The sequence below is a fragment of the Paenibacillus sp. 05T425 genome, assembly GCF_056396205.1.
On record NZ_JBFTLA010000001.1, the window covers coordinates 288,358 to 403,700 of the forward strand.

The 115,343-nt window shown below is 48.2% G+C and carries 123 protein-coding genes and 2 pseudogenes (2 of these 125 only partly in view); 19 read left to right on the forward strand and 106 right to left on the reverse strand.

Annotated features, from left to right (window positions below; genetic code table 11):
• Positions 1-1,135, reverse strand: partial view of a UxaA family hydrolase gene (locus AC1DF0_RS01140; RefSeq protein WP_477572787.1) — the 5' portion only. Its footprint begins 386 nt before the window's first position; the window shows 1,135 of its 1,521 coding nt (coding positions 1-1,135); it begins with the start codon at positions 1,133-1,135; its stop codon lies beyond the left edge, outside the window.
• A gap of 3 nt (positions 1,136-1,138) precedes the next feature.
• Positions 1,139-2,626 carry a tagaturonate reductase gene (locus AC1DF0_RS01145; RefSeq protein ID WP_477572788.1) on the reverse strand — a complete coding sequence of 496 codons (1,488 nt, stop codon included), beginning with the start codon at positions 2,624-2,626 and terminating at the stop codon, positions 1,139-1,141.
• Between the two features lie 188 nt (positions 2,627-2,814).
• Here AC1DF0_RS01145 and AC1DF0_RS01150 point away from each other — a divergent pair, with 188 nt between their 5' ends.
• The 3 genes from AC1DF0_RS01150 to AC1DF0_RS01160 all read left to right on the forward strand — a co-directional run bounded on the left by AC1DF0_RS01150 (position 2,815) and on the right by AC1DF0_RS01160 (position 4,207).
• Complete coding sequence (locus AC1DF0_RS01150; protein WP_477572789.1) at positions 2,815-3,669, forward strand: helix-turn-helix domain-containing protein; 855 nt, start codon at positions 2,815-2,817, stop codon at positions 3,667-3,669.
• A 118-nt stretch (positions 3,670-3,787) separates the two neighbouring features.
• On the forward strand, positions 3,788-3,955 hold the full coding sequence (locus tag AC1DF0_RS01155; protein WP_442050180.1) for a hypothetical protein: 168 nt from the start codon (positions 3,788-3,790) through the stop codon (positions 3,953-3,955).
• Positions 3,956-4,012: 57 nt separating this feature from the next.
• Entirely contained in the window at positions 4,013-4,207 is a 195-nt protein-coding gene (locus AC1DF0_RS01160) for a hypothetical protein (protein ID WP_477572790.1), read from the forward strand.
• A gap of 82 nt (positions 4,208-4,289) precedes the next feature.
• On the opposite strand, the gene AC1DF0_RS01165 is transcribed toward AC1DF0_RS01160, so the two are convergent.
• Positions 4,290-5,201: an EamA family transporter gene (locus AC1DF0_RS01165; RefSeq protein WP_477572791.1), complete on the reverse strand. Its 912-nt coding sequence runs from the start codon at positions 5,199-5,201 to the stop codon at positions 4,290-4,292.
• 164 nt (positions 5,202-5,365) lie between these two features.
• On the opposite strand from AC1DF0_RS01165, the gene AC1DF0_RS01170 reads away from it, so the two are divergent.
• Positions 5,366-6,565 (forward strand): acyltransferase, encoded by a 1,200-nt coding sequence (locus AC1DF0_RS01170; RefSeq protein ID WP_477572792.1) that lies wholly within the window; start codon positions 5,366-5,368, stop codon positions 6,563-6,565.
• 298 nt (positions 6,566-6,863) lie between these two features.
• Here AC1DF0_RS01170 and AC1DF0_RS01175 read toward each other — a convergent pair whose 3' ends face one another.
• A complete protein-coding gene (locus AC1DF0_RS01175) occupies positions 6,864-7,550 on the reverse strand; it encodes an SIMPL domain-containing protein (RefSeq protein WP_477572793.1) in 687 nt (228 codons plus the stop codon).
• Between the two features lie 164 nt (positions 7,551-7,714).
• Here AC1DF0_RS01175 and AC1DF0_RS01180 point away from each other — a divergent pair, with 164 nt between their 5' ends.
• Positions 7,715-8,698, forward strand: coding sequence for a CapA family protein (locus AC1DF0_RS01180; protein ID WP_477572794.1), 984 nt, complete (start codon positions 7,715-7,717; stop codon positions 8,696-8,698).
• On the opposite strand, the gene wsfD is transcribed toward AC1DF0_RS01180, so the two are convergent.
• The gene (gene wsfD / locus AC1DF0_RS01185) at positions 8,673-10,118 is read right to left on the reverse strand and encodes a glycan biosynthesis hexose transferase WsfD (protein ID WP_442050174.1); all 1,446 of its coding nucleotides are present in this window, start codon (positions 10,116-10,118) and stop codon (positions 8,673-8,675) included. The two genes, AC1DF0_RS01180 and wsfD, sit on opposite strands and share 26 nt — an antisense overlap.
• A gap of 168 nt (positions 10,119-10,286) precedes the next feature.
• On the opposite strand from wsfD, the gene AC1DF0_RS01190 reads away from it, so the two are divergent.
• Positions 10,287-11,174 (forward strand): VOC family protein, encoded by an 888-nt coding sequence (locus tag AC1DF0_RS01190; RefSeq protein WP_477572795.1) that lies wholly within the window; start codon positions 10,287-10,289, stop codon positions 11,172-11,174.
• Between the two features lie 15 nt (positions 11,175-11,189).
• Here AC1DF0_RS01190 and AC1DF0_RS01195 read toward each other — a convergent pair whose 3' ends face one another.
• A complete protein-coding gene (locus AC1DF0_RS01195; RefSeq protein WP_477572796.1) occupies positions 11,190-12,047 on the reverse strand; it encodes an AraC family transcriptional regulator in 858 nt (285 codons plus the stop codon).
• A gap of 149 nt (positions 12,048-12,196) precedes the next feature.
• Here AC1DF0_RS01195 and AC1DF0_RS01200 point away from each other — a divergent pair, with 149 nt between their 5' ends.
• Positions 12,197-14,281: a beta-galactosidase gene (locus AC1DF0_RS01200; protein ID WP_477572797.1), complete on the forward strand. Its 2,085-nt coding sequence runs from the start codon at positions 12,197-12,199 to the stop codon at positions 14,279-14,281.
• A 442-nt stretch (positions 14,282-14,723) separates the two neighbouring features.
• On the opposite strand, the gene AC1DF0_RS01205 is transcribed toward AC1DF0_RS01200, so the two are convergent.
• Genes AC1DF0_RS01205 through AC1DF0_RS01220 form a run of 4 tightly spaced genes read right to left on the reverse strand, consistent with a single transcriptional unit; the run spans position 14,724 to position 16,544 of the window.
• Positions 14,724-15,248 carry a YfiT family bacillithiol transferase gene (locus tag AC1DF0_RS01205; protein ID WP_477572798.1) on the reverse strand — a complete coding sequence of 175 codons (525 nt, stop codon included), beginning with the start codon at positions 15,246-15,248 and terminating at the stop codon, positions 14,724-14,726.
• 17 nt (positions 15,249-15,265) lie between these two features.
• Positions 15,266-15,694 (reverse strand): hypothetical protein, encoded by a 429-nt coding sequence (locus tag AC1DF0_RS01210; RefSeq protein WP_477572799.1) that lies wholly within the window; start codon positions 15,692-15,694, stop codon positions 15,266-15,268.
• Between the two features lie 7 nt (positions 15,695-15,701).
• The gene (locus tag AC1DF0_RS01215; protein ID WP_477572800.1) at positions 15,702-16,130 is read right to left on the reverse strand and encodes a GNAT family N-acetyltransferase; all 429 of its coding nucleotides are present in this window, start codon (positions 16,128-16,130) and stop codon (positions 15,702-15,704) included.
• Positions 16,131-16,142: 12 nt separating this feature from the next.
• Positions 16,143-16,544 carry a zinc ribbon domain-containing protein gene (locus AC1DF0_RS01220; RefSeq protein WP_477572801.1) on the reverse strand — a complete coding sequence of 134 codons (402 nt, stop codon included), beginning with the start codon at positions 16,542-16,544 and terminating at the stop codon, positions 16,143-16,145.
• Between the two features lie 74 nt (positions 16,545-16,618).
• On the opposite strand from AC1DF0_RS01220, the gene AC1DF0_RS01225 reads away from it, so the two are divergent.
• Together AC1DF0_RS01225 and AC1DF0_RS01230 are read left to right on the forward strand one after the other, a co-directional pair.
• On the forward strand, positions 16,619-17,560 hold the full coding sequence (locus AC1DF0_RS01225) for a ribose-phosphate diphosphokinase (RefSeq protein WP_477572802.1): 942 nt from the start codon (positions 16,619-16,621) through the stop codon (positions 17,558-17,560).
• Between the two features lie 149 nt (positions 17,561-17,709).
• On the forward strand, positions 17,710-18,606 hold the full coding sequence (locus AC1DF0_RS01230; RefSeq protein WP_477572803.1) for a hypothetical protein: 897 nt from the start codon (positions 17,710-17,712) through the stop codon (positions 18,604-18,606).
• A gap of 78 nt (positions 18,607-18,684) precedes the next feature.
• Here the strand turns inward: AC1DF0_RS01230 and AC1DF0_RS01235 are convergent, their stop codons facing one another.
• The 37 genes from AC1DF0_RS01235 to AC1DF0_RS01415 form a co-directional block, all read right to left on the reverse strand.
• Entirely contained in the window at positions 18,685-19,101 is a 417-nt protein-coding gene (locus AC1DF0_RS01235) for a hypothetical protein (protein ID WP_477572804.1), read from the reverse strand.
• A 44-nt stretch (positions 19,102-19,145) separates the two neighbouring features.
• Positions 19,146-19,709 carry a GNAT family N-acetyltransferase gene (locus AC1DF0_RS01240; RefSeq protein WP_477572805.1) on the reverse strand — a complete coding sequence of 188 codons (564 nt, stop codon included), beginning with the start codon at positions 19,707-19,709 and terminating at the stop codon, positions 19,146-19,148.
• An 11-nt stretch (positions 19,710-19,720) separates the two neighbouring features.
• Positions 19,721-20,131 (reverse strand): NUDIX hydrolase, encoded by a 411-nt coding sequence (locus AC1DF0_RS01245; protein ID WP_477572806.1) that lies wholly within the window; start codon positions 20,129-20,131, stop codon positions 19,721-19,723.
• 32 nt (positions 20,132-20,163) lie between these two features.
• Positions 20,164-21,099: an acetamidase/formamidase family protein gene (locus AC1DF0_RS01250; RefSeq protein ID WP_477572807.1), complete on the reverse strand. Its 936-nt coding sequence runs from the start codon at positions 21,097-21,099 to the stop codon at positions 20,164-20,166.
• Positions 21,100-21,175: 76 nt separating this feature from the next.
• Positions 21,176-21,721, reverse strand: coding sequence for a GNAT family N-acetyltransferase (locus AC1DF0_RS01255; RefSeq protein WP_477572808.1), 546 nt, complete (start codon positions 21,719-21,721; stop codon positions 21,176-21,178).
• A 4-nt stretch (positions 21,722-21,725) separates the two neighbouring features.
• Positions 21,726-22,442, reverse strand: a complete 717-nt coding sequence (locus tag AC1DF0_RS01260; RefSeq protein ID WP_477572809.1) for a class I SAM-dependent methyltransferase — start codon at positions 22,440-22,442, stop codon at positions 21,726-21,728.
• 47 nt (positions 22,443-22,489) lie between these two features.
• Positions 22,490-23,077 carry a CDP-diacylglycerol--glycerol-3-phosphate 3-phosphatidyltransferase gene (gene pgsA, locus AC1DF0_RS01265; protein WP_477572810.1) on the reverse strand — a complete coding sequence of 196 codons (588 nt, stop codon included), beginning with the start codon at positions 23,075-23,077 and terminating at the stop codon, positions 22,490-22,492.
• 27 nt (positions 23,078-23,104) lie between these two features.
• A complete protein-coding gene (locus AC1DF0_RS01270) occupies positions 23,105-23,617 on the reverse strand; it encodes a P-loop NTPase family protein (protein ID WP_477572811.1) in 513 nt (170 codons plus the stop codon).
• Positions 23,618-23,683: 66 nt separating this feature from the next.
• The gene (locus AC1DF0_RS01275) at positions 23,684-24,265 is read right to left on the reverse strand and encodes a DJ-1/PfpI family protein (RefSeq protein WP_442053241.1); all 582 of its coding nucleotides are present in this window, start codon (positions 24,263-24,265) and stop codon (positions 23,684-23,686) included.
• A gap of 27 nt (positions 24,266-24,292) precedes the next feature.
• Positions 24,293-24,793, reverse strand: a complete 501-nt coding sequence (locus tag AC1DF0_RS01280) for a GNAT family N-acetyltransferase (RefSeq protein ID WP_477572812.1) — start codon at positions 24,791-24,793, stop codon at positions 24,293-24,295.
• A 20-nt stretch (positions 24,794-24,813) separates the two neighbouring features.
• The gene (locus tag AC1DF0_RS01285; RefSeq protein WP_442053239.1) at positions 24,814-25,470 is read right to left on the reverse strand and encodes an HAD family hydrolase; all 657 of its coding nucleotides are present in this window, start codon (positions 25,468-25,470) and stop codon (positions 24,814-24,816) included.
• A 295-nt stretch (positions 25,471-25,765) separates the two neighbouring features.
• Positions 25,766-26,329: a nucleotidyltransferase family protein gene (locus AC1DF0_RS01290; RefSeq protein WP_442053238.1), complete on the reverse strand. Its 564-nt coding sequence runs from the start codon at positions 26,327-26,329 to the stop codon at positions 25,766-25,768.
• A 70-nt stretch (positions 26,330-26,399) separates the two neighbouring features.
• Complete coding sequence (locus tag AC1DF0_RS01295; RefSeq protein WP_442053237.1) at positions 26,400-26,759, reverse strand: hypothetical protein; 360 nt, start codon at positions 26,757-26,759, stop codon at positions 26,400-26,402.
• A 24-nt stretch (positions 26,760-26,783) separates the two neighbouring features.
• Complete coding sequence (locus AC1DF0_RS01300; RefSeq protein ID WP_442053236.1) at positions 26,784-27,188, reverse strand: GNAT family N-acetyltransferase; 405 nt, start codon at positions 27,186-27,188, stop codon at positions 26,784-26,786.
• A gap of 17 nt (positions 27,189-27,205) precedes the next feature.
• Positions 27,206-27,709, reverse strand: coding sequence for a hypothetical protein (locus AC1DF0_RS01305; protein ID WP_477572813.1), 504 nt, complete (start codon positions 27,707-27,709; stop codon positions 27,206-27,208).
• Between the two features lie 114 nt (positions 27,710-27,823).
• Positions 27,824-28,300 (reverse strand): hypothetical protein, encoded by a 477-nt coding sequence (locus tag AC1DF0_RS01310; protein ID WP_477572814.1) that lies wholly within the window; start codon positions 28,298-28,300, stop codon positions 27,824-27,826.
• 40 nt (positions 28,301-28,340) lie between these two features.
• Positions 28,341-28,922, reverse strand: a complete 582-nt coding sequence (locus AC1DF0_RS01315; protein ID WP_477572815.1) for a histidine phosphatase family protein — start codon at positions 28,920-28,922, stop codon at positions 28,341-28,343.
• Complete coding sequence (locus AC1DF0_RS01320; RefSeq protein WP_477572816.1) at positions 28,919-29,407, reverse strand: GNAT family N-acetyltransferase; 489 nt, start codon at positions 29,405-29,407, stop codon at positions 28,919-28,921. The genes AC1DF0_RS01315 and AC1DF0_RS01320 overlap by 4 nt, the downstream gene beginning before the upstream one ends.
• Positions 29,408-29,518: 111 nt before the next feature.
• Positions 29,519-30,388, reverse strand: a complete 870-nt coding sequence (locus AC1DF0_RS01325; protein WP_477572817.1) for an aminoglycoside phosphotransferase family protein — start codon at positions 30,386-30,388, stop codon at positions 29,519-29,521.
• Between the two features lie 15 nt (positions 30,389-30,403).
• Entirely contained in the window at positions 30,404-30,832 is a 429-nt protein-coding gene (locus AC1DF0_RS01330) for a GNAT family N-acetyltransferase (protein WP_477572818.1), read from the reverse strand.
• A 59-nt stretch (positions 30,833-30,891) separates the two neighbouring features.
• Positions 30,892-31,419, reverse strand: a complete 528-nt coding sequence (locus AC1DF0_RS01335; protein WP_477572819.1) for a GNAT family N-acetyltransferase — start codon at positions 31,417-31,419, stop codon at positions 30,892-30,894.
• A 21-nt stretch (positions 31,420-31,440) separates the two neighbouring features.
• Positions 31,441-31,806 (reverse strand): DUF1801 domain-containing protein, encoded by a 366-nt coding sequence (locus tag AC1DF0_RS01340; RefSeq protein ID WP_442052198.1) that lies wholly within the window; start codon positions 31,804-31,806, stop codon positions 31,441-31,443.
• A gap of 368 nt (positions 31,807-32,174) precedes the next feature.
• Positions 32,175-32,711 (reverse strand): HIT family protein, encoded by a 537-nt coding sequence (locus AC1DF0_RS01345; RefSeq protein WP_477572820.1) that lies wholly within the window; start codon positions 32,709-32,711, stop codon positions 32,175-32,177.
• Positions 32,686-33,240, reverse strand: coding sequence for a histidine phosphatase family protein (locus tag AC1DF0_RS01350; protein ID WP_442052194.1), 555 nt, complete (start codon positions 33,238-33,240; stop codon positions 32,686-32,688). Before AC1DF0_RS01350 ends, AC1DF0_RS01345 begins: the two co-directional genes overlap by 26 nt.
• Entirely contained in the window at positions 33,237-33,863 is a 627-nt protein-coding gene (locus AC1DF0_RS01355; RefSeq protein ID WP_477572821.1) for a hypothetical protein, read from the reverse strand. The genes AC1DF0_RS01350 and AC1DF0_RS01355 overlap by 4 nt, the downstream gene beginning before the upstream one ends.
• Positions 33,864-34,012: 149 nt before the next feature.
• A complete protein-coding gene (locus tag AC1DF0_RS01360) occupies positions 34,013-34,333 on the reverse strand; it encodes a hypothetical protein (RefSeq protein ID WP_477572822.1) in 321 nt (106 codons plus the stop codon).
• Positions 34,334-34,918: 585 nt separating this feature from the next.
• On the reverse strand, positions 34,919-35,704 hold the full coding sequence (locus tag AC1DF0_RS01365; RefSeq protein WP_442052200.1) for an alpha/beta hydrolase: 786 nt from the start codon (positions 35,702-35,704) through the stop codon (positions 34,919-34,921).
• A gap of 50 nt (positions 35,705-35,754) precedes the next feature.
• A complete protein-coding gene (locus AC1DF0_RS01370; RefSeq protein ID WP_477572823.1) occupies positions 35,755-37,035 on the reverse strand; it encodes a glycoside hydrolase 5 family protein in 1,281 nt (426 codons plus the stop codon).
• A 26-nt stretch (positions 37,036-37,061) separates the two neighbouring features.
• Entirely contained in the window at positions 37,062-39,710 is a 2,649-nt protein-coding gene (locus tag AC1DF0_RS01375; protein WP_477572824.1) for a glycoside hydrolase family 2 protein, read from the reverse strand.
• A 12-nt stretch (positions 39,711-39,722) separates the two neighbouring features.
• Positions 39,723-40,553, reverse strand: coding sequence for a carbohydrate ABC transporter permease (locus tag AC1DF0_RS01380; protein WP_477572825.1), 831 nt, complete (start codon positions 40,551-40,553; stop codon positions 39,723-39,725).
• Positions 40,554-40,556: 3 nt separating this feature from the next.
• Complete coding sequence (locus tag AC1DF0_RS01385; protein WP_477572826.1) at positions 40,557-41,441, reverse strand: carbohydrate ABC transporter permease; 885 nt, start codon at positions 41,439-41,441, stop codon at positions 40,557-40,559.
• 135 nt (positions 41,442-41,576) lie between these two features.
• Positions 41,577-42,908 carry an ABC transporter substrate-binding protein gene (locus AC1DF0_RS01390; protein WP_477572827.1) on the reverse strand — a complete coding sequence of 444 codons (1,332 nt, stop codon included), beginning with the start codon at positions 42,906-42,908 and terminating at the stop codon, positions 41,577-41,579.
• 436 nt (positions 42,909-43,344) lie between these two features.
• Entirely contained in the window at positions 43,345-44,409 is a 1,065-nt protein-coding gene (locus AC1DF0_RS01395) for a LacI family DNA-binding transcriptional regulator (RefSeq protein ID WP_442052186.1), read from the reverse strand.
• Positions 44,410-44,881: 472 nt separating this feature from the next.
• A complete protein-coding gene (locus tag AC1DF0_RS01400; RefSeq protein ID WP_477572828.1) occupies positions 44,882-50,743 on the reverse strand; it encodes an S-layer homology domain-containing protein in 5,862 nt (1,953 codons plus the stop codon).
• A gap of 54 nt (positions 50,744-50,797) precedes the next feature.
• Complete coding sequence (locus AC1DF0_RS01405) at positions 50,798-51,673, reverse strand: carbohydrate ABC transporter permease (RefSeq protein WP_442052184.1); 876 nt, start codon at positions 51,671-51,673, stop codon at positions 50,798-50,800.
• Between the two features lie 13 nt (positions 51,674-51,686).
• A complete protein-coding gene (locus tag AC1DF0_RS01410) occupies positions 51,687-52,646 on the reverse strand; it encodes an ABC transporter permease (protein ID WP_477572829.1) in 960 nt (319 codons plus the stop codon).
• A 26-nt stretch (positions 52,647-52,672) separates the two neighbouring features.
• Positions 52,673-54,304, reverse strand: a complete 1,632-nt coding sequence (locus AC1DF0_RS01415; RefSeq protein ID WP_477572830.1) for a type 2 periplasmic-binding domain-containing protein — start codon at positions 54,302-54,304, stop codon at positions 52,673-52,675.
• 437 nt (positions 54,305-54,741) lie between these two features.
• Between AC1DF0_RS01415 and AC1DF0_RS01420 the strand changes: the two genes are divergently transcribed.
• Positions 54,742-55,671: an ABC transporter ATP-binding protein gene (locus AC1DF0_RS01420; RefSeq protein WP_477572831.1), complete on the forward strand. Its 930-nt coding sequence runs from the start codon at positions 54,742-54,744 to the stop codon at positions 55,669-55,671.
• A gap of 1 nt (position 55,672) precedes the next feature.
• Positions 55,673-56,803 (forward strand): ABC transporter permease, encoded by a 1,131-nt coding sequence (locus AC1DF0_RS01425; protein ID WP_442052180.1) that lies wholly within the window; start codon positions 55,673-55,675, stop codon positions 56,801-56,803.
• A gap of 241 nt (positions 56,804-57,044) precedes the next feature.
• Here AC1DF0_RS01425 and AC1DF0_RS01430 read toward each other — a convergent pair whose 3' ends face one another.
• The 6 genes from AC1DF0_RS01430 to AC1DF0_RS01455 all read right to left on the reverse strand — a co-directional run bounded on the left by AC1DF0_RS01430 (position 57,045) and on the right by AC1DF0_RS01455 (position 63,891).
• On the reverse strand, positions 57,045-58,139 hold the full coding sequence (locus AC1DF0_RS01430; RefSeq protein WP_477572832.1) for a cation diffusion facilitator family transporter: 1,095 nt from the start codon (positions 58,137-58,139) through the stop codon (positions 57,045-57,047).
• A 167-nt stretch (positions 58,140-58,306) separates the two neighbouring features.
• Positions 58,307-59,995: a glycerol-3-phosphate dehydrogenase/oxidase gene (locus tag AC1DF0_RS01435; RefSeq protein WP_477572833.1), complete on the reverse strand. Its 1,689-nt coding sequence runs from the start codon at positions 59,993-59,995 to the stop codon at positions 58,307-58,309.
• A gap of 184 nt (positions 59,996-60,179) precedes the next feature.
• The gene (gene glpK / locus AC1DF0_RS01440) at positions 60,180-61,670 is read right to left on the reverse strand and encodes a glycerol kinase GlpK (RefSeq protein ID WP_442052177.1); all 1,491 of its coding nucleotides are present in this window, start codon (positions 61,668-61,670) and stop codon (positions 60,180-60,182) included.
• A gap of 24 nt (positions 61,671-61,694) precedes the next feature.
• Complete coding sequence (locus AC1DF0_RS01445; protein WP_442052176.1) at positions 61,695-62,270, reverse strand: glycerol-3-phosphate responsive antiterminator; 576 nt, start codon at positions 62,268-62,270, stop codon at positions 61,695-61,697.
• Positions 62,271-62,300: 30 nt separating this feature from the next.
• A complete protein-coding gene (locus tag AC1DF0_RS01450; RefSeq protein WP_442052175.1) occupies positions 62,301-63,332 on the reverse strand; it encodes a LacI family DNA-binding transcriptional regulator in 1,032 nt (343 codons plus the stop codon).
• Between the two features lie 193 nt (positions 63,333-63,525).
• A complete protein-coding gene (locus AC1DF0_RS01455; RefSeq protein ID WP_337100055.1) occupies positions 63,526-63,891 on the reverse strand; it encodes an ArsR/SmtB family transcription factor in 366 nt (121 codons plus the stop codon).
• Between the two features lie 146 nt (positions 63,892-64,037).
• On the opposite strand from AC1DF0_RS01455, the gene AC1DF0_RS01460 reads away from it, so the two are divergent.
• Both AC1DF0_RS01460 and AC1DF0_RS01465 read left to right on the forward strand, forming a co-directional pair.
• Positions 64,038-64,199 carry a hypothetical protein gene (locus AC1DF0_RS01460; protein WP_477572834.1) on the forward strand — a complete coding sequence of 54 codons (162 nt, stop codon included), beginning with the start codon at positions 64,038-64,040 and terminating at the stop codon, positions 64,197-64,199.
• A gap of 36 nt (positions 64,200-64,235) precedes the next feature.
• The gene (locus tag AC1DF0_RS01465) at positions 64,236-64,880 is read left to right on the forward strand and encodes a metal-dependent hydrolase (RefSeq protein WP_477572835.1); all 645 of its coding nucleotides are present in this window, start codon (positions 64,236-64,238) and stop codon (positions 64,878-64,880) included.
• A gap of 215 nt (positions 64,881-65,095) precedes the next feature.
• Here the strand turns inward: AC1DF0_RS01465 and pruA are convergent, their stop codons facing one another.
• The 11 genes from pruA to AC1DF0_RS01520 all read right to left on the reverse strand — a co-directional run bounded on the left by pruA (position 65,096) and on the right by AC1DF0_RS01520 (position 77,515).
• Positions 65,096-66,643, reverse strand: coding sequence for an L-glutamate gamma-semialdehyde dehydrogenase (gene pruA, locus AC1DF0_RS01470; RefSeq protein ID WP_442052173.1), 1,548 nt, complete (start codon positions 66,641-66,643; stop codon positions 65,096-65,098).
• Positions 66,644-66,679: 36 nt separating this feature from the next.
• Positions 66,680-67,594: an arginase gene (rocF, locus tag AC1DF0_RS01475; protein WP_442052172.1), complete on the reverse strand. Its 915-nt coding sequence runs from the start codon at positions 67,592-67,594 to the stop codon at positions 66,680-66,682.
• Positions 67,591-68,820, reverse strand: coding sequence for an ornithine--oxo-acid transaminase (locus AC1DF0_RS01480; RefSeq protein ID WP_477572836.1), 1,230 nt, complete (start codon positions 68,818-68,820; stop codon positions 67,591-67,593). The genes rocF and AC1DF0_RS01480 overlap by 4 nt, the downstream gene beginning before the upstream one ends.
• A gap of 605 nt (positions 68,821-69,425) precedes the next feature.
• Positions 69,426-69,920: an SRPBCC family protein gene (locus AC1DF0_RS01485; protein ID WP_442052774.1), complete on the reverse strand. Its 495-nt coding sequence runs from the start codon at positions 69,918-69,920 to the stop codon at positions 69,426-69,428.
• 194 nt (positions 69,921-70,114) lie between these two features.
• Positions 70,115-71,119: a phosphotransferase family protein gene (locus AC1DF0_RS01490; RefSeq protein WP_477572837.1), complete on the reverse strand. Its 1,005-nt coding sequence runs from the start codon at positions 71,117-71,119 to the stop codon at positions 70,115-70,117.
• 150 nt (positions 71,120-71,269) lie between these two features.
• Positions 71,270-71,578, reverse strand: a complete 309-nt coding sequence (locus tag AC1DF0_RS01495; protein ID WP_477573122.1) for a DUF6509 family protein — start codon at positions 71,576-71,578, stop codon at positions 71,270-71,272.
• Between the two features lie 103 nt (positions 71,579-71,681).
• Positions 71,682-72,614 carry a manganese-dependent inorganic pyrophosphatase gene (locus AC1DF0_RS01500; protein ID WP_477572838.1) on the reverse strand — a complete coding sequence of 311 codons (933 nt, stop codon included), beginning with the start codon at positions 72,612-72,614 and terminating at the stop codon, positions 71,682-71,684.
• 183 nt (positions 72,615-72,797) lie between these two features.
• Entirely contained in the window at positions 72,798-74,522 is a 1,725-nt protein-coding gene (locus tag AC1DF0_RS01505) for a methyl-accepting chemotaxis protein (protein ID WP_477572839.1), read from the reverse strand.
• 162 nt (positions 74,523-74,684) lie between these two features.
• Positions 74,685-75,575, reverse strand: coding sequence for a sugar phosphate isomerase/epimerase family protein (locus AC1DF0_RS01510; protein WP_477572840.1), 891 nt, complete (start codon positions 75,573-75,575; stop codon positions 74,685-74,687).
• A gap of 27 nt (positions 75,576-75,602) precedes the next feature.
• Complete coding sequence (locus AC1DF0_RS01515) at positions 75,603-76,460, reverse strand: sugar phosphate isomerase/epimerase family protein (RefSeq protein WP_477572841.1); 858 nt, start codon at positions 76,458-76,460, stop codon at positions 75,603-75,605.
• Positions 76,457-77,515, reverse strand: coding sequence for a Gfo/Idh/MocA family protein (locus AC1DF0_RS01520; RefSeq protein ID WP_442052769.1), 1,059 nt, complete (start codon positions 77,513-77,515; stop codon positions 76,457-76,459). The genes AC1DF0_RS01515 and AC1DF0_RS01520 overlap by 4 nt, the downstream gene beginning before the upstream one ends.
• A gap of 79 nt (positions 77,516-77,594) precedes the next feature.
• Between AC1DF0_RS01520 and AC1DF0_RS01525 the strand changes: the two genes are divergently transcribed.
• Together AC1DF0_RS01525 and AC1DF0_RS01530 are read left to right on the forward strand one after the other, a co-directional pair.
• Complete coding sequence (locus AC1DF0_RS01525) at positions 77,595-78,554, forward strand: helix-turn-helix domain-containing protein (RefSeq protein ID WP_477572842.1); 960 nt, start codon at positions 77,595-77,597, stop codon at positions 78,552-78,554.
• Between the two features lie 353 nt (positions 78,555-78,907).
• A complete protein-coding gene (locus AC1DF0_RS01530) occupies positions 78,908-79,681 on the forward strand; it encodes a VWA domain-containing protein (RefSeq protein ID WP_477572843.1) in 774 nt (257 codons plus the stop codon).
• A gap of 68 nt (positions 79,682-79,749) precedes the next feature.
• On the opposite strand, the pseudogene AC1DF0_RS01535 reads toward AC1DF0_RS01530, so the two are convergent.
• The 7 genes and pseudogenes from AC1DF0_RS01535 to AC1DF0_RS01565 all read right to left on the reverse strand — a co-directional run bounded on the left by AC1DF0_RS01535 (position 79,750) and on the right by AC1DF0_RS01565 (position 83,780).
• Positions 79,750-80,393 (reverse strand): annotated as a pseudogene (locus AC1DF0_RS01535) (pyridoxamine 5'-phosphate oxidase family protein).
• A 25-nt stretch (positions 80,394-80,418) separates the two neighbouring features.
• A complete protein-coding gene (locus AC1DF0_RS01540; RefSeq protein ID WP_442052766.1) occupies positions 80,419-80,979 on the reverse strand; it encodes a DEAD/DEAH box helicase family protein in 561 nt (186 codons plus the stop codon).
• Positions 80,980-81,069: 90 nt separating this feature from the next.
• Positions 81,070-81,528, reverse strand: coding sequence for a DUF5412 family protein (locus AC1DF0_RS01545; protein ID WP_477572844.1), 459 nt, complete (start codon positions 81,526-81,528; stop codon positions 81,070-81,072).
• A gap of 30 nt (positions 81,529-81,558) precedes the next feature.
• Complete coding sequence (locus tag AC1DF0_RS01550) at positions 81,559-82,011, reverse strand: hypothetical protein (protein WP_477572845.1); 453 nt, start codon at positions 82,009-82,011, stop codon at positions 81,559-81,561.
• A 47-nt stretch (positions 82,012-82,058) separates the two neighbouring features.
• Positions 82,059-82,598 (reverse strand): YcxB family protein, encoded by a 540-nt coding sequence (locus AC1DF0_RS01555; protein ID WP_442052764.1) that lies wholly within the window; start codon positions 82,596-82,598, stop codon positions 82,059-82,061.
• Positions 82,582-83,106: a DinB family protein gene (locus tag AC1DF0_RS01560; protein ID WP_442052763.1), complete on the reverse strand. Its 525-nt coding sequence runs from the start codon at positions 83,104-83,106 to the stop codon at positions 82,582-82,584. The genes AC1DF0_RS01555 and AC1DF0_RS01560 overlap by 17 nt, the downstream gene beginning before the upstream one ends.
• A 38-nt stretch (positions 83,107-83,144) precedes the next feature.
• Entirely contained in the window at positions 83,145-83,780 is a 636-nt protein-coding gene (locus AC1DF0_RS01565; protein WP_442052762.1) for a histidine phosphatase family protein, read from the reverse strand.
• Between the two features lie 315 nt (positions 83,781-84,095).
• Between AC1DF0_RS01565 and AC1DF0_RS01570 the strand changes: the two genes are divergently transcribed.
• Entirely contained in the window at positions 84,096-84,749 is a 654-nt protein-coding gene (locus AC1DF0_RS01570; protein ID WP_442052761.1) for a suppressor of fused domain protein, read from the forward strand.
• A gap of 111 nt (positions 84,750-84,860) precedes the next feature.
• On the opposite strand, the gene AC1DF0_RS01575 is transcribed toward AC1DF0_RS01570, so the two are convergent.
• The 24 genes and pseudogenes from AC1DF0_RS01575 to AC1DF0_RS01690 all read right to left on the reverse strand — a co-directional run bounded on the left by AC1DF0_RS01575 (position 84,861) and on the right by AC1DF0_RS01690 (position 100,156).
• Positions 84,861-85,520: an SGNH/GDSL hydrolase family protein gene (locus AC1DF0_RS01575; protein ID WP_442052760.1), complete on the reverse strand. Its 660-nt coding sequence runs from the start codon at positions 85,518-85,520 to the stop codon at positions 84,861-84,863.
• A 103-nt stretch (positions 85,521-85,623) separates the two neighbouring features.
• Entirely contained in the window at positions 85,624-86,022 is a 399-nt protein-coding gene (locus tag AC1DF0_RS01580; protein WP_477572846.1) for a hypothetical protein, read from the reverse strand.
• Between the two features lie 352 nt (positions 86,023-86,374).
• Positions 86,375-86,854 carry a DinB family protein gene (locus tag AC1DF0_RS01585; RefSeq protein ID WP_477572847.1) on the reverse strand — a complete coding sequence of 160 codons (480 nt, stop codon included), beginning with the start codon at positions 86,852-86,854 and terminating at the stop codon, positions 86,375-86,377.
• Between the two features lie 16 nt (positions 86,855-86,870).
• Positions 86,871-87,356, reverse strand: coding sequence for an NUDIX hydrolase (locus tag AC1DF0_RS01590; RefSeq protein ID WP_477572848.1), 486 nt, complete (start codon positions 87,354-87,356; stop codon positions 86,871-86,873).
• Between the two features lie 17 nt (positions 87,357-87,373).
• Positions 87,374-87,838 carry a VOC family protein gene (locus tag AC1DF0_RS01595; protein WP_477572849.1) on the reverse strand — a complete coding sequence of 155 codons (465 nt, stop codon included), beginning with the start codon at positions 87,836-87,838 and terminating at the stop codon, positions 87,374-87,376.
• Between the two features lie 267 nt (positions 87,839-88,105).
• Positions 88,106-88,585, reverse strand: coding sequence for an arsenate reductase/protein-tyrosine-phosphatase family protein (locus AC1DF0_RS01600; protein ID WP_477572850.1), 480 nt, complete (start codon positions 88,583-88,585; stop codon positions 88,106-88,108).
• Between the two features lie 19 nt (positions 88,586-88,604).
• Positions 88,605-89,270, reverse strand: a complete 666-nt coding sequence (locus tag AC1DF0_RS01605; protein ID WP_477572851.1) for a hypothetical protein — start codon at positions 89,268-89,270, stop codon at positions 88,605-88,607.
• On the reverse strand, positions 89,267-89,917 hold the full coding sequence (locus AC1DF0_RS01610) for a cysteine peptidase family C39 domain-containing protein (RefSeq protein ID WP_477572852.1): 651 nt from the start codon (positions 89,915-89,917) through the stop codon (positions 89,267-89,269). The genes AC1DF0_RS01605 and AC1DF0_RS01610 overlap by 4 nt, the downstream gene beginning before the upstream one ends.
• 47 nt (positions 89,918-89,964) lie before the next feature.
• On the reverse strand, positions 89,965-90,438 hold the full coding sequence (locus AC1DF0_RS01615) for a GNAT family N-acetyltransferase (protein WP_477572853.1): 474 nt from the start codon (positions 90,436-90,438) through the stop codon (positions 89,965-89,967).
• 17 nt (positions 90,439-90,455) lie between these two features.
• The gene (locus AC1DF0_RS01620; RefSeq protein ID WP_477572854.1) at positions 90,456-90,881 is read right to left on the reverse strand and encodes an NUDIX hydrolase; all 426 of its coding nucleotides are present in this window, start codon (positions 90,879-90,881) and stop codon (positions 90,456-90,458) included.
• 40 nt (positions 90,882-90,921) lie between these two features.
• On the reverse strand, positions 90,922-91,305 hold the full coding sequence (locus AC1DF0_RS01625) for a DUF5071 domain-containing protein (RefSeq protein WP_477572855.1): 384 nt from the start codon (positions 91,303-91,305) through the stop codon (positions 90,922-90,924).
• Positions 91,306-91,380: 75 nt separating this feature from the next.
• Complete coding sequence (locus AC1DF0_RS01630; RefSeq protein WP_477572856.1) at positions 91,381-91,881, reverse strand: hypothetical protein; 501 nt, start codon at positions 91,879-91,881, stop codon at positions 91,381-91,383.
• Positions 91,882-91,941: 60 nt separating this feature from the next.
• The gene (locus AC1DF0_RS01635) at positions 91,942-92,103 is read right to left on the reverse strand and encodes a DUF6756 family protein (protein ID WP_477573123.1); all 162 of its coding nucleotides are present in this window, start codon (positions 92,101-92,103) and stop codon (positions 91,942-91,944) included.
• Positions 92,104-92,110: 7 nt separating this feature from the next.
• Positions 92,111-92,392, reverse strand: coding sequence for a DUF6756 family protein (locus AC1DF0_RS01640; RefSeq protein WP_477572857.1), 282 nt, complete (start codon positions 92,390-92,392; stop codon positions 92,111-92,113).
• A gap of 215 nt (positions 92,393-92,607) precedes the next feature.
• Positions 92,608-93,225 carry an alpha/beta hydrolase gene (locus AC1DF0_RS01645; RefSeq protein WP_477572858.1) on the reverse strand — a complete coding sequence of 206 codons (618 nt, stop codon included), beginning with the start codon at positions 93,223-93,225 and terminating at the stop codon, positions 92,608-92,610.
• Between the two features lie 199 nt (positions 93,226-93,424).
• Entirely contained in the window at positions 93,425-93,991 is a 567-nt protein-coding gene (locus AC1DF0_RS01650; protein ID WP_477572859.1) for a histidine phosphatase family protein, read from the reverse strand.
• A gap of 66 nt (positions 93,992-94,057) precedes the next feature.
• Positions 94,058-94,681 (reverse strand): annotated as a pseudogene (locus tag AC1DF0_RS01655) (DUF3885 domain-containing protein).
• A gap of 252 nt (positions 94,682-94,933) precedes the next feature.
• Positions 94,934-95,398 carry an SRPBCC family protein gene (locus AC1DF0_RS01660; protein ID WP_477572860.1) on the reverse strand — a complete coding sequence of 155 codons (465 nt, stop codon included), beginning with the start codon at positions 95,396-95,398 and terminating at the stop codon, positions 94,934-94,936.
• Between the two features lie 268 nt (positions 95,399-95,666).
• Positions 95,667-96,200, reverse strand: coding sequence for a hypothetical protein (locus tag AC1DF0_RS01665; RefSeq protein WP_477572861.1), 534 nt, complete (start codon positions 96,198-96,200; stop codon positions 95,667-95,669).
• A gap of 203 nt (positions 96,201-96,403) precedes the next feature.
• Positions 96,404-97,171 carry a nucleotidyltransferase domain-containing protein gene (locus AC1DF0_RS01670; protein WP_477572862.1) on the reverse strand — a complete coding sequence of 256 codons (768 nt, stop codon included), beginning with the start codon at positions 97,169-97,171 and terminating at the stop codon, positions 96,404-96,406.
• A 240-nt stretch (positions 97,172-97,411) separates the two neighbouring features.
• Positions 97,412-98,005, reverse strand: a complete 594-nt coding sequence (locus tag AC1DF0_RS01675; RefSeq protein WP_477572863.1) for a chloramphenicol phosphotransferase CPT family protein — start codon at positions 98,003-98,005, stop codon at positions 97,412-97,414.
• A gap of 250 nt (positions 98,006-98,255) precedes the next feature.
• Positions 98,256-98,714 (reverse strand): GyrI-like domain-containing protein, encoded by a 459-nt coding sequence (locus AC1DF0_RS01680; protein ID WP_477572864.1) that lies wholly within the window; start codon positions 98,712-98,714, stop codon positions 98,256-98,258.
• A 257-nt stretch (positions 98,715-98,971) separates the two neighbouring features.
• Positions 98,972-99,415, reverse strand: a complete 444-nt coding sequence (locus AC1DF0_RS01685) for a WapI family immunity protein (protein ID WP_477572865.1) — start codon at positions 99,413-99,415, stop codon at positions 98,972-98,974.
• 261 nt (positions 99,416-99,676) lie between these two features.
• Entirely contained in the window at positions 99,677-100,156 is a 480-nt protein-coding gene (locus tag AC1DF0_RS01690; protein ID WP_477572866.1) for a hypothetical protein, read from the reverse strand.
• Here AC1DF0_RS01690 and AC1DF0_RS01695 point away from each other — a divergent pair.
• Positions 100,150-100,332: a hypothetical protein gene (locus AC1DF0_RS01695; protein WP_477572867.1), complete on the forward strand. Its 183-nt coding sequence runs from the start codon at positions 100,150-100,152 to the stop codon at positions 100,330-100,332. The two genes, AC1DF0_RS01690 and AC1DF0_RS01695, sit on opposite strands and share 7 nt — an antisense overlap.
• A gap of 86 nt (positions 100,333-100,418) precedes the next feature.
• On the opposite strand, the gene AC1DF0_RS01700 is transcribed toward AC1DF0_RS01695, so the two are convergent.
• From AC1DF0_RS01700 to AC1DF0_RS01750, 11 genes are all read right to left on the reverse strand, one after another.
• The gene (locus tag AC1DF0_RS01700; protein ID WP_477572868.1) at positions 100,419-100,631 is read right to left on the reverse strand and encodes a GyrI-like domain-containing protein; all 213 of its coding nucleotides are present in this window, start codon (positions 100,629-100,631) and stop codon (positions 100,419-100,421) included.
• A gap of 12 nt (positions 100,632-100,643) precedes the next feature.
• The gene (locus tag AC1DF0_RS01705) at positions 100,644-100,853 is read right to left on the reverse strand and encodes a hypothetical protein (protein ID WP_477572869.1); all 210 of its coding nucleotides are present in this window, start codon (positions 100,851-100,853) and stop codon (positions 100,644-100,646) included.
• Between the two features lie 132 nt (positions 100,854-100,985).
• Positions 100,986-101,411, reverse strand: a complete 426-nt coding sequence (locus AC1DF0_RS01710) for a tyrosine-type recombinase/integrase (RefSeq protein ID WP_477572870.1) — start codon at positions 101,409-101,411, stop codon at positions 100,986-100,988.
• A complete protein-coding gene (locus AC1DF0_RS01715) occupies positions 101,402-102,112 on the reverse strand; it encodes a tyrosine-type recombinase/integrase (protein WP_477572871.1) in 711 nt (236 codons plus the stop codon). Before AC1DF0_RS01715 ends, AC1DF0_RS01710 begins: the two co-directional genes overlap by 10 nt.
• Before the next feature lie 124 nt (positions 102,113-102,236).
• Positions 102,237-103,097 carry an ABC transporter permease subunit gene (locus AC1DF0_RS01720; protein ID WP_475823483.1) on the reverse strand — a complete coding sequence of 287 codons (861 nt, stop codon included), beginning with the start codon at positions 103,095-103,097 and terminating at the stop codon, positions 102,237-102,239.
• Positions 103,098-103,146: 49 nt separating this feature from the next.
• Complete coding sequence (locus AC1DF0_RS01725; protein WP_477573124.1) at positions 103,147-104,004, reverse strand: ABC transporter permease; 858 nt, start codon at positions 104,002-104,004, stop codon at positions 103,147-103,149.
• A gap of 194 nt (positions 104,005-104,198) precedes the next feature.
• Positions 104,199-105,830 (reverse strand): extracellular solute-binding protein, encoded by a 1,632-nt coding sequence (locus tag AC1DF0_RS01730; RefSeq protein ID WP_477572872.1) that lies wholly within the window; start codon positions 105,828-105,830, stop codon positions 104,199-104,201.
• Between the two features lie 795 nt (positions 105,831-106,625).
• A complete protein-coding gene (locus AC1DF0_RS01735; protein ID WP_477572873.1) occupies positions 106,626-108,026 on the reverse strand; it encodes an ABC transporter substrate-binding protein in 1,401 nt (466 codons plus the stop codon).
• Positions 108,023-109,867, reverse strand: a complete 1,845-nt coding sequence (locus tag AC1DF0_RS01740; RefSeq protein ID WP_477572874.1) for a sensor histidine kinase — start codon at positions 109,865-109,867, stop codon at positions 108,023-108,025. Before AC1DF0_RS01740 ends, AC1DF0_RS01735 begins: the two co-directional genes overlap by 4 nt.
• Positions 109,868-109,887: 20 nt before the next feature.
• Positions 109,888-111,495 carry a response regulator transcription factor gene (locus tag AC1DF0_RS01745; protein WP_477572875.1) on the reverse strand — a complete coding sequence of 536 codons (1,608 nt, stop codon included), beginning with the start codon at positions 111,493-111,495 and terminating at the stop codon, positions 109,888-109,890.
• Between the two features lie 108 nt (positions 111,496-111,603).
• Positions 111,604-112,266, reverse strand: a complete 663-nt coding sequence (locus AC1DF0_RS01750) for a lysoplasmalogenase (protein ID WP_442048678.1) — start codon at positions 112,264-112,266, stop codon at positions 111,604-111,606.
• 160 nt (positions 112,267-112,426) lie between these two features.
• Here AC1DF0_RS01750 and AC1DF0_RS01755 point away from each other — a divergent pair, with 160 nt between their 5' ends.
• Together AC1DF0_RS01755 and uvrA are read left to right on the forward strand one after the other, a co-directional pair.
• Entirely contained in the window at positions 112,427-113,383 is a 957-nt protein-coding gene (locus tag AC1DF0_RS01755; RefSeq protein ID WP_477572876.1) for a hypothetical protein, read from the forward strand.
• Between the two features lie 7 nt (positions 113,384-113,390).
• Positions 113,391-115,343, forward strand: the 5' portion of a protein-coding gene (gene uvrA, locus AC1DF0_RS01760) for an excinuclease ABC subunit UvrA (protein WP_442048680.1). 945 nt of this gene lie beyond the right edge of the window; only the first 1,953 of its 2,898 coding nucleotides appear in the window; its start codon is at positions 113,391-113,393; the stop codon falls past the right edge of the window.

Below are 115,343 nucleotides of genomic sequence, written 5' to 3' on the forward strand. Positions count from 1 at the left end.
CATGACCGCCCTTCTGCGTGCAGCCAAGCGACTTTTCTTCCAGCGTACTGATGCCGCCCGCTTTGTTGCCCGGCGACGGGTTCTCATAAATCTCCTGGTTATGCTTCATAAAATAATGCTTGAAATCGTTAATCAAATGAACGATATCGCCGAATACTTGCTCATCCGCCGCGCGGTTCATCAGAATCGTCTCGGCGCCGAACATCTCCGGCACTTCCGTGAGAATAGCCGTGCCGCCGGCACCTATGAGCCGATCGGACACCGCGCCGACAAGGGGATTAGCCGTAATGCCGGACAGGCCGTCCGAGCCGCCGCACTTCAGGCCCAGCTTCAGCTTCGATACGGGAACAGGCTCACGCTTGAACTTCTCCGCATAGAAGACCAGTTCATCGATCAGCTCCAGCGCTTCCTCGATCTCGTCCTCCGCCTCCTGCGACTTCAGGAACTTGATGCGCTCTGGACTATGCTCGCCGATCGCCGCCTTGAAAGAGTCGATCTGATTGTTCTCGCAGCCAAGTCCGATGACGAGCACGCCCGCCGCATTCGGATGATTAACGAGCGAAGCCAGCAGCTTCTGCGTATGAACGAGATCATCGCCAAGCTGAGAACAGCCGAACGGATGCGCGAAGTGGAATACGCCGTCAACGCGGCCGTCATAGATCGTGTTCGCTCTTCTCGCAACGATCTCGCACGTCTTATTAATGCAGCCTACCGTATTTATGATCCATATTTCATTGCGAATGCCAACCTCGCCATTGTCTCGCACATAACCTTGAAACGTCCGATGGGCATAGGAAGCTTCCGCTGACACAGCCTTCGCCGCTTCCCGCGCCGTTGGCTCGTACGTATAATCAAGAACCCCTTTGAGTCCCGTCCCCATATTGTGCGTATGCACCCAGCTGCCCGGAGCAAGATCGGCTTTCGCCTTGCCTATGGAATAGCCGAACTTCAGGACGTCTCCGCCCTTGCTTACCGGCTTCGTCAATATTTTGTGACCCTTCGGCACTTCTTCAGATACTTCAAGCAACACCGGCTTCCCTTCACGCTCTTCGAGAGTCAGCGTTTCCCCCTTGGCGAAAGGTTTAAGCGCAATAATGACATGATCGTCCTCATGCAGTCTAATCCAGCTGTTCATCACTCATGCCTCCATTTCTGCAATGATTGCGGCAAGCGCTGTGGCGAGCTGCGGATGCGCGGCTGCCAAGTCATGCCCCCATATTTCGCGAAGACCAAGCAAACTTCCTACCGTCTGTTCCAGCGGCCAGTCTTCAGACTGCGCCTTCGCCCATACCGCAGCAATGATATCCAATTGATCTGCATCGTCACGAACCCTATAGGGCTCGCCAGCAAGCGTATTCCCTCTAAAACCATCGCTAACACGCTCCACTTTGTAATAACGAAGCAAACCTGCGAATCCTTTCATAAGGCCATCCGCCAAAGGCTCCCCGCCTTCCGCATAGTACAGCAGAGTAGGCAGAAGCCTAACTTTGAATTTGCTCAGACTATTCATGGCAATGTCGGCAAGCCTGTGGAAAATATACGGATTCAGAAACCGTTCATATACCGCATCCGCATAAGCTGCAAGCTCCTCCGCGGCTATCGGCAGCGCCGGAATAATCTCCTTCTCTACGGTCTCGCGAACGAGCTTGCCAAGTGTGTCATGCTCCATCGCTTCTCTAACCTGTGGAATGCCGTACAGCAAGCCAAGCGGCGTCATCAACGTGTGTGCTCCGTTCAGGATGCGCACCTTACGAAGCTGATACGGCTTCAGATCGTCGACCCAGTGGACGTTAAGCCCCGCCGCGCGAAGCGGCAACAGTCGCTCAAGCTCCTGCTCGGCTTCTATGGCCCAGAAGTGATACGGCTCAGCCGTCGTCAGCATCGGATCGGAGTAGCCCCATTCGTCGAACCACGCATCCGCCTGCTCTGCATCGGGATAACCCGTCACAATGCGGTCAACAAGCGAGTTCAGAAACCGGTTATGTTCGCGAATCCATTGCTTGAACGCCTCTGGAAATCCCCAATCTTCGCTGTAGCGAAGCACGCAGTCGCGCAGCTCGTCGCCGTTGCGCTCCAGCAGCTCGCACGGCAAGCACACGAGACCGCGAGCCGGATCTCCTTCAAAAGCAATATACCGCCGGTACAAAAACTGAGCCAGCTTGCCGGGATACGATTGAATCGGCTGCCCGTCAACAAGCCCTTCCGGTCTATAAACAAGTCCTGCCTCCGTCGTATTCGATACGACGACCTCAAGATCCTCGCTTTCCGCCAGCGACAGCCAAGCATCCCAATTCGAATACGGATCGAACACCTGTGAGAATACTTGAATCACTTCGGTGCGCGAGACGCGCTCGCCCCGCTCCAATCCGCGGATGACCAGCGTATACAAGCCGTCCTGCGCTGCCAGCGCGTCGATCTTCGGCTTGCCTCCAGGGCGCGGCTGCGTCACTGCAACCGCCCCGTCGTATAACCCTTGCCTCCGGCATTCATGCAGCATCCAATCTACAAATCCGCGAAGGAAGTTACCCTCGCCGATTTGAAGCACTTTAATCTTGCTGCTCGCAAGCAGCTCACTTGCCTCCGCCTGCTTTGTATGCAAAACCTTGCGGTTCATTATCGTTGTCATTGTCTATCAAACTCCTTCGTATTTGGATACGAATCATGGTGGAACATTATCTGCCTTCTCCTTCATTATAAAAAACAATATCCGTGCATGAAATGTTCGGAAAGCGCTTATTTGTACTCTTTTTTGATATTTGATACAATCTCATTGACTGTTTAACGACACCCATTTGGAGGTATCCATCTGAACCGATGAACCCCTATCGCAAGCAATTCGACGCCAGCACCGCCTTTCCGTTCGAATACGTCTACCGCGACTCCAAGAGTGCGCAGAACGAGCTGCCGGACCATCTGCACGACTGGCATGAGATCGTCTATATCTATAGCGGCAGCGGCACCTTCTTCATTGATCAGACGTTCGTCGCTGCCGAGCCCGGCGATCTGCTGCTCATTCCCGGCAATACGATCCACCGCTCATTCCCTGATGCTGTCGATCCGAAGCTCTCGACCGCTCTCTTCTTCAGCGGCACGCTCGTTCACGGCTCGACGCTCGGCGATACGTTCTCCTATATGCGCTGCTTCGAGCTTGCGAAGCGGCAACGTCGCTATAAGCTGCTGACTACAGATGCCGAGCGCGAACAGATCGAATCCTTTATCGAAAGCATTCATAGCGAGCATAAGGATAAAACTCCGGGCTACAGGCACGCTTCGCTCATCCAACTGCAGCAGTTGCTGTTACTTGTCAACCGAATGATGAGCGCTACCGAGCATTTCCAAGCAGCTTCCTCGATCGCGCCGCATTGGATGACGAGTATCCTCGCATTCATCGACGAGAACTTGGGTGAGCCGCTCGGCTTAGCCCAGCTTGCCGCGCGCGCCGCCGTTACCCCCTCGCACTTCTCGCGTCTGTTCAAGAAGCTGACCGGCCTGAACGTCACCGAATACGTAACGACGAAGCGCATTATTCGCGCGAAGGAGTTGCTCGCCGAGACAGACTCGCCTATCGCTGAGATCGCGCAGCTGTGCGGGTTCGAGAGCTTGCCCCATTTTCACCGCATGTTCAAGAAGATGACCGGCTTAACCCCCGCCCGTTACAAGAAAATCTAGCTGCTCTGCCGTGCGAATATGGCTCATATAGACGGTGTTGGTTACTTGCCGTTACGGCACGTCCGCCTCCCACATATGCTGTAGTTCAACACCGATCCGTACGGCAAGGAGGTTGTACATGCTTCGTTCGAATGTGAAAACGTACAAATATCGCGTCGGCAAAAATAAATATCTCGTCATCAAAATCGAGCAATTGGCATCAGCCAAAGCGTTCGACGGCAACGTCCTTGCGAGCAACGCGCTTAATGTGAAAATCTTCAAGACGGAAAAGCCAAGGCGCCGCTAGTCACTCCCGCCTGACAGAGTCATGAAGAGCATGCTCCGTAAGAAAGGGGGTGACCGCATGAAACCGAATAAACGCAAGCATTCGCGTCAGACGAATACGACCAAATGGTCGAACGGCACGACGAACGTTCATGTGAAGCAAGGCGCCAGCGCTACGATTAATCAAGGCGGCAACGCATTCGCTATTAACGCTTCGGAGATCGGCGTCGTTCGTATTCGTCCTGGAGCACAAAGCGTGCCGACTCGCAGCTAATAAATACAAAAAGGACAGTCCTGCACCCGCCTTAACGGCGGTTAACAAGGACTGTCCTTTTTAGTGTTACTATTGCATTCCCTCACGCTCCGAACAACCGCATTAGCACGATGCCGGCAAACGCCAGCACGATACCGATCAGCTCCGTACGAGAGAATACTTCCTTCACGACCAGTCTCGTATACAGCAGGACGATCAGCACATTAAGCGCCGTCACTGCGGATACGAGTCCCGCCTTGCCCAAGTCGAAGGCGGTCACGATGAACATCATGCCAACGACGTTCGTGATGCCGACCGCCATGCCAACGAGAAACGTCCGCCGCGGACTCCAGGCCTCGCCCTTCATCTCGCTTGCCGCCGCCACGACGGCTACCTCCTCACCGTCACGCGCTAAACTGCCTTGCTCGCGCTGACGGTCACGCAGCCACCAGACACCGAAGCAGCTTGCGCCGGTGACGAACATATAGAATAGCGTCGGGAACAGCTCCGCTTCCAGCAGCGTCGACCATTTGCCAGTAAGATCATTGCCCGCGAACAGCAGCATCGCTAGCAAGCCCCACTGAGCGCCCTGCAGGTTGCGCAGCGAAATATCGTTCGAATACCGAACGAGCAGGATGCCGCCAACGATAATGGCGAAGGCGATCAGTTGCATCGCGTGCAGCCGCTCGTTCCATATCGCGAAGGCGACGACAACGACGACGATCGAGGGCAGCGCGGTCAATATCGCCACCAAAGATGCTTTGCCTACGGCGAACCCTTTGAACATGCTCGCATTCGCGCCGAACGAGAACAATCCCATTTGAATGCCGACGAGCGCCGCCGTCGACCAATGGGACGAATATAGCAGCGCGCACACGATGCTTATAACCGCACCCATCGTGAAGGTGCCGCATAACAGCAAATTGCGGTTAAGCGGTTTTTGACTTGTATAATGATAGAGGATGCCTCGCAAGCCGAAGCTGAATGCTGCAAGGACCGAATACGTCAACCACATGAGTTACCATTAGACCCCTTCCCTAAATGCCCTGTTGTCGTGTTCTATCATAGCAGGCGTTAGCGAATTTGTCTGCTGGTTCAATTGGAATCCTTGCCTTGTTATTGTATAATACTACCATTGATAGGATTAAGAGTTTGACTCACTAATTAAAGGGGATTCTCATGCCGTTAGTACAGACAACAAAAAAACCATATCTGCCCGAGCTCGACATTGTCAGAGCAATCGGCATTATGGCGGTCGTTATGATCCACTCCACTTCGTCGGCTGTGAGCAGCTACGACCATTCTTCCTCCTTTTATCCGGTTTATGTTTTTCTCAACCTGTTCTCCAAATTTGCCGTGCCCGTCTTCATCTTCTTAAGCGGTTTCGTACTGTTCTACAACTATTACGGGAAACCATGGACGTTAAGAACGACCGGGCAATTTTACAAAAAACGCATTACGAAGCTGGCTATTCCGTTCGTCCTATTCTCATTTCTATATTGGGCTTTCGTTAAGCTGGTCGGTCCGGGCTTCGTCGATCTGAAGACGTTTATCGGTTATTTCACCGATCCCATATTTTGGGACAAGCTGCTAATCGGCAAAACGTATACGCATCTGTATTTCATCGTCATCATCATTCAGTTCTATCTGCTTGCGCCTCTTTTGCTAAGCACCCTTAAGCGATTTCCCTCGCTTGGCAATCATATCGTCTGGATCGGACTGCTCGTACAGTGGGTGTTCATCTATAAGATTGTACCTATGTTCCATTTGAAATATGCCGCTAGCTATTCGCTAACCTATATGTTTTATTTTGCGGCAGGAGCGTTTATCGGAATCCATTACTTGAAGCTGGCAGGCTGGATTAAGATTCAGAAGCAGAATGCCTCGGCTGGCAAAATAGCAGCTTGGATCGCGCTTTGGACGTTGTTCCTAGGCAGCGGCATCTATATGGTGATGAACGGCTATCATATGAATGTGTATGGTCATTTCCTTATTACGTCGAAGCAATTGGAATACGTAAATGAGGTGCAATGCGTAACGGCAGGCCTCGTGCTCATTCAGCTCTCGCACTGGATCTACGACAGGTGGAATAAGGTATTCGTTCGCGCGCTCCTTCATATCGGCGCAGCGTCCTTCGGCATCTACCTGCTCCATCCTATCGTTACCTACTACAACCGGCTCATGCCAACTGGCGGAAGCTCGCTTCTCTACCATCTCTCGATGGCAATAGGGTTCCTCATTGCCCTTATCCTCCCATGGCTGATTGTTTCGCTTAGCGCGAAATGGAAGTGGCACTGGCTGCTGTTCGGCCCCCTTCCAACGAATAAGCAAACCGCGCCTCATAGCACTGCACCTCCCACAACCATAACTGCCTCATAGGCTAAAAAAGAAGAGGCTGCTCTCAGAAGGGCCTCTTCGCTATCTTGCAATTAACAGGAGTTTGTACCTCTAATTCAGCAACTATAACATGTATACAACCATTAACGCCTTTTTCTCCCGTTATTCCCTCCATTTCCATGCTTGGGCAATAAAATGGTCAATAATAGCGGGATAAATTCCAGTTATTTGATCAATCGCTTGATTTCTGCTGAAATTAACGGGATGAATTCCAGTTATTTCACTGCAGGAGCTATGCTGCTTGCCAATGACCTCGCAATAACGGTCAACACGATTACACCTACGCTTGCACGATCACATACTTCGCCCGTACGGACGAGTTAACGGTAAGCGTCCCTGACTCAATCGGCGTCGCAACGCTGTCCGCGGCGAATGATGCCGCCTTGAACATCGGAATCGGGCCGCTCGCCCGAGGCAATTGCTGTACTTCGAGCGGCACGCTCGAAATGACGACGCCGAGCGTCTGCGCCACTGTGATCGCTCGCTGGGCGGCATCTCTTACCGCATTCGACAGCGCTTGGTGCTCGTAGAGCGCAGGCTGTGAGGTTGTCAGCCGAATGCTGGTCACGGAATTAGCTCCGCTTGCGACAGCAGCATCTACGACAGCGCCAGTCTGCGCGACCTGATCCACCGTTACTTGCAGCATATTGGTCACCTGATAGCCGCGAAACACCTGCTTCCCATCAACGAAATCATACATCGTATCGATTCGGTAATCCTGCGTCTGCAGCTTCTCGCGAGGGATGCCAAATTCTAGCAGCGCTTCAATAACCTCAGTAGCAATCTTCGCATTGTCCGCTTGAACGCTCTGAAGCTCAGTTCCTTCCGTGACTACGCCAAGATCGATGATAGAACGGTCGGCAGGCGCCGTAGCTGTTCCTTCTCCGATCACCTCAATCGTCCCTGGATTTCTCTGCACGAATGCAGGTGCAACGCCTCCCATGGGCGTTCCTCCATATCCGTTCATGTGCCAGCTCCCTTCTACTTCCAAGCTATTTGCTGATTACTATGGGTCTATACACTCTAACGAATTGCTCCATATATATGTTTCACCCTCCTAGTCGTATACCGCGCGCACGGTACGCCTGTTCGAATAAAGTATTACATCTTGTACTTGGGAGAGGTGAACCATTGACTACCATTACTATCGGTGCGATTGGCGATTTGCTTATGAAAAACCCGATCATAGATTCTGCTAGAATCGGGCGAACGAACCGTTACGCCTTCGGCCCTATATTCGCGGGCGTCGCTCCTCAACTGCGCAACAACGACTTGCTTATCGGCAACCTGGAGACGACATTCTCGGGCACGCCATGGTTCGGCAGCAATCCGAATCGGGTAGGCCGATACGAGCTTCGCAACAAGCGAACCGGCAACCCGCTGTTCAACTGTCCCGATGAGCTTGCTTCCACGCTGAAAAAAACAGGCTTCCACGTCATGACGACGGCCAACAACCATTGCGCCGACGGCGGCATGTATGGGCTGAACCGGACTTTAGGCATTTTGGACAGCCTAGGCATTAAACATACGGGCACAGCAAGATCATTAGAAGAATCCCGCGGACAGCTCATTATGTACGTCAAAGGCATCGATATCGGCATTCTATCCTATACGTACGGGACGAATCGTATGCCAGTTTCTCAGCCGCATAAAGTTAATCTTATCGAGCCTCGGCGAATTGCCGCAGATATCGATCGAATCCGGAGGAAGAGCGACTTTGTGATCGTCTGCCTTCACTTTGGAACGGAATACCGCACCCGGCAAAACGCCGAGCAGCGCCGCCTCGTCGCCTTATGCTTCAAGCATGGCGCGAACGTCGTATTAGGTGCTCACCCGCATGTGCTTCAGCCCGTAGTGACAAGCAAAGTGAGAGACAAATATGGCGTAGTCAAGACGAGAGTCGCAGCTTACTCCCTCGGCAACTTCCTCTCGCATAAGCTGCATAACAGGATAGATACGATTCGAGCGATGATCCTTAAGCTTACGATTACGAAGGATGCGAAGGGTTCGACTGACATCGTAAGGGTGGGCCGTATTCCAACGATAGCTAGATCTTTTAAGCAGAATGGTCAAAAAACGTTCAGACTCGTCACGGAGTCTCGCGGCCGCCGATAGTGCGTAGCGACAAGACTCGGCTCGTCAGTATCGCTAATAAGTAAACAACACCAACAGCCAGCATCATATCAAAGCATACGTTGAAGAGAAACAGATGCTTGCCGAGATCGGCCTCACCGTCCCCCAGCAGCGGCACGCCCATGCCGAACAAGCCAATAAGGCCAAGACAAGCGAATATATCGATACGGGCGCGCTGTCTCTCCGCAGGGCGCCGCGTATATTCATAGACGATGCCGGCATAATAAACGAGATAGATTAAGCAAACAAACCATAATTTATTCGGTACAAAGTCATGCTTGAACTCGCTCCATAAACTGAACGTATATGCGATTGTGCCATATGGCTTTCCTTCGTCCTTGTCATAGCTTCCCAGATAGTAGGGTCGGATGCTCATCCCGCTCTCTGCACCGCGCTCAAGCTTCTGAAGGAAGCGGCCCGGATGCTTCATATAGTAGAGCAATACGTCCTTGTGACTCAGCTTGCTGTATAGATACTCTGTCAGAATAGGGTCATTTTGTTTAATAGCCGTATCGGTCTGAAAATAATTCGTTCCTGCCAGCACCTTGAACGACTCCGGCAGTCCAAGCTCCTTAAGCGCACCATCCGGATCGGGAGAATCCTTCAATATACCGTAGAACACGGTCTGATACAGGTTAATATGCTTCAGCCGCTGAGGTGCGGCTATATACATAACGGCCGTTGCGATCAACAGGACGGATGAGCCGATTAGAATCATTTTGCGCCATCGCTTGTCCTTGCGCAGTGCCCAGAACCTGGCCGCTATGAGGATCAGCAGCAATCCGATTGGAGCATTTTGCAGCTTCGTGCAAATAAGGCAAAAGCAAGCGATGAAGAACAGCAGCAGCAGCTTGCGTGCCGTTGTATCACTTGTCGCAACCGCTAGCGCCAGCCCAAACGTCAACAGCATGAAGATCAGCGTAACAGCTTCGCCGAAGAATGAATTGAAATAAGCGATATAGCCGATATCGAGGAAAACAAACGTCGCTATAACCACGATAACCCCATTTAGAAGTGGCCAGCGCGTTTTGTTGTATTTCATCCATATAACGAGAGCCGCAGCATATAAAAGACTGTACATAGAGGATAATACACGGATATCAAAATAGGAGCTATTGATAATCCGGCCTATAAATCCGGCAATCATGACGATAATAATCTGCGTCGATACATAGCCGCTCCATAACATTTTTTTGTAGGTGTAATCCGTATGGGCGAAGCCAAAATAGGTTTCTTGGTACGATTCACCCTCCGCATATCCGATGCCCCCTGCCCACATAATACGGGCGAAATCGCCGTTATCTGCGAGTCCGACAATCGGGCCCAGCATCAGAATGCCGCCAAGAATAAGTATTGCGGCCAAAGTGATGGCCCATTCGTTAGTAAATCTGAACTTGTTCAATAGAACCTCCCGATTTGATGAAATGAGAACATTATATTAGCATTCCCAATTCATGAATGGGTGAAGCAGGGAAGTTTCAATTGCACACTTCACTTTAACAACTAATAGTTATACACTTATTATAAGTAAGTAGTCGATTATGAAATTTCATTAGGAGGGAGCAGCGAAATGACGACTCAACTAAATCAATCGATTTCACTCGGCGAGGTTAAGCTGCGAGTTAGCAATCTTGAGCGTTCGATCCGCTTCTATGAGGATATTGTAGGATTAAAGCTGCTCGTGCACAGCGATGATGGTCAATCTGCCATGCTTGGCGTAGCGAGCGAAAATGAAGAAGCCGCAAAAATTTTGCTCGTGCTGGAACAAATTCCGCACGCGGTCATTCCAAGAAGACGTTCACATGCCGGGCTGTACCACTTCGCTCTCTTGCTTCCTGATCGCAAGTCGTTATCGCTTGTTGCCCGCCATCTAACTTCGGCCGGTATTCCCATCGGACAAGCCGATCATCTTGTGAGCGAAGCGCTTTACATCTCCGATCCCGATCATCACGGCATAGAAATATATGCCGACCGCCCTCGCGAGGAGTGGCAGCGTGACGCCAAAGGAGATTACGTCATGGCTAACGCCCCGATTAACTGGGATAGCCTGCTTGCAGCAAGCCAAGGGGAACATTGGAGCGGACTGCCGTTCGGAACTATCATGGGCCATATCCATCTTCATGTCAGCGACCTCGGGTCATCGCGTTCTTTTTATATCGACAAATTCGGCTTCGACATCGTCGGTGACTACAAGGAAACGATGCAGGCACTGTTCATATCCGCCGGCGGTTATCATCACCACATTGGGATGAACGTATGGGCAGGCGTCGGCGCTAGCTTGCCAGGGGCAGATTCCGTCGGATTAGACTACTATACGATTGTGTTCCCTAATGCGGAAGCTCGCAAGCAGTTGCTAGAGCATCTGCGCAGCAAAGGTATTACGGTTACAGAGAGAGGCGAAATCGCCATCGCTTATGACCCGACTGGTATCGAGATTCGCCTGCGGTATCGCAGGTAAACCAGTTGGAACGTTCTATGTTCTGCCCGCGCTTTGTCCGCGTATCGTACGATATTGCTTCGGAGAAACGCCTTCCGCCGCTCGGAATACACGGATGAAGTAGCTCGTCTGCGAAAAGCCCGTTCGGGCGGCAATTTCCGTTATCGGCAGCAATGTGGTGGCGAGCAATAGCTTCGCTGCAACGAGGCGGCATTCCGTCACATAATGATTCGGCGTCTTGCCCATTACCTGTTGAAACAACCTCAGAAAGTGAAACACGCTGTAGCCCGATAGCGCCGCCATACGCTCAAGCGTCCAGCCTTCTTCGCAGCGATGGCGGATTTGGTCGGCTGCGGCGCGAATCACGTTTTGCTTCTCCAATCCAGCCGAGCCCTCGAGCCGCACCGAATGCTGAGCGAGCTCCACTAATATTTCGTAGAGCAGCACCGATAGACGCGGCTCATTCCTCGTTTCGAACGGACGGCATAGCCCGTACATCTCCTCCGTTAGCTGCTTGAACCTCTCCTTGTTGGAGAAGGTGAAGAACCAGCTCCCGAAATCCTCTGCTTCCCTCAGATGAGGCAATTGAATCGTTGTGTCAAAATGAATCCACCGCACATCCCAAGTATCCTCGGGGATCGTCCCGTATTGCTGGTAAGCGCCGCGCGGAAACAGGAATCCGTCTCCCGCCCTCAGCAGCAGCTTTTCGCCTCCTGTATTGTTCACTGCATACCCGCTTCCACTAAAGATGAAATGCAGATTGTAATCCATCATTTGTCCTTGTTCTCTTCGCTCAGCATGCTGTGGATAGTCGTTGTACCTTCCGAGCGAATCCGGGTAGCACACATATTCAGAGAACGCCGGCTTCGGTAATACGAAATGCTCCAGCATCATATAGCCCTCCTTGATTCAACTCCGCAATATTCTAATATCAATAGCAGTATATTATCATTTACGATTCTACATATCGTTTTTACAATGATTAATATACACTACAACCGCAATATAGTCACACTAGAGCGATATCCAAGGAGGAAGTTACATTGAATATAACGAGTACTAACCCACATGATAAAGCGCTGGAGGAGTTCAAGCTAGGCGTCTGCTATTACCCTGAGCATTGGAAGGAAGAGCTATGGGAGGACGACTTCCGCCGGATGCGCGAGCTCGGCTTCACGGTCATCCGAGTTGCCGAATTCGCTTGGTCAATCTTCGAACCGCAAGAGGGCGTATTTGAATTTGGACTATTCGATCGCGCGCTTGATCTAGCGCATAAGCATGGTCTGAAAGTGATCCTCGGCACGCCTACCGCTACGCCGCCAGCTTGGCTGACACACCGTTACCCTGAGGTGCTTAACGCCACGGTAGAAGGCGTCGTCATGCAGCATGGCCTTCGCCGCCACTATAACTACAGCAGCCCGAAATACCGCGAGTTGTCCGCCATTATTACACGGAAGATGGCCGAGCAATATAAGAATCATCCGGCAGTAATCGGCTGGCAGATCGACAACGAGTTCAACTGCGAGATCGGAGAGTTCTATGCGGAAGCGGATCATATTGCCTTCCGCGCTTGGGTGAAGGCAAAATATGAAACGCTGGACCGTCTGAATGAGGCATGGGGGACCGTGTTCTGGAGCCAGACGTATTCGGACTGGGAACAAGTATTTCTTCCGCGAATCGGTCCAGGAGGCAAGCAGCCGAATCCGCATCTGGCGCTCGACGAGAAACGGTTTATTTCCGATAATACGATATCATTCGCGAAGGTTCAGGCCGATATTTTGCGCGAGCTAGCTCCGAACCATTGGGTAACGACGAACGGCTTGTTCGGGCATCTTAATAACCACCAAATGACTGATGAGCTGCTCGATTTCTTCAGCTACGATTCATATCCGCAATTCTCGACTATTTACTTTGATCCGAACGAGGTCAATCCGCTCGCCGACAGAGGGTGGAGTCAATCGCTCGGCGCTGTTCGCTCGATCTCACCGAACTTCTGCATCATGGAGCAGCAGGCCGGTCCGGGCGGCTGGGTGAACAAGATGGATATGCCGTCTCCTAAGCCGGGACAAATGCGTCTATGGACGTATCAATCGATCGCGCATGGCGCGAATATGGTGCTTTACTTCCGCTGGCGGACAGCGACGTTCGGCACCGAAATCTATTGGCATGGCCTTAACGATTACCACAACCAGCCGAATCGCCGCGTGCGCGAGGCCGGTCAGATCGGCGCAGAGCTCGCTGCTGCCGGCAACCGTATCGCCAGCACCCGCTACACGGCGAATATCGCTTTGGTTCGCGATTACGACAACGAGTGGGATGGCGAATACGATATTTGGCATGGGCCGTTCGCTTGGGCCAGCGGCAAGGCGTGGTTCAAAGCTTTGCAATATCGCCACATTCCTAGCGATACGTTATTCATGCGCGCAGGGACAACTCTTGCCGATTTGCAGCGCTATAAGGTGCTTGTCTATCCGCATCCGACCATTATGCGCGACGAAACGGCCGCGTTGCTGGAGCAATACGTGAGAGAAGGCGGCATCGTCATCTTCGGCTGCCGTACCGGCTACAAGGATGAGCGCGGCCATTGCTATATGCGACCATTCCCAGGCGCTGCGGCCGGGTTATGCGGTATTTCCGTAGAAGAGTTCACGATGGTTAAGGGAACTCGCTCACCTATGTCGATGACCTGGGAGCAGAAGTCTGCGAGCGGCGAATCGGTTGTGACTGGCGCAGACTCGTTCAACGATGTGCTGCTGCCTGAGGCTGATACGGTAGAGGTGCTTGCAAGATATGCGAGCGATCATTATGCGGGCAAACCTGCCGTCACGCGCAATCGCCTTGGCGCAGGCGAGGCATGGTACTATGGCGCGGTGTTCAACGATGCAGCGGCAGATCAAATCATCGATCTGCTGGGGCTTGCATCGCCAACGCAGGAATGGCTGCAGCTGCCGATGCAAGTCGAGCTTGCGGTGCGCGAGGACGAAAGCGGTCCGCTCCACTTCCTGCTCAACTACAGCAAGCAGCCGGCTGTTGTCACAATCAGCCAGCCGAAGACCGACCTGCTTACAGGGCGGCAGCTTAGCGGCGAGGTTACGCTCGAAGGTTACGGCGTTGTTGTATTGAGCTAACTACAGGTAATAAATAAATCAAGAAGCCTCCAAGGCTGCTAATGCAGCTTTTGGAGGCTTCTTGGCTTCTTCACCTATTTTTCGCATTCATCGCCGAGAATAAGACGAACTTCCCATCTTATCTCTTCAAAGTAACCCATGCTTTCGCGAATAGGAAAGATTTCTCATCCTATTCCATCCACCAGCACGGCTTTCCCTTCAACTTGCCCATTCCACGTCAATCATAGGATGGATTTCCCATCCTGTCTCTTCCCAGTAACCAATGTTTGCGCGAATAGGCGGGATTTCTCATCCTATTCTGTTCACAGTCGGCGCCAGCCTACTCCATTCGCATTCCTTAAGGAGAATAAGACGAACTTCCCATCCTATCTCCTCACTGTAACCTATGTTTGGGCGAATAGGAGGGATTTCTCATCCTATTCTGTCCACCATCGGTGCGCGCCTATATGTTAAGTCGATCTCGAAGCGATGTAATGTGAGCAACATGATGTTTACCATGCCAAGCATACAGTCCAAGATTATAGTCAAGACGGATCGTCTTCTTCGATTCCGGATGAATGAACGAACGCTCGAAATCCGCTTCTTTCATCACCTTCAACAACACAACCCATCGCTTATGCAGCGATTCCAGCAATGCAATGGAGACCGCGATGTCTAAGCTTACCGAATCCTCAAGCTCTGCCCAACGATCCTCGTAATAAGGCTTAATCGTCGGCTCGTCCTCAGTCAGCGCCAGCTTGAATCTCGTCAAACTATTCATATGGCTATCGGCTAGATGATGTACGACCTGACGTACCGTCCATCCCCCGTCACGATAGGGCAAGTTCAATTGCTCTTCGGTCAAGCCTGCAACGGCATCCACAACTCTCGATGGCAGTGACTCAATTTCGCTAATCCATTGCTCTCTCTGAGACGTCGAGCATTCTCCTGCAAACTCGAATTTTCCAATTGGGTATCTAAGATCCATGTTGTGTCTCTCCTTCGCTATATGCCTAGTATCGAAATACGATCATACGTTTGAAAAGTTTGTTTGATCCAATCTATGAATTCTTCCAGTAGTGCAGCTAGCTTTTCACATGCGGATGGCATATCCGCTACGAATTCATCCTTAGTACTAAGAAATATAAATCCGATATGTTCTTCTAATTGCTCCACCTGGGGGTGATTCAATAAAAAGAGCTTCATATCCTCTAGATGTAATATAATCTTATCCCAATTCTCCATTGAAATTGATTCGAACCCGTAGTGATCGTACTGCGGGAACACTCTCTCTATTGCCGGTTCTAAGTAACCAAACACTTCTTCCATAAAAAAGACCGATGTTTCGTTCCAACACTTCCCCGTGTAAGGACCAGGCAACACTTCAATATAGCATGTGCCTTCTAGTTCCCGTAAATCATAGATGATATTCAATCGGAAATCACTTCATCTCCTCCAAGCGCATCTGCACGCTTCTCTCCTTGAACCCTAACGATGCCCAGAACCGCCGGCCGGCTTCATTCCAGTCCATCACTTCGATATCTATGATGCTTGTACCCAGCTGCTTCCTCAACAGTTGGAAGGCTGCCTTACCATAGCCGCCTCTTCTACAATGCCGACATATGAAAAAATGACGCAAATACAAAGGCTCTCTCGCATGGTCGACCAGCGCATAACCTTTGACGTCGCCATTTTGCAGAAATAGATAAGCGGTATAGTTGGAATGAATAAATGCTCTCATTCTCTCTTTCAGCTGATTCAAGTCCATCTTGTTATCATGCTTCTCGTCCTCGATAAGCTGCTTGTTCAGCACCGCAAGCAGTTCCAGATCATCATCCAAGCCCATTCGAACGGTTAGCCCCTCTATCAATCCAAATCACCCTTAAAATAAAATGTCCAAACCCGTCCCGAGCTTGCCGCTCTTCTTCTGGCGCAAAATATCCGGATCGTACACCTCAACATATCCGCAATCCAGACAGGAGACGAATAAATAATGGTTATGCTGGATATCCATCAGCTTGCTGAGTCCCGTTCCGGTCATCGCAACCTCCTTGATGCCGCACTCCTCGCACTTGCACTTCACGCATGTAAAGCTGCTTATAATGTGATCCTCCAAGCTAAGCGGCAGCTCCTCATCGACTGAATCTTGTTGTCCGCCAACCATCACTTCGTCTGCAACATCGTCAAAATCCGTTTCCTGAACCTCATACAAGCGTTGTCGGCACTTCGGGCAACGTTTGTTCACGATCTCGACTTCGTTATGACACCAAGGACATTCGATCATAATGATTTGTTCTCCCTTCCTTAGTTTGTTATGATTAAAAAAAAGAATGCTGTCTTTCATTAGGAGGATCACAGGTGCAAAAGGTCAAAATATTTTCCGGTTCCTCTAACAAACCGTTAGCTGAACAATTGTGCAAAGAGCTGAACATTCCGCTTGGAGACATCTCTATATCCCGCCAACAAAGCGGCGAAATTCATGTTTCCTACGGCGAGTCCATTCGGGCATGCGACGTGTTTATCGTCCAATCGCTGTCCCATCCCGTTAATGAACATTTAATTGAAATGCTCATTATGGTCGACGCCGCCAAACGCGCATCCGCCAAAACGGTCAATATCGTTATGCCCTACTATGGCTATGCCCGGCAGGAACGTAAGTCCGCGCCTCGCGAACCGATTTCAGCCAAGCTCGTTGCAGATGTGCTCACCACGGTCGGCGCGAATCGCATTATAACCGTCGATTTGCATGCCGATCCGATACAAGGATTTTTCGACATACCGGTCGATCATTTGACCGCGCTCGATCTAATCATCGACTATCTAACACGCAAAAAAATAACGAATCCGGTTGTCGTCTCTCCCGATGCAGGACGGGCAACTACCGCCGAGAAACTGGCAGGTCGACTGAATTGTCCGTTCGCGATCATGATCAAAAACCGCCCCGCCCACAATCAATCCGAGATTACGCATATTATCGGCGATGTCGAAGGCATGACGCCGATTATCATTGAGGATTTGATCGATACGGGCAGCACGATCGTCAATGTCGTCGAGGCGCTTAAGAAAAAAGGCGCTCACGATGCTTACATATGCGCGACGCATGGCGTGTTCTCAGACAACGCGATTGGAAAGCTGACGCATCCGAATATCCGCGAGGTCGTCATTACGGACACGATCGCCATTGACGAGAACCATTCCGATAAATTCATCGTGCTTCCGATGTCGCCGATTATCGCAACAGCGATTAAGATTATTACCGAAGGCGGATCCATAGCAACGTTATTTAAATCGGGTTCGTAAATGTTCGGAATAGGCTGTCCCTAGGCAGATAAAATCTCCTATGGGGCAGTTTTTTTATACCTAGAATGTGGAAGGTTAGAAATTATTAATCGGACATTACCCCCTATATCCGCTATGATGATCGAAAGTTTAACGTAGAGGGGGCAACCATGATGGAGAAAAAACGTTGTTTATTTTGCAGCGCTCTCGTATACGTTGCAACGGAGAGCGATTATGACATTTACAATGACTGCTATTGTGCGCCTGACGGCCATTACAGTCTTCATAGAGAAAGCTATGAGCAGATCCATGCCTTATCGAATCCGATTAAGATGCAGCTCTATATAAGTATATCCGGTTATATTCGCGAGATGACCGATTGCGGCGAGTCTGTAGCACTGACATTCGAAGACTTGGATTCGATTCGCAACAGCTCTGCCATACCGGTTTCCGTAGAGGAGAAGGGCGCACGCTTGCTCCAATATTTGTACAGGCATTCCGACAAAGCCGGAGATGCGGTTATGATCCATCCGCTAAGCCAACACTTTAATTTAACGTATTCGCCCACCATGCAAGAGCTTGTATATATCATCGAGAAGCTAAGAGAAGAGCAGCTCATCGATCGGGAAGGCATGAGGTTCAAGCTGACTGAGAAAGGCTGGAGCGAGGCCGTGACGAGAGCCGCAGGCAGAAAGATGAAGCCTTGTTTCGTCCTGATCGCCGGCAGCCAGGATGAGTTTGCCGACTGGTCGGATAACTTATTGCCCAAGCTGGAGCAGTGCGGATACTTGCCAAGGCTAGTCAATTATTCCGGCCACAGGCGCGATGATCATCCTACGCCTCAGCAAATTGCGGAAAGCAAGCTCGTTATTGCTGACGTTAACGCCGATGCGCCTGAACTGTTTTTTGATGCGGGATATGCTGGCGGCAAAAAAATCAACGTCTTATGGACGATTAACTATAGTCGCGTAGACACCAGTCAAATTGTCCATCATTCGCTCATTCGTCCAATCGTATGGGAAACGACGGATGAGCTGGGTTCGATGCTGCAGCAAAGACTGAGTTAACGGAACCTCGATCGACATTCATCCTATTGGGAAAAAAACCAACTCTACTGAACGGGTACAGCAGAGTTGGTTTTTTTCTTATTTTTGTATTTTGAAAGTGAATTTCCAATCGGCGCTATTGCCCGAATATCTTCCTCTATTTTCCGTTACCGTTACCTTTAATGATTTGCTTATCGTTTTCGTTACGTTAGCCGCTTTGACGGACAACGTCGCAGTTCCCGATTCAGGGATCTTATCCTGCTCCTCGGCGTACGCTTTAAGCTTGATGCTGTCTGTCGTTTTCAAGGTCAGCGTAACCGTGCTTCCTGTTTTGACTTCCTTACCATTCACATACGCAGCCGCATACCACTCATTGCCTACATGGTTATTTTCAACTAACTCCATGCTCACTAATGTTACCTTTAACTTCACTGTTTTCGCTTCTGCCGACACCGGATGCACTAGAAGCATGGATATCAGAGAAAAAACTGCGATACTTTTCAATAATTTAATCAATGAGATTGCCTCCCTCATATATACAATTTTTAACTATAACCATTCTATCTCAATTGCAATAATCCTTTATCTCTATCGTATTCAATCAACCAACAATCCCGATATTCACCCTCATGAAGCTCATGCTGCGGTAGCAGCTTCTTCTTAACGAAACCACACTTCTCATACACCCTAATCGCCCTCGCGTTCCAAGCCTGAGGGTCCATTACGATTCGAGCAGCTTGGTTTTGATTAATCAGGTATTGAACCGTATCCTTGATTAATCGCGTGCCAATCCCACGATTCCAATACGGCGGTTCTCCAATGAATTGATCCATCCCGAATATGTTGCCGCTGAATTCAACGTAGCCATATTCCTCTTTTTCTTCTTCATCAATCTCGTAAAACTGTATGTACCCAATCGCTACCGATTCATAGATAATGACACATCGTGTGACGGTATCCGCCCCATCATAGAAATGCTGCTGAACGAGCGTCTGGTCATGCGGACGATCTCTCCCCTCGTAATACTCCAGTACAACAGGGTTAGAAAGCCACTTCTCCAGCAACTCCGCATCATTAGGCTCAAGTGTCCGGATGCTTAGCTCTTGATTTTGGAACAGAATCATTTGTTTGCTCCTCACTGTAGCTGCTCTGTATATGCTATCCACTTCTCTACGAAAAGATAGAACATGTCGCCGAAGTTCAAGCCTTCCGGCAACGAATCCACGAACTTCATTTCATCTATTTCATAATTAGGCAAACTCGCAAACTCTTTGATCTCCGCTGCGAACACCATGCCATAGCTGCCTCTCCATAAATAAACTCCGAACGGTGCTATCTCAAATTGAATCGCTCCCGTTTCTTCGTACAGCTCCCGTCTTGCGGTATCCAATATCGCTTCTCCCGGCTCACGGTTTCCGCCCGGAATCTCCCAGCCGCCTCGTTTACCATTTTTGATAATCACGAATTGCCCATTGAACCGTGCGATTATAACAGCGAACTTCATGAGGTCCTGATCGATTTTATTCCATTCATACCACCCGTCCATGTCCGCCAATCCCTCTTCTCAATTACCTTGCTTTATTTGAATACATCATGAGGCAAAACAGCGTGAACACCCTTAACGCCATTCACAATCTGCGTTATTCTAAGATCGATAACAGCACTGCCTAAAGCAATCGCCTCCACTCGGTTCAAACCGTACAACTCTCCCATCAGGTCGAGCATGCCATCCAATGCCTGTACAGTTGCTTCATTTAGGTCCTCATGGAATCCAAATGTAATCCATCCTGACGGCGTATTCGCTCTCGGGTTGTTCAAGGTCTGGTTTTGTAATAATTCAACCGTAACATCAACCAGTTCCATAGGACATTCAATAGCTTGGCAGCTCACTTCGCCATCCCCCTGCTGGGCATGTCCGTCTCCTATCGCAAGGTATGCTCCGTCAACCGGAATCGGCAAATATAAAGTGCTCCCCGCTACCAGCTCTTTGCAATCGAGATTCCCTCCGCAGAACCGAGGCGGCCAAGTCGAATGAATATCCGCTTCATTAGGCGGCATGCCGATAACTCCCATGAAAGGCTTAAGCCCAACGGTATAGGCGTTGTCTCTGATTCGACATGTGCCTTCCATCCTATTATTATCTAGCTTCCAATCTAACGTTATTTCCTCATATTCGGTCAAGTGAAGCATTTGATTTTGCCAATTCGGATACTGTCCGGCTGCGGTGAATCCATAAGAGCCAGGTATGATCTCGTTGAACGTGATACCCAGCGTCATGCCCTTTTTCGCCTGTTCCACATAGATAGGACCTATCAACGCATGACCGCCGTCGAGCTTCTCTCTTCTTGAAAAGGGTTTAAAACGGTCCTTATTGCTTGCGCCTTTTCCCCATCCTGCATCCAGTGTCTCGAATAGCAAAGAATCACCGGATATCATCGAAATAATCGGTGTTGCTTCTGTCGTAAAAGAACCGATCAGCGCAGCTTGTTCTAATTGGATGTGATGTTTGGCCATACAGTCGCCTCCCAATAATGGCACATTGTTTTCTTACACATGCCTAACCGTTCCAAATGAATTTTTCATATTTAGCTCAATCGACAGCCATCCATGCTTGTTTTTCCAATGTCATCTCCATGCCATTCCAATATTCGCCGTTCAGCGCCTGATACAGCTTCCTCTTTGAATAGGTTTTGCGAAAGCCCACTTTCTCGTAGCAACGTATAGCTCGAGCATTAGTATGGTACACATTAAGGAGTATCCGCTCGAGATCTAGCTTTTCGAATCCGATGCGCACTAATGCCTGAAGCACTTTCGTGCCTATGCCTAGACCTCTGTCTTGCTCCGAATGAATAAGGAACCTGCCGACTACCGCTTCTTTGCGGATGGAATCAATCCGACCAAGTTGAACAGACCCCATCATTCGCTGTGTATCGCAATCAACGATTTTGTATAGAAGTACACCCGCTTCAATAGAGTGAATCCCCTTGCTATAGTGCTGTTCCATCTGTTCGATTGTTAACGGATAGGTATACGTGCTTCCCGCCCATAGGTACATGAAATCTCTATCCTGAGCGCTCACGGCATCCGCAATGATAGGCAACTCCGATCGATCAAGCGGCTGCAATTCGATCTCCATTCCCTCAGTCCTCCTCCCGCTTATCTCTAGCTACGAAAGTGATGCAATCAGTCGTCAGCTTAACAGGTATGCCGTTTCTATCAATATCGTATACAAGAGTTCTGACATGTCTTCTCTGCACGTCCCAGCTTGCATACTGTACGTCCAACAATTGCAGCATACGCTCCGTGGATATGTTCACTTCAAACATCGGATCCAGCTCCGCGTTGGTATGAAGCTCAAGCTCTTGGATATTCGAGCCTATAATGATGCAATGGATACCGCCATGCTTCGTCCCGCGAACCATCTCGCCTAACTTGTCTGCAAGTACCGCTTCCGAGCTTACATGTTCAAGAGCAGATACAGCTACTATGAAGTCATATTCAGAAGAAGCTATGTTGAAATGCTCAATATAAGACAACCTCGCGTCAATATACGACTCTACCCCAAATTGCTTGCTATTCTCCAATAGACCAGCAATAGCGGATTCTAACAAGTCCACGCATACGACTTTGCCTTGTCTCCCAACCAACGATTGAGCAATAGGAATGCTATTCCGTCCAATCCCCGCACCTAGATCAAGCACGTTCAGTTGTTTATAATCCTGGAACTGTTCCAGCACTTCAAGAACCGTCTGGACCGGCCTATGCAACCATGAGCCCGGCTCGAATAATTTATGCTCTTCATAGCAAGCATCATGGTACTTCTTCTCTTCGCCTCGTATTCTCTCGACTCTATTCACGGCCTCACCTCATGGTTAGCTTCATGCTGCCCCAAATCAAATAAGGATTACATTTTCAAATCCAGTCTATCGTAATTCATTCTGAGATAATTGTACCCGGAGTAGATGGTCAGCGTCACCGCAACGAGCATTAGAGCGATATCGATAGGAAAGTTTGTTAGAGATATATAAGGGGAATTGTTAAGCATGACTGCAGCAATAGCAATAACTTGAAATACCATTTTGATCTTGCCATGCTTATCGGCCGCTAATGCGATACCTTTGTGAGAAGCTGCTACTCGAATGGCTGTAATAACAACTTCTCTGCCGATGATAACCATAACCATCCAGCTTGGAACCATATGCAGAAATACAAGCATAATAAGCGCAACTGAAATTAGCAGCTTGTCAGCGAGCGGATCTAGCAGCTTGCCGAAATTAGTAACCATACTGTACTTTCTCGCGATATAACCATCCAGCTTATCCGTTGCCGCCGTAAGCAAGAATAGGACTGCAGCATATATCATTCCCCATTCATTGAGATGGGCGAACAGCGGCATTTTATTTTCTAACCAAAGGGGATACGGTTGTAAGACGATTATGAGCAGTGGGATAAGGAATATTCGTACTAGAGTGATTTTATTAGCGAGATTCATTGGTATTCTCCTTCTTATTCGGAATGGTTATGAAGCCTCCGTACGCTGCCCCAAAATCTTCAGAATTTCCTGATTCCGCTTCACAATAAATCGCTTCCCAGCATGCTCTTCGGTCAATATCAGCACCTGATGGATGCCTTCACGATCATAACCTCTATTCCATTCAAAAATCATTTGTAACAGATTTCTAAACGTTTGCTTATAATTCCATGTCTCTAATCCGAATCTCACCTTCACGAACCGCCATATGACCCGCGAATCGCGAGCCAGTCTATTCGGTCTTAATACAAAAATGAAATCTGCTTGCTTGAACGTGTCTTGGCCCCATTTATAGTGAACGCCCTCCACGATCCACGATGCACCGCTCAAAGCTTCAGCTAGCTTCGCATCTCTAACTTCTTCCGGATACTTCAAGGAATCTTCGTTTCTATCCCATACAATATTATCCAGCTCGTAATATGGGATTCCATACTTCTGAGACAACTGCTTCGCAATAAATGACTTCCCGCTGCCGCAAGAACCGATGATACGTATTTTCAAGCAACCAGCTCCTTCGACAATTAGGGTCTCATGATAAGGCCCATCTCCCTCGGATTATGAATCGCACTAAAACTCAACAATCCCCTCTGTCTCATACGGATAATCAATTTGTTTCTTGATTATATGAACAGCCTCTTCGGAAACCAACAGTCCAACGATATACAAAGCGAGATCGATGGATGTGGATACACCACCGCCTGTAATCACATTACCGTCCTTTACAATCCTGGACTTGATAACTTCCTTGCAATAGGGCTCGAGAAGCTCATATGCGCTTGGATTAGTCGTTGCTCTCTTTTCTTCTAGGAAACCGGCAGCGCCAAGCAACAACGCACCCGTGCAGACGGAAATGACGTGTTGTGCTCCCTGTGCACCCTTCAGCCATGTAATGAACTCCTCGTCGAATCTAAGCTGGCGAGTTCCCATGCCGCCCGGCACGAATAACATGTCGTATTCAGAAAGATCAGGCTTGATCTTATTGACTTTAATGACAAGCCCCAGCTCGTCCGTAATCTCCTCTTGAAGCCCGCAAAAATCCCATGACGTCCCCTTCGCCTGCTCGAACAAATTTAATCGATAGATTACATCATAAAAACCTATGAGGTCCAGAAACGTAATGCCGTTGAACACAATCAAAGCGATTTTCATACAGAAGGCCCCCTTAATTGTTCCTCTTTACTTCTTCTCGTACAAGTTCGCGCTCCAACCTTCGCTATCCAATTTTCTTACATACTTGAAGCCCAGATCTCGATAATACTGATTCAGCCTCGGATTCGCCGCCATGCAGTCCAGCCTAACGAGTGACTTGCCGCGTTGCCGTATTTGCTCCTCAGCCGAACGAATCAAACAACTGCCAATCCCTGACCCTTTATAATCGCGATTAACTGCAAATCTGTGAATATATCCCGCATCCGTGCTATCAAGTTCTTGCCAAATATAAGGATCCGACCATGTAATCACATAAGTCCCTACTGGAACACCGTTCATCTCTGCCAAATACATATTCGAGCCATCGTTCATAAATTCGATGACCTGCTCAAGATGAAAATACTCCGGCCGCCACTGCTTAATCCCATTCGCCAGCAGCCAACGCGCGGAGGACTGCCATAGGTTTAGAATGGTCTCCGCATCCTCATGCTTCGCCTCTCTAATTATAACATCTGTATCTACAATCAAATCCTCGGCCTCCTGCCCTATTAGCTGAAAGTAGTAAGTAATTGATCCAAGCTTATTTGACTCAGTGAATCAACGCGCATATCATAACTTTCAAACTTCATAGCTTTAGTGACTTCATTGGGAGTTACGACACAATATAGCCCCGCAGCCTTTGCCGCCCTAAGTCCATTCAATGAATCCTCAATCGCAATCGCTTCCGTCGGCTCAATACCCAGCAATTCGATTGCCTTCAAATACAGTTCAGGACTAGGCTTCACCTGATTAACATGATCTCTAGCAATAACAAAGTCGAATCTATCGATCAGATCATATTTATCCATATATTTATGAATCCATTCCAGGGATGAGCTAGAAGCAATTGCCGTACGAAGCCCCTTGTTCCTGGCGAGCGACAGGTAGTCTATAACTCCCTCGCGAAGTACCTGCTTATCCATGTGCTTCTTGTAGTACTCTTTGGACTTGGTCGTAATGTCGTCCCGATCAATGGGCTTATTCAAGCATTGTCCGAGATACTCATACGGATCAAACTCTGCGAATGTAGTTCCTATACATTTGCCCCATAGCTCCAAAGGAAGCTCTACCCCATAGCTGCCGTATACCTCTTGGAACGCAAAGTACCATGGTGTCTCCGTATCAATAATGGTGCCGTCAAAATCAAATATCAACGCTTTGATCATCGTCTCTCGTTCACCTCGACATGAAGTTCAATTCAACAATTCTAGTCCCACCAGCTAAAAAGACCATTCGTCAACGATAGCTCATCAGCGTTTTGACAAAACTCCTGAAAATTTATCTTTTGTGTTCCAGGATCGAGCGATTTGATCAGCGTAGGGCTTATTCAAGACCGGATAGAAAATAGGCTGCTCAGGCAGCCTCGGCGGAAAGCCTTTCAAATCCCCATCTAACATTAATTTCATTTCGTATAATCCTACTGGTCGATATAACGTTCTCATTTGCTTCACTCACCTTAATCTATGTCTCTTCAATAAGCGTCAGTTGCGGCCAAGTCTTAAGCCATCCCTTGCTCGCAACTCTTTGGTAGAAATAATCCTTATCCTGAAAATAAGGACTTCTCCTTATTACTAGATCGAATAAGTCACCCAACCCATGCGGTGCAATAACCTCAATCTGGTCTTCGGCATTCAGATAGATTCCTAGAGCCGTAACCGTTTCGGGCCACCTTTTCATGGCATCCTCTACTGAATGGTACGGCTCCGCTAGATTTCGGAGATGCATTCTGGCTTGGTTTTTCGCCGACCAATTGTAATGTGGATAGCTCTCAATTAAGTTGGATTCCCATCTCTTCTCCGTTTGCTCCTCAATATCATTAGGATCATAATAAACAATATCAACATCGTTTAATGGAGTTGCTTGCTCATAGCCGTGCAAATGATCCCACACATAATTACGTACATAACCGGCTGAGATATACCAACTAGGAAGACCCATTTGTTGAACGATACGCAGATCTCTGAGCAGGTCTTCTTTCGTCAGCAGGATTTGAATCAACTTATCTTTTAACAACAATTCTTGCAAGACGATCAACTCCAACTAAGCATCAAACAAAGGCCTAATAATATCTGCATCGATTTCTACTATTCTCGTCCTATGTACGATCTGATGGGTCTCCGCCCATTCTATTAACTCCGTTGTATTCATTCATAGTCCCTCTTCTCGGATCGTCGCTTTCCGTAATAACCAACTCTAATCCGCCAAATTTATTGCTGAGCTTATTATAGACAAGGGAGACTAGCATACTTAATGCTCCATAGATTCCGACCATGAATATAGGTGTGATAAAGTAGGGAAAGCCCATAGCTATCGCTCCTGTATTTCCTATCAATATACCAATTATGATTACAATGAAACCAATTACCATCATAAGAGCCAGGGGAATAATGGAGAAATATATTGTTGTTTTGAATGCACTCTTGATTCCAATTTCCTTGATCTCAATTCTTTTCATCGATATATGCTCCTTTTATTAGGCTTATTTCTTTCTAGCGATTACAAAAGCTCTTTCTGACTTTTCGAAACCGATTCGAGGATAGAAATCTACCGCTCCTGGCGCGGAAAGCAATACAAGCGAGGTCTCATCACCTAAAACCTCTTGCAGTTTTTGAACTAAAGCCTTACCGATTCCTTGATGTTGATAGTTCAGATCTACAGCTAGATCGGACAGATAGCAGCAATAAGAGTAATCCGTCAGTGCCCGCGCGATTCCAATCAGCTTATCATCGTCCCATGCGCTAATCGTAATATCGGCGTTGTCTATCATTCTTTGGATTCGTTCCAAGTCCTCGTGCGGTCTCTTAATCCCTGATGATTTAAATACTTCTGCAACCTCCGAAGCCTGAAGCGACTTGTTCACTAAATAAGTAATCAATGTTGCCATCCCCTTTTCTATTTAAGCTAATCGTTTTCTAACTCTATATAGTCAACCGTGTTGTAACGTATTATTTCGTTCATCTTAGCAATTGCTTTTGGAGCAGCCGACTTATATTCGACGTACAGCTCCTCCACTCTTTGGAACAACACCTTGTCTTCCTCTACATCAGTCGGAGAGACCATGCATCCTTGCTCACCAGACTTAGTACATACAATCAGATGCTCTATACGCTCCAGTAAACTTACTAAATCCTCATTGTTTAAATACTGCAAACCATTTTTAAGCCCGTCCCAAGATCTCAGTTCAATCATAGAGTAAGCCGTGAACCAATAAAATTCCGCGACAGAATGAACATGGTTATGAAACGCGTAAAACAAAAATAGCGCACGCTGGCCCTCGTTCAACTCGTTATACACTGCCGCTTTAGTCGCCAAATCCTTTGCCCGAACAGAGAGCAGCATAGGTTCAATACACTTCCAACTAAGCTGTGGCGACTCAAGATCGGCTTTCGTTAATGTAGCTTTCATGGTATCCCATCCTCCTAGAACTGCATCCAATATCGCCCTTTTCAGATAAATAAAAACAGCCCTCAAATGGAATTGTAACCCATTCAAAGGCGAATATCATTAACAATTATTTCGCTAATCAACTTCCCAAGATTGTGCGAATTGAACAAATTGTTCTCTTGCCTGCTGTTCATTGTCACCTACCACTTGTCCCTCGAGGTAATAGGTTCTCATCATATCCGGCTTGCCCTGAATCGGCCTTTGGATATAAATCCAATACATAACGACGTCCGGTACTGGATTCACAGCCGATCCACCATGTACGAATCGAATCATTGTAGCCTCCCCTGCCGGCAAGGTAATCGATTCTGTGGCTGTTATCTCCGAATGATTAGGAATGCTAACATAATCTCCAGGACCCTCCTGCTGCCCGACACTTAGTTTGAGATTGTTCCAAACAATAGGCTCATCCTGTTCAGACAACGTAAGGAGCACGACATTGTTGGCCGATTCATTGGCATCCGGGTTATTAAACAATGCCGCAATGACCAAAATCAAAATGATAAGCACAACAATTAAATAAGTTACTAAATTATTTTTCCTCTTATGCATAATAGCCGCCCTTCTGCAGGTACTCGTCTAAATCACCAAATCACACTTTTTGAACATCCCATAGTCGAGATACTGCTTTTAATTCCAATCCTTCGAACTCAAGCTTGTATACATCGGGCTTGTCGGTTCGCATCCAAAACTCAAATCCATAATACGGGTCAAAATACCCCATCATCAGTGTCATCACGTTACCGTGAGTTCCAATCGCAATTTTGCTGCCATTATGTTGTTCCAAAATGTTCTTCAGTACTGCAACTGCCCTATTCTGACATACCAGATTCGATTCTCCGCCAGGCAGCGCATAATTTGGATCTTCAAACATTCGCCGTACTACCGGCACGAATTCCTCATCCAAAATCTTATAATCATCGTCTGCGAAACACCGCTCTCTCAAATCTTCAATCTCGATAATATCCAAATTAAGTATATGAGCTAATCCCTCGACCGTGAGACTGGCCCTGGCATACGGACTGGACAAGATTAGGCTGATTCCTTCATTAATTAACAACTCTGAAGCTTGCCCGGCTTTCCTCTTTCCATCAACCGAAAGCCCTCGGGTCCTTTCGCTGCCTTCCTCATACGGTGATTCAGCATGTCTGACCATGTAGATAGTCGTAGTCATTTGATTGTCTCCCTCTCAAACTCCTGCATTGGGCCTTTATTGTCTTTTCTTCTTGTCTCCACATAGTTATCGCCGATGTACTCTTTAAGCGTTTTTCTCCAAAACTGCTGCGCAGGCAAATTCCAATCGAATTGACTTACTCGCCATTTACCTAAGTAAAGATTAAATACTTTAATAGCCGCATCCTTGCCTATTTTCTTATTTCGATATTTTCGCAAAACAAAAAAATGATTGAAATAATTGATTTCTTCCTCCGGAATTATTCTAACCACGGCGAAGCCTGTAATTTTCCCATCATATCTAATAAAATATAAATCCATGTTGCTATCTTCAAACCAATTTCTCGAATCAAAGTCCATCACGAACATACCGTTCTCATGAATGTCGCTGCCGCTTAGTTCAGACAAATCATAAGCAGCCAATTCGACGAGCTTATTGAGCGCAGCCAAGCCGTCTTCCCCAATCATTTCTAGTGAAACTTCCATAGGATCACTCCTAAACGTATCATCATATTTGTTTTATCCGAACTTGGTGCACCTGAGCATAGTCAGCCTGATTTTCCGTTCGAATCCTCATAGTCATGGGACACCTCACTATCATAAATTCGCTAGCAAGCTTTCATCTAAGTACTCACTGTTCTTCAAAATGCTCCTCGCCCTTACAATCGTATCCTTCCCTCTAGGAAGATCGGCAATCCGATTAAGCAACACCCACCTCAGGCAAGCAATGGCCTCGAACAGCTCCAGCTCTTCTTTGGTGTAATGACTTTCAGCAAGACAGGCCGATTGAAAGACTGAGCCATACCTCTCCCCCACATAAATCCTTATTAAAATAATAGACCACGCCATATCGTATCTTGGGTCACCGAGCTGGCCATTGGTCCAATCAATAATCGTATATTTACCCTCATTATCGAGTATATTGCCTAAGTTATAATCACCGTGAATGATGGTATTCTGTTTGATGTCACTCTTTTCCAAGAGTGTAAGCAGTACATCCTTAATATCCAAATGTTCTTCTACCGACGGGTAAAAATAACCGACAAAATCATGCCTCAGAAGTATGGAAGAATCCATTTGATCTAAAGGATAGCTATGTATGCCGGTTAATATTTTGGCAAGTTTTTTGAGAGATGATTGATTCACTTTCCTAACGGGAGTCCCATCATAACTCGTCAATAATACCTGATTCATCTCTTTATCGATGCCCCAGCCAATAGGTTGAGAGACCGACAATCCTTGATTACGCAGTGCCTCTAACAGCCTATACTGATTGCCTACATTTGGCTTCGAGGATCGATTCCATACCTTTAGGACATAGTTAGATTCACTCGAACAAATCTTTGTTACTTCTGCTTCAAGACCAGCATCCAAGGGTACGAAAGTAATCGAGCTGCTATCGTCTAACAGTGAATCCACAACCTGGCTCTTTACCATCCAATCCACGTTTCTTAATCGATTCTGCATTGGCTTCACTTCCTTTCACATCAGTTCGCCGCCATGAACGACTCCGAACATGCCCGTCATGCCATCATGCTTATTGATCCCGAATTTATTGTAAAACGACTCTTTTCCGCTAGCCGCAAACAAGCCAACAAATGATTTATCCGGTGCATTTTCCTTGAGAAACTGTTGGATAGCAGCCATTATTTTATTACCGATCCCCTTGCCCTGATGCTCGGGTTTGACAGCAATATCTTGAATGTAGAAGTAGATTTTGCCGTCTCCTACTACTCTCCCCATCCCAACGATCTCATCCTCATATTGAATGACAACACCGAATAAGGATTGTTTTAATGAGTCTTCTGCCACAGCAAAGTTCATGTACTCTTCCCAGCCAACCGAAACACATAGCGCTTTATATTCTGCCAATGTAGGAATTCTATTTAATGTGATGTACTCGCTGCTCATTCCATTCACCCTCTAATTTCCGTTAATATTTTTTTCTGCCTTTTCCATGTGATGAACGACTAAGAACCGAATTCATTTTTTAAAATGGAGAACAAATACGAATCATGAAACCTTCCTTTGAACCACAGATGTTCTCTTAAATGACCTTCTTGTTTCATTCCTAATCTCTTCATTACATTCGCAGAAGGAATATTGCCAGGACGGCAAGTTGCATATATCCGATGAGCATGAAAGGTTTCAAATCCTAGCTTCAATATCGCATGCGCCGCTTCTGTCGCATACCCTTTTCCCCAATAATCCGGGTTAAAGCTGTATCCGACTTCAGCGTTATGATCCGTCACATAAATACCACAGCCGCCGATGAGAAGGTTAGAATCTTTCAGAACAACAGCGAATTCATAGTCGGTTCTGCCCTCTGCTTGTTGCTTGCTTATTTGCTCCTCTACGTATCGTATAGTGTCCTCTTCTGTATTCGGTCCCCAAATGGTATACTGCGTTACCTCATCCTTGGACGCGTATTCATGCACTTGCTTCCAATCCTCATATATGAAATCGCGAAGGATCAGTCTCTCCGTTTCGATGCGCATAACCAGTCCCCTTTCATATCTCTACTTTTTAGTTGTTGCTTCCAACCATTTGGCTACCGTATCTACAAGCTCTGCTCTTTTGGACTCAACATCATTCATACTCGTTAATTTAATTATGGCTCTGTCGGCCGCCGCCCACTCTAGCAGCCTAGAAGTATCCTCTAATTGAGACTTGATGTCTATATTCTGTTGTACCTTAGCCCCTGTATGCAAAACAAGCCGAATAAAACCTTTCCCCTGAAGGTTAAAGGTGATTCGATCGTCATTATTGAAACAAAAACTAGGCGCATTCCATTTGATTTGTTCTGTAATTTGGTCATCCACACTTAGAATCAATGCGCGAACTTCCTCAATGACATCCTTCATTGGATGCTCGAGCGCATTCATAAACTCAGCTACTCTTTCTTGACCAGAACGTTTATTAGCAGCTATTAGTGCTCATCCTTCCTTGAAAGCTTTGGTATTTGAAATAAGCATAGTGGCTAATGCTCTAATTAGATACCCCGCATAAAAACCAGATGTTTTTTTCATCGTTTTTATATCCTTCTTGATTAAATCAAGAGATATTAATATAGTAAGCACCACATAGGCTAAGAAGAGAATTAAAAATATTATTGTAATTATCGTTCGCTGGTTCGTATAATTCAGAACGACTTGAGTTGCTGTAAGTAAGGAAAAGCAAATAGAATTAATAAGCAATAATCGGATTGAGCTTCTATAACTACCCATCGCTGAGCACCCGTCCATTCGTTTTCTCAATATTTATTCAGTTCTGAGCCAAACTTATTGCGTAAGTCTTTATAGTAATCCGACATGCCTGCTCTTAAAATACTTATTCCTTCCGTAACGCTCTTCATATTCTCTTCGTCATTCATATGATTCCTTGCATGCAGCAAAACAGGCCTTAAAGATTCCACTGAATTCCCTAACCGATACATCCATTCATATCTGGGAACCATCCATAAATGAAAATGGTGCGTAGTGTCCTCATTATAGAAGTAGTAAACCTTCTCGATTCCCAGTCGATTTCGTTGTTCTTTCCTGATCTTGTGAATCAATGATATATACTCCAGCTGCTCTTCATCGGTTAATTCATCCATGCAGTAGAAGTGTCTCTTTGATGCCAAAATAACTAACCCTCGAATGGGATAAGCTACATCCTGATGAACGTGAAAATTGCTCGACTCATAAATCACTCCACCAGTAGGAGCAATCAATCCGCTGGTCAAAGCGCAGCTCAAACATTCAACCTCAACCAATCTTCCATCAGCCAATGTAATTTGTCTCGGCATTGTGCACTGTAATCTCCTTTTCGCTCACTTCTAAGCAGTAGATATCCGGGTTCTTCATTTGCTTCCATTCATTAAATCCAAAATTCTTAACGTAATGTCTGATGATCAGAGATAATAATGCTCCATGAGTTACGACTACCAAATTTGTTGCCGGCAGCTCTATTAACTCATTGATTACCGCTAATCCTCTTCTCATTGCTTCGTTCGATGACTCTCCACCTTCAAACTTTAAATCCAGATCATCATAGGTTTGTTCTAACTTTATAAGCCAATCACCAAGCTCAGCAGTGCTTAGGATTCTTTCCTTTAATCGTTCATCGATTGAGATCTCTCTTCCTATAAACTTCGAAAACGGTTTGATCGTATCTATAGCACGCACATACGGACTTGAAACAATGATTTCGATCTTTTTATCCTCAAAAAAATCTACAATCGTACATTCAGCGTCCTCCTGCCCTTGCCCTGTTAATGGCGCCTCCGGTTCTTGTCCTTCTGCCTTGCAGTGTCTAACAAGATAAATTTTCTTCATTGTGCCACTTCCTTTTGGACAATGGATATAGGTACTTTAATATGATCAGTACCTACAACTTTGTAACCATTTCTAATAGCCGATCCAACAGCTACTCCTACTTGAATGGCCTCAGTCGGATTTACATTTTGATCGGGCATGATATCAATTACAATCGTTCCGCTACCCCCTGACGTTGGTAAATAGCTGCGATCTCTGCCTATTTCAATGCTCGTGGTCCATTCCACATCCGTGTCTGCCGTTGTCCATGTAGATATGTGCTCATTTGGTGTGGTATTAGTTGCATTTTCGGGATAGCTGCTCGTAATGTTCGCAACAACCCAGTGAGCAGGCAATGAAAAAGAAACGCCGCCCCAATCATCAGGGTCTATCTCGATATATGCAACAATCCGCATACCTTCTACTTTATCGCCTTCTCCCTTAACAAACACAGTCCCCTTGGATGAAGTTATAAGGTCAGTCGAATCTGCACTTACGCTAAACGATTTGGTCTGAATGATGTTCTCATTGTACATTGAATTGTGTATTAGCTTATCTTGCTTGGATGATTGCAAAAATATAATAAACGTCACAGCGGCCAGCAATACGACGACCATCACAAAGTATCTCGTTTTTATACTCATAACTGCCTCCCTTTGTCACAGTGGATTCAAAGATATTGTCGCTTTCTCCAATTCCCCTTGTTCGTCCAGGTGTCTCAATGTTAGATCAACATCTTCTTTACTCATACTCTTAACAATGATTAGATGTCTAATATTGAATCCTGGAGGTTCTAGATTGGGTTTTCGAAATGTCTTACTAATCTTTGCGGCGTCGTTATAATGCACCAACGTCTTTCTCCATTACTAAAAATAATCGTTACTTCAATGAGATCAAAGTCGTCTAAATCATCATCAAATTTCCAGTGTCTAAGGACAGGGACCTCAACCTCTCCCTCTGTGAAATAATCCTTGCTGATCCACACTCTTTTATTGTGGTTTCCTATCACTCTATATTTATCCTCGTCTTCTGTTACGACTAGATAAACATTACCTCTTGTTATTGCGTGGCCATACACACCAATACTTGTGCATGTAACCAATCTTTCATCCATATAGTCACATCCAATTTCAATAATTGCTTCTATTTGAATATGCGTTAGAAACTTTAAACTGTGTCATAATGAATTAGCTCATTTGCCAGAAAATGTTACTCAATGAATCTGTACTTTAGATTTTCCATTACACCATTTCCAAGAGTATTGGAAGCCTAATCAGCTAAAGTACAAGATCACCTTTTCGTTACAATTAGTTCCATGGAATTATCTTTCCAGTATACCAGTTGTGCAATTTTTGGAATACAATAAAAAGGCAGTTTCAGCAGCAAATCAACTATGGCTGACCAATCAGCATTCGAATAAAATACTTTGAACTAGATTAACTGGAATTTCTCCCGTTACTTCTGTGCTCACCATGTACTTTTTATCAAATAGATGGAATACCTCCCGTTAATATCGTCGATCTTCAAACAGATCGGGTATATCATAGAAATTAACTTGAGAAATTCCAGTTATTCTGCATTTCCACTTGATATTCAAATAAATAACAGGAGTAATTCCCCCTATTCCAATACAAAGAAACTTGTCGTATCAAAAAAACCGCATTCCCGCGCAGACAGCGTGCGGAAATGCGGTTCTTTTCTACTTTCCAATCGGCAGCCACTGAAGTGCGCGCTGGACAGTCATATCCCAGAACGCCCAATCGTGGCCGCGGCCTTCGTACTCTTCATAAGTCAGATCGATTCTATTCGCGAACTGCTCATGGAAAGCTTTATTCACTTCAAAGTTATGATCGGCCGTGCCGCAAGCCTGATAGAAGCTAGGAAGCTTCACGCCCGCCTCAAGCCGCTCTTCGAGCAACCAGGACAAGTCATTCTCGCTGCGATCGTATTCTTCAACGGTCCCGAGCGATAACTTCGCCATTCGCAGCAGAATGGAATGAGCTGCCGCAGGACTGTCAATCAGTCGATTCCGCTGACTAAGGCTGCCCGATAGGCTGGCGACGGCAGCGAAGCGCTCGGGATACGTAATACCGAGCTTGAATGCGCCATAGCCGCCCATGGATAACCCCGCAGCGAACGTATCTTCTCTTCGGTTCGATAGCGGGAAGAACTGCTTCATCAGCTCCGACAGTTCCTCGCCGACATAGGTGAAGTATTCGAGACCCTGCTTCTGATTCGCATAAAAGCTGTAATGGACGGAAGGCATGACGACGACGATTCCCAGATCAGACGCATAACGCTCGATAGCCGTATTTCTACGCCATGCCGTATGGTTATCCGATGCGCCGTGCAGCAAGTATAGCACCGGATAAGCAGGCTTTCTGCGCCCACCCTCTAATCCTCTCCCGCTAACAGACTGCTGGGGGACAATGACGTCAACCGAGGTTGCCATCCCTAACGACTCCGCGAACAATTCTACCTGCATAAGTGCCAAGACGCATCATTCCTCTCTCTTAACCTCTAACTCTAGTTCTACTAGAAAGGAGACGAGAAGTAAACGTCCGAATACGAACCGGCTATACCGGATAGATTATGAGCTTTCACTCTATAAAAGGCTGCTTTCGTATGCACGCGAGTCGGATCGATCCAGCTCTCGGCATGATCGACTTCCCGCTTGTCGTAGACGACCGTCCACGGCCCTTCCTCGCCAGCTGTCGAACGCTCGACCGTATAGTAGGCACTGCCGACAGATCCGCGCAGCACAAGCGCTGAACCCGCCTGCAAAATAACCGGCGGCTGCGGCATGGCATGCTCCGCCACCTCTAAGCCCGTCATCCGATACGCATGGGCACGCAGCTCTTGCACCCGGCCCATGACGTCTTCATTGATACCCGTTCCCGGATAATGGACGGAGAAGCCGTCAAAATGCTGAACATATCCTCCATTATCGCCATGCGGGAATAATGACCAGAACAGCGTGCCCGTTACTGCTTCTTCCGCCTCGGCAGCAGCGGTGAATGCCCATAGATCGGCATCCGGCCAGCCGTATTCGCCTTGGATGTATACTTTGCCCGCCGCCTGTACCACAAGCGCGTCTGCTACCGTTTTCTCCGCCGAAGCCGGATAGTAATGAACATCCATAATGTCCAGGCTCTTAACTTCAAGCTTTTCGGCGTCCAACTGGAACTGCTTGCCGTGCGCGACAAGATGATTGCTATCCAAGCTCTTAATAAAGTCTGCAATATCCGTTACCCACTCCACGGTCGCGTTGTTCAACTCATTGCCAAGCTCCCACGCCATAATCGTAGGGTCGTCCTTGTAAGCAACGCCTGTTACCGTGTTCACGCGAGTAACGACCTGTTCGATGTAAGCCTTGAACATCCGTACGCAGCCTTCGTTCACATAGAACTGATCGGCATCGTCCAAGCCGTTCCACCGAACGAAGGTCAGCCTTCCGCCGTGATAGTAATCCCAGTTGCAGACGAAAGGAATTATGAGCTTCAACCCGCGCATCCCCGCCTCGGCAATGGCGAAGTCGACACGGCGGAACGCTTCCTCGTTATACACGCCGGGCTCGGGCATAATCGCCTTCGGATTGCCCTGCGACGCGCCGAGCGTATGGGAGCGAACAACATTCGCCCCCATCTCAAGCGCCGTATCGAGCGCATCGATCACCCGATAAGGAGTCGGCCAATCTACGTCGTTCACGTTCTCATCCAGCCCAAGCCAGTATATATTGGGACCGGCGAAGCGGAACGACTTGCCGTCTAACATTAGACGCGAGCCTTCTCTTGTTACAAATGTAGTTGAACTCATATCTAATCAATCCTTGCTATTTGTAATTAATCATCGTTGCTGCCAAAAGCATATATCTTTATTTCCGGCAAAATCTCTCCCTGCGCTGATTGCTCGCCATCCTCCGTCAAAAACAGTTCTCCCGCCTTCCTCCGGCAGGTCATGCGAACGATGCGGCTTTCCCCGGGAAATAAAGTGAAGTAGGCATCGCTTGCTGTGATCCAATACAGATCCGTTTTCTCTTGCGGATAAATATGAAGCGCTGCTGTCGTTCCTTTATTCTCGATCAAGTAGCTCCGTTCCAGCACGCTTGCGCCTTCGCCAACTTCGGCGGAAACTAGCCTCCACGTCTCCAAATCCGTCATCGCTATAGACGCACGACTCAAGCTCAAAGCTGGTTCATACAGTGCCCCTTCATGCGTGGAGAAAATATATGGAGCTAACAAGTCCACGCTTCTATCCGATAACCCCATACGAAGTCTAACGTAGAAGAGACCGTCATCCGTTGAAGGCACCGGGCAATCAAGCTCGCCTAGACATACGACAGCATCAGGTCGGCTGTTCCCCGACCATGTACCGCTATGAAGCAGCGTACCTGCCGTATTCAGAACCTCCGCATGGACGGTCACCGGTACGCTGATCCCATCCGTCGCTGAATAGACGGGCAATGCCAACCGTTCCCCAGTTGCATAATGAAGCTTGCGATAGCTGATCCACGCATGATTCGGCGCAAAGGACTGGCGTGCCCAATAATACGCCATCTTCGTCTCGTTGTAGTAATCAACGAGATTCGTGCAGCTTACATTCGGCCATGGCTCGTTCAACTGCCAGATGAGACTGCCGCTATTGCGGAACGCCCTTCGCCGATTGGCCTCCAAAATAAATCGTAAGCCCTCACCTTGTATCCACTGACTCATATCCGCGAAGAGCGGGAGCGACCCGATCGAGCCGAACATCTCTAGATCGCGGTCATACGTATCCCACCATTCCCCGTGATGCCGCCAGACGAGACTATCCCTCATCGATACCGGCTCACGCCAGCGCTCGCCGATGAACTTGCGTATGCTCTTCACCGAGCTTAAGCCGTCGACGCCGAACTCGCTATGGAAGAGATGGTCGGCATCGCTGTACAGCTCGTAATGTCCGGGATTTCCTTGATACTTCCAATGGCCGTGCACATCATGGCTGACGCCCTTCTCATGCGTGATATATTGCACCGGCCCCGACGCCGATGTCGGCAGGAACAGCCGCTGCGCGTCATGCTCGGCGACGAGCGCCTTCAGCATCGCCAGATTCTTGTCCTCGTAGGTGGACGGGACGTTCGGCGCGCTCATCAGCTCATTCCCGCCGCTCCATACGGCGAGACTGACATGGTTGCGCCGTGTCTTAAGCGCCTGCACTGCAGTCCGACTAATTAGCTCCAGAAATGCCGGCTTCTTGGACGGCTCGTTATCGACCCCGGAGCTCGACTGGATGAACTCCTGCCAGATCATCAGCCCATGCCGGTCGCACAGTTCATACAAATACGGCTTCTCGATAATGCCGCCGCCCCATATGCGGAGCATGTTCATATTCGCTTTCTTAGCGAGATGAACGAGCCATTCATAGCGCTCAGCTCCGACGTTGCCGTATAGATGGTCGAGCGGCGTCACGTTCGCCCCGCGTATATAGATGCGCTGCCCATTGATGACAATCGTATAAGGCAAGGCATCCTCCGGGCTATCCTCGTTTTGCACATAGGCAATGGATCGGATGCCGATCCGCTGCTCCCAAGCGTCATATATTACGCCGCGGCCGATTATCCGGGCATGCAGCTGATACAGCGGTTGCTCGCCGTAGCCGTTGGGATACCAAAGCTGCGGATTGTCGATCGCAAGCTGGAACGTCACATTTTCCAAGCCAGAAGCCGCTACGACATCCGCTACGCAGCTTCCGACTTCCTTGCCCTCTGGGCTAACGACCGTCACATGCAGCTTCGGCTGTTCACCAACAGCGGCATCGCCATTTCCGGCAGTCGAATCAACCGCGAAGCGCATATCGACCAAGCCACTTCCGCTAACCGCATCCACATCCGTATGAACAGCCACTTCCTTGATTGAATACGTCTGTTTCACCTCTAGCACGACATCGTCCCACAAGCCAATATTCACGAGCCGCGTAGAGAAATCCCACTTATAGTTGAAGCGGCTTTTCTGCGTAAACGTTTCCGAGGTTTTGCCGATCTGCCCCATCTCGTCGGGCGCATGCTTAAGCACGATGAGCAATTCTACGCTCTCGCCCTCCGCGCTCAGCCCCGTTACCGGATATTGGGCAGGCTCATACATCCCGCGATGCTCCCCAAGCAACCTCCCATTCCAATAGATAAGCGCCTCGTAATCGATCCCCTTGCATACCAGATCGACGGCATGCGCCGAAGCCGAAGCTTTAAGAGCTGGCATCGCGAACTCGGTCCGATACACCCACCAACGATTTTCGACCCATTCGCAGCGGATGCTGTTCAAGTCCTCGTACGGGTTCTCGATGAGCCCAGCCTTGAACAAGTCCTGATGGACGCCTCCCGGTACGGTCGCCGGCATCCATTCCGTCACGCCGAGCAGCTCATTGCCGATCTCCATGCTCGTCCCCTTCAGCGGGACCCAAGGCCAGAAGCCTTTCAGCTCCCATTTGCATTCGCGAAGCGACAGTTCCTTAGGCATTGCTCGTTCCCCCTAGCCTTTCACCGCGCCATTCATGACGCCGGAGAAAATATACTTTTGCAGAAAAAGGTACAGCAGCACGGTCGGAACCATAATGATCAGAATCGCCGCGCATATAAAGCCCCACTCCGCTTGATTGTTGCCCGCGAAGCGCATGATCGACGTTGACACGACGACCAGCTCCTGCTTCGGCATATAGAGGAACGGAATGTACAACTCGTTGTATATATTGATCGTTTTCAAAATAATAAGCGTCGCCGTCGCAGGCCCAAGCAACGGGAAAATAATGCTTCTATAAATACGGAACAAACTCGCTCCGTCCATCATGCCGCTCTCGTCGAGCTCGTACGGAATGTTCTTGATGAACTGCAGATAGATGTAGATCTGGATAACGTCCGCTCCAATAAACAATAGAATCGGCGCGCCAAGCGAGTTGTACAGCCCCAGCGACTGAATCAAGGAGAAAACGACGACCTGCGTCGTAATCGTCGGGATGATCGTAGCGACTAGGAATGCGCCCAACACGACATTTTTGCCGCGAAAATCAATCCGCCCCACCGCGTAAGCAACCATCGTGCCTAATATCACGTTGCCGATCAAGGAAGCGACGACAATAACGAGCGTATTGCCGAATGCATCAATGATGTTCGCCCGGTCGATGACCGTCGCGAAATTGTCGAAATTGAAGAAGCTCTTCGGAAGCGCGAACGGGCTTGCATTCTCGTTCTCGCCCTTGAACGCGTTGACGAACACGACATAAGGCGGGAACAACACGATGAACACCGCGACTGCCAGCAGTACGTACTTCAGCCCGTGGACCAAATCCCATTTTTTCGCCGACATGCGTTATTCCCCCTTCCGGTTGATGACTGTATTCTGGATGCCCAGTATGATTGCGGTTATAAGCAGCAGTACGACGCTCATCGCCGATGCCAAGCCAAAGTTGTTGAATTGGAAAGCCGTCTCGATCGTCTTCATGAGGAACGTCTCGCTGGCACCGGCCGGTCCGCCCTTCGTCAGCACGAACGGCAGATCGAATACCGCAAGCGCCCCGCTCAAGGTTAGGAACATGTTGAGCTGAATGATTTTCGTCAAGTTAGGCAGTGTTAGGTACCATAAAGTCTGGAATCGATTCGATCCGTCGATCTTGGCCGCCTCGTACATATCGCCCGGAATCGACTGCATCGCGCCCAAGTAGATGACCATGTTGTAGCCCATGAAGCGCCAGAAACCGATCGACGCGAGCGAAAAGTTAACGATCGACGTATTGCCAAGCCAGCTCTGCTGCAGCGACTCTAGGCCAAGGAAGCCAAGGATCGCGTTCAGCGAGCCGTTCGTCGTATCGAATACATATTGGAACATAAAGGCGACAGCCACTGCGTTCATAATAAAGGGAAGAAAGAGCATGACGCGGAACACGTTTCTTCCTCGAAGTGTCGAATTGAGAATAACGGCAAATACGATTGCGATAATGTTCTGAATAATACCGATAATGACGTATGGAATCTGATGCAGAAATACGCCGAACAAGTCTGGATTTCTGAATACTTCCTTATAGTTCTCGAATCCGAGCCAATGGCTCGCATCGCTGATGCCGTCCCAGTCGGTGAAGCTTAAGTAGACGAGTCTGACGGCGGGATAATACGTGAATAACAAGAGCAGCGCGAGCGGAATCGCGAGGAATCCCACGAGTATAAGCTTTCGTTGCGTTTTGTAGGGCATGCTGTTCATAGAATAAGTTCACTCCATTTCCTTTCATTACGAGGGCGAGTACATTCAGCCGCTCAAAGCAAGAAGGTGGATTACCAGGCATTCCCGCCCGATAACCCACCTTCGCCTCTCGAAGCTGCGTTTAAGCGCCTTGCCTTACTTTACGATCGCTTTTTTCGCTTTTGCCCACTCTGCGTTGTACTTGTCGAGAATCTTCTGCGGATCCTTCGCCAGCACGAACTCTTGAGCGAACGCTTCCTTCGTAATTTGAGCTTTGTTCACGATTTGCGTTGTTACTTCATCATCGGATACCGCTTCGATGTAAGTCGGATTGAAGCTGTTGAATTCAGCCAATTGAGCCACATTCGGCGCTTTGTCCTTCAGTACCGGAATGAAACCAGCGAAGTCGTCGAAGCCCGATTCCTCCAGCATCCATTTCACGAACGCTTTAGCCGTTGCGAGGTTTTTGCTGTCCTTATTGACGCCGTAGCCCCAGTCCGGAGCAAGCGCAACGTTCAGCTTGCCGGAATTGTCATACGGAAGTGGGAAGAAGCCGACATTGTCGTCCGTCGTACCGCTTTGAACCACTTGCGGAATAACCCAGTTGCCAAGCATGAACATCGCGAACTTGCCGCTTGCTACATCCTTCTTCGATTGCTCCCAGTTCGTCGAGTTAACGTCCGGCTCCAGGTAGCCTTTCTCGTACATCGTGCGGATAATCGTCATCCCTTGACCGTAAGCGTTGTCCATCTGGTAAGGAGCGTCGGAATCTTTGCGCTCATTGTTCAGGTTCGCATTGCCGGCGATCGAAGTCGGCACTTCAGAACCCCACGGGTAGAGCGGCCATTGATCCTTGAAGTTGGATGCGAGCGGCACGATGCCTTTCGCTTTCAGCTTCTCGGCTGCTGCGTAGAACTCGTCGAGCGTTTTCGGAACGGCCGTAATGCCCGCATCTGTAAACGCTTTCTTGTTGTACACGATGCCAGTCGTCGTCGCGCCTGCCGAGATCCCGTATACTTTGCCCTCATAGGCTTTATAGTCTTTGAAGTAGATGCGGTCGTTCAGACCCAAGTCGTCCAGCGGGGCAAAATATTTCGGCAGGTCCGAGTTCGGAACTGTCGGAATAAGCACAACGTCAGGGAACTCGCCGGAAGCGATACGAATCTTCGTCGTTTGGTCCAAATCGGTAACCGCCTCGAACTTCACGTCCGCGTTCGGATATTTTTCTTTGAAGCGCTTCGCGTAGTCCACGTACTCCTTGTCAACCATGTCCGTACGGTTCGTCAGGAAAGTGATCGTGCCGCTAATGTCTTCGCCGCCAGCTTCTTCACCGCCGCCGTTGTTCGCCGGAGCGTTCGTGCTGGTGTTGTTGCTGCCCTCGTTCTTGCCATTGCCGTTACCACTATTGCCGTTTCCGTTGCCGCCGCACGCTGCCAGAATAACCGTCAGCATGACAATCGTCAGTAAAGACAACATCGATTTTTTCATGGTGTTTCCCCCTAAAAAATTATTATCGATTACACTTATGAACTTTAACATACTGAAACTTTTAATTCAACATATTTTAATTTAATTTAACTAAATTTATATTTTTAAGTTCCTCCGTAGGTTAGCCGCCGATTTCTCCGCTACTCACGAACCGGCAAACTACCGTCCCACAAAATAACTGGAAAAACTCCTGTTATTTCGCCACGTTCTCCCCCTGTTTATGTAATAGCTGGAATAACTCCCGTTAATTCAGTTGAAATTTCCGTTAACTCGATAGATTGCTGAAATTAACGGGAGAGACTCCAGTTATTTTTCTGTTGTCTCGATATTCCGTCGAATTAGCGGGAGGAAATCCCGTTATTTTCACTAATATCTGCTACAAATCCACGCAAAAAAACACCTGTCGCGATGACAGGTGTTCCTCTAGTTTAATACGTTAACGCTGCTCGATCACTTTGACTGATGCGCGCTCCATCAGCGTCGTTGACAGCAATACATGCTCCGGCGTGCTGTCGGGGCTCTCGATCCGGCGCATGATCATAAGCGCGGCGCGGCTGCCGATATCGGCCTTTGGTACGCGAACCGTCGTAAGCTTCGGATGCATGAATTCGGTCAGCGTCAGATCGTCGAAGCCGATGATCGATACGTCGCTCGGACAGCTTAGGCCCGCTTTGCCAAGCGCCTTCAGCGCTTCGAAAGCGGTCAAGTCATTCGCGCAGAACAGACCGGTGACGGGATCCGTTCCCTTCACCTGCTCTTGCAGCGCCATATCGAACTCGTCCGCTACGTACATGCCTTTGCCGCTGACGCCAATGCCTTCAATGCTGCAGAAGCTCGCTTTGCTCTTCTCGGCTGCCGTGCCCTTCCGGTTGAAATCCCGGATCGCTTCCTCGAAGCCGCGGCTCCGCTCCCTGAAGCTCCACGACGTATCCGCATCGCCTACGAAGCCAAGTCTTCGATGGCCGGCCGCAAGCAAATATTCCGTCGCTTGATAAGCGCCAAGGAAGTTGTTCGCCAGCACATGATCGATCGACGCATCAAGCAAATTCGCATCCACCATCACGAAGGGGAAGCTGCTTGCCTTGAGCGCCTCGATATAGCTGTCCGGCAGATGTCCCATCACGACGGCGCCATCCACCTTATTCTCGTATATGCTTGAAGGAAGCCCCTCTCTTGGCGGGAGCGCGATATCAATGCTCGACAGAATCATGCTGAAGCTATGATTCGCCAGCTCCTTCTCGATGCCATGAATGACCTTTCCCCAATATTCCATATCGTCCAAGTACGCGCGCGGCATCAATACGGCGAGATTGCCGGTGCGTGCGGACGGAGCTGGCCTGCGCGGATTTTTCAATCGATAACCCATCGCTTCTGCCGTCTCCCAGATCGTTTCCTTCGTTCCCTCGTTGACCGCCGGATCGTTGGACAACGCCTTAGAGACGAGCGCCTTCGAGACGTCGAGCTTGTCCGCAATCATTTGGAGCGTAACTTTCTTAAGCAACCGTAATCCCTCCTCCCAGTTCATCTCTCTTAATTACATACAATATAGAATCCTTCAACAAATTTCAACACATAACACGCAATTAGCCAAAAAAATATTGCACATGCTCACACAATAGCATCCGTCCGCCTTGCTACTGCCTCTATCCGCCTACCTAAATCAAGCTGCAGCATACGGACATCACAGGCCCTAATAGCGGCTTTCTCGCTCATTCCGATCACTTGCGGACACAGTTGACCTCATAGAGCTCCATACCACTATTTTCAGACCTATTTAGTCTATTCCCGAGCAATTAGTGTCTTGTGAGTCCGTTAGGCGAATCATTTGGGCGGGATCGCAACAGTTAAGGTCCAATGTGTCCGCAAAGACGGTGTCGCTGGTGTGAGGAACAGCGCCGAAATTCTTCGCGAGCTTGCCCTAACCCAAAAAGGGAGACCGGGCATATTCCCGGTCCCCTTGTCAGACGCTGCCGCTACTGCTGAAGCAGCTTGTAAATGACTTGTGCGCTTTCGGCTCTGGTTGCATTGCCGCGCGGAAGGAAGCTACCTTTCCCGTCGCCTTGCAACAGCTTCAGTTCGAAGGCTGCATCAACAGCCGCCTTCGCCCAGCCGCTAATAGCAGCGGCATCCTTGAACGCTGCCGGTTCCGCAGCTGCAAGTGCTGGCGTACCGCTGCGCTTCGAATAAGCGCGCACGAGCATAACCGTCATCTCCTCGCGCGTAATCATCTCGTTCGGCGCGAACGTTGTCGCGCTGCGGCCATTCACGATGCCGCCGCGAACAGCCGTCGCTACCGCGGCCGAATACCAGCTATCGCCAGCCACGTCGGCAAACGTCGACGTGCCTGTCGCTTCCCAGCCGAGCGCGCGGACGAGCATCGCTGCGAATTGCGCACGCGTCACGGTCGCGTTAGGCGCGAAGCTGGTCGCACTTACGCCTTCAATCACTTGCTTCGCCGCGAGCTCCTGCACCGCAGCGCTTGCCCAGTGCGAGGATGGCACATCGGTGAAATTTTTGTTGTAGCGTATGATGCCATACGTGCTGAAATGGTTCACATCCGCGCTAAGCGATGTGCCTTCCTTACCATTGCCGGCATATACGATACGTCCATCACCGCTAACATAGTAGAGCCCGATAAATCCGTCCGCAACGTTAGATGAAGCTTTCAGCTTCACTGTAATTGGCGCAGCGAAGGCAGATAGCTGCTTAACTTCGCCCGCTGCATTAGTAACAGACAATTCAAAGTCGTAGAACTCGCCTGCCGCAATGAGCTCAGCAGCATGGTTCGCGCTTGCCGAAGCTAATAGCTTCGCAATACGGTCAGCATCCGCTTTGAGCATTTTGATCGTAATGAAGGCATTTCCCTGCTCATCCTTAACAAGCGCTGCCAACTGCTTCAATACTTCAGCCGGAATAACAAGCTCCGCTCCCGCTCCAGCCACGGCAAGATCAGCATCGCCGATCCACTCTGCAGCGCCTGCAGGAACTTGGATGCCAAACGCATTGGCGGCTAGCGACAATACGCCATCTTCTATTGCTGCAGCGATATCGGCTTGCGAATAAGCTTTTGGCTTGCCGGTCTCTTCAGGCGCTGTTCCCCCGCCCGAGTTGCCTCCGCCCGACTCTTCGCCTTCGCCGTCCCCAGGTCCGCCGCCCGTCAGATTACCGGTACGGATCAGCTCTACATCGTCGGCAACGATCCAGCTTCCCGCAACCGAATCCGAGTAGAACGAAATCGTAAGCTTGCCATTCTTCACCTGAATGCCGCTAATACGTTGCTGAACCCAAGTGGATTCACCTTGCTCAATGGCATCGCTAAGCATCGCGCCGCCGTAACCGCTCGCTCTCATTTCCGCCTTCGCCTGACCGCCCTTCGATCTCGTCCAAGCCCGCAGCTCATACGTGCCGTCCTTCAAACCCGTCACTTCCTGCGACGTCGTTATCTTATAGGCAACGTCTTTCCAATGAGCAAGCTGATAGCTGCCGGAATGGCTGGACGCCGATGCTTCCATCTTGGTCGTGCCGTCCGTCACAACATCTCCCGCTTCATTCATACTAACCCATGAGTCTGGCAGCATCGCGCCAGACGACGCGTCTACCGTGAAGCTCTCGAAGCCGCCGTTAACCGCGTAGTTGATGTTACCGATCTTCGTCAGCGACACATCGTCGACGGAGATCCAGAAGTCGCCCGCGGTGCTCTTCGAGCGGAACGCAATCGCAAGCTCGCCATCCGTAACTGCGATGCCCGTTATCGTCTGCTTCACCCATGTGCCTTCACCCGCTTCGATCGGTTCGCTCACCGCGGCCTCGCCAGACGCCGCAGCCGTCATCTCCGCAAGCTGCGGATTGCCGTCCTTCGAGCGTGTCCAAGCGGTCAGCTCGTAGATCCCTTCAGCCAAGCCCGTCACCTTCTGCGAAGAGATGGCCTCATAAGGGCTGCCGTTATAATGAACGAGCTTGTAGTCGCCCGTACGCGCGTTGCCCTCCAGCTTCACGATGCCATTCGTGATATCATTGCCCTCGGCATCCTTATGCGTCCAATGCTTAGGCAGCAATGGCCATGCGGCCGCATCGACCACTTCATCGAAGCTGCCGTTCAAGCTGTAATTGGTCGTATCGACCGGGTCCGTGCCGCCGCCGTTCTCGATCTCCTGATACGTATTGCCCGGTACGTTAACATTCACCATTATCGTATCCGAGACAATAGCCGTCTCGTCATACAGCTCGATCGCCGCGCGTATCTCGCGGCCTTCGCCGTTCACCATGCGCGGAATGTCATAGCTCCAAGCACCTTCTTCATTAATCAGAGCATTGAACTGCTGCTGTCCGACTCGGATCGTGACATACTCGCCGGCAGGACCCGTTCCGCTTACCGTGTAAGGAAACGCCGCTACTACCTCTGCCTCTTGCCCTTCGCCCTCCTGCGCATCGTTAATCGTCACCGACGCATTCGCCAATTTCTCGTTAAATAGAGCGCCGTTAATGTCGTCGATATACACCGTGCCCGAGGTCGCTTTCGTTTTCCCTTCATCTTTGTTGATATAGATGGAGAAAGCAATTATGTTCTTGCTGGCATCCGGCACGGCATTTGCGTCCCCGCCATACCAGCTCGGATGTCTGAACTTCGCGAACGGCACGTACATCAGCCTTGCGTCCGTGCCTTTGATCGTCGTCGACGTCTCCCAGAACTTCCCGTCCTCCGTCGTGAACTGAATGACGAGCTTGTTATACGAGTCGTCCGGTTTGAACCACATCGAGAAACCGTCATAACCCGACAGGTTCAAGTAATTCGGGTTCAGCGTGGCGCCAGCATAACCGGCCGCAGCTACATCGTAATCGAGCTTAAGCCCGTAAGCGCCTTCCGACTTGTGCTCGCCCGTAAGCGACACATCGAACTTGCCGCCGCCTGAATTCCGACTGTATGCCTTCTGCACAAGCGTATCGTACCCGCCGTAGCTCTCATAATTGTCCAGCTTCGTCGCGCTCGCTACCCGAATGTCGTCCAAGTAGATCGTGCCGCTATTCGCGCTTGCCGCAGCATCGGAGCTGACATAGATGGAGAACGACTGAACGTCGCCCATATCCATGCCCGCGACCGGCGTATCCCAAGACGGTTGCTCGAATTCATCATACTTGATCTGAATCGTGCGCCCTTCCGTTCCGGACAGCGCCTTCTCCGCTTCCCATACGGAATGGTCCCCCAGCTTGAATCTGAAACGCAGCTTATTGCCCGAATCATCCGGCGTTACCCATGCTTGCAAGGCGTCGAAGCCGGACAAGTCCGCTCCTCCGAGCTCCTTCGTCAAACCTGCATAATAATTGGCGTCAAAACCGTAATCCACCTTCATGCCGTAGCTGCCGCCGTTTTTGACGACACTCTCAATGGATGCCTCAATAGCGTCGCCGCCGTCATCTGCCGTATAGGCTTCCTTCAACTTCTCATCGTTGCCGAAGTAATACTCCCCATCCTCCAGCACGTTAACCGGCGGTTTATCGGTGAGCGGGATCATATGCTTGCCATAACCGATTTCCACTCGCGTCACGGTCAACCCATCGTCCACCGCTCCTGCCGGGAAACCCACTTTCAAGTAACGAGTGCCCGTCTTCACGGCAAAATCGGAATAAATCGTCGTTACGCTGTCATCCTCGTTCACGATCGACTGTACCGCAGACTGCACCTCCGTGAAGTGCACGCCGTCAAGCGAAGCCTCGAAGGTTAGCGGAGCAGCGCCAGCTGCCGCGGATTTACTCATGACCCGATACGAATTGATGTCGCCGCCCGTACGGTACTGCACAAATCCCGCCTCGGCGTCTTCAACCGTCAGCGCTCCATCCGCCACTGCCATATTCGCGCTCATCGCATCCGGCAAATCCGTGAATTCGGAATCGACGATGAAGCCGCCGCGCGTTATCGGTTCAAGCGCCACATAACCTTCACCGTCATACAAATACTCCAGTTCCACGCGATCTACGCGAAGCGAGGAATTTCCCGGGACGAGTAGCTTCACGAAACGTGTATCCGCAGGCAAATCCGTCAGCGTGTACACTTTTCCATCGGCATCATCAGCTACGGATACACTTTCCTCGGGCGCCTCTGCAAACCCACCATTCGTCGCGGAAATCATAAACTGCGGCACGCCGCCTCCAAGCGTTTTCACCGCGAGACGATGAATCGGCACAGGCGAGCCGTAAGTCAAATACCCGAACTCGGCTCCCGTTACCGAAGCCTTGAAGCCGACACCTTGCTCATTCCATACGTCTGCATTCGTTACGAGATTTGCAGAATGATCGTAAGCATATACTTTCCGCTTCTCGTTATCGTTATAGAGCAGGCTAAGCTCATCCGTTACGATATGCGTCGCAGTCGTCTCTACGATATTCGACCAATCGGATGCTCCGCTTTCATTAACGCCTCTTACGCGGTAATAGTAATGCTCGCCGGTAATCGCCAGCTCGTCATGGAACGCAGGCGTCCCCGCTCTGCCGCCATCGGAGAAGCTCTCCTCCACCGTTACCCAATCGTTGCCGTCCCTAGAGCGCTGAATCTCGTAGCCAGCCGCACCGACCGAGCCCTTCCATTTCATATTCGCGACCGAATCGATATCGAACAGTACCGGTGCATTCGCAGGTACGGAAATAGCCGGCACGTCGCTATCTTTCTCTCTATCATCGATATTCATATAGTGCGCGTACTTATAGACCGTACGTATAATGTTCGTCTCGTCGTACCAATCGCCGGAAGAGAAGCCCGGCCAGTGATAGGAAGACCAGTTGCCCGGGTCCTCGTCATGCCAAAGGAAGCCGCCGTCGTCCTTATGCGGACGAAGACTCCAGATCATGACGCCGCTCGTACCGTTCTGCAGCGCCGTATTGAACAGAGCGTCCACCGGAGCCGCCTTTGTATACAAGCCGAATTCGCCTAGAATGTAAGGCTTCTTCCCCGTGGCCGAAGCGCGGTCCGCATTGATTTTATCGATAAAGTTGCCCGTATAAAAATGGTTCCCCACCACGTCGATATTCGGATCCGCGAGCGAATCCGGATGGATCGCGAACCGTCCGTCGAGCACTAGCTGCTCCGGATGCTCGGACTGGATATACGCCGCCATCTCGGTCGTCCACGCCTGCGGGAACTTATCCTGGTTGTAGCCGCCAAGCTCGTTGCCCGTCTCCCATGCCAGAATCGCCGGATCTTCCTTGTACACCACGCCTGTGTACGAGTTGACGCGGTTCATCGTATAGCTGATAACCTGCTTGAAATCCGCTTTGATCGCAGGGTCCGTGTAAAAATTCCAAGCGTCAGGGTCGTTCGCCGCATCGCCCGAGATCGGGTAGCCGCGGAACGCCGCATAGCTCTCGATGCCGCCGGTCCACTGCCATTGGTCAACGAACGGGATGATAACCCGCACGCCGTATTGATTCGCCAAAGCGAGCAAACGGTCGAGCTTCTTGAAGTTCTCTTCGTTGAACTGCATGACCCCGTCCTCGTCCGGTCCCAGCACATAAGCGCTCGAAACATTCGAATCGTCATATCGCTTAACCGGCAGCACATAGCTGCGCGTCACTTTGCCGCCCATCTCCGCCAGCGTGCGAATCGCATCCTCCTGCGCGAACGGCGTATCGCTAATGCCTCCCGGATAATTGAGCGACGCGAACCGGAACAGCTCTCCGTTCAGCTTCAGCGTATCTTTCGTCTCCGGATCAACCTCGACGAAGCCGTCCAGCACCGATGTCCACGCTTCTCCGGTCTCCCCCTGCTCCTCGGCCGCAGAGACCGCCCCTACTGCAATCGTATTGAACAAAAGCACGATAAGCGTTAACCATGTTATTTTCCTCAAAACCGTATTCCTCCTTTATTGCTTTTCTATCCGCATAAGCCGCAATCCGCTATCTCAACCTTTCACCGACCCGATAAGCGCCCCTTTGACAAAATGTTTTTGCAAGAAAGGGTACACGAGCAGAATCGGTATGCTCGACACGATAATCGAAGCCATCTTGATCGTGAACTCGTTCACGTCTCCTTGGTAACTGACCGATATGCCCGCCTGCATAATGGCAGCGGACGTATTGCTGATCAGATCCTTCAGCACCATCTGCAGCTGCCACATATCCTTCTCCGTCACATACAGCACCGACGAGAAGAAGTCGTTCCAATACCAGACCGCAATAAATAGCCCAATCGTGGCCATTACCGCATTCGACAGCGGAAGCACGATGCGGAAGAAGACGGTCAAGTCGTTCGCTCCGTCGATCTTGGCCGCTTCCTCCAGCTCATCGGGAATGCCGCGGAAGAAGCTCTGCATGACGAAAATATTCCACGCCCCCAGCGCCGCCGGCAAGATGAGCGCCCAATAGGTGTCAATCATATGCAGTTCCTTGATCAGCAGATAAGACGGAATAAGACCGCCGCTGAACAGCATCGTGAACAGAATGAGGAACGAGAAGAGCATTCTGCCGCGAAGCCTCCGCTTCGAGATCGCATAAGCGGTCGTCGCCGTGAGGAACGTGCCGATAACCGTTCCGCCGATCGTCGTTATAACCGTTACTTTGAAGCCCGATAAGATCGATACATTTTGCAGCACCGCCTCATAAGCCGAGATTGAGAAGCCGGCCGGCTTCAAGAAGAAGCCGCCGTTTGCCACATATACCGGATCGCTGAACGAGCCCATCACCATATACCAGAACGGATAAAGCATCAGCAGCATGACTGCGATGAAGAACAAATAGTTCGCGTATGAAAAAATTTTTTCGCCTACAGATAGACTCAAGTTTGCTCCTCCTTTACCACAGGCCATCCTGCCCGCTCAGCTTCACCAGCTTGTTGACGGACACGATCAGCACCATAGCCACAAGCGACTTGAACAGACCGGCCGCCGTTGCATAGCTGTAATTCGCTTCCTGTATGCCGACCCTGTACACATACGTATCGATAATGTCGCCAACCTCGTAGACGAGCGGGCTGTAGAGCAAGAACACTTGCTGGAAGCCGGCCTCAAGAATGTTCGCGAGGCTTAGAATGACCAAAATAATAATGACGGGGCGAATAGCCGGCAGCGTCACATGCCACATTTGGCGAGCTTTGTTCGCCCCGTCCATCCGGGCCGCCTCGTACAGATCGGCATTCACTCCGGCGATCGCCGCCAGATAGATGATCGTTCCCCAACCTACCTCCTTGTACACGTCGCTAATGACGAGTATCGAGCGAAAATAGGAGGTGTTCCCGAGAAAATCAATAGGATTCCCGCCAAACTTCGCAATCACCGTATTAATCAGGCCGTCCACCGGATTCAGAAAAGAAATGATGACGCCCGAAAAAATAACCCAGGACACGAAATGCGGCAAATAGATGATCGATTGCGTCACTCGCTTGAATGCAAGATGCCTCAGCTCGTTCAGCAGCAGCGACAGCACGATCGGAATGGTGAAGGAGGCTGCCAGCTTGTATAGGCTGATGAGCACCGTGTTACGCAATATTTCGTAGAAATCAGGGGAGCCGAACAAGCGGGTGAATTGATCCAATCCAACCCACTCGCTCCCTCCTACTCCCTTGAAAATGTTGTAATCCTGAAAGGCGATGACAATGCCGTACATCGGCGCATACCGAAATACGAGAATAAGCAGTAGACCCGGCAACAGTAGCAGATACAAATATTTATCCCGGACCAAGTCCTTCCACAGCGCCCTACTGGAGGCAACGCTGGTCTTACCGACGATAGGCGACGTCTCTCTTAATGCCTCCATTCCGCTTCCCCTCCTGCCTTGCCGGTTTATTTGAACGGCTCAATGTTCGTCTCATACCATTTGTCGTACTCGACATAATCCTGTTGCTGCTTCTCGAATAGGCCGGCAGCTTCCTCATCGATCTGTTTGCCGCCGAGCTTCTCGTATTGCTTCACGAAGTCGTCGAACGCGCTTGCCGGCTTCTTGCCCGTAATGATGAGCCAGAACAACTCGTCGCGCACTTTCTTGATGTCCGCCGAATATTTGTCCCACTCCGGTCTGTCGAGCGCTTTGAACACAACGATCTTGTCGCGCATCGGCTGCGACGTCTCCAACTTCTTCTCGAACAGCTCCGTAACGGCAGGCACGTTCTTGATATTCGCCGCGTCCTTGCGCTGAATGTACCAGCCGAAGTTGCCAAGTCCGAGCTTATTGCCTTCGTCCGGCGTAATCGTCGGCGTGAAGATGCCGTCCTTCATCTCGTAATGCTCGCCTTCCTTGCCGAACGCGAGGAGCTTAAATGTATCCGGTGTTGCCATCGTGTTCAGCACTTGAACGGCGCTGTCCGCATCGGCCGCATCCGTTACGACCAAGTAACACCAGCCAATGCGCGGATCGGGTTGATCCGAACCGAAGCCGTCTGGTCCTGTGACAGGATCGATCGCGATATATTCGCCTGTCGGGTTCAGCTTCTTGAACGAAATGGCTGCCGAGTTGCCCGGGTTGAAATAATCGACGAAGCGGTAGAACGAGCCGACCTTGCCCGATGCGAAAATCTCGTTAACCTTCTCGTCGTCGCTGTTCGCCGCCGTCGACATGCGCGGATCGATAACGCCTTCCTTATAAAGCGTCTGCAGCAGCTCCAGCACAGGCTTCACTTCCGGCATAACCGAGCCGAACTTCACGCTTCCGTCTTCTTGTTTAATGAAGTTTTCCACATCGACGCCGTAGGCATAGAAGAACGGAGCAAGACTGCGATAATAGTTGTCGCCGGACAAGCCGTATGTGTCCTTCTTGCCATTGCCGTCCGGATCGTCGTTCGCGAACGCGCGCAGCACCGCGACGTACTCATCGAGCGTCTTAGGCACTTGCAGGCCGAGGTTATCGAGCCAATCCTTGCGCAGAATCGTTGTCATGTAGCTCGCTTCCGGTACGTCGCCGGGAATGCGGAACATTTTGCCGCTGCTGTCCCAGTGGTAGAACAACGTATCTTTCGAATAATAATTGATGATTTCTTTGCCGTACTTCTGAAGCGAAGGCGTTACGTCTTGAACGACGCCCGCGTCTATCCACTTCAAAAACTCCTTCGTATCGCCCGTCCACAGAATGCCGGGGCGCGTATCCTTCGCGCTCATGAGCAGGTTGATCTTCGTATTAAGCTCCGACCAATCCGGCAGGAACACCGGCTGCACGTCAACCGTTCTGCCCATACTAGCCGCAAGCTGTTCCTCCAGCGTCTTCTCGGCCCACGAATCCGGCGTCTTCGGCCCGGCCATCAGCGCCATGCTGATGGCAAGCGGCGCGGCCGGCTCATCCGTTGCCGCATCATTCGTTGCGGCTGGATCGTTGCCATTCTTGTTACCGTTTACATTATTGCCTGAACCTGAGTTGCCCGAGCACGCCGACAACGCCAGCATAGCCGCCAGCGACGCCGTAATAACCGCATTTCTCTTCTTCATTGCCAATCCCCCGCTTCGTTCATATTGAGCAAGCATTTCAACAAAAGTTTCAACTTTTAATTGAACACGCTTACATTAACAGCTTCATTGTATTATTTCATTTCGTTTTTGTAAACAAATATTTTAACAAATTTATTTAAGTTGTAATTTTGTTTATGAAGCTAAATACCAACACATTGATGACAATCCCTTATCACACGGGGTACATCGACCAAAACGCCGCTTTAAAATAGATTTCAAATCGATTGGTCCTGTTTATTAAGTTATATGTCGTTAACATTATGTTGAATTAAGTTGAAATTTAAGCTATATCCCCTAACACCTCTCTCCTCCTACAGACGGAGTTAAATTACGTCCTGTGGACGCTGGGAGGAAGTGCTGGGTTATTTTACAATCATTCTGTATAGCCAATCGAACGTGAAGGAGAGGTAAGCCTTATGCCCGTATTGGAAGTGAACCACCTGCACAAGACGTTCGGGGCGGTTACGGCGGTCGAGGACATTAGCTTCTCGGTCGAAGCCGGAGAAATATTTACGATCATCGGACCGAACGGCGCAGGAAAGACGACGACGCTCGAGATGATTGAAGGGCTGCAGACGCCCGATAGAGGCAGCATTGCCTTCGGCTCGCTCGACTGGAAGCGCAACAGCGACCAGATCAAAAGGACGATCGGCGTACAGCCGCAGTCCGGTGCTCTATTTGATCTATTGACCGTCCAGGAAAACCTCGACTTATTCGCCTCCTTTTACCCCAAAGCGACTCCTACTGCAGAAGTGCTCGAAATGATTAACTTGACCGACCAACGCAATAAACATGTGAAAAAGCTGTCCGGCGGTCAGCGGCAGAGGCTCGCGATCGGCCTCGCCATGATCAACGATCCGACTGTCATTTTTCTCGATGAACCGACAACGGGGCTTGATCCGCAGGCGCGGCGCAATATTTGGGACATCATCCTGAAGCTGAAGGAGCTTGGCAAGACTACTATACTTACGACTCACTACATGGAGGAGGCCGAGAAGCTTAGCGACCGGGTCTGTATCGTCGACCAAGGGAAGATCGTATCGCTCGATACGCCATCGGCGCTGATCGATCGGCTGACGAAGGAACGTGAAGTGCGGTTGTCGCTATTGGACGGGGAGAAGGCAGCGGCGGTGACCGAGCAGATGGCACTCTTGCATCCTGCGGTCGCACGGGTGAGTAGGGAAGATTCAACCTTGTGCATTTGGACGGCGCAGCCGGAGGAGACGCTGTACGATCTGTTCGGCTTCACGAAGGATCGCGGCTACCGTACTCAGCAAATCTCGATTCGCGAGATGAGCCTGGAGGACGTATTCATCGCCTTCACCGGCAAGGAATGGAGGGATTGAGTTGAACGGTAATGGCGTGAAGCAATTCAACAAAATGTTCGTTGCTCAAATTAAGATGATGTTCCGCGAGAAGCAGGTGTGGTTTTGGAATATTTTCTTCCCCATCATTCTGATGGTGTTGTTTATGATTATCTTCACGGGCGGCGGGGACGATGATTTCAAGGCGACCATCGCTGTATCTCAGCCCGCTCAGACAACCGAATCCGAGCAATTGCTCGAACAGCTGCGCCAAGTTCCCGTGCTCGAGCTGAAGGAAGAAACGCCGGTCAGCAAGGAGCAAGGACTGGATTGGCTGAAAAACGAGGATGTAGACGCATTGATCATATTGCCCCAATCGGGGGAGTCCGCTACGTTGGAGCTCATCGTCAATACGAAGAACGAACGAAGCGTAACGACTCAAGTTGTCTCCGGCGTATTGGATAAGTTCATTCAACAAGCCAATCTAGAGGCAGCGGGAGCTGAGCCGGTAATCGGCATGACGATTTCTTCTGTCACTTCCGGTGCGGAAGACTTGAAATACGAGGACTTCCTGCTTACGGGCATGATCGGATTATCCGTCGCGCAAGGCGGATTGTTCGGCATGGTTGAGCTCGTCGACTTACGCAGGCGCGGATTGTTGAAGCGGCTTCGAATGACACCGGCCAGGATGGGACTGTACGGTCTCGCGAGCATGCTTGTGCGCTTGATGCTCGGCATCGTGCAGATCGTCATTTTGTCGCTAATCGGCGTATATGGCTTCGGGGCTTCCTTGCATATTAATATTTTCAGTCTTGCTGTCGCCTTCTTCGCCGGCGCTCTCGTCTTCAATGCGATGGGTTACTTATTCTCGTCGTTCAGCAAGACGATCGAAGCTTATATGGGCATGGCGAATATCGCCAGCATGCTTATGATGTTCCTAAGCGGCGTCTTCTTCCCGCTTGAGCAATTGCCGCAATGGCTTCAGCCGGTGACGCAGGTGCTTCCGCTTACTTACTTTGTGGACGGCATACGCGACGGCCTCATCTATGCGGAGAGCGTTACGAACGGAGCCTTCTGGCTGGGCATGGGCATCATGGCGCTATGGGGCGTCGTTTCCTTCCTTGTAGGCGCTCAGTTATACCGAACAAAATCGATTAGCGAAGAAGCGCGATGAGCGTAAAGCCGTAACCATATCGATCCCGTCCAAAATAACTGGAAAAACTCCCGTTATTACTGGGCGAAAACTACCTATTCTCAGAAGTAGCGATATTAGCAGGAGGAACTCCAGTTATTTCTTCGATTTATCCAAAATCGCTATAATTAACGGGAGAAATTCCAGTTAAACATGCCGATGCCAAAAACGCCTCTCTTCCTCATCGCCGCAATGCGATGGGAACAGAGGCGTTTGTCTTTTTTTATACCCGCAGCTCGGCATGCCGTAAGGAAGAGTTCTCCACCTGAATCGTAGCATGGTCGATGCCGTATTGCTCCTCGATTAGCTTTAAGGCCTCGCGCAGGACGGCCTGACTGTCCGCATCATCGCGAATAATGAGATGGCAGCTTAACGAATCGATGCCGGACGTAATCGTCCAGATATGAAGATCATGCACATCGCTAACGCCTTTTACACCGAGCAAAGTTGCTTTAACTTCATCAGCATCAACGCTGTGCGGCGTGCCTTCCATGAGAATATGAACGGTGGAGTTGATGATGCCCCACGCGCTCTTCAGAATGAGCAGCGCGACAATAACGCTTATAATTGGATCGGCGATGTACCACGAGAACAGCAACATAAGCAGCCCGGCAACTATGGCGCCAACGGAGCCAATCGCGTCGCCGATGACATGCAGGTATGCGCTGCGAACATTCAGATTATCCTTTACGTCGCCTTTGCGCATAAGGAACCATGCGCTCGCAAGGTTCGCCAGCAAGCCGATACCTGCGATGATCATCATCGATCCGCTCGCTACAGTCGGCGGTTCCCAGAAACGCTTGATCGCTTCCGCGATAATGAAGCCGGAGATGACGAACAGCGATACGCCGTTAAGCAGCGCAGCTAATATTTCGAAGCGATGGAAGCCGAATGTTCGCTTGGCAGAGGACGGTCTTGCGGCGAACCACATCGCAGCGAGACTAAGCGCAAGCGCAGCCGCATCGCTAAGCATATGCCCAGAATCGGAGAGCAGCGCCAGCGAATTCGTCACGAGGCCGCCGACGAATTCCAGCACCATAATGCCCGCCGTTATGACGAAGGCGAACAGCAACCCCGCTTTATTGTTCGGTCCATGGGAATGCCTATGGTGGCTGTGGCCGTGATGGCTATGGCCGCCGTGACTATGGTTGTGGTTATTACTACGGGCCTTACTTGGTTTATGATCATGATCAGTGCCATGATTGCATCCATCGCCATGTTCATGAGACTCATGCGAGTGCTCGCGGCTCTCTGCACAACCTTCCTCTTTATTGCCGGCCTTGCTGCTGCTTAATCGTTCACGCGGTTTCTCGCCCATGTTAAATCTCCCCCAACTTGCTCTTATGAATTCGAAATCGAATTATATATGAATACATGCTCATATGTATTATATGAATAATTTGCTTGTTCTGCAACTTATATTGCCCAATTGCACATAATAAAAAAAGAGGCAGGCGCTCATATGCGCCAGCCTCTCCCCTATTGTTATTGCTTCGGCGCTTCGACTGCCTCAGCCAGCTTCCGCTCCAAATCCTTGCTGTACTGCGCCTGCTGCTCTGCCGTCCATCCCAATTGCTGGGCCATTGCGGGAATTACAGCGCCTTTCCACTTGCGTACTTCCCCAATACGGAAGAATAGATCGCCAGTTCTGCGGATAAAGAAGTCCTCCGGCTTCACCGTCATTTCTGCCTCCATCGAATAACGGAGCTGTACGGCAAGCACTAGCGGCAGCTTGTGGGAGGTTGCCCACTTCGCCGTGACTGCATCAGCGAGTGCGTATAGCTTCTCGGCGTTCGAGCCGTATTTTTCCGCAATCATACGCGCTTCGCTTTCCTTCAATCCTGCAGCCATCCCTTTCTTCACCTGAGCAGCTACATAGGCTGCGAATCCAGCCGATCCGCCCGTATCGCCGCCCGACATGCGCAGCTCCTTCGTATCGCTGCGGCCTATGCCGATAGCCCCGCCGTCCTTGCGCAGCAGCTCGACCGCTTTATCGACGACCGTCTCAGCCATCTTACGGTAGCCGGTCAGCTTGCCGCCCGCTATTGAAATGAAGCCCGAGTTCGAGACGAAGATCTCGTCGCGGCGCGATATTTCCGAAGGCGACTTGCCTTCTTGCTGAATTAACGGCCTTAGCCCGGCCCAGCTTGATTCCACGTCGGCGACGACAAGCTTCATTTGCGGGAACATGAAGTTCGCCGCTTGCAGCAAGTAGTCGCGATCCTCCATCGTCATGACAGGCGTTGCCGTATCGCCCTTATAATTCGTATCGGTCGTACCAAAGTACGTTTTGCCCTCGCGTGGAATCGCGAACACCATCCGTCCGTCCGGCGTGTCGAAGTACACCGCTTGCTTAAGCGGGAATCGTTTGCCGTCGAATACAAGATGGACGCCTTTCGTCAGCCGCAGCGTCTTGCCTTGTTTGGAGCCGTCCTTTTCGCGCAGCTCATCTACCCACGGACCTGTCGCATTAATCACTTTCGCTGCCCGAACGTCATACGTCTTGTCGCTGATCATATCCCGTACCGCAGCGCCTTCTACTACGCCGCTGCTATTGTAGAGCAGGTTATCCACTTTGGCATAGTTAACGGCAAGCGCCCCTAGCTCAACCGCTCTTTTCATTACTTCAATTGTCAGGCGAGCATCGTCCGTTCTATATTCCACATAGTAGCCGCCGCCCTTTAATCCGTCGCGCTTCAATAACGGCTCTCTGCGCAGCGCTTCCTCGGCGCTAAGCATTTTGCGGCGCTCTTGCCTCTTGACGCCAGCTAGAAAATCATAGACGCGCAGTCCGATGGACGTCGAGAACTTGCCGAATGTGCCCCCTTTGTAAAGCGGCAGCAGCATCCACTCCGGCGTCGTCACATGCGGCCCGTTCTCATATACGATCGCCCGCTCCTTGCCTACCTCGGCCACGACGTTAATCTCCAATTGCTTCAAGTAGCGTAGACCGCCATGCACAAGCTTCGTCGAACGGCTCGACGTGCCAGCCGCAAAATCCTGCATCTCCACGACAGCAACGCGAAGCCCTCTCGTTACCGCATCCAGCGCGATGCCGGCGCCTGTAATGCCGCCGCCAATGACGAGCAGGTCCAGCTCCATGCGTGTCATCTCTTCTAATCGAAGTTCCCTATTTTGTGCGGCAAAAGCCGTTTCTTTCGTATCCGTATTCATATTTTCCGCAGCCTCCCAGCGCTCTATACCTATTATTGTTCTGTTGATCGTATTTCGTTACTCCTAAAGCAACAAAAAAAGAAACCACGTAAACCGCTCTCCCCCTCAAACGAGGATACGAAAGCGGCTATCATGGTTTCTCCGTGTCTCCAACCGTTATTAACTTGTCGTTATTATAACATGATTACTTGGCAAATGCCATGGCAGCCTTTACCGCGCGGTGCCAACCATCGTACAGCTCTTGCCTTCTCGTGTCTTCCATGCCCGGTTCGAACACCCGCTCCACTTGACGAAGCGCAGCAAGCTCCTCCTTGCTGCTCCAGAAGCCGGTAGCGAGTCCTGCCAAGTAAGCTGCGCCAAGCGCCGTCGACTCGCTTACGAGTGGCCGCTCCACCGGCACGCCTAGCAGATCGCTTTGGAACTGCATGAGCAGGTTGTTGCCGATCGCGCCGCCATCGACGGATAATGCTTGCAGCTTAAGGCCCGACTCCTCGATCATGACGGAGAGCACATCTTTCGTCTGATAAGCGAGCGACTCCAGTACGGCGCGTACAAAATGAGCCTTCGACGTCCCGCGCGTCAGCCCGAATGCCGCACCGCGAACATCGCTGTTCCAATACGGCGTGCCAAGTCCAACGAATGCGGGTACGACGTAGACTCCGTCCGTCGATTCAACCTGCTCGGCCAGCGCCTCGGTTTCGCTTGCCGACTCAATCAACTCAAGCCCGTCACGCAGCCATTGAATGGCTGCACCCGCTACGAATACGCTGCCTTCAAGCGCGTATTCCAGCTTGCCGTCCACTTCCCATGCGATGGTCGTCAACAAGCCGCGATCGGACACGATCGCTTGCTCGCCCGTGTTCATCAACATGAAGCAGCCTGTGCCGTACGTATTTTTCGTGCAGCCTTTATCGAATGCCGTCTGTCCGAACAAAGCCGCTTGCTGATCCCCAGCCATGCCCGCAATTGGAATCGGCGCTCCGAATAGCTCGGGGGCAACATGACCATATACCTCCGAAGAGGACCGTACTTCAGGCAGCATGGATGCAGGAATATCCAGTATGCGCAGCAGCTCATCGTCCCAGCGGCGATCGTGTATATTGAACACCATCGTACGGGACGCATTCGTCACATCCGTCACATGTACCGCTCCGCCTGTCAGCTTCCAGACGAGCCAGCTATCGATCGTGCCGAATAGCAGCTCTCCGCGTTCCGCTCGCTCTCTCGCTCCATCCACATGATCAAGCAGCCACTTCACCTTCGTGCCGGAGAAGTAGGCGTCGATCAGCAAGCCAGTCCGCGTATGGAACGCGCGCTCATGGCCGTCTGCCTTGAGCTGCTCGCATATCGGCGTCGTTTGGCGAGATTGCCATACAATGGCGTGATGAATCGGCTCGCCTGTAGCCTTATCCCAGACAACGGTTGTCTCCCGCTGATTCGTAATGCCGATTCCGGCAATTTGTCCCACTGCAATGCCTGTCTTCGCAAGCAAGCCTGCAATTACTTTTTTCGCTGATTCCCATATAAATGACGCATCGGCTTCTACGGAGCCAGGCTCCGGATATACGAGCGGAAGCTCCTCGCGCACCATATCGACAATATGGCCGCCGTGATCGACCAGTAGCGCCCTTGTGCTCGTCGTGCCTTGGTCGAGCGCCAGCATGTATTTGTCCATCCGATATTCCTCCCCAAGAAGTATCTATAGTTCATTGCCTGTACTGAAATTTTGCCAAAGCTCCTTGCGTGAAGTCGTGATCGCGGAAGCGCCTGCCGCGAGCGCATTCGATACGTCGCCCGCCGTCCGAATAAGGCCGCCGGCAATAATCGGAATCCCGCTTCGCTCCTTCACCTCGCGAATCATATCGGGCATAATGCCCGGCAGCACCTCGATGTAGTCGGGCTGCGTCTTCTCGAGCAGCGTATAGCTGTGCTCGATCGCATCCGAATCAATGAGAAACAGCCGCTGTATGGCAATCAGTCCGTTTTTTTTCGTCCTTCCGATCACGGTGGAACGCGTCGAGATCAGACCTGCCGGTCTAATGGATTGGCATAGAAACTCCGCTGCATACTCATCGTTCTTCAGTCCATCGATCAGATCGGCATGCAGCAGCACCTTCTTGCCATGCTGACCAGCCAGGTCGACGAGAGGCTTCAATTGACCCAGATGGCCGCCTAGAAGCACCATATACGTATAAGGAGTGGCGAGAACCGCCTCCACATCCTTCTGTTTGCGCACAGCTGGCAGAACACTCTGGCCTACTGTCAATAATGGCATGTAATCGACTCCGTTCTTATGCGATATCCGCTAGTCATTCCGCCTCGGACGACCGCTACTCTCCCGCTCCAACAGTCTGGCAGGCAAAACGATTTTTCTTGCGATATCCCTGCCACCCGCCATCCGATCCGCAAGCAATTCCACTGCCGTCTCGCCCATATGCTCCATGTGCACCTTAACGGTTGTCAGCGGCGGCTGCATATAAGCTGAGATGGGAATGTCGTTGCAGCCAACGATCGAGATATCATGCGGAGCTTGCAGCTTGGCCTCGTGCAGCGCTCTCAGCGCGCCAACAGCCATCGAATCGTTTTCGATAAAAAAAGCCGTCGGCAGCTTTCCGCCTTCTATCGCAGCTTTCATTAGCTTATAGCCTTCTTCGGCGTACAGATTGTCGCCCGTAAATACAAATGCCGGATTATAAATGTCTTGCACGGTAAGCCGCTCTACGAATGCAAGCTCTCGCTCATCCTGCACCCGCTTGTTGTTCACCTTATTATGCCCGCCAATATAACCAATTTCCGTATGGCCTAGCCCAATCAAATAGTCGAGCACCTCGAACACCGATTTGCGCAGGTCGATAACAACCGAATCGAATCGATTTTCCTCCGGCGACGAATCGACGAACACGATATTCGTCATGCCTTCGGGAAACCGCTCCAAATCGTCTTTCTCGAAACGGCCGATCGCGACAATGCCGTCGAGCGGTTCGCCTAACCAATCAGAAGTCGAGTCGCCGCCTTGGACGAACAGCTTCACCATCTCGATCTGCCGCTGGAAGCACTCCTTCTCCGCGCCAAGCCGAATCGCCAAGTAATACGGATCCAGCATCTCCTCTTGCTCCGAATACCAGCTTACGAGTCCAATGCGGTAACGTTCCTTAGTCTGCGCTTGCCCGCTCCCGTTTCGCTCTCGGAGCGTCTTATAGTTCAGCTTCTGCGCAACCTCGAAAATCCGCTTCCGCGTCTCATCCGTAACGGATAAGCCCGGATCATAATTGAGCACGCGCGATACGGTTGCGATAGACACATTCGCTTGCTGTGCAATATCTTTTATGGTAGCCATGCTAACTTTCCTTCCTGCATTTCGGTTCAGTTCGCAGCCGTCGCTACTTCTCTATCTACAAATATACGATTATTTTACTAAAAATCAAGTAAAATTATCTCTCATAATTTTACCCACCTACTTCATTCACACCAAAAAACACACTAAACACTAAAAAAGAGGCAAACCTCGTATATACGGGCCGCCTCTTCGTTTACTCATGCTTTAAATGTTGTAGCGTTAGCGTGAAAACTTGCTCCACATGATCGTCATCCAACGAGTAAAATACCGTTTTCCCTACTTTTCTGCGCTTCACGATTCGCATATTCCGCAGCAGCCTAAGCTGATGGGAGATCGCGGACTGCCCCATCTCAAGCACCTCGGTCAAATCATGCACGCATAGCTCCGACTGCAGCAGCGCATGAATGATCTTCACCCGCGTCGGGTCGCCAAGCGCCTTGAACAGATCAGCCAGCTCCACGGCTGTCCCGTCGCTCACGAGCTTGCTTTTTACATCCGCAATATCGGCTTCAGTCCCGGCGCATGTATCCTCGCAGGCAGCGGCTAATTGATTATCCATTTTCATCCCACCCGCTCCATCATTTCGTGAGGCTATTATACCATGTTTCGTTTCATACCGTGTACCGCTTCCATAACGGCTTATCTTTCCTCTATAATGAAGCGTAATCGCTATCCCTAGCGAGCAAGGCGAAAGGAAGTGGACCTATGTTCACGCTTAAAGAAAAGCTCTATTTGCTGCAGCTTCTAAAAAAGCAAAAGCGCAGACGGTTCTTCGGCTTATTGAAGCGCGACCCGCTGCATGACCAAATTGTAGAGAAGCTGGAGCAGATGGTACGCAATGAACTCGTCAACCACGAACATTTATGAACAGCAAGGAGCGACTAGTCAGTCACAGGAGGAATTATGACAGGTAAAACACATCTAACCATCGGAGCGGCAATTGGCGGAGCCGCATCTATCTATTATCCGTTCACGCTTCAGCATGCCGCGTTATTCATCGGTATTGCGGGTTTCTCGGCATTAGCTGCCGATCTTGACGGCACAAGCATGCTGAGCAGCAAGCTTGGCAAGCTCTCGAAGCTCATTCGTGAGCTTATGTTATGGGGCGGCGTCGTATTTATCGGCATTATCGCTTACTTATTTTTTACAGGACATCCCGTTTCCCCTATCCTTATTGGAAGCAGCGCTGCTGCGCTTCTGCTCGGCCTTGTTATGAAACAAGGCGCCATCCGTAACGCGCTTGTGAGCGTAGTCGGCTGTATCCTGATGTATGTCGGCTTCACCTATCAGATGAATTGGCTCATCGGCTTCGGTTTGTTTGTCGCATGGGTCCCATGGCTGAAGCATCGCGGCATGACGCATACCGTATGGGCGACGCTCATCTGGGCTGCAATCGGCTGGGGCTTGGAACAGCAGCTGCAGATAGAAGGGATCGCCGTCGTTGCCACGCTCGGCTATTTGTCCCATCTCGTTGCGGACTCTATCACGCCAAGCGGTGTAAAATGGCTGTATCCGTTATATAAGAAATCGATCAAGCTGCGCGTGTAGCATACTTAGGACTTAGGCCGCTCTGCGTAAGCCAAATCGTGAGGCAAACCTCATTACCCATGAACCTAGCATCATGGCGAGTGAGATTTGCCTCACTATTTGTTTATAAACACTTCAGAACCTCAATAAAGAGTGAGGTTAGCCTCACTCTGCATGAGATTTACCTCACTCGCTCCCCCGCCTGACCGCCAAATGCCAACGTATGATACCGCTAGCTAAAACCGTTCCGTGACCACCTTCGACTGCATGAACAGCAGCAAGTAATCTCGTCCCCCCGCCTTCGAATTGGTTCCCGACATATTGAAACCGCCGAAGGGCTGGACACCGACGAGCGCACCGGTACATTTGCGGTTGAAGTAGAGATTGCCGACATGGAACTGTTCCCGCGCTTGCTCCAACTTGCCGCGATTGCGCGAGATGACCGCTCCCGTCAGCCCGTATTCCGTATTGTTGGCGATATCGATCGCCGCCTCGAAGTTGGCGGCACGGATGAAAGCCAGCACCGGACCGAATATCTCCTCCTGCGCGATGCGCGCATACGGCTCAACATCCTTAATAATCGTCGGCTCGATAAAGTATCCGCCGTTCCCGCCTTTGCTTCCTCCATAGACAACAGTGCCTTCGCTGCGCCCAACCTCGATATATTTCAGGATACTGAAATAAGCCCGCTCGTCTATGACAGGTCCAATATGCGAAGTAAGCTCATTAGCCTTGCCGACCTTAAGCTGCTTCGTCCGTTCGATAACTTTGGCGATCACCGCATCATACACCGCTTCGAGGACGACTGCCCTTGAGCAAGCAGAGCATTTCTGCCCGGCATAGCCGAACGCCGACACCGTTATAGCCTCCGCCGCCAAGTCGAGATCGCAGTCCTCGTCGACGATGATCGTATCCTTGCCGCCCATCTCGGCGACGACGCGCTTAATCCACTTCTGATCCTGCTGCACGGTTGCCGCTCTTTCATTAATACGCAGCCCGACCTCGCGCGAGCCGGTGAAGCAAATAAATCTTGTCAGCGGATGCTCCACCAAGTAATCGCCAATTTCCGTACCTGATCCCGGCAAAAAATTAACGACGCCGTCCGGAAGTCCCGCTTCCTCCAGGAGCTCAATGAACTTCGCCGCAACGACTGCCGTTGCGCTCGCCGGCTTCAATACGACCGTGTTGCCGGCCACGATCGCCGCCATCGTCATGCCGGCCATAATCGCCAGCGGAAAATTCCACGGCGGGATAATAACGCCCACGCCTAACGGTATATAGAACATCTCATTATCCTCGCCGGGATACGGAACGAGCGGTTGCCTTTCCGACAGCCGCTCCATCTCCCGGCCGTAATACTCCATGAAGTCGATCGTTTCTGCCGTATCCGCATCCGCCTCGGCCCAGCTTTTGCCCGCCTCGTAGACAAGCCATGAGGAGAACTCGTGCTTGCGGCGGCGCAAGCTGGCAGCCGCTTTGTAGAGCATTCTTGCACGTGCCGAAGGCGCGACGCGTTTCCAGTTATCGAATGCCGCTGCCGCCGCGAGAATGGCTTTATGGGCCAGTGCCTGATCGGCCTGGGATACGATGCCGACGAGCTGGGTCGTCTGGGACGGATTGATCGAACGACGCTTCGTAGTCGTCTCGATCCGGTCGGCGCCGATCTTAATCAAATACTCCTTGCCTAGCTCCGACTCTACTTTGCGGAGCGCCTCTTGAAATTCGTCAATTCGGTCGCTAATCGTGAAATCGGTAAACGGCTCGTTCTGATAAGGCTCCCGCATCAGCATTTCCCCCTTGCTGGACAGAATCTAATCATCTTACAAAATCTGATCACCGAGTAAAGATCCGATTAATTCTACTGCAAGCGTTGCTGTTTTGAGCCCTTGATCAAGGCTCGGATTCACCTCGACCAGCTCGGCCGATGTTGCGATCCCTGCCTGGTACAGAAGCTCCATCGCCAGATGCGCTTCCCGGTAGCTTAAGCCCCCCTTGACCGGAGTACCCGTTCCGGGCGCTTCCCGCGGATCTACGCTGTCGATGTCGAAGCTGATATGCACGCCGTCCGTCTCGCGCTGCATGCGGCGGATGACTTCATCCATGACTCTGGCAATGCCCATCCGGTCAATATCGTGCATCGTGTAACATGCAATGCCAAGCGACCGTATGAACTGCTTCTCGTCCGGATCAAGCGATCTGGCCCCGACGATCGCGACATGCTCCGGTTTTATTTTCGGACAGATGCCCCTAAGCTTCGTAAGCGGATCGAACCCTCTCCCTAAGCTGATGCCAAGCGACATCCCGTGGATATTGCCCGACGGACTCGTATGCTCCGTGTTCATGTCCGAGTGGGCATCGAACCAGATGACGCCCATATTGGCGTAATGCTCGGCGAGTCCGGCAATGGTGCCGATCGCGATACTATGATCGCCCCCAAGCACTAAAGGGAACGCGCCGCTTGCGACCACGGCCGACACCTGCCCCGCAAGGCTGTCGCTCATCGCATATACTTCAGCCGTGTGCTTCATATTAGGCGGCAGCTGAGCCGGGTCGAATGCATCCGACACCATGCTCGCGACGACCTCTGCGGCGATTTCATACGGAATCGAGAGCGAATTCAGCTTCTCGGTTAGTCCCGCTTCCTGCAGCAGACAATCAGGGCCGAACGATGCCCCTCTCGTGCCAGCGCCTAGATCGAACGGAACTTTAATAATGGCAACGCGGGACAGCGTCATGACGCTTCGTCACCTCCCGCTTCGGATCGAGAATCGTTTCCGAATACGGATCTCAATCTTTCGATCGCATAATCGAGCTCCGCTTCGGTAATGATGAGCGGCGGAGCAAGGCGAATAACCGAGTCATGCGTTTCCTTGCATAACAAGCCCAGCTGCATCAGCTTCTCGCAATAGGGACGCGCGGATGTGTGAAGCTCGATGCCTATGAACAGCCCCCGCCCTCTAATATCCTTAATGTCCGGGTGGGACAGGCTGCTCAGCTTCTGCAGCATGTAGTCGCCTAGCTCGGCGGAACGTTCAGCAAGCTTCTCCTCCTCGATGACGGCGATTGCCGCGGTCGCGACAGCGCAGCTGAGCGGATTGCCGCCGAACGTCGAGCCATGCGAGCCAGGCTCGAACACATCCATAATCGCCGCATCCGCAGCGATTGCAGAGATTGGCGTCACGCCGCCGCCGAGCGCTTTGCCGAGCACATAAATATCCGGCACAACTTGCTCCCAGTCGCAGGCGAACCGTTGACCGGTTCTGCCGAAGCCCGTCTGGATCTCGTCGGCGATCAGCAACGCGCCATGCTCCGCGCATAACCTCGCGGCATGCCGCAGGAAACCGTTCGGCGGGATTCGAATCCCCGCCTCACCTTGGATCGGCTCGATGAGCACAGCCGCCGTATTCTCGCCTACGGCAGCGGCCAGCGCATCCGGGTCGCCGTAAGGAATGATGCGGAAGCCGGGGGTGAACGGCCCGAACGCTCGCTGGTACTCCGGCGTTGACGAGAAAGAGGTTGCCGTCAGCGTCCTGCCGTGGAAGTTGCCTTCGAACACGATAATTTCCGCCTTCGAGTCGGCAATCCCCCTCACATCATAGGCGTAGCGTCTAGCCGCCTTCACCGCCGTTTCCACAGCTTCTGCACCTGTGTTCATCGGCAAAATACGCTCCTTGCCCGTATAAGCGGCAAGCTTCTCATAAAATAAACCGAGCGTTTCGTTATGGAACGCCCTTGAAGTGATCGTCACTTTATCGGCTTGCTCCTTCAGAGCCGCAATGATCCGCGGATGGCGATGGCCTTGGTTCAGAGCAGAGTAGGCACTAAGCATATCCAAGTAACGCGCGCCGCTCGTATCCTGCACCCACACGCCTTCGGCGCTGCTGATGACAATCGGTAAAGGGTGATAATTGCGGGCTCCGTAGCGCTCTGCCAGTTCAATCCCATTATGTGCCCTGTTCATCTCCCACTCTCCTTAAGTGTTTGCTGGGGCAAACACACATCGTAAGCATAAGCTTAGTGTTTGCGTAGCAAACACACTTCGTAAGCATAAGCTTAGTGTTTGCCGGGGCAAACACACTTCGTAAGCATAAGCTTGGTTTGCCAAACAAACCCACTTTATAAGCATTCACCTAGGATTGCCCAGCCATTCCATGATTGCTTGAACAGGGATCAATAGCGGCTCTGTAGTGACATTTTATGCGCCTATTCGTTTACAAATGAGCAAAACTCCACTTCCCTCGCGTTTCAGCACTGCCCCTTCCACAAAGACTCCGCAATAACGGCAGTTTGGGCCACTAAATCGTAGGTTTCAGTAGAAACCCCTCTTTTAGTTCGATTTTAGGCCGCTATTGAGGCGATATTGGCTGCATGGTGGAAAAAGGCCTGATTAGTTTGATGAAATGTCGTTAAACAACGACTTTCAGCTAAGCGTCCCCAATTAGTTCGACTAAATGCCGTTATTGCGCTAATAACGGAAGGGGATGTGTGCAAATGAGTAGCAACAAAAAAAGGAACTTACAAACAGCAAGCCCAGCTCAGCCCGCTCCCTATAAGCCCCTCAACGCATCAATTCGTAAGATCAGCGAATATGCGGACGTATTGCTCATACCGGCCTTCCCATTTCCCTTTGCGGAATTCGGGCGTTACGAGATCTCTTTCACCCTCCAGCAGCATACCGATGACATCCAGACAAACGTCCCAACCTGCAATATCTCGCGGCGTATGGCTCGTAATCGTCTTTATGATCTCGGTAAAAACCAACTTGCACCCGCCAACGCCATCTTCATAAAGCTCGAATCGGACGCGGTCTGTATCCCACGTATACTCCAGCACAGAGCCAGTCCGGAGCTCCGTAATGACCATGTCTTCGAAAGTTCCGTCCTGCATATCGAACTTGATTACTCCGCCTTCGCGAAGTTCATCCACCCGCAGCTCAGAGAACCATATGGGCAGCTTATCGTTGTCCGTCAGCCAGGACCATACCTCCTCCGTGGAATGCGTCCAGTAACGCTCGAATCTAGCCATGTAACCCGCTTCCGCTTTCTGTACGACAGCTAACATGCAACATCTCTCCTCTTCACGTAATGATAGCTTAATGCCATAATAAGTTAAGGAATACGACCAAACAACAAAGGGAGTCATTTCATTTGAAAAGCAAGAAAGCTTTCATCACGCTCATTACAAGTCAAATCGTATTTATTATTTTTATAGGTTTTATTGGGTACGCTATGCTTTCCTAAGTTCAAGCTCTACCGCTACGTTGACTTCAAAAATTGCTCCCAGCCCTGCTCGAAGTTGTTCCTCGTCCACTCCACATGACCGTTGTCTTCATAAAGTCGGTAAGCGCATTCGATGGTTAGAATGAGGTCCAAATATAGGCTGTACAGGGCTCTCCGGCTGTTCTCGGCATCCGTCAGTCCGTCCTTTCCATACCCTTTCAGGAAAGCTTCAGATAGATTGAGGCGGCCAAAGTAAACCTCCATCAGCGGGTCGCCCCATAACGCCCGTTCGAAATCGATAATACCGGTAATTCGTCCATCCTGAACGAACACATTGCCAGACCATAGATCCCAGTGGACCAGACGCGGCACGGTCACCTCATCCAGACAATCCAAACGGGCAGCGATTTCTTGTTCGATCACCTCATAAGCGATAGGCAACGCAAATCCCGCAGCACGCCCGTCCTCCAGCACGTCCAGGATCAGCTTATGGAACGTTTCCCGCCAAGAGCGATTCTGTCTCTCGCCCTCCTGATCGTCCGCATATAAACCGAACCATTCGCCCGTCAACTCATTAATCCGCCGATTATATTGTCCAAGCTCGAACTCAATCCCATAACGCTCCGCCTCGGACATGCTTTCCTTCAGCTTGTTATAAGTTGTGCCCTCCAGCTTCTCCATGACAAAAAAATCACTGCCAACAATGTCGTCATCCACGCCATAAGCTAGCACGTCAGGCACCGGGATGCCGCCAAGCTCCTTCATCCGTCTTAAGGTCTCGACTTCCGTCTTCATTAAGCCCTTCTCATAGCTCATCATCTTCACGCTTGCTAGCGGCGCAACCTTCATAATAACCGCTTTCCCGTTCGACAGCTCAATCCTGTAAGCCGTATTGGCCCAGCCGTCCGATAGCTCCTCCACTTGCAAAGTGTTAACGCCGAAGGTTCTCTCTATCAAGCGCGACAATTGTTCGTTCGTTACCTTATGCTTCATTCCGTTATCCATAGCGATCTCTCTCCTGCCTCGCTCAAAGTTGCGCATGGCTGCCTGCTCCATCGTCTGCTGCTCGTACCTTAACTAGCGCTACTTGACTCATTCTCCAATGCCAGAGGGATTCCTTCCAAAAAGCACAAAAAAACGCCCCATCAGCCGCCCGAAGGCTAACGAATGAAACGTCCTCGTTATATTCTCTTATTGCTGTTGCTCTACTCCTGGATTTTCTAAGCATTCTTTGCAGTAAGCTTCCACCCAAGCATGCTCGTCCTCTTCCAATTCGAAGTCCAAATATTGATTCGACGTCCGCTTCAAAAACTCGTATTTCGCAATACGCGACTGCTCGCCATCGACTACGTAGATCACGCGAAGACTGATACCCTCTGCCGAATACAGCTCGTCTTCTTCGTCAATATTTAAATCAAGCACGAACTCATAGCGCTGCCCGGTCAAAATACCGAACGGATCCTTCAACAGCTCCATGCTATATTCCGTTACCTCGAACATCTCTTCCACTCTCATCCACTCCTAGGTGTGTATACATCAAGAAAGAAAGGCAGTTCAATGCTTGCGAAGCAAGCATCGGACTGCCGCTAATAATACGAAACGATTACAGGTTGCTAAGCGTTTCTGTCAGCACAGGAACGATTTGCGATTTGCGGGATACTACGCCTTTAAGTACAGCTTTGTTATCTGCAAGCGTAACATTATAAGCTTTCTCAACCGCACCGGCTTTATTGCCGAGCGCAAGCGCTACGGAATCGTTGTTAAGGATGTCCGTAACGACGAACACGAACAGGTCAAGACCTTTGGACGCGATAATGTCGTACAAAGCCGCTTCTACTTCTGCTTGTTTCGAAAGCACGTCGTTCACGTCAACCGCGTTCACTTGCGCGATCTCCACTTTGTAGCTGCCCATTGCGAATTCTTTCGCATCGAGGGAAATCAATTGCGCTACCGACTTGTCGCTCAGGTCAGCGCCGGCTTTCAACATAGCAAGACCGTATACTTGCGGGTCAACGCCAGCGATTGCCGCCAATTCGTTAGCGGCTGCAACGTCCTCGTCCGTGCAAGTCGGCGACTTGAACAACAGGGAGTCCGATACGATAGCAGAAAGCATCAGGCCTGCGATTTCCTTGCGGATCGCTACGCCGTTCTCTTTATACAATTTGTTAAGGATTGTAGCTGTGCAGCCAACAGGCTCAGCGCGGAAGTAAAGCGGTGCGCTTGTCTCAAAGTTAGCGATGCGGTGGTGATCGATAACTTCTACGACATGTACTTTATCAATGTCATTCGCGCTTTGTTGGCGCTCGTTATGATCGACCAAGATAACTTCTTTCGCTTCGTCAGCCACGTTCTCGACAAGACGCGGTGCTTCGATACCGAAGTAGTTCAGCGCGTATTGCGTTTCGCCGTTAACTTCGCCAAGGCGAACAGCTTCAACGTCTTTACCCAATTTTGCTTTCAGTTCCGCGTAGGCGATCGCCGAAGTGATTGTGTCAGTGTCTGGGTTTTTGTGCCCGAAAATAAGCGTTTTAGTCATTTCGAATACTCCTTAATCATTATATTAGGCCGGGCTGATGCCCCATACTGAGAGGCATTACCCGAACTGATCTGCATTTAACCAACATTATACCGCTAAGTCCATCTTATTCCTATACTTATACACAGAATTATGACCGAAAAATAACAATCCAAACCCGATACGGAGGACCGATCGCCTTAATTACACCCTAAAACGTTTGTTAAGCGATGTCAATTCAGCGGATAACGCCCGCATCGATTCCGAGGATGAACGAACCTCCTCCATCGATACGATCTGGTTGCCGGAATTGTCGGCAATGCCTCCGAAGTGCTCCGCCGATTGACGGGAGATGCGCTCCATCTCTTCGACGGAGGCCGCCACTTCCTGCGATTCCGCAGATACTTCCTCCGAAGCGGCGGACACTTCCTGGAGCTGCTCGTTCACCGTCTCCAGTCCGTCCACGATGAAGCGGAATGCATCGCCTGCGTCCTTCACAAGCTGAAGCCCCGTCTCGACGCGAGCCGCGTTCGACTCCATATCCGACGACAGGCTTGTCGTCTGCTCAAGAATATCGCTGATCATTACCGATATCTGCGTTGCGAAATCCTGCGATTGATTCGCAAGCTTGCGCACTTGCTCTGCGACAACGGCGAAGCCCCGTCCGTTCTCTCCCGCGTGGGCAGCCTCAATCGCCGCATTCAAGGCGAGCAGGTTCGTCTGCGCCGCGATGTCGGCCATGACCGAAGTAATCTCGCCGATCTCACCTGATCGGCTCTCGAGATGCTTCGTCGCGGCAAGCATCTTCGTCGCAGACTGATGCAGCTCAGTCATCTCTTCCGTCACGTCGACGATTAATTCGCCGCCGCGCGTCGTCTGCTTCATCGTCTCGCTGGCCACGTCCGCCACGACCTGCGACGATTCCGTAATGCGAAGCATGCTGTGCGTCATGCTCTCTACAGCCTTGGTCATATCGGCGGCGCGAACAACCTGAATGTCGGCCCCGCCAGACGCCTCATGGATGCTGGCCGAAATAAGGCGGCTTGCTTCCTCCGTGCTGCGAGCATGGCTGGATACGTCCTCCGAGACAGACAGCAGCCGCTCCGAGCTGTCTCGCATACTTTGAATGACGGTACGCGTATTCGTGACGAGCTGCTGGAAGGTGCTTGCCAGATGTCCGATCTCATCCTTGCGATTCACAGGGATTTCTACCGTCATATCCCCTTCTCTTACCTTAGCCACATGTGAAGTCAATTGAATAAGCGGCCTTGTCAAATAGCTGGCCAGTACGACGACGAGCAAAATGCCGGCAACGATAATGCCGATCGTCACCAGGATGGTCGTCCGACGATTGTCGGCCATAAGCGCATAGACGTTCGTGGCATCGAAGTCGGCTCCTACAATGCCGAGCATCGTACCGTCCTTCGCCAAGAGCGGCACATAAGCGGTAATCGTAGCGCCGTATTCCTCATCGTTCGTCAGTTCTCCAACCTGCGTCTTGCCTTCGGCGAACGCCTTTACCATACCCGGATAATGATTCTCCTCCGGCTCGCCGAGCGGCGAGAAGTCATCCTCCGCTACATCCATCGGTGCGCCATCGACGACATAATAATACGTCCTGTCTCCGTTCTCTCCCTCTGTTTGTGCGAGCGTATACAAATATTTAAGTCCGTTCGTCTCTCTAAGCGCATTCAGCTTCTCGCGAAGCTCTAAATAATAATCCGTTTCGCCCGTCTCGGCACTAAGGGCGGCATAAGCGTCTGGATCGACAAGACGGGCCGCACTCTCGGCTACGAGCTGCGCCTGTGCGCCTAACGAATTTTCTACTAATCCCGAAGCCGACCCATAAATCGTATAACCTAGTATTGCGCCCGCTAACACGATCAAGCTTGAGAAGAATAAGACCATTCTCGTTAATAACCGATTCAACAAAGATCCCCCGTTCATTCTTTCATCTGTTTGACACTATTTTACAAGATTCAACGGCATTTACGCTATCGTTCTTTCCAAAAGGATTTGCGCAAAAAAAAGATACTCAATCAGCTCCTCAATTGAAAGCCAACCGAATATCTTTTTTCGAACAAACTCTGATTATCCTCTGTAGCGCTTAAGGAATTGTACAGCCTTGCTAATGTCGGCTTCCGGATTCGTGCCAACCTCACGTTCGATCGTCAGATAGCCGCCAAATCCAATGTCATGCAGCGCCTTCAAATAACCGTCCCAATTCACTCCGCCCTCTCCGAGCGGAACTTCGCGGAATGAAGAGCCCGACTCGGCCATATTCGCGATCTCTTCGTGATTGAGCTCCTTCTCGTAGCCGAATTGCCCATACACATCGCGCGGATCGATATCTCCTAGCTTCACGCCGTCCTTCGCATGCGTATGCACGATATAATCTTTAAGCGTATAGACGCCCTGAACCGGATCGTCTCCGGTCACCATGACCATGTTGGCTGGATCGAAGTTGACCGCAACGCCTCTCGAACCAAGACTGTCAAGGAACGACTTCAGATGTGCAGACGTCTCAGGACCTGTCTCAATAGCGAAGTGGCTGTTCATGCTATTGGCATATTCGCTTAGCTCTACGCAAGCCTTATGCATCGTTTCGTAGATGCGGCTGTTCGTATCATCGGGTACGATGCCGATATGAGTGGTTACGATGTTCGTACCGAGCTCCAGCGCCAGCTCCATAATGCGCTTCGACTTCTCGATCTTCGCCGGATTCGCCGCCGGATCTTGGAAGCCGTGGCCGCCAAGATCACCGACTAATGCCGATACATCTAGGCCAAGCGAATCGATATAAGCACGCCATTCACGTCTTGCAGCTGGAGATAGATTAGCAGGATCAAGCTCGCCAGATACGGCATACATTTGCACGCCGTCTGCTCCCACCTGCTTCGCCTTAAGCAAGCCCTCCTTAACGCCAAGCTGGAAGCTGTCGACGATAACGCCAATTTTATTCGTCATAATTGGTGCAGCCATTAAGATTCCTCCTCGCTATTCATTGGATTATTGCTCATTCCATATACGCTTCACATATTCGAAGCCAAGTCTTGTGCCAAGACGGCACTCTTCCATACCCTCGAACTCAATCGATATATAACCATCATAACCGGCTTCCTTCACTTTGCGTAGCGCCCCCGGAATATCAATATCGCCGTGACCGGAGATAGCGCCGCGCAGCCAATTGCCGCCGGACGTGCCGAACCAGCCGTCTCTCGCCGAGTAAGACGCGGGACGGTAATAGAAGTCCTTCACGTGCAGCATCGATGCGAGACCGATATTGCTCGCTACCGCTACAACGGGATTCTCGTCCACGCATAGGAAGTTGCCGACATCAAGCGTCGTCTTGAAGTTCGGACGGTCAACCGCTTGCACGAGCGCCTTCACTCGGTCGCTATGTTGAATGAAGTAACCATGATTCTCTACGCTTGTTGTGATGCCGTATTGTAATGCATAGTCGGCAACTTGGCGGCAAGCTTCCGTTAGACGAGGAAGCTGCTGCAGGAAATGTCCGATCGAAATGTCGGGCGACGAAGCGACATCATGACGCATCCGCTTCACGCCGAGGGCAGCCGCGATATCCACCTCGCGCTTCACGCGCTCCACCTCGGCAGCGAATGCCTCGTCGTCTAGATCGGCGAAGTTCGCGCCGATCGCGTAGTTGGAAAGCTCAATGCCGCGACTCTCCGCATGATTGCGGATCGTATCGACCAGCTCTGGGTTATTCGTCAGATCGAAGCCAAGAGGGACGATCTCGACATGCTCCGCTCCCAGATCGGCGACATAATCGATCACGTCTGTGACCGACATCGCACCGGAGCCCAGCGCTTGGTACAAACTATACGTGCTAATTCCTAACTTCATAGACGAACCTCCGCACCTTTTGCTGCGGATTCGTAGATGCCGCACAAAATTTTCATAATTTCAACGCCGTCTTCCACCGGGCTGATCGGGGTTTTACCTTGCTGCACGCAATCGATGAAATGATTGATTTCGTTTTGGAATGCGGTATCGAAATTGAATCCTTTGTGATCGGTTTGCGGATAAATATTCAGAATCGTATCGTCTTTCTCCGTAACGATCACCATCTCCGGATCGATCTCGAAACCGCCTTTGTCGCCATACAGCTTAACTGCGCCTTCATTATCTTTCGCATGAAGCGTGAAGCTGACATCAACAAGCAGCGAAGCGCCGTTCTCGAAGCGGATAAGCGCATTCGCGAGATCCTCCACCGAGTTTTGCGTCGGATCATAGTCAGCCGCTTTGTAGAAGCTCAGGTTTTTCACGTTGGAGCGGTTGCCCAGCTTCCTATACGTATTGGCGCTGACAGATACAGCTTTCGGTCTGCCCATCATGTACCAGCAAAGGTCGATGACATGGACGCCGATGTCGATCAGCGGACCGCCGCCGGAGCGTTCCTTGTCGGCGAACCAGCCGCCTGGGTTGCCAAGACGTCTGATTGTTGTCGCTTTCGCGTAATACAGCTCGCCGAACTCGCCTTTATCGACCATCGAGCGCAGCAGTTGCGCATTGGAGTCGTAGCGGCGGACGAAGCCGACCTGCAGCAGCTTGCCGGATGAAGCAACCGCCTCCTGGACAAGAAGCGCGTCTTCCACCGTGCGGCAGAGCGGCTTCTCAACGAGCACATGCTTGCCGGCGTTAAGCGCGGCGATGCTGATCTCCGCATGCGTGTTGTTCCACGTACAGATGCTGACCGCTTCAATCGCAGGATCAGCAAGCAGCTCGCGATAGTCCGTGTACACTTTGGAAGCGCCGTATTTGTCGGCAGCCTTCTGTGCGCGCTCCTCGTTCAGATCACATACCGCGTAAAGCTCGGCGTTTGGATTATTTTGATAAGATTGAAGATGACATGATGAGATAGAACCTGTTCCGATAACTCCAATTTTGACCGCTTTCATTGCCAATCTCTCCTCTAATTGTTGTGTAGTATGACTAGCTTATAATTTCGTATTATAATGAAAAAATAGCAGATCACCAATGCAAGTGTGTGCGGTTTTTTTGTACAATCGTGCTGCCGATATGACAGCAGGCATTATCTACATAATCATGAGGGAGTGGAATGAAACCTTGACGGATCTTTTCGAATCGCTGCGAGAGCCTATGGACATGCCGAACCCCCATTTTCCAATCAAGGTGCATCGAACGACGTTCAACGAAAACGGCGAAACGCTGTTTTCGAGCCATTGGCATGAGCATTTGGAGTTTCTATATTTTGTATCGGGCGAGGCAATTATTGAGTGCGGCGGGACGGCCATTCACGCTGCCGAAGGCGACCTCATTGTCGTCAACAGCAATGAACTGCACTCCGGAATCAGCATGTCTGACCATTTGTTCTACTATGCTCTCATCGCCGATGTCTCTCTGCTGCACAGCCAATCCGTCGACGACGCTGAAACCAAGTTCATCACTCCAATGCTGCAGAACAGGCTTCTGCTGCATAACCATATCCGCGGCGACAAGCTTGCTTCAGCTTGCATGCTTGCGATCATCCATGAGCTTGAGCATCGCGAATTCGGGTATGAGCTGGCGATCAAGTCCGAGCTGTACCGGCTGCTGACGTTGCTGCTGCGCAGCCATGTCGCCACGGTGCTGACCGAGAACGAATCCGATGAGCGCTTGAAGAACATCGAGCGATTCGCTCCGATCTTCAGCTACATCGATGACAATTACCAGGAAGCGCTGACCGTTGAGCAGCTCTCGGCTATGGCGGGTCTCAGCCGCTATCACTTCAGCCGCTTATTCAAGGAGCTTAGCGGCAAGACGGTCACCGAATACGTGACCGCAACTCGGTTGAACCAGGCCGACCATCTGCTGCGCCATACGTCGCTAACCGTCTCCGAGATTGCGGCAGCGACCGGCTTCAGCGATATCTACTACTTCAGCCGCACGTTCAAGCGCAACAAGAAGGTATCTCCTTCTTCGCTTCGACGCAACTAGCAGGTCTTGTTGCGGGCATAACTAGTGAGGCTGATCTCACTAGCTATGAGCCCATCCTCACTATTTCCCCCTGCTTTCGCGTCTAGCTCGCCTATTAGTGAGTTAAACCTCATTCCCCATGAACCTAGCTTCACGGCGAATGAGGTTTGGCTCACTATTTTGAGAGATTAACTTGAAACAGCCCCATTTAGTGAGATTAGCCTCACCAATCAGCGAACCTCCCTCACTATCTGCTCCCCTACTCCAACTTCTTCTCCTTTGTATGCTGTATTTTCCATATTTGTTGCATCCCTATCATCGTTTGTCCGTAGTACTGTAACGATGAACCATAATCGTTCCAAGGGAGGACACATATGAGTATCGATCTAAGGAAACGCGCAGAAGAAAGTCTGATCGACCTATCCAAGAAAGCTACCATCTCTCTTACCAAAAAAGGATTAAACGGCGTTCGTGCCCGCGTGGCGCTAGCGCTCGACATCTCAGGCTCGATGAGCGATCTGTTCCGCAAAGGCGTCGTGCAGCGCACCTGCGAGCGGACGCTTGGACTAGCGATGAACTTCGACGACAATCAGGCAGCCGATGTATTCCTATTCGGCGTTCGTGACCATGCTGCAGGCGAGATTGCCAAAAGCAATTTCTACGAATTTGTAGACCGCGAGATTATTCGCAAGTACCCGCTAGAACCGGGCACGAACTATGCGGGCGTCATTCGCCGCATCATTGACTTCTACTTCCCGAAGGCGCTCCGCAAGAGCGGCAAGACCGGCTCCTTCTTCGGCCTCGGCGGCAAGCAGAACTACACGATCGACGCATCGGCCTATCGCAATCAGGTGCCGGTCTATGTCATCTTCGTAACGGACGGCAACTGCTTCGATGATGCCGACACCGAAGAAATGATACGACTTGCCTCCGAGCTCGGACTCTTCTTCCAATTCGTCGGCGTCGGCAATGAGAGGTTCGCTTTCCTGGACAAGCTCGACAACCTGTCGGGCCGCTTCATCGACAACGCCAACTTCTTCAGCGTCAGAAGCTTGGACCGCATGAACGACGACGAGCTGTACGACAAGCTACTCGGTGAATTCCCTTCATGGATTAACGAGGCGCGCAGCAAGCTACTCATTCAGTAATCACAATAAACGAACAAATCCCCTTGTGGTCGACAGTCGACCGAGGGGATTTGTTTATGGTTATATTGTTAATACAAACGCTTCGTATAAGTCTCCTCTAACGAATCCTTAACTTGCTCTTCTGTTACTGCCATTTTATCTCTAACATGTGCAGCAATTATTTTTGAAGCAGATGGCAACTCGCTCGTTGGCAGCCTGCTGTCCGGGGTCCATAATCCTGAACGTTTAAATGCTTTGGCGCAGTGGATATAACAATCTTCGATTTCAATTCCGATCCCCATTATCGGAAGTTTTCCATTCACAGCCGTCTCACTTAGTAATGCCGGATCTCGAGTAACGCAAGCTTTGCCGTTTATTCGGAACGTCTCTTCCATACCTGGAATCATAAAAATGATCCCGATGTGGGGATTTTGTAAAATATTTTGTATGGAATCCATCCGCTTATTTCCCGGTCGTTCTGGGATGAATAGATGTTTCTCATCAACACATGCACAAAACCAGGCGCATCTCCTCTTGGCGAAGCATCGCATAAGCCTTCATGATTAGATGTTGCTAACACGATGAAAGAGGACTTTTTAATAAACTCTATACTATTAGAATCCAAAGCATGGATGACTTTATTAGAGGCAAGCGTACCCGGGTAACCAATCTCAGAACGCATTGATTCTAGTTCATCTATCGACGTTATTTGATTGTTAAATACGGATTTCATTTTCTCCATCTCATTACTCCATTCTTTATAATCCAAATCTTTCAACTATCATTTGAGCAACCGTTTCCGGAGTAAGATTGGTGTTATTGATTTTCATGTAATTGCGATCATCAAATTCTCCTGGATGCGAATTCAATCTATGCAATTCCATCGTTTTTAACAGATCCTGTTCTGATCGTTCAACGTTTTGTTTAGTAGGCTTGTGCAATAAGCGATTTTCACTTTTATTGCGCTCCAGCCTTACTTCAACGTCTGCTTCAAGCTCAACTAAACACACAGATCCGCCTTTAGATTCAAATATACGGCTCACGTTCTCAATATACTCCCAGTCAGCGGGAATATCTAAGCCCCATACGTATGTAAAAATCAAGCCTTCCAAATCACTAACCGCTACTTCCTTGAAAATCTCTTCTCGAAAAAGACCAACTAACCGTTTGCCAGTCTGACTCCCGTAACTGAAGAACGGAGAAACGAGCTCTATCGTCATATGATTATGAAATAATTTCAAATCTGTTCGTTTGGCCAACTCTTGTCCTACCGTCATTTTACCAACCGCTTGCGGCCCGAATATAATCACTAGTTTCATGGTAATAGTCCTCCTTTCAAAAATTCATAGATCTAAAAGGCAGTCCACTAATGCTTATGGTTTGTTTTACCGTCATTGTAGTCCCCACCTTCATGGAGTATCAGAATACACAATGTTAATTCCTTTATAGTTTCTTTCTTGTTTAAAAATTTCATATGTAGGGCCACTGATTCGAATCTTGTCACTACTAATCCATTTTGCTTGAAACTCTTGATTTGAAATAAAGATATTTCCTTTAGTATTTTGCAATTCTTCATCTTTCTCTTTTACTGACAATTGATAGCTATAGGCAGTTGTAGCGCCACAGTCTCTTTTAAATACAACAAACTCATACTTGCCATCAGGTTGGGCTTCCCTTGTAATTACCTGGTTACGACATAATCCAGAGCTCCCTGTGACCGAGTTAGATACAAACTCAAATACTAGATACAAACCAATTCCCGAAATCAAAAGGATAGAAGTTGTAGCGATAACGATTGCTCGTGCTACGCCTCCTTTCCTTTGAATTCCAGCTTCTTTTTCAGAAAACCAATCCTCAGATTGGATCATATACGTCTCCTTATATCCGTTTTACATTTGTCATTTAAATAATTTCATTATGTTTCGTATATCCTGTTCCAATTCGTATAAATATTCTGAATCATATTCAAATGATCCGCTCAATAAGGTTTCATTCAACAATTTATTATTGGCAGGTCGAGTTTTCTTTATTGAGTAGTTAATATAGAATTGTTTTTTATTCTCACTGATTATTGATAGTTCTAGTTCTTCAGGACTCATAGATGTTAAGTTCAATCTACCTTCCCTAGTCATTATCATTTGTTTAAGATCATCATAAAACTCCTGTAAGATATCCTTTTCTATCCATATATCTATTGATCCTCTAAACGAGTGATCAATTACATGAACGATGAACGAAATTGAAGGATAATGATCTGTTTCTATGTCTGCAAATGCGAAATGCAAACTTGAGCTCTTTCCAATAGAAAACAAAATAAAATCAAAGCCACCTATCGATTTTCTATTGATCAACGCTCCTCATTCCCTCCTTCTATGATTTCTTGAGAACACTAATTCTTTCAGCGAATAATCCCAGAACGAATTTCATGGTTCTTCGCGATGTGATTCCTCAAAAGATCATGTTGCTCACTATCTTTAATAGACCCCTTTGGTATGATCCAGTACTGTTTTTTATTGTGAAATAATAAGTAGTAATCGTTATTTTCCCATACCTTCTCAAAGTAATTCCATTTCACTTTAGAAGCAGCTTCTGCCACTCTCAACTCAATGCTCTCCGAATCAAAACTCATCTCAATTTGCTGATTAAACTTCGGATCCTTTGCCATCTTGTTAGGTATGATTACAACCTGGGAAACGACATTCAACAGCATCGCTGCCAACACGCCAAATGATATGTAAAGTAGGGTATTGGCGTCGGACCACAACGCAATCAAAAAACAGCAAATAAACAATAATAATTCTAACGACAGGATGATTCTATACTTTATTGAATTGAATAAGATTAAATTAGCAACACGGCTAAAATGATTTCCATACGTGAAGTTAATACTCTCCATAACTCTAGCTCCTTCTACATTTTCCCTATCGGTCTCTTTCACTATACCACCTTCTAAGCTGGTTAATATGAGCTTGATGGTAACGGCTATGATCAGCCATATGCCACAGCCCCCAACGTATAGTTGCTCGCTTTTCATTTTCATGTCCGAAAGTTACAAGATTACCAAGATCAGCGTCTGTTATTTGTTCACATGATTCCTTTAACATTTTTATCACAGCTTCATAATTTGACATAAGTGTGTTCAATGACACCCCATTGACCATCGGAAGCCTATTATTTTCATCTATCATAGGGCCATATAGCTCTCTTAATGACGGAGGAAGCGGTTGTCCCTTTATTCTATAAACCCAGTTCAGATCAACATACATAATATGTTTGATTAATTGAGCTGTACAATTAAAATTGTTATATGGTCCCTTGTAATCGATTTCATCTTGCTCCATGCCGTCAGTGATTAATTGTAGCCGTTGGTTATTCTCTTTAACTGCAGAATATAACATCCCTACAATAGGTGCCATACCCGCTTCTCCTTGTAAGTCGTAAAGCATCCTTACTCTTCCTCCTCTAATGCGAGTTAGTACTCTATTCAACTCTCAATCAACGCATCTTTAAGATGCGTAACATCACCATGAAGAATAATTGAATGTTTATCTTTATGGATTTCAATTTTACTTAAACAGGTTGGATGAATATATGGCGGCTTCCACAGATTGTTTAATGCTCGATTCTCAAAATACGCCATGATGAGTTTAACTACGACAGTGTGAGTTACAATGAGTATGGACTTGCCCGAATATTCTTTTATAATGTCATGTAGCAGATTTACCGAACGCCTAGAAACATCAGAAAACGTTTCACTATCCTGCACTTTAAAGGCTTCAGGGTCGTCCCAAAAATTATTATATTGCAAGGGGTCTACGCTCTTTGCTTCTTCTTGGGTAATGCCTTCCCATATCCCTAAGCTTATCTCTTTAAGTTCATCGCTAGTATGAATATGTACTTCTCTTTCATCAGCTATTAACTCGGCCGTCCTAACAGCTCTTGGACTTGAACTCGAGAAGATTACGTCTATTCTGTCATTAATAAGGGACTCCCCTAACCATTTGGCTTGTTGAATTCCTAGTTCAGTGAGGGGGGAGTCATTGTGTCCTTGAAATCTATGTTGAATATTCCACTCCGTTTGACCATGTCTAGTAAGATATATAGTGGTTACTTCGTTCATCTATTTGCCTCTTTCATGGAATTAGTAATTTGAATGACTACCACATGTTCCCATTAAGATCAATGAATTTTAGAACCCATCCAAATCCTTCATCTTGATAAAAAGTTATTTCTACCTCAATTTCTTTCAAATGATCATGTAATTTATGTATGTGATTGGTGCTGTAGAGCAACACAGGCATCAGTTTTCCTTTGAATATAAAGCATCTTTCACCCTAAACACTCCTTCATACTGTTTTCTATAATAAGGAAGGATTATTAATTAAATTGTCGAAACTTAGCATATAAGTATGATATTGAATGTAGAGGTATTCTTATGGTTCGTTCTACAGAAAACTATGAAATATTGTGTAACCATGTTGAAAAATATATCGGCCCAATTGAAGGTGTTTTTCGGGAAATCGTATCGGATTTGGTATCGATTGATGTTATAGTAGCGGCCCCTACTTCGAAACGGAATTATTATACACTGGTGACTTATGGGATGAGCGAATTGCCTATGACTGTTCCTGATGGGGCGGAGGAATTCCGTTATTCCGAGCTTATGATCTGCTTGCCGCCAACTTGGAAAATATCGGACGAAGCCTTTAAAGATGAACGCAATTTCTGGCCTATTCGCGCGCTCAAAACACTTGCAAAATTCCCGCATGAACATAACACTTGGCTATACTTGGGGCATACACTCACGAACGGTAATCCAACAAAACCATACAGCGAAGACTCGAAATTCCAAGGTATGCTGCTTGCAGTACCAGACGTTGAAGATAAACAAGGTTTTTTCAATTTGGATATATCCAATGAAAAAGTCGTACACTTCTTCACATTGATCCCAATCTACCAAGAGGAAATGGACTACAAGCTGAAACATGGCATGGAGGCTTTGTTTGGGAAGCTAATAAAAGCAGCTACGGACGATGTCGTTAATCTAAACCGCAAGAATACTTGTAAAAAAGTTTTTGGTCTCTTCTAGAACTCATTTAGACGATCCCCTTTATCACAACAGCGGTAGTCATGGACTAGTTAATAAATATCCCTGACCGCCGCTGCCTTCCCATTATATAAAAAACTTCATTTAACCTTCTTATAGAGTACGGTTATAGTCGTAACCGATCGCCTTTAGGAAAGCACGCGCGATCACAGCATGTCCCGCCATGTTCGGATGCACGCGATCCCAAGCAAGTGTTCCCGGATAAATATGGGTTAGCACTTGGTTAAATGCCGCCTGCGTATCGACGAAATGAGCATCATACTTATCTGCAATCTTTTTGACAACCTTACCGTACTGATCCATTGTGCTGCGCATCGCATCTGCCTCGTTCGGCTCGATGTAGAAAGGAGTCATTAATACAAGCCCTTGTAGTTGTGATCTCGTGCTAGAGACCAATTGTTCAAGCGTGTCTTCATATTCATCAATATAGACATGCTGCTCAGTCTGCGCAGGCAGATCGTATTGACGCCACACATCATTGATACCGATCATAATCGACAGCCAGTCCGGTTTTAAATCCAATACGTCCGTCTGCCAACGCTCATTCAAATCACGCACCGTATTGCCGCCCGTCCCCATATTCACAACACGGATCCCAAACTCCGGATAAGCCGCCGTCAGCAGCGCATCAACAAGTGATACATAGCCTTTCCCGATGGCTCCAAATAGCCCTTCCCCTCGCGGTCTAGCCCGGTCGCAATCCGTAATCGAATCTCCAATCATAACGAGCTTTGATTTTGGTTGTAATAACATCGTTATAAATGCCTCCTTTTGGTTTGCCGATAATTTTGCCCTATACATCCGTCAAGTCGCAACCTTACTTCAGGCCACTCTCTTTCCATGATACACATACGAATTAGTTGTAGGGATAAAAATTTATAAATAATTCATGCTTATCTTTCAAGAACTCTTCACCATGTACTCTTGTATAATAATTAATATGTTCTTTTAAAAAATCTTCCGAACTTATTTTGTATCGTTTGGTTATAAATCCAGGATAATTATGCACCGAACTTGCCATCGTTCTAGCCTTTTCATATTCATAAGCTTCTAGCTTTACTATCAATTTACTAATAATTTCAATTAATACAGGACAACTTGCTGAAACTCTGCTAATAGAAAACTTATTAGGAGAAAGAGAGAATTTCGTTAGTGCCTTAATAATAGCTGTTTTATTATAGCTTTGATCGAGACTTTCCAATTGCTGAATGAGATCTCGAATAAACTTTCTATTGAACTCAACTTTAGCAAGCATCACCGTTCTTATTGATGTGAGAATTCCTAAGTGTGACGGGTCTTCAGGATCTTTTCTAATATGAATAAAGAGAAGATAAAGAGTATTTAAGAATCGATTAGCATAATGTCTTTGGAAAATAATATATCACCATCCATGATGTTATCAGGAGTCTAACGTTTCACTAAATTACTCGATATCAATCTCCACTAATTCTTGTTTGTTTGAGTTCCTTTATAATCAAATCAAGACGCTCAATAATTCTTTCATCGTTATCCAGTTTTTTCTTTGTATTAATTTCAATTCTTACAAGCGTAAAAAGAAAAGCCAATACAATCAGGATTGGAAAGATATATTCCAGGGTACTCTCCTCCTAAGCTAAAAATAACCCTCTGCCAATAAGGTTTGCAGTAACTGGTTGCTTTCCGATTTCCCGTGACCATATAGATAATTGGCCGATGTGATGGATTTCGTGGGCGATCACATGCCGCATGACTTCGCCGTATTTATGGGCCTCACGTTCCCCTTCATCCGTGATATCAATCATAATTCGGTCTTCCATGCTGTCATTCCAAGCATAGACAAATGGAGCAACTTCCGCGTGGCAACGTTCAGAGAAATCTATAATATGCTGCACACTGGCCAATTTCTCGAACGGTGGAATTTCAATCCCTTTTTCTTGTATTCCACCGCAGATCCAGCCGTACTCGACCGCAACAATGTGATACAGTGTAGGAAGGATATATCCTATGCCGCCTGTACGTTTCTTCAGCAGTTCTTCTTCACTCACCGTTTCGCACCATTTGAACCAATCATGGCGGACTTGCCAGTTATACTCGAATAGCTTCAACATGCTGCAGCCTCCTTAACTATTCATTAAGAGTTATTTGGTTTATATAATATTGAATACCGGCTCGATCTATATCTGAAAATTGTAGAGGGTTATCTTCCAACATCTCTACTAAATCTCTTAGCTTGATCCACCTAATGCCTGCTGTTTCGTCTCCTGATTCCAGCAATTCTCCGGTTGCTTTACATCTGAAATAATAACCAAGTGAATCTACCGGACCTTTTACAGTTTGAAATGCTACAAAAGGTTTAACACATTCTACCTCAAAGTAATTTCCTTCAGTAACGATTCTTAATTCTTCGCCCTCAATTTCAGAAAGATCCAAGCCGGTTTCTTCTTTCACTTCTCTTCTCAAAGCTTGTATTAATGATTCGAATGGTTCAATTCGCCCACCTGGAAGTTCAATTGTTACTGGCTCATTCGGTTTTACTCTATTTTGAACTACTATTTCTATATGGCCATCAATATGTCGTTCAATGATTGCTCTTGTATTCACATAAAACATAATAATCAACCTCTCAGTTAATCTTTTATCTTATAATTTCCTTTGTCTACAAATTCTTCTTTATATTCATCTTGTGGATCCCATATCGACCAAGCAGCTTCTAATAGGTTGCCTTCATTATCTCTAAAATAAAAATATTTGGCTTCTCCAGCTCCAAGGGTATGTAAATCTTCAACGTTAATTCCTTTGTTCTTTAACAACTTATGGGTTCTTTCAATATCCGGGCAGTTTAGTGCCATTATCGGAAATGAGTTTCCATTCCTTTTTATTTCCATTGGTTGTTTATCTATGGTTTCAATTAGTAATAAAGCTATTGAATTCAAATGAGGATGATGTAAAACGGCTAAATAGGAACCTCGGTCCTGAAACTTCTGTATTAACTTAAAATCCAAATTCTCCGTGTACCATGCAATGGATTCATCGATTCTTGTTGTAGGTACATATACATATCCGATACGAGAAAAAGATAAATCACGATCCACTGAAATCACTCCTTGGTCTTATGGTTTAAATTTTTACTTACTTTATTAGTAAGATGCCAAATGAGGTTGTGATCTATCAAATCATTGTAGAAAAGTTATCTTAGAAATCGGGCTTCCCAATACTCAGCTCCTATACTTTTAATGATAGAACACCAGTTCTGCCAGACAATACAAATATACCACTACCTGTAAATGTTGGTAATGGTATTGTTCTATCTTTATTAATCTTTCCAGATCGGCTACCTTTATTGCTGTACGAAGATCTCCTCATGCTCTTAACTTATTTAAATTGTTCAATAATACTGGTATCGCATTATAAAAATAAAGAATTAGTTCTTTCATCTTATCCTCAAAATCTACGCTATCCGGAACTCCAATGTTTACAGGAGTATTTCGCCCATTATAAATTTCATTGAACAGATAAATTTCCTTGTTGTACTCTTCCCTTACATACTCCTTATGTAAATCGCTCATCCCGATGATGTACTCATAGTTAATAAATGAATCTTCGCTGAACTGAGTTCTCTTAAACTCTGATGTATCTATACCCATGTCCTTCATAATTTGAAAATGAAGATTTGAGTACTTACTGATATCACTGCTAGCTCTTATTCCTGAAGAAGCAATAAAAACATCAGTAATATTGTTCTGCTTCAAATAACTTTTAGCGCAAAACTCAGCTATCACACTGCGAGTAAAATTATCTGTGCATAAGAACAAAATTTTGACACGAATCAACCCTTTCACGTTTCTTGCTTCGATCTTCTTATAATGTCGTTGTGTGTTCAGGACTCCGAGAGGCTCTAGCCTTATAAAATATCCATGTCTTTAACAATGATTCTTTATCTTTATGTGTTGCTATTCTATTCCGATAATGGAAATCTCCCATTGAAACTTTCAGCTTACCGGCTGGCACAACTGGTTCATGACAGATCCATTCATCAAATTGAATTTTCCCATGGCCTGACGTTACGAATTTATCTTTTGGAAGGATGTATACCATCCCTTCTGTCCAAGGCTTGTTCTTCATGGTGGATTCATTTATGGAATAAAAATGATATTTCTTGCTTCGGCCAACAATACAGCCATTCCTAAAGCTTCCGATTAACCGGCTTCGATTGAATATTGCGTAAAAAATGGACCAAATCGGGTCTGTGGATGCAAAAACGGCATTCGTCATTTTACCGTTATATAGAGTTTGTTCGCGGGGTTCGAAGCATTCAATATTATGATTGTTAGAGCCATGAAAAACATAGTTACCTTTCAAAGATAAATACATTAAAAATCGAGACTTTTGAAATGGTAACTGATCATTAATCAAACGCCCCTCATTAATGGTTAAAGCTAATTCTTCGAATTGAGCAATCTCCTCATTGGAAAATACAGTTTTGGGAGATGAATATAACAAAATCGATAACAGAAATGAAATCATCTATTTGGACTCACCTTCTTATTCTGTTCTTGACTCATCGTCATACCGGATTGTTTTTGGTGTATTACGATGTACGAGTTCTTGCAAAAAGGCATCCAGGTTTTCCATACATCTTCTAAATCGCTAATCAGTATTTTTCGGTTGTAGTGCATTTCGTCGCAGTTTATAGTGTGTTTTAATGAGTCTGCCATATAAAAAAAATTATCGTCATAACCTACAACCGGAACAAAGTGTAAATACCTTTTATCAGGAAAAACCTTTATGAACACAATAACCGGTATACCTTGAGCTATTTGCTTCTTTAACGTATTTGCATTACCAGAATAATAAGACACATCAAAACCAAGTTTTTTGAAAAATACGGTGATGCCCCTAGGGCTGACTGTTCCATCAAGCAACTTTCGAGGATACTTCCTATAAAGCTCGTTACCATCTGCTTCATTCCCAAAATGTCTCAAAACAAATGCAGATGAAAATGCAGCACATTCATTGTTTTGCTGGATATCCATACTATTTACAGTTTGAATACAATATGAACTAGGTATATCGCTTAAATTTATCTTATCTCTCTTTGGTAATTTATAAAAATATGATAGCAGAACGAAAATAAATACGATGATTAGCAGCCAGTTAGGAACAATTCCCATTGTACCTCCTACGAAATCTTAATGACATGAATATCGACTAAGAGCAGCTACATCAAGCTTTTTTCATAAAACACAATCGTCATTTTGTCGTTAATTTGTTTTAGTTCTCCGGTCTTTTGATAACCTAACTTTTCATAGAGATAACAATTGCCCTGCTCTTGTAATATTGTATCCAGCTCCCAAAGCCTCGCATCGTTATAAGTTTCTTCGATAATCGAAAATACCTTTTGAGCAATTCCTTTCCCTTGATATTCAGGCAAAATAAAGATTGGGCTGACGCGGTAGGTTTGATTCTCTTTTCTTACGATCCTAATTGCACCTACGGATAGATTTGAGCTTTTTATAATGTAATAGTCCGTGAACGATTGCTTTAATCGATCAATAATTCGTTCCAAAGATTCATTAGCAGGACTGGTATCATAATCTTGATATTTATTTAATAAAGGTTTGAATGTCTTGATTTGCATTTCGTGAATTACCGACGCTTCCTTAAGACCTGATTTGAATAACGTAATATCCATTTGATTACCCCTTACGCTCAAATATTGTTATCGTCATGAAATTCAATACAAAACGGTTGCATTTCAGGTCTCAAACAGTATTCAATTCTTTGTCTAAAATCTTTCCAAGTAACCTTCTCCAGTGCTTCTTCTATTGGAAAAAAGCCTGAATCCAAGCTCTCTTCCGATCTTATTAGTTGTCCGCCTACAGGCCTCGCTAAAAACAGTGCGTTGCAAACTGAATTCCCTACGTTCTGAAAGATTCCGCAGAATTTAATAATCTCTATATCGATTCCGGACTCCTCTTTCGTTTCTCTTATGGCTGCATGGCTTAAGGATTCTCTTTCTTCAACCTGACCGCCAGGCATCTCCCAGCCTCTTCTTGGACCTTTAATAAGTAACAATTCGTTTTTTTCATTTATTACAATGGCTGCTGCAGAAACAATATGCTTAGGTGGGTTCATAAGAGTCTCTCCCTAATGTTCATATGTCACTAATATAACTTCAAATCCTTAATAACAATTCAGTTAAAATATCTTCTAGTTCTTCATACTCTTCATCAGGTGTTGGCGTGCTTTTCATTCTTTCCAAATCCGGCTTCAAAAGAATTAATACTTCAGCAGGGAGCCTTTTAATAAGTCCATGTAGTAAGAAGTATTTCCATGTTCCATCATTGGTTTGAAAAATTTCTCTCTCATAAGGAATTAATTCATGTTGAAAATTAATCACAATATCCTCAACACCCTGAGCAATTGGCCAATTGGCATCTTGCAGCCAAACAAGCAGATCGGGAAGAATCGGTTTAATTTCTCCTAACTCCAGAGTTCTAAGAATACTCACTCTTTCGTGATCGTGTTTGTGCTGAGGAATTAATTCACTTGGATTCATATCAAGATATCACCACTTTTTTTATGTAGTGTTTACCACTCATTGAGGTATGACTACTAAGTTATACCTACTTAATTACTTCGTAATTCTTCTAGAAAACTTTTCTGCGTTTCTAAACATAAAATACAAGAGAATTAAAAAGATAAAAGGAAGTAATATTCTTGAAGAATCTTCGATATCAAATGAATAACGAAGCCCTAAAATTACAAACATAGCAATCGCAACAAACATTGAGGCTAGAAATTGAATCATGATTATAGCAATAATAAACCTTAACAGAATTTCGACTATATTTGATAGCTCTTCAGCATTTATTGATATTTGTTTTTCTTTATTAATTATTAATAAAGTTATTTTAGTAGCATTAGAGAGCAGAACCAGTCCCATCAATAAAGTTGAAAGATCATATAATGCATCTTCGCCCGTACTCAATAAAAATATCGTATTATACTCAAATTCAGAAAAGATATTTGGTAATACTGCTAGACAACTAAGTAAACCTGTAATTAATAAATAAAGTCCATATAATCTAAAGCAGACTCTAAGTGCAGAATAATAAGTTATATTATTTTCCATGCCGTTCATTCCTTCGGTATGTTTTTGTTTTATGAAGTGCGAGCCATCTTTAGTTAGCATTCACTTAAACATTTTTTCAATGTTCTTTTGTTCATATGTCTTCATTCGTTCAACGATTTCCTGTCCCGATAGATAAATAACTTCATGATGGTCCTCACAAATAAGCCATTGATATTTCTTGGAGACCAAATAATATTCCCTTAGATGATATAGCTCAGGAATTACTAGGTCAAAGGTCTTCTACAATAAACCAGATATACTGATCTTCAATAATATCTTTAATATATTTATATGGCTGTTCGACAAACCTTACTGAATATTTAGGTTCTTTAAGTCTATTCCATCCCCAATGTAATCCATGTGTATAATGAGTCTTCACTAGGAACCGTTCTTCAATAATTTTCATAATACTTCTCCACTGGTCTTTCCTAACTTCAAATAGCTCTTCCCTGTCTGTTTGAAGTTTCTTTATTAATTCTTCAATTTCCAGTCGAACTGATAAAGAGTCCATATAAAACTCCTTCAATTGATTTCTTAAATTATCGATCTGCTCGTATTTCATATAACGTAATTGTGTTCACGTCGTCCCACCGATCGCCGGCCGCGATGCAGTTAGTCAGTGCGGCTGGATTCTGCTACTGCCAAATACATCTTCGAACCTAACTTCCCTAGGGGCGAATACCCCGAAGTATGTTAGACGAAGTCACCTTGCATTACTCAAAAATTCTACGGCCTTAAAAACTCCATATATGTATTCACTAGTAGTCTTAGTATTGATAGGTTCTCTTCAATGTTATTTGTCTCTAATCCATGATTTGCGTTTGCAATTTCAATCTTCTTTCTTGTATCAGTTAATTCAATTTGTTCAGCCATTTCCTTACTAAATACTTCATCTTTTCCTCCATAAATTACTATTGAATCTGTTGAATTAATAAAAGGCAATGTATCCTTCAGAGGAGTTAAGTAAATATGTTTGATTGTTTTTTTAAGGTTTTTATTGATTTCTCCAGCCACCACTGTTCCCAGGCTTTTGCTAATAAAGATAATTTGTTTATAGTTATGTATTATTTGATTAATTGACTCTTCACTTTCTTCAATTACTTTATGCAAATCACTTATTTCAAAACTCGTTCTTGCAGCTTGATATCCATACTCTAATGACAATAAATCATATCCGCTTTTCAACGCTGCAGATCCGGCATAATATAAAAGAGGTAACTCACAGGGGTAATTCTTGCCTGGAAATAAAACAACTAGTTTTGAATTATGCTCTTGAAATTGAATATATTTTTGTTTTAATTCGATTCCCCAATATGAAGGAATAGTTATTATACTTCTATTCATGGTTATTTATCCTTTCAAGCATCTGGTGATTTCGTCTAACGTTCTTACATTCTCGACGTCCGACAAATGTCGGATATGTCCGGCTGAAACTGCTTCCTTGCTTCTCATCTTCGGTCCGGATCGATGATCCGAACGGCCCGAAGCGTGAATGCGGTGTTATGTGATGTCGCATTCCTCTTCGATCAATCTCACAATATCTCTATTCATTCCACAGTCTTATTACTTCTTTTAATTCTAAATTTTCAAAACGTAATTTATAAATATCTGGTTTCTTTAATTGATTTAAAAAATCCAAACCATAACTTGAATCAAAATAATTCATCATCAAAGTCATTACAAGTCCATGTGTTCCAATAGCTACTTTTTGCCCAGAATGTTCTTTTAATATGTTTTTTATCACTGATATCGCTCTATTCTGGCAATCAGAATTAGACTCTCCACCCGGTAAAGAATAATCTAAATCATTAAATCCCTTTTTAATAACAGACATTAACTCAGCATTTTCAATAATTTCTCCAGCAAAATACCTTTCCCTGAGATCTTCAAATGTTTTGATTTCTAATCCTAAGTATTGTGCCAATCCCTCAATACTCAGGATTGCTCGGTTATACGGGCTAGATATAATAATATCTATTCCTTCTCCTTTAAGAATTTCTGTAACTTTTTCAACATCGCCCTTGCCCTTAGTGGTGAGTCCTCTTGTTCTTTCGGTTCCTTCATTGTATGGTGATTCAGCATGCCTAACCATATAGATAATGGTCTTCATATAATCCTCCTTGAAATACTAACTTATTATATTACTGTGATTTCATATATGGTATTAGTAGAAGGATTACACATCCTTGAAAATGCCATCAAAATATTCTCTCCAGTAATCCACAATCCAATCGTTATACTTCACATATAGAGGCTTTAAATGTTCCGTTGAAGTGGCGTGAGCGATGCAGCCTCTATCATCGTACATATGAAATAAAATGCTCTTCTCTTTGCTTAAAATGTAAACTCTCTGTCCAATGGATGGTTCTCTTCCTTGCTCATAATGAGAAATTCCTTCAAGAATTTTTTTATATGGAATTGAAGAAACCAAACCCTCAATGACTTTGAAGCGATATTCAATTTAAACTTCTATGCTATTTCCCTCTTCATCCTCATCTTCATCAATATCAAATAGTACTCCTTCTTCCCCTATCTTTCCTTGGAGTAATTCATAGAGATATTCGGGTGTTGTATTGCCAAACATGGGGTCCTCATAAGTTCCCCAGTCTTTGATTATTAGATATATTAAGTCTGTGGGTTTGAAAAGCTCTTCAAAAATTGTATTTACTCTTTTGTTTACTTGATTAATTCTACGCTTTGATCCATTTCGATATGGTTCACCTAACTCAAATCGAATGTTGATATCGTTCCAATATTCAGGAAACTTATCGTTTAAGTAATCTTGAATTTGCTTTAGCATCTGATCTCCTCATTTTGTCTTATTCAAGTGATCTTTCGTTTAACGTTGTTGTATTTACGAAGTCCTACCACCTTAAGCCGAAGGGCGACCGCGATGCGGTTAGGTGATGCGGATGTGTCCGACTGATTCTACTTCCCCAAAACTGAAAAACCTCTCCGATCCACTTCTAACTTCGCGCCGGACCGAGGGCGTACGCCCGAAGCGTGAATATGGTGTTAGTTGAAGTCATTTCCCTCTTGAATTTGCTTTCAATCAGCTCTCTTCTTTCACTTCTGCCAGTGCTTTTAATTGATGATTTCTATGGTCTAAGAAGCGCTTCATATATTGTTTCAGTATGATTCTTTCTGCAATCCATCCAAAGATCCCTAAAGGGGCTTCAAATGTTAGTTTGTCCCTCATTAATGTTTTACCGTTTTGTTCTTCAAATTTATGTTCATGTCTTAGACTCTTGAATGCTCCCTTTACCATTTCATCTACAAAATAATAGGGTTCTTTGTATTCTGTGATTTTGGACGTTAACTTCTGTTTAATTAGAAAATGTCTAGCTTGAAATGTTACATGTTCTCCTATACCTATCAAGCCTGCTGTCGTTCCCTCGATCGCTCTTTCATTTGTATGTTTCCATACAGTTTGTGTATGAATATCGATGTTTCTCGCCAAGTCAAAACAATGCTGTATTGGCGCATCAATGAGGACTTCTGTAGTAACAATGACCAAACGACGACACCTCGTTAAGTAACTTATGGTTTATATCTTTATTCGCAAAGCACTGATTTCGACTAACGTTCTTGTATTCACGACGCCCCACCACTTTAATGTCACGAAGTGACCGGCCGCGATGCGGTTAGGTGGTGCGGGTGTGTCCGGCTGACTCCGCTTCCACGAAACTGAAATGCTTCATCGAGATGCATCCTCTGCCGGACCGAGGGCGAATGCCCGATGCGTAAATATGATGTTAGATGAAGTCTTCGACCCTCAGTCAATCCTACAGATACTGTTTTATTACTTCTTCATCCCATACTTGAACTTCTATATATCTCTCCGGCCCTAGATCCCCATTTACGTTCCAGTTCTGCGGGAACCCAAATTGTTTTATAACTTCTATGATTTCATTCTTTGTATAGACTTGCTTTCGATACGACTTACTATCTTCATATCTCATCGTGGGGAATAGATCTCCATAGGTAAAACTAATTGATTCTTCTGAAAATTTTCCCAAAGGTATAACGACCACCCCAGGATTCCTATACCATAATGCAATCCATTCACATGCTTCCACCGTCATATAATGAGGATAGGTGTTTTGTGGTTTGCCCCCCTTTGTGATGAATTGTGCGTGAGCTTTATATTCCAATTCTCTTCTAATATGCATGTAATCTTTTGAGCGTTGGCTTGCAAACGTTTCTCCCTCAAGTCTGATCTTGTTTGAGACCTCTTCAGCTGCTTCATCTGTCAATTTCGATAAGTTCTTAAATGGTCCTATGTCTTTATCAAAATAATGATATAAATTTAGGGACATTCTGTATTTTCCTTTTTTGTTTTAGATTTAATAGCATTTGAAGATTTCATATAATGTTTGTATTGACGACGTCCTGGCCCCTTAGAGCCGCTGCTTATAGTTGTGAGGCTTGCCGAACACCTAATGCAGTGACGTACCGACCGGCATAGGGGGCTGGATGTGGTCACTAACTTCTCAGAGTGACCCCGAGCGTCAATATGGTGTTAGCCGAAGGAAGTTCTTGAAGCAGCCATTGTATTTAAGGCGTTCTCAAAATAGCTATATACTTCATCTGCAATTCCCAGAAACTCTTCAACGAGTACATTACTATCTAAGTAACATGCATACAGATAATCAACTAAAGCGGAGTCAATCTCACAATAGTTTAATATGGCATTCTTCATCTTAATAATGTCATCTTGCCATACACCTGTATCTTCTAAAACCAAAGAGTATAATGCACGAATTAATCTCTTAGAGTAACCTTTAATATATCTAGTTTTCATTGTGTTTTCACTAGCATTAGAAAGTAAACTATGTATACGATCTACTTCCTCCTTGGTCTCTGTATTTAAATCTAAAATGAACTCTGGAGAAATAATTATCGGTGGTACTTTTTCACCAACGTCATGGCCATATATGCAAACACAAATTATTTTAACCCAAAAACCCCACTCATTTGGTTTACTTAATACATCGTCAATCGAGCAAATTATCGTATCAATCTTAGTTACTACTGGATATTCTTCCAAAAGTCTGTCTTTAATATTTGACAATCTTTCGTAATCAATATCTTTGGGATTTACACATACAATAGTAAAGTCTGCATCTGACTTAAAAGGTTTAGCAGTTCCTTTTGGAATCGAGCCACACATATAAATGCTATGAATCTTACCTTTAAATTCGGTAAGAATATTATCTATATACTTATCAACAAAATCCTTATATTCACTTTGTATTACAATTCTATTTATAACTTTTTCTAATATCATATAGACTCCTCCTAAACCAAGAACTTCTTTCGACTAACATTTTTTGTATTCACGAACCTTCACCGCCTTAAACGACCGAAGGGAGTGGCCGCGACGCGGTTAGGCAGTACAAGGTTGTCCGGCTGAATAATCTTCCCTGCTACTGAATCCACTTCTACGTACCTCTTCTTCCTGCTTCGACTGAACCAAGAAGCGAAAGCGACGCAGCGTGGTTACGGTATTATCTGGTGAATACGCCTTCTATGAAACACTAACATCTCTCTTACTTAATTTCTTAAAAACCGAGTATTCCTTATTGGACTTAATAAAACTTAATATCTTTTCGGCACATTCTATTGGATTCATCTCTTCAGTATTTACTTCGAGGTCATATTCATCAAAGCAATATACTTTGCTAAACTGTGAAGCTGCGAGTCCAATTCTTCTATCTCCTCTTGCTTGCTCTCTTCTTATGAGTTCTTCTTTCGAGCATATTACACCTATAAATAACGTAGGCTGATCGAAAAATTGATCAAGAAACTCATTAAACCTCTTGTCATTGTCGATTACGGTATCTACTATTACATTAAAACCCACTTCTGATAACAATTTAATTGTCGAATGGTATACTGAGAATATGGAATCATCAAGTATTTGTGAGACAACTTGATGATCTATTTCTCTTGGAGGTTCATCTGGAAATTTATTATTAATAAAATCATTGTAATTATTAAAAAAATCATCAATTGATAAATGATAAAAAGGAATCTCTTTCTGATTTATCAGTTCAGTCGATATGGAGGTCTTTCCAGAACTTGACGTTCCATTTAAATAAACTAATATCCCTTGCTTCAATTTAATCATCCCTTCAAAAAATAATCATAGCGTATCTTTCAGATAACGTGTTGTATTCACGACGTCCCACCACCTTAAGCCCGAAGGACGGCCGCGATGCGGTTAGGTGGTGCGGATGTGTCCGGCTGATCATGCATCCCTGCTTCTGAAATGCCTCTTCGAATCCACTTCGGACTTCTGCCGGACCGACGAGCATATGCCCCGAAGCGTGAATATGGTGTTAGCTGAAGTAACTGTCCCCCTGTATAACTTACAAATTCCCTTCTACTATTGGTATATAGATATCTGCATTATTGAAGTGCTGTTCTTCTCCAAATCTAAATACTTCTAGTGCTAGTGACCTTGTGTTATTCTCAAGACCTTTTTCTTTCAAGTATTCCTTGCTTAGTGCATATGGGTCTTGATCTGCTGATCTTACCTTGACATATCGTTGACTCGGTACGTGGAATCCAATCATTCCATTCGGAATTCCCTTAATTTCTGTAACTTCCATACAATAAATATATGTAAACAATATATCGTTAGCAAAATGAGGACATACATATTCTTGCTCATTAATAGTTCCTATAATTTCATTCCTTCTTGCAAGAAAAAGCTGGTTTGTCTCTATCATTCTTTCTGAATCAAATCTTTGGAATGTATTTGTCACCGGAACTCCGATAAAATACTTTGTTTCTAAAGTAACGATTTCGATTTGATTAGTTTTCATCATCATCTCTCCCATTGATTATTTTTATTATAGTCTTGCAGTTATTTCAGCTAACGTTGTTGTATTCACGACGTCCCACCACCTTAAGCCCGAAGGGCGGCCGCGATGCGGTTAGGTGGTGCGAATGTGTCCGGCTGATATACTTCCTCGCTACTGATATGCCTCTCCGAATCCACTTCTAACTCCTGTCGGACCGAGGGCGAATGCCCGATGCGTGAATATGGTGTTATAAGATGTTCCCGCCTTCTTAGAATTCCTTACAGATCATTTATTCCTTTCATTCCACCATATTTCAAAGTTATTCCTTCTAGTTCTTCAAGTGTCTTTGCTATGTAACTCTGATCCGCTTCAAAATAAAATATTAATTCATTATCAATTGATGGAAATTCTTTATACTTTCCTTCAACTATTACTCTTCCCCGATTTTCTATTGTAACGGTCGCTTCTAAATCGTTGTTTGTTATTTTTGCTTCCCCACTGCACTTCTCATATATATCTTTTAGTTGATTCTTAAATGAATAGATTTCACCTGTAGAGATCCATACTGATCCTGAAGCGTAGTAACTACCGCTCTTAATTTTTATCGAACTCTCTGTCTCATAACCACCTGAATGACATGTAGCGTCTGGAAATCCATGTATCTTCTCCAATTGAATAATTAAGTACTGATTATTCTCACCATTGATTTGGAATTGGTTCATTTTCTGCCCTCATTTCTTTTGACCTTTGAGCTCTTGCGGGGATTTCCTATAACGTTGTTGTATTCTCGACGTCCCACCGACTTAAGGCGACGAATGTCGCCGGGCGCGATGCGCTTAGTCGGTGCGGATGTGTCCGGCTGATTCCGCTTCCCTGCTACTGATATGCCTCTCTGATTCCACTTCTATCTTCCCGCCGGACCGAGGGCGAATGCCCGATGCGTGAATATGGTGTTATCGGAAGTTCCCAACTCCCTGTGATTCTTACATTATCTCCATGTGCTCCATGAACTCTTCGTCTTTTAATCTCAATGTTTTTTCAATTGTTTTTACTTCAAATAAATCCCAATGAACTCTACCATTATCAGAATTATCCCTAATACAATAATATTCTGATCCTCCCACTACATTAAATGATTCGCTTTTACTTACGAGTATCTTTATATCTTTAATTTGCCTTGCCCTGAGGTATGTATTTTCCTGCAAAAGCTTTCTACTCTCATCAATCCATTCTTTATATCCCTCTTCTAAGATTTCAAAATATTCGAGCATTATACTATTTTTCATTCTATGATTTATGTGACTTTGATTACCCATTGGCTTGATAACATATGTCCATCCAATAATATCTACAACCTCACATATTTCATAATGAGGAATATGTACTTCATTCCAATTCAAATCTTTAATTAATTTAAGCTTTGCAGCTACTCCACAAAATAATGGTGGAAGATAGATTGCCATTGAAATGTATGCTCCTTAAGTGGTATTTGGGAATTTCCGATAACGTTGTTGTATTCACGACGTCCCACCGACTTAAGGCAGCGAAGCTGCCGGGCGCGATGCGCTTAGTCGGTGCGGATGTGTACGGCTGGATCTACTTCAATGCTGCTGAAATGCCTCTTCGATTCCACTTCTAACTTCGTGCCGGACCGAGGGCGAATGCCCGATGTGTGAATATGGTGTTAGCTGATGCACCACACTTCTTAGAGTTATCCTTCACAAATCATTTAATTTGAATATAAGAATCGAATTCACTTTCTGGGTCTTCACCTTTAAATCTTTCATCATAGACTTCAAAACATACAATGTCATGTTGCTCAAATTTATTTGATGCTAGCCACCCAATAAGAATATAAAATGTTTCACCAATCTTACTTAATGGACCTTTATGCGTCATTCCAATATACTGACCAGCTGGTATTACATAAGAAAACATACCTTCTGGAATTTAAATTAATTGTTCAACTTCTATCCCAGCTACATACCCAGGTTCATTTCTCTTAATAACTCCAAGAGTTTCAGGAGTATTCTTACGACCATTTATTTCTTGAATTCTGGAAAAGAAAATAGGCCAAACTTCTCCAGGGTTTATAGGACTTTCTATGTTTCCAATTCCAATTATTTTCTTCTCTTGAAATTCAAAAACCTCAGGTTTCATGTAATACCTCCGTCTTTTTGTTTTAATAAGTTTTTGTGGTGTTTCAGCTAACGCTGTTATAATCGTAGGTGTTTGCGTCTTTCGGATAGGGTGCTGAAGGAGGTGGGTTTGCGTATTTGTAGGCCTCACCTATTACAAATCCGCATCATCCAGCGGACTGCGAATGCGGCTGATGTCTTTGACGCTGACATGGGTATAGATTTCGGTCGTCTTAATGTTCGCATGACCCAATAATTGCTGAATATAACGCAGGTCGATTCCCTTCTCCAGCAGATGTGTCGCGAACGAATGCCTAAGTGAATGAATGCTGGCCTTCTTGGAGATGCCTGACATTCTCATCGCTTGCTCGAACATCTTTTGCGCCGACCGCTCCGCGAGGTGACGCCCAGACGCTTGTCCGGGGAATAGCCATCCTTCAGGTTTCTGTTCCCTCACATAAATCTTAACCATCTCATAGGCGCTATCGGACAGAAGGGAGTATCGATCCTTCTTCCCTTTCCCCTGCTTGATTCGAACCGTTCGGCGCTCGTTATCGATATCTTGCATTTTTAGACGCACGACTTCGCCGAAAAACGCAATCCGGAAGAATAAGCGAGATAAAGAATCGCCTTATGCTTGACGTTAGGAACGGCTTTAAATAGTTTCAGAATATCATTCAAGGTTAAGACGTCTGGCAGCTTCTTCTCTTTCTTCGGTCTGACATAGGAAGCTGGTTGGGAGATACGCACAACGTTACGGTAATAGAACGTCACCGCACTAATGGCCTGATTGATGTATGACGAAGAACATTTGCGGTCGAGCAGCGATAGCGTATAGTTGGACACTAGTTCATCATTGCTCATTGAAACATGATTGATAGAATAAGAAACGAACCGTTCGACTTGTCCGCAATAAGCCTTGATCGTCTTAGAACTATAATTTCGCAATTGAAGTTCACGCCGCAACTGCTGCTGCCAGCTGATATTCTGTAACTCAGCCTCTCGATCATGTCCTGTTGACAGTTCAGATGATGCGGCGATGCTCTGCCGAAACCGTTCATCCTCCTCCAACAACTTGTTGTCGATCCGCAAGACGTCTCTCGCAAATTTCGCTATTAATTGTTCTATTAATTCCTGCGTATACGGGATAACCCAAACCGCTTGCTCTGGTATCCACCTTCTCCCCTTCAATTGTCTTATTGTTGCAATATCGGATTCCGAATAAGAGCGAGTCTTCAATTGAAGCTCCTGCTCGTTCCTCTTCGATACATATAGTTCCATAGTCCTCCTCCTTCAGCATATCATATTTGAAATTGTTGGAAAATAAAAAAGAGGCTGCCAGGGCCATAACTGGCCCTGCAACCTCCGATGCTTTCGGAATTCTATACGTTTACTGTTTCCAAACTTACCCCTTCACCGAACCAATCATGACGCCTTGCTCAAAGTACTTCTGGATGAACGGATAGACGAACAGGATCGGCAGCGTCGACACGATAATCACGCCGTATTTGATCTGGTCCGCATACTTCTGCGCATAACCTCCCGATGCTCCGCCAGCGCCAGCCCCACCCGAGAATACTTGGTTAGATAGCAAGATGTCCCGAAGTACGATCTGAAGCGGCTGCAGCGTGTTGCTTCTGACGTAAATGAGCGCCGTGAAGAAATCATTCCAATGCGCCACCAAATAATAGAGTCCGATGACGGAGATGACCGCCTTGGAGAGAGGTAGCGCCACCTTCATGAAGAAGCCGAAGTGCGAGCAGCCATCCATCGCCGCCGCCTCGTACAGCTCCTTCGGAATGGAGCTCTCGAAGAACGTACGCGTAATGATCAGATTGTACACGTTGACGCAGAACGGGAAGATGAATACCCACATCGTATTCGTCATATGCAGGCCTTTCATTAGCAAGTAAGTAGGAATAAGTCCCCCGCTGAAAAACATCGTAATAACGAATACGAGCATCAGCACTCGTCGTGCGCGGAACTCCTTCCGTGACAGCACATAGGCCGCAGGCAGGGTGAACAATAAGTTCACGAACGTGCCTAGCGTCGTATACAAAATCGTATTTTTGTACCCTGTCCATACTCGCGAATCGCCCATAATCTCGTTATAGCCGAACGTGCTGAACCCCTTCGGGAACAACGTAACCTTTCCTGTAGCCACAAGCGTCGAATCGCTAACGGAGGCGATAATGACGAAGTATAGCGGATAAGCGACGATCAGGAAAACGAAAAGGCCTAACACGATGACGGCTGTATCGAACATTTTATCGCCTATGTTAATCTTGCGCGTGAATCCCATAGCGTTGCCCCCATTACCATAAGCTTATATTCGCGACTCGCCGCGAAATCGCATTGGCAGCGAATAAGAAGATAAAGTTAATTAGTGTATTAAACAAACCGATGGCCGAGGAGTAACTGATCTGGTTCGATATAATACCTATCTTGTAGACGTACGTTGCGATAACTTCCGATACCGGCAGGTTGAGCGCATTTTGCATCAGAAACACTTTCTCGAATCCCGTACCCAAAACGCTGCCCATGCTCAGCACGAGCAAAATAATAATCGTCGGCAGGATAGCCGGCAGATCGATATGGCGAATCGTTTGCCACCTGTTCGCGCCGTCAATCTTCGAGGAATCGTATAATTGCGGATCGACTGTCGATAACGCGGCCAAATAAATAATGCTGTTCCAGCCGCAATGCTGCCAAATATCGGACAAGACATAGACAGGCACGAACGTATTCGTTGAAGCAAGAACGTTCGTCTCCCCCATCCCCAGCGAGGACAGCAGATGGCCGATAATGCCCGAATTAGGCGAGAGCAGCACGTTCATAAGACCAACCATTACGACTATCGATATAAAATGGGGCAAATATACGGTCGTCTGCAGCGTCTTCTTCGCCCGCTTCCATCTGACCTGATTAATGAGCAGCGCGAGCAATATTGGCGCGGGGAAACCGAGTACAATCGTAGCTAAGCTGATAATTATCGTATTTCTCATCAAGTCGGTAAACATATAGCTGTCTATGAATTGCTTGAAGTAGAACAGCCCCCGCCATTCGCCGCCCGTGAGCCCCTTCGTAAAATCATAATCGCGAAAGGCAAGCTGAATGCCGTACATCGGAATGTAGTTGAAGAGGATAATGACGACGATAGCCGGCAGTATCATGAGCCATAGCTGATAGTCCCGAACGAACTCCAGGATGATCGACGGCTTCCTTCCGAGGCCGTTGCTTACGTTTTTGCGAGTCAGTACTTTCGTTTGAGCGGCCATCATTCCCTACTCCCTTTAACGCCTGAACCGAATGCCCCGACCGTTGCTTTAAAAATCGGTACGAAGCATTCGGCGACGCCATCGTTTGATTACTTGCTCATGTACTCGTCGTAATACTTCTGCATAATTTTAAGATTATCTTCGAGTCCGGTTTTCTTCACGTTGCTCAGGTAAGCATCCCACTCGGACTCGATACCGCCAGCCGTAATCCATTGCGCCCACTTGGCCAGCGCCAGATTCATAAGGTTCGTATTGTTAATGCCAAGCGTGCTGTTGTCCGCCGTGCTGTACTTGATGAACATGCTAGGCAATACGTCGTTCTCCTTGTCGACGGCATCAAGCGCGGCTTGCAGCGGCTCGGTCTGCTTGCCAACGGACTGCATGTCGGTGCCAAGCGTCAGGTTGAGAGAATCGGAGATGTACATCGGACCGTTATCGGCCCATGAGGACGTCCATTTCCAAGTGCCTGGATCCATTGCCGCATCGGCAGGAGGCAGGATCGCGTAGCTGCCGTCGCCCTTGTCTTCAATATTCGTGCCGAGCGAGCCGAACAATACTTGCATACTCACCTTCGGATCATACAGCTCATTGATGAATTTCATCGCTGCCTCTTTGTTCTTCGTGCTAGCCGACATCGTAACCATGTTCGTGCCATAGTTAAGCGCGTTGAAATCATAGTCCCATGATACTTGTTCCGATTGATTCGCTGTTGCCTTAAGCGGCGACATGAACGAATACTGCGGAGCAAGCGTATTGCCGACGCGGTCCGTTATTTCCCAGCCCCATGTGAAGCCGACCGCCGCCGAATCGCCATTGCCGCGAGCAACGGATTGATATTTCGTATAGTCTTGCGTGAATGCTTCCTTGCTAATAAGACCCGCGCTGTACAGCTTGTTCAGGAAGGTCACAACCTGCTTATAGCGGTCGTCGACGAGGAAGTTCTTCACTTTGCCGTCCTCGACGAAATACCCGAAGCCGCTCGCGTCCGTCAATGTAATGCCTAGACTTCCGAGCAGCACCGTCGGCATGAAGAAGCCGAAGGCTACCGTTCCCGTTGGCGCGAAGTCCATCGGAATCTCATCGTTCGGATCGCCGTTGCCGTTCGCGTCCTTCTCCTTGAAGGCAAGCAGAACGTCGTACAGCTCATCCCACGTCGTCGGCATTTGCAGACCGAGATTATCGAGCCACTTTTGGTTAATGAACTGTCTCGTTGCCGTTCCCGGCCAGAACCGTTGATACTTCGGAAGACCGTAGATTTTGCCGTCGAGCTGCGTTGCGATAACCTTCGTTTCCGGCTTCTCGGAGAACATCGTCTGCACGTTCGGCGCGTTTTTCTCCACGAGCTCCGTCAGATCCTGGAACAAGCCCGGGAACTGGGCGAAGTCCGCATCGGTAATCGCGTTCGGACCGACAATCAGATCCGGAACGTCGCCGCTTGCAAGCAGCGCGCCTTTCTTCTGATCCCAGTCGGCCGTAACCTCCTGCCATTCGATGTCGACGCCAGCTCTATCCTCTGCATCCTGGAGCCACTTCATCTTCGACAGCTCCTGCGTCAGCGGATGCTTCGTAATGATCGCCGTCAGCTTCACTTTACTGCCGGAAGCTCCGTCCGTGCCTGCATTCGTGCCTGTATTATTATCTGTATTGTTAGAACTACACCCCGCTATTATTGTCGTCGCTATGAGAGATAAGCTAAGCAAACCCGCAACTGCTTTTTTCATTAAAGTTCCTCCAGTTTTTCGGTTATAGGACCGCCTTCAGAAACGTGTCTTCACGCTGCAGCGAATGACAACCTTAGATTAGCAAACGCTTTCATTTACAACAATTCGGAAAATCATTGGATTAGGAGCTTTTTATTGGGTTCGGTTTCAAGGAGGGACGGGGACGGTGCTGGATGGAGCAGCACATAAGTTGGATAGCGTCGTTTGGGGAAACTATTTACGGGGAATGTGATTGGACGCTTCATTTCGTTCGATTTCAGGACTTTATTGGGGCGGTTTTGGCATGATGAAGGAAAATGCCTTGATTAGTTCGACGATATGCCGTTACACGCGCAATTCGGCTGAACATCCCGAATTAGTTCGACGAAATGCCGCTATTGAGCTTAGGATGCTGGTAATGCCCGGTATCGCTGATTGATGATCGAACACCAACAATTTCGGGTATAGTGTCGTTCTGAGAAACTAATTTGAGGTTTGCCGATAAAGGGCTGGGGAGGGACGGGTTAAAGGGGGGAACAGGGGAAGAAATGAGGCTATATTCACTCATATTGAGGCTGTCCTCATACAATTGAAGGCAAATCTAGCTGTTATACAAAAACAGTGAGGCAAACCTCACTTGCCATGAACCTAAGTTCACGAGCAGTGAGGTTTGCCTCATATCTTGCACGATCATGCCGAAATCGGCCACAAATAGTGAGGTTCTCCTCACTATTTAGTGAGCTCCCTCATAACGCAGAAGCAGCAGTTCCCTCCCCAACCTCCGATTTCCGATCCCACTATTCCATCTCCTCCCGTTCACGGATATGTCCCCTTAAACTCGGCGCTAATCTTCGGCATGATGCTCTCGAATGCTTCTTTGGCGCTTTTTTTGCCAAGAAAAATTTGATCCAGCGCGGGGTTTAATATGGCATTGATCTTCTCAATATTTTTCACATAGTAATCGTACGAGTTGACTCCGTTCTCCAGCGTCTGCCGCATGACGGCATCCTCATACCCTTCGGCATGGCCGGGAGTGACGGTCGCCCACTTGTCGATCAGCTCCTGCTTCGTATAATAATCCTTCGCGATCGGCATCCATAAGCCGCTTGCATGCATATCGAGGGCGCTTTCCGCGTCGAGCAGCCATTTGTAGAACAACCACGCCTCCTTCGGGTGCTTCGTCGATTGGGACATCACGACTGGTTCGCCGAATTGCACCGTCACGCTCTTCTTCAGCATCGGCAGCACGCCGACGCCGTAGTCGATCCCCGTTGCCGCAAGATCGAGCTGCACCCACTGGCCGTTCATATCCATCGCCACCTTCTTGCTCTGAAGCGCGATATCCGGCGTAGGCAGGCTTTTCTCCTGAATCGGGGACGGTGCTACATGATGGACGTAGATTAGATCCGCCAACCGCTGCACGGCCTCGATCACAGCTGGTTCATCGAGATTAAGACCGCTTCCATCCTCCTTGATGACGCTCGCCTCGTTGGACGGCACGAACAAATGCCATGCCCATGCGTTGAACCGCACGCCGTATTGCTTAATCTCACCCGGGTTGAAGCTTGGCGACAACGCATTGTTGCCGTCCTCGTCAAGCGTCAGCCGCTTGGCATAATGAACGAATTCGTCCCATGTCCATGCATCCGCCGCACGCGAAGGGGGCAGCTCTACGCCTGCTTCTTCGAACATTTGCTTATTGTAGTAGAGCGCGAACGATTCTTCCGTCGCCTTAATTCCCGCAACCTTGCCCGAAGCCCAGTACATGATTGCATTGGGGATTAACATATCTTCATTAATATCCTCGTCTTGCCCCAGAAACTCGTTCAGATTGTATATTTTCCCTTGTTCCGCCCATTGCAGCGCCGTGTGCTTGTACAGCACGAATACATCAGGAGCTTTGTTCGCGGCATACAGCGTCGTTAACCGCTTCACATAATCGCCCGGCACGAACAAATAATTGACCGTGATCCACGGGTACTTCTCCATAAACTTTGCGACGATCCGCTCCTGCACCTGCTTCTCGTTCGGCGATCCCCAAGACGCATACGTCAGGGTGACCCTTTCATGGCCGTCGAACGTGAACGGGTCGTTGCCTGCACCCGAATCCCCATCAGATGTGCCGCCGTTTCCGCCTTCCACGAAGCTGCAGCCCGACGCCCCAAGCATGGCGCAAATCATAAGCAACCATACGAATCTGAATCTCATCGTCTTCATCTCCGTTGTCCCCCCGTCCGCGAACCCATACGAATAACGACTCTGGTGCCTTTCCCTGCAAGAGAGTAGATGTCGATCCCCTGACTGTTCCCGTACAACAGCTTAATGCGCTTCTCTACATTGGGCATGCCCGTAGATCCGCTCTCGCCGGACTTCATCCGATCCATGGCATCTTTGCCAAAGCCAGCCCCGTTATCCTCCACGGAGAACATCACTTGATCGTCCTCGTACCAGCCTTTGACGGCAATGACACCGCCTTCCTCAATCTCCGCGAATCCGTGAATAATGGCGTTCTCGACGAACGGCTGCAGGAACAGCTTCGGCACCATCATCTCCTGCAAACTCTCATCCACCTCGAAGCTTACCTGGAACTGATTCTGGAATCGGCTCGCCATGATGAAAATATATTTCTCCAGCCAATCGAGGTCCGTTCGCAGCGGCCATGTCTCGTTTTTGTTACGCGTAGACGTTTGCAGCATCTCGGCCAAGTTGCGCATGATAGTGCTGATCTCCTCTTGCCCGTTCTCGACCGCTATCCAATACATCGTCGTCAGCGTGTTGTATAGAAAATGAGGATTAAGCTGCAGGTTGAGCGCCATCAACTCCGCTTCCTTTTCCCTAAGCCTTGAAGCATAGTTTTCCTCGATTAATGTCTGAATTCTTCCGTTCATATGATTGAACATCCGGGTCAGCTGACCGAGTTCATCGCGCCCCTTCTCGGGAATGCGAATATCGAAGTTGCCTCGCTCAACCATCTTCATCGCTTTTTTGATCCGAATGATCGGCTTCGTAATGAAGATCGACATCAGGTAAGCAAGCAGCGCCGATACAAGCAGCATAACCGCAAGGAACAGAACCGATACCGATTGCAGAGACTTTAGCCCGTACAGCGCGTCCTCGACCGGAATTTCGACGAAGGACATCCAGCCCGTGCTCTCCATCTTGTCGAAGTTAATGAGCATTTCCTTGCCGTCGATCACTTTCTCGAAGCTGCCGTCCCCGAGCCTGTATGCCTCCTCGAGCCACGGCGGCGCTTCACGGCTTGTCTCCTGCTCATGCACCGAATGAACGATCACGTCGCCCTTCGGGCTCACGATGCCGTAGGATAGATTGCGGTATTCATTCTTGCCCGCATAATCCGCGAACAGCTTGCCGAAGTCGTCCGTCGTAAAATTAATCATCAGCACCGGCCGCTCGATCCCCGGCGGGAGCGTATGGAAAATGCCTTCCTCGTCGATATAGGTGAGGTTGAGTTCCTTAACGGCAGATATGAGATGGCTGTACTCGAAGGAAACGGTCTCCATATGCCGGTCCTTGAACGTCTTGGCGAAGTCGTACGTCGGAATCCAGGCGAGATCGCCCTGAGCCCGCTCGGCGAGCAGATGCAGCTCCGAATTGAAGAAGCCCGCGGACGGCACGTACATCCTCGCTCCGTTCCCGAACGTATAGTCCCGCGTTACGATGAAGGTAGCATAGATGTCGTCATTGCCCCCGAAATATTGGAACAGCAGTTCCGTCAGGCGGCGGTCGGCCTTCAATAACGATTCGTTATCCGACATTTTCAGTCCGATCATGATCTGATAGAGCTCGCTATCGACAGGCAAGACGTCGCTCTTGCCCCGTATCGCCTCCAGCTTCTCGTCCAGCAGCTGGTTGTTGTTCAACACGACGTTGCCCAGACTGCTCCTCACGTTCATAAGCATGTTGCTGGCGCTGATCTGGTAGTACGTGAATCCTAGAATAAGAATAATGATGCTGACAAGCAAAAAATAAGAAACGATCAGCTTAATGCGGAACTTGGCATTGGCGACCAGAGCTGCAAGCTTTCGAATCAAGAGCATAGGCTGACCTCATTTGCGGGTTAAGTAGTGGCGAACATTCTGCGGAACTCCTCCGGCGAGTAGAGGAACGTTTTTTTGAATACTTTGTTGAAATATTTGATGTCCTTGTAACCGACCTGCTTGGCTATATCAGCCACTCGCTTATCCGATTCTAGCAGCAGGGAGCGCGCTTTCTGCATACGCAGCTTTACAAGGAAATCGGTGAACGAAATGCTGAAGTGATTTTTGAACAGGATGCTGAAATAAGAAGCGTTGTAAAAAAAATGCTGGGCGACGACCTCGAGTCCGAGATCCTCATGCAGATTGTCCTCGATATATTCGCGGCACTTCTGCATAATCAGCTCGCTTCGCGAGCCCCTGTCCTTCTTCATCTGATTAACGATGTCGCCGAGCAAGCTGGACGCCGTCGCCTTCGTTGCTGTAAGCGAATCCGTCGCAAGCAATTGCTCTTCGATCTCGCGGCCAAGCGAGGCATAATGGCGATCGTCCATAATCGTCTCAGCCTGCTTCAAGCAGGAGAGCAGCAATTGAATCGCATTGCATTTCATGCGGAACGGTGAAGGTCTGGAAGCCGCCAGCTTATCCAATATCGCCATGCACTCTTGAATCGTTTGCTCGACCTGACCTCCGGCTACCGCCTGCTCCAGCCGGCCGTTTTCCTTCACGCTGATGCTGCCCGTCGGGCAGCTTCCGATCTCGGCGCGCAGCTGCTCCGCGGACACCCATCTGCCATCGCGAAAATAATACAAATATTCAAGCGCCATCGCCGCGCTCTCGTAACAGCCCTTCACATCCATTTCAAGCTGGTGCGTTTCATGGCCGATACCCGCGCCGATCGATTTATCATGCACAGTCTCCAATCCTGCAAGAGCCTGCTGAAGCTGCTTCAGCCCATCCGCGGCTTGCGCGCCCGTCTTCCACTGGACAAGGATATACAGCTTGTTTCGCTCATGCTCGGGCGCTAGCATATACGTCATGGCCCATTTGCCAAGCGCCTGTGCTGCCGCCCGCTTCAGGATGCTCCGCCACTCCAGGCTTCCTTCCGAAGCCTGCGTGCAATGCGACTCCAAGATCAACACCGTTCCATGTCCTCGGATGTCGAAGTGCTGGTCGATCTCCTTTTTTTCCGCTGTCTCCAGCTCGCCCGTCATCCATTTGAATAGCAGATGCTCCAGATAGATCGGCTTTGTATGAGCCAGCTCCTCCGTCAACTGCCGCGTCTCCGCGATGGCCGAACTCTCTTGGAGGAGCTGATTCTCCAGCTCCAGCAATACGCCGTCAAGATTTTCCGCGCTCACGGGCTTCACCAAATAATCTTTTGCCCCAAGCCGGATCGCCTTCCGGGCATAATCGAATTCATGGTATACGCTTACAAAAACGATTTTAGGTTCTTTCGGGCATGACTTGCCCAGCTCTGCGGCGAATTCAAGGCCGTTCATAATCGGCATCTGAATATCGGTAAAGACGATGTCGAGCTGTCTGCCTTTCGCGTACTCGAGCGCTTCCTTGCCGTTCTTCGCTTCGCCGACTCTGTAGTCGGGACGCAAGGAGCGAAGCATGGCCGCAAGCCCGCGCCTCTGCCTAGGCTCGTCATCGACGATCAACACTTCCATCTTATCCGAAGGCATACGCATCCCCCTTTAATAGAATCCGATAAGGCTAGTACCTTCATTGTAAGTTGTCCGGCATCCTTTGAGAACGGCACATTCGGTGAAAATAATTGGAAAAGAGTATTATTATTTGCTTCTGAACACATTCGCAATGCTGCCTGCCAGAAGCAGTTGGGCCGTGAAGTACGACGCCATAATGAGAATGCCGGACATCGTTACTTCACCAATGAACTTATTCCAGGCCAAGATCGAGTCCGACGCGACAAAAAATAGCGAGCCAATCGCCGCATGCATGTTACGCGATAGAATGGCAACCACGAACATCGTGCCGATGACGAGAACGTAGACGAGCACCGGAATCCACAAGCCGCTTTGGGAGCTGTCCGCCATGATGCTCTCGTGCAGCTTCATGATCATAAATACTAAGTAGGCAGCAATAGGCAAGCCAGCAAGCAAGCCGAGAAGCGAATAACGCACACGCGGCAGCAGGGCCACAATATAGAACAAATGACCAATCAAGAAAGAGCCAAGCCCGAACATGAACGAAGTATCGCCTGACACCAAGAGGAACGCGTCGCCTGCAATGCCGAAGACGAGCCCAATCACAATGAGCGTTTTGTAAGCGCGAGCCGACTTTCCCTCAGGCGGGGAAGTGACCGCGAGCGCGATAATAAGCAGCATCGGAGTCAGCTTCAATACCCAGTGCAGCGGCGTGCTGTCGACCGACAGCGTTGCCAAGTGAATCAATCCAATTACGATAATGAGTGCTATGAGCCATTTGCGAGCCATAGATCATTTATACCTCCCAGAAATGTGTTGTATTGAAAAACAGGATTTCCATTTCTTGCAACGAATTCAAGAAACGAGCAAATCGCTATTTTGGAAAAAAAGTCTTATTTAAATGATAGCATTCCAGGTGCAGCGGCATCTATAGGATGGAGGTAATTATATGAACCAATACACACAAGCGGACGCCATGACTGCCGTCTTCCGCGCAGCATTGCAAACCTTCGTCGACAAAGCGAAACAAGACGACCAAGTGATCGCCGTCATCTTGCTTGGCAGCCTATCCTACGATCAGGTATGGGAGAAGTCGGACATCGACCTGAAGCTGATCGTGCACGATCAGAAGCTGAAGTACGGCTATCGGACCTTCGTCGAGAACGATGTGCCGATCAACGCAAGCATTACGACGAGGAACGACTTCAAGCGCGATATGGAACGCACCGTCCAAGGCTCGTTCGGTCATTCGATGCTCGTGCGCAGCACGCTGCTGTTCACGAAGGACTCGTCCATCGAGTCGTACTTCGAGCAGATTCGTTATGTTGGCGAACGCGACCGACAGCTTCGGCTGCTGCAGCTTAGCTGCTTCTCCCTCGCGCTGCTGGCGAAGGCCGAGAAGTGGCAATACGTGAAGCGCGACTTCACGTACAGCGCCTTTTGGATCATCAAGATGGTCGATACGCTGTCCCAGATCGAGGTACTGTTGAATGGCGATATTCCGATGCGCGAATGCGTGCAGCAGGCGCTGACGTACAACCCGGATTTTTTTCGGACGGTGTATTCGGAGCTCGTTGCGGCCAATGCCCACGAGGAGAAAGTGAACGATGCGCTTAAGAGCATTAACGTGTATTTGAGCGAGCGAGCCGAACGGCTATTCGCTCCCGTGCTTGCCTACTTGAAGGAGGAAGCCGACGTTCGTACCGCAATCGACATCATGCACAAGTTCAAACCGGTCATCGATCTCGATACGGGAGCGATTACGACGGGCTGTGACTGGCTGGCCGAACAGGGCTTGATCGCTAAGCTGGAATCAGACACGAAGGCGACTCCTGCTAGCCGGGTGAGCTTAAGCGAACCTGCCTATTTATTCGAAAATATGGACGAACCGCAATGGGGGATGTGATCGACGTATGAAGCAATTTATTGAAGTACGCGGAGCAAGGCAGAACAATTTGCAAAATATCGATGTTAACATTCCGCGCGACAAGCTGACGGTCATTACAGGTGTCAGCGGCTCCGGCAAGTCGTCGCTCGCGTTCGAAGTCATTTACGGCGAAGGACAACGGCGATTCCTCGAATCGCTGTCCACCTTCGCGAAGAGCCGAATGAATCAGCTTAAGAAACCGGATGTCGACTTCGTCTTCGGTCTATCTCCCGTCATTGCGATCGAGCAGAAAAAAGGGATCGTCAATCCGCGTTCGACAGTCGGTACGATGACCGACATCTACGACTTCCTGCGGCTGCTGTTCGCCTCGGCAAGCGATGCGGGCTGTCCGTTCTGCGATCATAAAGTTCCGGCTCGGACGCCCGGCCAAATGATCGATCGTATCCAGCAGCTGCCGATGGGCACGGAGCTGGAGGTGCTCGCGCCGATCTACAAAATTTACGGCGAGAACTATGAAACGACGTTCGACGAAATTCGCTCCAAAGGCTTCCGTACGGTTATCATCGATGGCTCGCGGTTCAGCTTGGGCGACCCGATTGCTCTAGACGAGGAAATCGAGCATCAGATCGAGGTCGTGATCGATAAAGTGGTCGTACAGTCAAACGTGTTCAAGCTGCTCACCAAAACGATCGAGAACAGCTTGAAGCTCGTGGGCGAAGGCTTCATCCGCTTCGAGATTACCGGCGTTCCTGAAGGCAAGCAAGTGAATACCGATGACTTCTACCGAGGCTTCGCCTGCCCGGAGCATCATCTGACGCTCGGCGAGCTGCAGCCGAACTACTTCTCCTTCAACGACCCGGACAGCGCCTGCCGCACCTGCGGCGGCATCGGAACGTTCATGCGCGCGGAAGCGAAGTTTCTGGTGAAGAACGCCGACAAAAGCATCAACAAAGGCGCGCTCGATCCGAAGATGCTCGGAACGAACAATACGACCTGGAACTGGGCGATGCTGAACAGCTTGGCGAAGCATTACGGCTTCAGCCTCGATACCCCGCTCAGGGAGCTGCCCGATTGGGCGCACAGCCTTATTTTCTACGGGTCGCGCGGAGAGAAATTCCCGTTCACGCCCGGTGATGAAATCAGCAAAACGCAAGCCCGCCATATCGGCAAGCCGATGAGCTACGGCGGACTCGTCCATATGATCAACTGGTGGTATAAGCTGTACCTGAAGCGCAAGGCAGTGAGTCCTGCTGAAGAAGAATTTTACAAGCGCGTCATGATCGAGCACACATGCCCGGACTGCGAAGGACGCAAGCTGAAGCCGCAGCGCTTCCATGTCAAAGTCGGCGGCGCGGATATACATGAGCTATGCCAAAAGTCGCTTCAAGAGCTGCATTCCTTCCTCGACGGGCTGACGTTCAAGGAAGAAACCGCAGTCATCGGCCGTCAGATTACGGCCGAGATTCAGTCGCGGCTCGTGCTGCTGCTCGATATTGGACTCGACTATCTGAGTCTTGGCAGACGCTCGGACTCGATCTCCGGCGGCGAAGCGCAGCGTATTCGCTTGTCGACGCAGATCAGCTCGGGTCTTATGGGCATGCTCTACGTGCTGGATGAGCCGAGCATCGGCCTTCATGCCCGCGACAGCATGCGCATCATCGATACGCTGAAGAAGCTGCGCGATATCGGCAATACGATCATCGTCGTCGAGCATGACATCGACACGATCTGCAGCGCCGACCATATTATCGAGGTCGGGCCTGGACCGGGCCGGCGCGGAGGCCGTATTATCGCCGAAGGCAAGGTCGAGCAGCTTCGCGCCGAGGCGAACTCCATTACGGGCGCATTCCTGACTGGCGCCCGAAGAATCGAGGTCCCTGCCCAGCGCAGACAGCCGCAAGGGATGAAGCTTACCATCCGCGGCGCGCGGGCGAATAATCTCCGGAACATTACCGTCGATATTCCGCTCGGCGTTATG

Excerpts from the sequence above, each read along its gene's own strand:
- AC1DF0_RS01145 (WP_477572788.1), bottom strand. The coding sequence starts at position 2,626 with ATGACAACGATAATGAACCGCAAGGTTTTGCATACAAAGCAGGCGGAG.
- AC1DF0_RS01150 (WP_477572789.1), top strand. The coding sequence starts at position 2,815 with ATGAACCCCTATCGCAAGCAATTCGACGCCAGCACCGCCTTTCCGTTC.
- AC1DF0_RS01155 (WP_442050180.1), top strand. The coding sequence starts at position 3,788 with ATGCTTCGTTCGAATGTGAAAACGTACAAATATCGCGTCGGCAAAAAT.
- AC1DF0_RS01160 (WP_477572790.1), top strand. The coding sequence starts at position 4,013 with ATGAAACCGAATAAACGCAAGCATTCGCGTCAGACGAATACGACCAAA.
- AC1DF0_RS01165 (WP_477572791.1), bottom strand. The coding sequence starts at position 5,201 with ATGTGGTTGACGTATTCGGTCCTTGCAGCATTCAGCTTCGGCTTGCGA.
- AC1DF0_RS01170 (WP_477572792.1), top strand. The coding sequence starts at position 5,366 with ATGCCGTTAGTACAGACAACAAAAAAACCATATCTGCCCGAGCTCGAC.
- AC1DF0_RS01175 (WP_477572793.1), bottom strand. The coding sequence starts at position 7,550 with ATGAACGGATATGGAGGAACGCCCATGGGAGGCGTTGCACCTGCATTC.
- AC1DF0_RS01190 (WP_477572795.1), top strand. The coding sequence starts at position 10,287 with ATGACGACTCAACTAAATCAATCGATTTCACTCGGCGAGGTTAAGCTG.
- AC1DF0_RS01195 (WP_477572796.1), bottom strand. The coding sequence starts at position 12,047 with ATGATGCTGGAGCATTTCGTATTACCGAAGCCGGCGTTCTCTGAATAT.
- AC1DF0_RS01205 (WP_477572798.1), bottom strand. The coding sequence starts at position 15,248 with ATGGATCTTAGATACCCAATTGGAAAATTCGAGTTTGCAGGAGAATGC.
- AC1DF0_RS01220 (WP_477572801.1), bottom strand. The coding sequence starts at position 16,544 with ATGATCGAATGTCCTTGGTGTCATAACGAAGTCGAGATCGTGAACAAA.
- AC1DF0_RS01230 (WP_477572803.1), top strand. The coding sequence starts at position 17,710 with ATGATGGAGAAAAAACGTTGTTTATTTTGCAGCGCTCTCGTATACGTT.
- AC1DF0_RS01240 (WP_477572805.1), bottom strand. The coding sequence starts at position 19,709 with ATGATTCTGTTCCAAAATCAAGAGCTAAGCATCCGGACACTTGAGCCT.
- AC1DF0_RS01245 (WP_477572806.1), bottom strand. The coding sequence starts at position 20,131 with ATGGACGGGTGGTATGAATGGAATAAAATCGATCAGGACCTCATGAAG.
- AC1DF0_RS01250 (WP_477572807.1), bottom strand. The coding sequence starts at position 21,099 with ATGGCCAAACATCACATCCAATTAGAACAAGCTGCGCTGATCGGTTCT.
- AC1DF0_RS01255 (WP_477572808.1), bottom strand. The coding sequence starts at position 21,721 with ATGGAGATCGAATTGCAGCCGCTTGATCGATCGGAGTTGCCTATCATT.
- pgsA (WP_477572810.1), bottom strand. The coding sequence starts at position 23,077 with ATGAATCTCGCTAATAAAATCACTCTAGTACGAATATTCCTTATCCCA.
- AC1DF0_RS01275 (WP_442053241.1), bottom strand. The coding sequence starts at position 24,265 with ATGAAAATCGCTTTGATTGTGTTCAACGGCATTACGTTTCTGGACCTC.
- AC1DF0_RS01285 (WP_442053239.1), bottom strand. The coding sequence starts at position 25,470 with ATGATCAAAGCGTTGATATTTGATTTTGACGGCACCATTATTGATACG.
- AC1DF0_RS01295 (WP_442053237.1), bottom strand. The coding sequence starts at position 26,759 with ATGAAAAGAATTGAGATCAAGGAAATTGGAATCAAGAGTGCATTCAAA.
- AC1DF0_RS01300 (WP_442053236.1), bottom strand. The coding sequence starts at position 27,188 with ATGGCAACATTGATTACTTATTTAGTGAACAAGTCGCTTCAGGCTTCG.
- AC1DF0_RS01305 (WP_477572813.1), bottom strand. The coding sequence starts at position 27,709 with ATGAAAGCTACATTAACGAAAGCCGATCTTGAGTCGCCACAGCTTAGT.
- AC1DF0_RS01310 (WP_477572814.1), bottom strand. The coding sequence starts at position 28,300 with ATGCATAAGAGGAAAAATAATTTAGTAACTTATTTAATTGTTGTGCTT.
- AC1DF0_RS01315 (WP_477572815.1), bottom strand. The coding sequence starts at position 28,922 with ATGACTACGACTATCTACATGGTCAGACATGCTGAATCACCGTATGAG.
- AC1DF0_RS01320 (WP_477572816.1), bottom strand. The coding sequence starts at position 29,407 with ATGGAAGTTTCACTAGAAATGATTGGGGAAGACGGCTTGGCTGCGCTC.
- AC1DF0_RS01325 (WP_477572817.1), bottom strand. The coding sequence starts at position 30,388 with ATGCAGAATCGATTAAGAAACGTGGATTGGATGGTAAAGAGCCAGGTT.
- AC1DF0_RS01330 (WP_477572818.1), bottom strand. The coding sequence starts at position 30,832 with ATGAGCAGCGAGTACATCACATTAAATAGAATTCCTACATTGGCAGAA.
- AC1DF0_RS01335 (WP_477572819.1), bottom strand. The coding sequence starts at position 31,419 with ATGCGCATCGAAACGGAGAGACTGATCCTTCGCGATTTCATATATGAG.
- AC1DF0_RS01340 (WP_442052198.1), bottom strand. The coding sequence starts at position 31,806 with ATGAATGCGCTCGAGCATCCAATGAAGGATGTCATTGAGGAAGTTCGC.
- AC1DF0_RS01345 (WP_477572820.1), bottom strand. The coding sequence starts at position 32,711 with ATGCCGAGACAAATTACATTGGCTGATGGAAGATTGGTTGAGGTTGAA.
- AC1DF0_RS01350 (WP_442052194.1), bottom strand. The coding sequence starts at position 33,240 with ATGAAGAAAATTTATCTTGTTAGACACTGCAAGGCAGAAGGACAAGAA.
- AC1DF0_RS01355 (WP_477572821.1), bottom strand. The coding sequence starts at position 33,863 with ATGAGTATAAAAACGAGATACTTTGTGATGGTCGTCGTATTGCTGGCC.
- AC1DF0_RS01360 (WP_477572822.1), bottom strand. The coding sequence starts at position 34,333 with ATGGATGAAAGATTGGTTACATGCACAAGTATTGGTGTGTATGGCCAC.
- AC1DF0_RS01365 (WP_442052200.1), bottom strand. The coding sequence starts at position 35,704 with ATGCAGGTAGAATTGTTCGCGGAGTCGTTAGGGATGGCAACCTCGGTT.
- AC1DF0_RS01370 (WP_477572823.1), bottom strand. The coding sequence starts at position 37,035 with ATGAGTTCAACTACATTTGTAACAAGAGAAGGCTCGCGTCTAATGTTA.
- AC1DF0_RS01375 (WP_477572824.1), bottom strand. The coding sequence starts at position 39,710 with ATGCCTAAGGAACTGTCGCTTCGCGAATGCAAATGGGAGCTGAAAGGC.
- AC1DF0_RS01380 (WP_477572825.1), bottom strand. The coding sequence starts at position 40,553 with ATGTCGGCGAAAAAATGGGATTTGGTCCACGGGCTGAAGTACGTACTG.
- AC1DF0_RS01385 (WP_477572826.1), bottom strand. The coding sequence starts at position 41,441 with ATGAACAGCATGCCCTACAAAACGCAACGAAAGCTTATACTCGTGGGA.
- AC1DF0_RS01390 (WP_477572827.1), bottom strand. The coding sequence starts at position 42,908 with ATGAAAAAATCGATGTTGTCTTTACTGACGATTGTCATGCTGACGGTT.
- AC1DF0_RS01410 (WP_477572829.1), bottom strand. The coding sequence starts at position 52,646 with ATGGAGGCATTAAGAGAGACGTCGCCTATCGTCGGTAAGACCAGCGTT.
- AC1DF0_RS01415 (WP_477572830.1), bottom strand. The coding sequence starts at position 54,304 with ATGAAGAAGAGAAATGCGGTTATTACGGCGTCGCTGGCGGCTATGCTG.
- AC1DF0_RS01420 (WP_477572831.1), top strand. The coding sequence starts at position 54,742 with ATGCCCGTATTGGAAGTGAACCACCTGCACAAGACGTTCGGGGCGGTT.
- AC1DF0_RS01430 (WP_477572832.1), bottom strand. The coding sequence starts at position 58,139 with ATGGGCGAGAAACCGCGTGAACGATTAAGCAGCAGCAAGGCCGGCAAT.
- AC1DF0_RS01435 (WP_477572833.1), bottom strand. The coding sequence starts at position 59,995 with ATGAATACGGATACGAAAGAAACGGCTTTTGCCGCACAAAATAGGGAA.
- glpK (WP_442052177.1), bottom strand. The coding sequence starts at position 61,670 with ATGGACAAATACATGCTGGCGCTCGACCAAGGCACGACGAGCACAAGG.
- AC1DF0_RS01445 (WP_442052176.1), bottom strand. The coding sequence starts at position 62,270 with ATGCCATTATTGACAGTAGGCCAGAGTGTTCTGCCAGCTGTGCGCAAA.
- AC1DF0_RS01450 (WP_442052175.1), bottom strand. The coding sequence starts at position 63,332 with ATGGCTACCATAAAAGATATTGCACAGCAAGCGAATGTGTCTATCGCA.
- AC1DF0_RS01455 (WP_337100055.1), bottom strand. The coding sequence starts at position 63,891 with ATGGATAATCAATTAGCCGCTGCCTGCGAGGATACATGCGCCGGGACT.
- AC1DF0_RS01460 (WP_477572834.1), top strand. The coding sequence starts at position 64,038 with ATGTTCACGCTTAAAGAAAAGCTCTATTTGCTGCAGCTTCTAAAAAAG.
- AC1DF0_RS01465 (WP_477572835.1), top strand. The coding sequence starts at position 64,236 with ATGACAGGTAAAACACATCTAACCATCGGAGCGGCAATTGGCGGAGCC.
- pruA (WP_442052173.1), bottom strand. The coding sequence starts at position 66,643 with ATGCGGGAGCCTTATCAGAACGAGCCGTTTACCGATTTCACGATTAGC.
- rocF (WP_442052172.1), bottom strand. The coding sequence starts at position 67,594 with ATGACGCTGTCCCGCGTTGCCATTATTAAAGTTCCGTTCGATCTAGGC.
- AC1DF0_RS01480 (WP_477572836.1), bottom strand. The coding sequence starts at position 68,820 with ATGAACAGGGCACATAATGGGATTGAACTGGCAGAGCGCTACGGAGCC.
- AC1DF0_RS01485 (WP_442052774.1), bottom strand. The coding sequence starts at position 69,920 with ATGTTAGCTGTCGTACAGAAAGCGGAAGCGGGTTACATGGCTAGATTC.
- AC1DF0_RS01490 (WP_477572837.1), bottom strand. The coding sequence starts at position 71,119 with ATGCGCAACTTTGAGCGAGGCAGGAGAGAGATCGCTATGGATAACGGA.
- AC1DF0_RS01495 (WP_477573122.1), bottom strand. The coding sequence starts at position 71,578 with ATGTTCGAGGTAACGGAATATAGCATGGAGCTGTTGAAGGATCCGTTC.
- AC1DF0_RS01500 (WP_477572838.1), bottom strand. The coding sequence starts at position 72,614 with ATGACTAAAACGCTTATTTTCGGGCACAAAAACCCAGACACTGACACA.
- AC1DF0_RS01510 (WP_477572840.1), bottom strand. The coding sequence starts at position 75,575 with ATGGCTGCACCAATTATGACGAATAAAATTGGCGTTATCGTCGACAGC.
- AC1DF0_RS01515 (WP_477572841.1), bottom strand. The coding sequence starts at position 76,460 with ATGAAGTTAGGAATTAGCACGTATAGTTTGTACCAAGCGCTGGGCTCC.
- AC1DF0_RS01520 (WP_442052769.1), bottom strand. The coding sequence starts at position 77,515 with ATGAAAGCGGTCAAAATTGGAGTTATCGGAACAGGTTCTATCTCATCA.
- AC1DF0_RS01525 (WP_477572842.1), top strand. The coding sequence starts at position 77,595 with ATGCAAGTGTGTGCGGTTTTTTTGTACAATCGTGCTGCCGATATGACA.
- AC1DF0_RS01530 (WP_477572843.1), top strand. The coding sequence starts at position 78,908 with ATGAGTATCGATCTAAGGAAACGCGCAGAAGAAAGTCTGATCGACCTA.
- AC1DF0_RS01540 (WP_442052766.1), bottom strand. The coding sequence starts at position 80,979 with ATGAAACTAGTGATTATATTCGGGCCGCAAGCGGTTGGTAAAATGACG.
- AC1DF0_RS01545 (WP_477572844.1), bottom strand. The coding sequence starts at position 81,528 with ATGATCCAATCTGAGGATTGGTTTTCTGAAAAAGAAGCTGGAATTCAA.
- AC1DF0_RS01560 (WP_442052763.1), bottom strand. The coding sequence starts at position 83,106 with ATGCTTTACGACTTACAAGGAGAAGCGGGTATGGCACCTATTGTAGGG.
- AC1DF0_RS01565 (WP_442052762.1), bottom strand. The coding sequence starts at position 83,780 with ATGAACGAAGTAACCACTATATATCTTACTAGACATGGTCAAACGGAG.
- AC1DF0_RS01570 (WP_442052761.1), top strand. The coding sequence starts at position 84,096 with ATGGTTCGTTCTACAGAAAACTATGAAATATTGTGTAACCATGTTGAA.
- AC1DF0_RS01575 (WP_442052760.1), bottom strand. The coding sequence starts at position 85,520 with ATGTTATTACAACCAAAATCAAAGCTCGTTATGATTGGAGATTCGATT.
- AC1DF0_RS01580 (WP_477572846.1), bottom strand. The coding sequence starts at position 86,022 with ATGCTTGCTAAAGTTGAGTTCAATAGAAAGTTTATTCGAGATCTCATT.
- AC1DF0_RS01585 (WP_477572847.1), bottom strand. The coding sequence starts at position 86,854 with ATGTTGAAGCTATTCGAGTATAACTGGCAAGTCCGCCATGATTGGTTC.
- AC1DF0_RS01590 (WP_477572848.1), bottom strand. The coding sequence starts at position 87,356 with ATGTTTTATGTGAATACAAGAGCAATCATTGAACGACATATTGATGGC.
- AC1DF0_RS01605 (WP_477572851.1), bottom strand. The coding sequence starts at position 89,270 with ATGATTTCATTTCTGTTATCGATTTTGTTATATTCATCTCCCAAAACT.
- AC1DF0_RS01610 (WP_477572852.1), bottom strand. The coding sequence starts at position 89,917 with ATGGGAATTGTTCCTAACTGGCTGCTAATCATCGTATTTATTTTCGTT.
- AC1DF0_RS01615 (WP_477572853.1), bottom strand. The coding sequence starts at position 90,438 with ATGGATATTACGTTATTCAAATCAGGTCTTAAGGAAGCGTCGGTAATT.
- AC1DF0_RS01620 (WP_477572854.1), bottom strand. The coding sequence starts at position 90,881 with ATGAACCCACCTAAGCATATTGTTTCTGCAGCAGCCATTGTAATAAAT.
- AC1DF0_RS01625 (WP_477572855.1), bottom strand. The coding sequence starts at position 91,305 with ATGAATCCAAGTGAATTAATTCCTCAGCACAAACACGATCACGAAAGA.
- AC1DF0_RS01630 (WP_477572856.1), bottom strand. The coding sequence starts at position 91,881 with ATGGAAAATAATATAACTTATTATTCTGCACTTAGAGTCTGCTTTAGA.
- AC1DF0_RS01640 (WP_477572857.1), bottom strand. The coding sequence starts at position 92,392 with ATGGACTCTTTATCAGTTCGACTGGAAATTGAAGAATTAATAAAGAAA.
- AC1DF0_RS01645 (WP_477572858.1), bottom strand. The coding sequence starts at position 93,225 with ATGAATAGAAGTATAATAACTATTCCTTCATATTGGGGAATCGAATTA.
- AC1DF0_RS01650 (WP_477572859.1), bottom strand. The coding sequence starts at position 93,991 with ATGAAGACCATTATCTATATGGTTAGGCATGCTGAATCACCATACAAT.
- AC1DF0_RS01665 (WP_477572861.1), bottom strand. The coding sequence starts at position 96,200 with ATGTCCCTAAATTTATATCATTATTTTGATAAAGACATAGGACCATTT.
- AC1DF0_RS01670 (WP_477572862.1), bottom strand. The coding sequence starts at position 97,171 with ATGATATTAGAAAAAGTTATAAATAGAATTGTAATACAAAGTGAATAT.
- AC1DF0_RS01680 (WP_477572864.1), bottom strand. The coding sequence starts at position 98,714 with ATGAAAACTAATCAAATCGAAATCGTTACTTTAGAAACAAAGTATTTT.
- AC1DF0_RS01685 (WP_477572865.1), bottom strand. The coding sequence starts at position 99,415 with ATGAACCAATTCCAAATCAATGGTGAGAATAATCAGTACTTAATTATT.
- AC1DF0_RS01690 (WP_477572866.1), bottom strand. The coding sequence starts at position 100,156 with ATGGCAATCTATCTTCCACCATTATTTTGTGGAGTAGCTGCAAAGCTT.
- AC1DF0_RS01700 (WP_477572868.1), bottom strand. The coding sequence starts at position 100,631 with ATGTTTTCTTATGTAATACCAGCTGGTCAGTATATTGGAATGACGCAT.
- AC1DF0_RS01705 (WP_477572869.1), bottom strand. The coding sequence starts at position 100,853 with ATGAAACCTGAGGTTTTTGAATTTCAAGAGAAGAAAATAATTGGAATT.
- AC1DF0_RS01715 (WP_477572871.1), bottom strand. The coding sequence starts at position 102,112 with ATGGAACTATATGTATCGAAGAGGAACGAGCAGGAGCTTCAATTGAAG.
- AC1DF0_RS01720 (WP_475823483.1), bottom strand. The coding sequence starts at position 103,097 with ATGTTCGATACAGCCGTCATCGTGTTAGGCCTTTTCGTTTTCCTGATC.
- AC1DF0_RS01725 (WP_477573124.1), bottom strand. The coding sequence starts at position 104,004 with ATGATACTGCCGGCTATCGTCGTCATTATCCTCTTCAACTACATTCCG.
- AC1DF0_RS01730 (WP_477572872.1), bottom strand. The coding sequence starts at position 105,830 with ATGAAAAAAGCAGTTGCGGGTTTGCTTAGCTTATCTCTCATAGCGACG.
- AC1DF0_RS01735 (WP_477572873.1), bottom strand. The coding sequence starts at position 108,026 with ATGAAGACGATGAGATTCAGATTCGTATGGTTGCTTATGATTTGCGCC.
- AC1DF0_RS01740 (WP_477572874.1), bottom strand. The coding sequence starts at position 109,867 with ATGCTCTTGATTCGAAAGCTTGCAGCTCTGGTCGCCAATGCCAAGTTC.
- AC1DF0_RS01745 (WP_477572875.1), bottom strand. The coding sequence starts at position 111,495 with ATGCCTTCGGATAAGATGGAAGTGTTGATCGTCGATGACGAGCCTAGG.
- AC1DF0_RS01750 (WP_442048678.1), bottom strand. The coding sequence starts at position 112,266 with ATGGCTCGCAAATGGCTCATAGCACTCATTATCGTAATTGGATTGATT.
- AC1DF0_RS01755 (WP_477572876.1), top strand. The coding sequence starts at position 112,427 with ATGAACCAATACACACAAGCGGACGCCATGACTGCCGTCTTCCGCGCA.